Below are 115343 nucleotides of genomic sequence, written 5' to 3' on the forward strand. Positions count from 1 at the left end.
CTGCGACCTGAAAGACCTGCTTGGCAAGATCGACCGCCACTGTCGTACAGGCCGACACATCGGTTGAAGACAGGGACTGTTTAAGCGTCGTATTCTTTTTCATGGACTCGCCCTCGCTGCCGTTGGCTTCTTAGACTGCCACCGTGGCGCATTGACGCCTCGGCGTGGGCGAGTCCATCCAATTACAGTGGGGTTACATCCGCGCCAATGCCTGAGCCAGATCAGCCCGCAGATCGTCCACATCCTCAACCCCCACTGACAACCGCACCAACCCGTCGCCAATCCCCAGTTCGGCGCGGGTGGCGGGTGGAATGGTGGCGTGGGTCATGATCGCCGGGTGTTCGATCAGGCTTTCGACGCCGCCCAGGCTTTCGGCCAAAGCGAAGATCTGCACGCTTTCAAGGAAGCGCTTGGCCCCGGCCAGGTCGCTGTTGAGGTCGAGGGAGATCATCCCGCCGAAACCGCGCATTTGCCGTTGCGCCAGTTCGTGTTGCGGGTGCGAGGGCAGGCCGGGGTAGTAGACCCGTGAGACTTGCGGCTGACGCTCCAGCCATTGCGCCAGCTCCTGCGCGTTGCTGCAGTGACGCTCCATGCGCAAGGCCAGGGTTTTCACCCCGCGCAGGGTGAGGAACGCGTCGAACGGCCCGGCAATGGCGCCGACCGCGTTTTGCAGGAAACCCAGTCGCTCGGCCAGTTCGGCGTTTTGCCCGACCACCGCAATGCCGCCGATCACGTCGGAGTGGCCGTTGAGGTATTTGGTGGTCGAGTGCAGCACGATGTCGAAGCCCAGCTCCAGCGGGCGCTGGATCCACGGGCTGGCGAAGGTGTTATCGGCCACGCAGATGATGCCGCGGTCGCGGCAAGTGCGGGCGATGGCGGCGAGATCGGTGAGGCGCAACAACGGGTTGCTCGGGGTCTCGACCATGACCATCCGCGTATCGTCCTGCAACGCTGCTTCGAACGCGCCGAGGTCGGTCAGGTCGACGAAGCTGAAACGGTGCCCGGCGCTGCGTTGGCGCACCTTGTCGAACAGGCGGAAAGTCCCGCCATACAGGTCGTTGCCGGACACGACATGTGAGCCGGCATCGAGCAGTTCAAGCACCGTGGAAATGGTCGCCAGCCCCGAAGCAAAGGCAAACCCCTGCGTGCCGCCTTCAAGATCCGCCACACAACGCTCCAGTGCCCAACGCGTCGGGTTGTGCGAGCGCCCATAGTCGAGGCCCTTGTGCACGCCGGGGCTCTGCTGCAAATACGTGGAGTTGGCGTAGATCGGCGGCATCAACGCCCCGGTCGACGGGTCCGGCGCTTGCCCGGCATGGATCACCCGGGTGGCGAAGCCCTGTGCCGGGGCGTTTTTATCCTGTTGACTCATGGCAGGGATCTCCGCAAATGGTTGAGCATGTCGGTTCGGGTGATCAGGCCGTGGAAGCCCGAAGCGTCCTTGATGATCGCCACCAGCCCGCGGCCGAGTTCGGCCTCCAGTTCCGCCAATGTGGCGTCGGGCGCCAGGGTTTGCAGTTTGTCGGTCATGGCGCTGGAGACGGTTTTGCGGAAATGCGCGGCGTCTTCGTGAACGCCCAACAGAATGTCGGATTCGTCGATCACGCCAACCAGTTGCTGCCCGTTCACCAGCACCGGCAATTGCGACACATCGGCCAGGCGCATGCGCTGGAACGCGGTCAACAGCGTGTCATCGGGGCCGACGCTGATCACCCGGCCGTCCTCGAAGCGCCTCGCGACCACGTCGCGCAAGTCGCCGTAGTGCTTGCGTTGCAACAGGCCCTGATCGTTCATCCACTGGTCGTTGTAGACCTTCGACAGGTAACGCGTACCGGTGTCGCACACGAAACTGACCACCCGTTTCGGTTCGGTCTGTTCGCGGCAATAACGCAGCGCCGCCGCCAGCAAGGTACCGGTCGACGAGCCGCCGAGAATCCCTTCGGCACGCAGCAGTTGGCGGGCGTGATCGAAGCTTTCTTCGTCGCTGATCGAATAGGCGTGACGCACGCTGGACAGGTCGGCAATCGACGGGATGAAGTCTTCGCCAATGCCCTCAACCGCCCACGAACCGGGGGTGCCAAGGGTGCCGCTGCGGCTGTATTCGGCCATCACCGAACCGATCGGGTCGGCCAGCACCATTTCCAGGTCCGGTTGCACGCGTTTGAAGAAACGGGTCAGCCCCGTGAGGGTACCTGCCGAGCCAACGCCGACGACGATGGCGTCCACATCATGCTGGGTTTGCGCCCAGATCTCCGGTGCGGTGCTGCATTCGTGGGCCAGCGGATTGGCGGGGTTGTTGAACTGATCGGCGAAGAACGCATCGGGAATTTCCGCCGCCAGCCGCGCGGCGACGTCCTGGTAGTACTCGGGATGGCCCTTGCCGACATCGGAACGGGTGATGTGCACCTCGGCCCCCATGGCTTTGAGGTGCAAGACCTTCTCGGTGGACATTTTGTCCGGCACCACCAACACCACGCGGTAGCCCTTGGCGCGACCGACCAACGCCAGGCCCAGCCCGGTGTTGCCGGCAGTGGCTTCAACAATGGTGCCGCCGGGCTTGAGGCGGCCATCGCGTTCGGCGGCATCGATCATGGCCAGGCCGATACGGTCCTTGATCGAACCGCCGGGGTTCTGGGATTCGAGTTTGAGAAACAGCGTGCAGGGACCGGTATCGAAACGGCTGACACGCACCAGTGGCGTGTTGCCGATCAGTTCGAGCACGGCGGGGCGAGAGTTGTCAGGCATGTCGTCACTTCCTTGCGCAAATTCGCACTGGGTGGACATCGACCGGCGCTGTGCCATCAGGCGTCAATCGCCGGCATTGCATCGCTAGGACCATAGGCCGGGATCAGCCCACCCGCAACCTTGCACAGCCGACCGGTCGCCTCGACGCTTTTTCCTCGCCAGCGACCACAAAAAACATAATTTCGCTAATCCCCGGCTCCGAACAGAATGCGACCAACACCCTCGCACCGATAGCCGCAGCAGAAGAACAACAGTGATCAGAATCGAGGCGGCAGCCATGACCGGCCTGAATCAAACTACCTTTCAGAAGTGCACAGCCATGACAGTAGACAAGACCGAAATTGATACGCTTGTAGTGGGTGCCGGCCAGGCCGGCGTGGCCGTGAGTGAGCACCTGAGCAAACTCGGTGTGCCGCACCTCGTTCTGGAGCGCAATCGTATTGCCGAAGCCTGGCGCACGGGTCGCTGGGATTCGCTGGTGGCCAACGGTCCGGCCTGGCACGACCGCTTCCCGGGGCTGGAATTCGAGGGTCTGGACCCGGATGCCTTCGCCGGGAAAGAGCAGGTGGCTGAGTACTTCGAAGCCTATGCCCGCCAGTTCAACGCGCCGATCCGCACCGGTGTTGAGGTGAAGAAAGTCGAGCGCAACGCCGATCGTCCAGGCTTCACCGTTGAAACGTCCGATGGCGTGATCGAAGCCCGACATGTGGTGGTCGCCACCGGTCCGTTCCAGCGTCCTGCCATTCCGCCGATTGCTCCCGAAATCGCCGGCATCACCCAGATTCACTCCGCTCAGTACTACAATCCGCAGCAACTCGCCGAGGGCGCAGTGCTGGTGGTCGGCTCCGGTTCTTCAGGCGTGCAGATTGCCGATGAATTGCAACGATCCGGCAAGCAGGTCTACCTGTCGGTGGGCGCCCATGATCGTCCGCCGCGTGCCTACCGCAACCGCGATTTCTGCTGGTGGCTGGGCGTGCTGGGGGAGTGGGATGCCGAAGCCATGCAGCCCGGCAAAGAACACGTGACCATTGCCGTAAGCGGTGCCCGTGGCGGTCACACCGTGGACTTCCGCCGCCTGGCGCATCAGGGCATGACGCTGGTCGGCCTGACCCAGTCGTTCGACGGCGCTGTGGTGAGTTTCGAAGACAACCTCGCCGACAACATCCGTCGTGGCGATGAAAATTACCTCGCACTGCTCGACAAGGCCGACGCTTATATCCAGCGCAACGGCCTGGACCTGCCGCTGGAACCCGAAGCCCGCGCCATGCTGGCGGATCCGGACTGCGTAACCCATCCGATCCTTGAACTGGATCTGCTCAAGGCCGGCGTCACCACGATCATCTGGGCCACCGGTTTTTCCACCGATTACAGCTGGCTGAAGGTCGATGCCTTCAAGGACAACGGCAAACCGCAGCACCAGCGTGGCGTGTCGGCCGAGCCGGGGGTGTATTTCGTCGGGTTGCCTTGGCAGTCCCGCCGCGGCTCCGCGTTCATCTGGGGCGTCTGGCACGACGCCAAGCACATCGCCGATCACATCGTTAAACAGCGCACCTATCTCAACTATCGGGATGCGACCCAGCGCGAAGCCGAAGCCGCCCGTGCACCTCTTCAGAAAGCCAGCCTCATGGGAGTTCTTTGATGCCTACTCATACCCGCATCCGCATGTTCAACACCAAAGACACCTACCCGAACCAGACGCTGGACAACGATTTGTGCCAGGCCGTGCGCGCCGGTAACACGGTGTATGTGCGTGGTCAGGTCGGCACCGATTTCAACGGTCAGTTGGTCGGCCTCGGCGATCCGCGCGCCCAGGCCGAGCAGGCCATGCGCAACGTCAAGCAACTGCTGGAAGAGGCGGGCAGTGACCTGAGCCACATCGTCAAGACCACCACTTACCTGACAGACCCGCGTTATCGCGAGCCGGTGTACCAGGAAGTCGGCAAGTGGCTCAAAGGCGTGTTCCCGATTTCCACCGGGCTGGTGGTCAGCGCCCTTGGCCAGCCGCAGTGGCTGATGGAAATCGACGTGATCGCTGTCATCCCTGAATAAGGAATTCGCCATGACTTTTTCCATCGTGGGTCGCTGCCCCGAGACCGGGCAGCTGGGCATTGCCATCAGTTCGTCGAGTATCGCCGTCGGTGCGCGTTGCCCGTGGTTGCGGGCCGGTGTCGGCGCGGTGTCGAGCCAGAACATCACGCTGCCGGCCCTCGGCCCGCAGATCCTCGATGAACTGGCCAACGGTTCGGCGCCGCATCAGGCGCTGGACCACTCGTTGACGCGTAACGGCTACAGCCAGTATCGGCAGGTGGCGGTGGTCGATGCCCAAGGTCGCACGGCGGTGTTCAGTGGCAACCATGCACTGGGCATCAACAACGCCGTGGCCGGTGATCAATGCGTGGCGGCCGGAAACTTGCTGACCAACAGCGGGGTGATCGAAGCCATGGTCGCGGCGTTCGAAAGCAGCGAAGGGTGCCTCGCGACTCGCTTGATGAACGCCTTGCAGGCCGGGCAAGACGCTGGCGGTGAAGCGGGCGAGGTGCACTCGGCGGCCATGTCGGTGGTCGGTGACCTGACCTGGCCGATCGTCGATCTGCGGGTGGACTGGGCCGAAGAAAATCCGATCGGCGAGTTGGGCAAACTGTGGCAAGCCTACGAACCGCAACTTCAGGATTACCTGACCCGCGCCCTCAACCCGACCCTGGCGCCTGCGTATGGAGTGCCCGGCGATGAGTGAGTTGCGTAGCCGCGCCCTGCTCGAAACGTTGATCGGGTTTGCCACGGTCAGCCGTGATTCGAACCTGGCGCTGATCGAGTTCGTGCGCGACTACCTGCACGGCCTCGGCGTGGAGTGCGAACTGATCTACAACGCCGAGCGGACCAAGGCCAATCTGTTGGCCACGGTCGGCCCGCGTGTGGCGGGCGGCATCGTGCTGTCGGGGCACACCGACGTGGTGCCGGTGGACGGTCAGGCGTGGACGGTCGAACCGTTCTGCCTGAGCGAGGCGGACGGCAAGCTGTACGGGCGTGGCACGGCGGACATGAAAGGTTATCTGGCCTGTGTTTTGGCGGCGGTGCCGGTGTTTCTTTCCAGCCCTTTGAAGCGCCCGGTGCATTTGGCGTTTTCCTATGACGAAGAGGTCGGTTGCCTCGGCGTTCGCGGCTTGCTGGACGTTTTACCCCGACGTATTCCGGCACCCGCGCTGTGCCTGATCGGCGAACCCACCGAGCTCAAACCGGTGCTAGGTCATAAAGGCAAACTGGCAATGCGTTGCCACGTCCACGGTGCGCCGTGCCATTCGGCCTACGCGCCTTATGGAGTGAACGCCATCGAGCAGGCTGCACGGCTGATCGGTCGGTTGGGTGAAATCGGCGCGCGCCTGGCGCAGCCACAAATGCATGACCATCGCTTCGATCCGGCGTTCTCGACCGTGCAGGTCGGGGTCATTCAGGGCGGCACGGCGCTGAACATCGTTCCCGCCGATTGCCGTTTCGATTTCGAGATCCGCGCCTTGCCGGACTTCGCCCCGCAAGTGGTCGTCGATGAACTGAAGGACTACGCCGAGCAGGCATTGCTTCCGGCCATGCAGGCTGTGGACTCCGATACCGGTATTCGCTTTGAAAAAATCTCCGCTTATCCTGGCCTGGCGACACCCGCCGACAGCGCGGCTGCCCGGCTGATTACCGAGCTGTGCGGCAGTGACGAATTCAGCACCGTGGCCTTTGGGACGGAAGGCGGGCTGTTCGATCAGGCCGGCATTCCTTCGGTGGTCTGCGGTCCCGGCAGCATGGACCAGGGGCACAAGCCTGATGAATTTGTCAGCGTCGAACAGATGGCGGCCTGTGACCGCCTGATGGATCGCCTGGCGGCGTATTTGAGTGAGCAAAACGACTGGTAACAACGCTTCAACGCCTGGGCTGCGCCGCATAACCCCTGTAGGAGCGAGCCTGCTCGCGATGAGGCCATCAGCTCCAGCATCTTCGCGGGCAGGTCCACCGCCATCGCTAGCAGGCTAGCTCCCACAGTTGATCTCCGCATGCCGTAGATCCCCTGTAGGAGCGGGCTTGCCCGCGATGAGGCCATCAGCTCCAACATCCTTGTGGGCTGATACACCGCCATCGCGAGCAAGCTCGCTCCCACAGTTGATCTCCGCATGCCGTAGATCCCTTGTAGGAGCGGGCTTGCCCGCGATGAGGCCGTCAGCTCCAGCATCTTCGTGGGCTGATACGCCGCCATCGCGGGCAGGCCCATTCCCACCCAGCGGTTTCGGTGCCGGATCCATCAATCGGATTGAATTGTGGCAAGTCAGGATGGCCGTTTGTCGGGCGTATGGTTATGCTCAACGCATTTTCCATTTGCCAATGATTAACAACCACAGTGAAACCATGAGCCAATCCGAGACGCGTGCGACTGTTCTAGCGCTGTATCCAGAAGACTCCCGCGAGGCGGCGGCATTGCTCAAGCAGGCAGTGCCGCTGATGGTTCGTCACAATATTCCGCCCAACCCGGTGCATTACGCGCTTTGGTACACCTACAGCAAAGGCCAGGAGCCGGAGCTCAATCGCCATCTGGACCGGGTGGTCAACGATTTCGACTATTTCCCGCCGGAGTCTGCCACCAAGCTGTTTCGTGAATACATCATCCGCGACGAACTGGCGGACGCCCGCTCCGGGCAACAGGAAGCGATCAATCTGGTCGACGACATGGAGCGTGATGTATCCCGAAGCGTAAAGGGCAGCCGTCACTTTCAGGCCAGCCTTGACCAATACCTGCAAATGCTTGAAGAGCCAGCCAGCGAGCGCTTGCCGAGCATCCTGATCCAGTTGCAACAGAGCACTCGACTCATGCAGGGCCAGCAAGAGCACTTCCTCACGCAATTGCAGTCTGCGCAGCATGAAATCAAAACCCTGCGCGACAAGCTCGAACGTGCGCAACTGGCGGCGACGCTGGATGGCCTGACCGAACTGTTCAACCGCACCACGTTCAACCGCAAGCTGGAGCAGGCGTTCGGCAACGCGCCGAAGGGCGTTGCGCTGGTCATACTGGATATCGACCACTTCAAGCAGTTCAACGATCAGTACGGCCATCCGCTGGGCGACCGTGTTCTGCAGCATGTCGCCCAGGTGCTGCGCGATTCACTGCCAGCCGAGGCGATTGCGGCGCGGTACGGTGGCGAGGAGTTCTGCGTGGTGCTCAAGGACTGCCCGGATCTGGACAGCGCGGCGGCTTTCGCCGAGCGGTTGCGCTTGAAGATCCAGTCGCTGCGGGTCAAGGCCCGAGGCACCGACACCGTGCTGGACACCATCACCGCGTCATTCGGCGTGGCCCACGCTCAACCCGGCGACACCCCGGAAAGCCTGCTGACCCGCGCCGATGATGCGCTGTACCAGGCCAAGCGCAACGGGCGCAATCAAGTACGCCACTAGCCTGACTGACCCGTTACCCGAGAATGAAATACACCTTGCGCACAGGCGTGAGGTTTTCCCACATGCCATTGAAACCACTGGCAACCACAAACGAATCGCCTGCTGTGAAGGTGCGGCTGACACCCTCGACGTCGGTCAGGCGCACCGTGCCTTCGAGAATGTGGCAGAGCTCGTCGTAATCGCACTGACAACGCTCCAGATGCGGCCCGGCCTCCCAGATACCGGCGACCGCGTTTTTATCAGGTCGAACAAAATGCCGCCAACTGCTGCTGCGATAAGGCGCATCGACCACGGCCGGGTCGTTGATCTCGGTTTCACGGGGCGCAAGGTCAGGGTTGGCGAAGTCGATGACGTGCCGGGGCAGGGCTGTGGACATGGTGGTCTCCGGATCAGGAATCGAAGCCGATGCCAAAGGCATCGAAAGTCTTGAGCAGCAAGTTGCGATGACCGTCACGGTCCTCCCGCGCCAGTGAGCGCTGGGCCAGCTTCACACTGACATAACGCAACGGTTCGGGCGGAAAGCGGAACGGTGCCTTGGACGTCATCAGCAGCTCGGTTCGTTCGGTGCGCTCGCCAGCCAACAGGTCGAGCATGTTCAGCGCGGCGAAGCGGCTGGCTGACACGCCTTGCCCGGTGAAGCCCAAGGCATAGGCGACGCGGCCCTGGTGCTCGCAACCGGTGAACATCGTGGTGCGCGCCGAGGTGTCGATGATCCCGCCCCAGGCATAGCTGAAACGCACATCGCGCAGCGCCGCAAAGGTCTGCTGAAACTGTTCGGCCAGGCGCTGGAAGCTTTGCGGGCGTTGGGTAAGAGCTTCGTCGCGGCGCCCGCCGAAATGGTAGATGGCGTCGTAGCCGGCCCAGAGAATGCGGTTATCGGCGGTCTTGCGCAGGTAGTGAAACTGATTGCCGGAGTCGGCGATGCCGTAGCGTCCGGTCCAGCCGATGGCTTGTAACTGCGCATCGCTCAGCGGTTCGCTGACCAGGCTGTAGTCGTAGACCGGGATGACGGTTGAGGCCAAATGACCAAGCAGCGGCGGGGCGATGTTGGTGGCGAGGGCGATCTGCCCGGCCATCACGTCTCCATCGACGGTACGCAGACGCAGGCTGTCGTTGTTGGCGTCCAGTTGCAGCACCGGACTGTTTTCGAACAATTGAATGCCTTGCTCAAGGCAAACGCGGCGCAATTCGGTAGCCATTTTTGCCGGGTTGAGCAGGGCGTAGTTGGGTTCGAACAGGCCGGCCGCATAGGCCGGGGAGTCGAGCTTCTGTGCCAGATCGCGGCCTTCAAGCCACTGGCAATCAATGCCGAAACGGGCGTAGTTGCGTTGCATCGAGCGCAGGCCATCGACCTGCCACGGCTGGGCGGCAACGTTGAGTTTGCCTTCGCGTTCGAACTCGACATTCATGCCGAAGCGTTGCAGGTCGGCAGCCAGTTCGTCGAGGTTCTGCCGGCCCAGGCGGATCAACTGCTGTGCTTCATCCGGCCAACGCTTGAGCGCGTTGGACACGCCGTGGGAAATGCTTGGCGCGCAAAATCCGCCATTGCGCCCGCTTGCCTCACCGCCGCAGCGTCGTGCTTCGATGATCGCAATGCTCCGCCCGGGGTTGCGTTGACGCGCCAGCAGGGCGGTCCACAATCCAGTGAATCCACCGCCGACCACCACCAGATCGAACGACACGGACCCGCTGACGGAGGGCGCTAGGGGCGGTGGCGTGACGGTGTCCTGCCAAAAGGGATGGGGCAAGACGTGGTCGAGGGAATCTAGACGCGGTGGGGCATTCATGCTGAAACTCCGGCGGTGTGTCGGGCAGCGACGATTGCATTCGGTTGCCCGACGGTTTTTTGTTGTTTTGGCTAGAGGTCAAGAATGGCGCGTGCGGCAATGTCGGTGCCGCGGGTTGCCTGCATGCGCTCGCTGAACGATGCGAGGCGTTGTTTCATCGCTTGATCGGCCAGCAGTTGTTCGAGGGCGGCGGGCAGGGCGGCCAGGGGATCGGCGAAGCGTGACAAGTAGCGACCGACGCCGACCTCTTCAGCGCGGGCGGCGTTGTCGTGGCCGTCCCAGCAATACGGAATGATCAGCGACGGCAAGCCGAAGTACAGCGCTTCGCAGAAGCTGTTGTTGCCGCCGTGATGGATGAACACATCGCATTCCTTGAGCACCGCCGGCTGGGCAAACCAACTGTCGAGATACACGTTGTCCGGGACGATGGTGTACATGTCGCGGTAGGCGCCGACGTTGACCAGAAAACGGTACGGCAAGGTTGAGACGGTGCTGATCAGGCGCTTCATCATCTCGGTATCGGCGGCGCCCAGGCTGCCGAAGCTGAGGTAGATCAGCGGTGCGTCGTTGTGCCGTGGAAAATCCGGGACGATGTAAGGCGCTTCCCGTCGCACGCAGCCATCGAGATACACGTAACGCTGCGGATCGAGCGGCTGCTGGCGGTCATAACGAACCGGTGTCGGTGACAGCAGCAGGTTCAGCCACGGCGAATCAGTGAGGAACTGCCCTGGTGGACACTGCACTGTGTTGTTGCTCAGGAGAAATTGCGAAAAGCGTTCGTGGGCCGGTGCGACTGCCTTCAGGTATTGCTCGGTGTAGCGCTCGCACGCTGCGGCTTCACTGGTCATACAGCCGGACAGGTACGGAGGAACGTTGGCATCCGGCAGCTCGGTTTCGGCGCAGGACACCACGCGCACCCACGGGCAACCCGCGTTGGCGATGGCTGGGAACATCACCACGTTGTCGAGCACGATGACGTCCGGTTTCAGGCGGCTGAGCAACTGCTGCAAGGGTTTTTCCGCTTCGATGGCGGTGTCGATGATCGCTTCCCAGGCCGGCGCGACATAGCTGTCGATCTGCGCCAATGGGGTCTGGTCGAAGTAGGGAATGCTGCGCTCGATGAAGCGCTCCCAATAGTGCTGGTGTTCCGCCGCCGACAACGGGCTCACTTGCGGAATCGGGTATTCGTCGAAACCGTATTCAGCGAACAGTCCCTGAAAATGCTCATGGCAGATGAACACCGGTTTGGCGCCCAGCTCTCGCAGCGACTGAGCGATACCAATGCAGTTCAGGGCCGCGCCGAAACTGGCTTCCGGAAACAGGGCGATCAGTTTTTGTTTTTGCATGAGGCACTGTCCATGGCGGGTCAGACCCGCCGCTCCTGAAGATGTTTTTGATGCTGTCTTATTTTCAAAAAAAAATCATCATGTTTTTACGGGGCGCTTAGCGGCGCCCCAACAGATGACTTTGCGGGATGCCACGGTTGGCGGTTTGCGGGCGTTGCGCGGCACTCAAGCGAAGGTGCAGGCGCAACAGGTCGGCGGCGATCTCCATCTGCCCGCGCTCGATCTGCGCGATGATTTGCAGGTGTTCGCGCAGGGCTTCTTGCAAGCGGTGCACGCTGACCGACGGCAGCAGATTCGGCAAGCGCCGCAGGCTTTGATGCTGGAGCAGGGCGTCGCTGATGAAACGGTTGCCGCAGCTCTGGGCCAGCAGTTCATGGAAGCTGATGTCCAGCTCGCGAAACTGCTGGATGTCGAAGTTTTCCACGGGGCTGGCAAGCAGGCTTTGCGTGGCGTTGCGCAACAGGCTCAGGCGTTGCGGGTCGGCGTTGAAGCTTGGGCTGAGCAGCGCTTCGGGCTCGAGAATCAGGCGGAATTTCAGGCTTTCTTCGAGGGCGGCCAGGCTGTTCAACGACGGGCGAAACAGCCAGGACTGGCCGGGGCCGCGCTCGATGGCCTGGCTTTCGCTCAGTTGTTGCAGGGTTTTCTGCGCCGCTGGCCGACCGATGTCATAGCGGCGCATCAGTTCGCTGATGCTGATGCTGTCACCCAGGCGCCCGGCCATGCGGTCGCGCAGTACCGACGCCGCCAGCTCTTCTTCCGCGGCTTGCGGCAGGGCTGCGTTGAATGCTTGACCGGTCGGGGATGCCAGTAGTCGGTAGCCTTTGCCGGCTTCATGGCTGAGCAGGTTTTCTTCCAGTAACACTTTCAGGGCGCCACGGATCAGCGTGCGTGAAACCTGGAACGTGCGGGCCAGCGCCTGTTCGGCCACCGGGTCGCCGGCCACCAGGCCGCTTTCCTGGGTGTGATCGAGGATGCGGCGAGCCAGTTCCAGGTGATTGGTGCGCGGTTTTTTTTCGGCTGTTGTGCTCAAGCGTCTTTTCTCGTTGTGATCCGCTGTCGGGCTCAGGTGTTCATCTTATGTCATGCGCTGGACAATCGTCAGTCCGGAAAAAAGCGTTGACAAGTTTCTATGCTGGTCCTAATTTCGTAAAAAAAACACAAGCAGTCGTTTTCCGTTTTGCCGTACTGCCTTCGAACACAACAAAATAAACAATCGTCGGGTGAGTATTTATGAGCAAGCTGAATGATCTTCTGTGCGCAGGATTGGCCGTTTCCCTGGCGATCGCTTCACAGGCTGCAAGTGCGAAAGACATGGTGATTTCAATCTGGGACGGCTACATGGCCCCGGATGCGCTGGAGAAGTTCAAGGCGGCCAGTGGTGTTGACGTCGACAAGGCGCTGCACGCCACCAACGAAGAAATCATGGGCAAGCTCATGGCGTCCGGCGGTGAAGGTTACGACGTAGTGTTCGTGTCCTCGCCCTTCGCCGAAGTCCTGCACAAACAAGGGCTGTTGGCGGACATCGATCCGGTCAAAGTGCCCAATCTGAAAAACCTCTATCCCGAAGCGACCCAGCTGGAATACGACGCCGGTAATCATTTCTCCGTGCCCTACACCTGGGGCACGACCGGTATTTGCTATCGCTCCGACAAGGTGACGCCGGCGCCGCAAAGCTGGAACGAGCTGCTCAACCCCAGCGATGCGCTCAAGGGCAAGGTCACGATGCTGGCCACCGACCGCTGGATGCTTGGCGCCGGTTTCCTCGCCAAGGGTTGGTCGGTCAACGACAGTGACCCCGCGCAGATCGCCGCTGTTCGTGATCAACTGATCGCCACCAAGAAACGCATCCTCGCGTTCGACGACACCACGTTCTACTCCAAACTCGCGTCCGGCGAATCGCTGATGGCCCACGCCTGGGACGGCTGGTGCAACTACGGCACCCAGGCCAACGCGGCGATCAAGTTCGTGGTGCCCAAGGAAGGTTCCGACCTGTGGGTGGACACCATGGTGGTGCTCAAAAGCTCGAAGCACCAGGAAGAAGCCTTCAAATTCGTCAACTTCATGCTCGCCAAGGAAAACCACGCCTGGGTCGCTGAAAACATCCTCTACAAAGTTCCCAACCAGGCTGCAATGGCCGGGTTGTCCGCTGACTTGCTCAAGCAATATCCCAATCTGACCATGACGCCGAGCGAGCTGGTGAAGATGGAGCAATTGCGCGATCTGGGCGGCACTACGCAAAAAGCCTACACCCGCGCCGTGACCGAAATCATGGCGGCACAGAACTAACGCCGCATCGATCCGAGGCCTGCCCGCCAGGCCTCGCCACGTTCGCAAGCCGCCTCTGTCCTGAGGCGGGAGGATAGGGTTAATGAGTGCTTTGCATGCTGACAGGCGTCTGTCGGCCTGGCTTCTTGCGCCCGGCTTCGGCTGGCTGCTGATGTTTCTGGTGGTGCCGTGTTTGCTGGTGCTGGTCTACAGCTTCGTGGAACGCGGCGCGTATGGCGGCATTGACTGGTTGTTTACCTGGGAAAACTACCAGCGCGCATTCGACCCTCTGTACCTGGGCATTCTGCTCAAATCGGCCAAGATCGCCGGGCTGGCGACGCTGTTTGCGGTGCTCATCGGCTATCCGGCGGCCTATGCGATTGCCCGTGCGCCACGGCGGCGTCAGGCGGTGTATCTGTTTCTGGTGATGCTGCCGTTCTGGAGTAACTACCTGATCCGCACTTACGCCTGGATCGTGTTGCTCAACCGCGAAGGCCTGATCAATCGCCTGCTGCAACTGTTCGGCTACAGCGGCGAACCCATCAGCCTGCTGTACACCGAATCGGCGGTGGTACTCGGGTTGGTCTACAACTACATCCCCTTTGTAATCCTGGCGATTTTCTCCTCGTTGTCGCGCATCAACAACGAACTCTGGGACGCCTCCAGAGACCTCGGCGCCTCGGGCTGGATGACGTTCCGGCGGATCATCCTGCCGCTGAGCGTGCCCGGCATCGCCGCGGGTTCGGTGTTTGTCTTTGTGCTGAGCATCGGCAACTTCATCACCGCCGACCTGTTGGGTGGCAAGCAGGTGCAGATGGTCGGCAACCTGATCTATTCGCAGTTCCTCACGGCGCGGGACTGGCCGTTCGGTGCGGCGCTGAGCTTCTTCCTGATCGCGATCATGCTGGTCCTGTTGTTCATCCAGGCCCTGGTGGCGCGCCGTGCAGAAGGGGCACGCTCATGAGTCAGCCACGTTCGGTCAGCGGCGCCGTATTGAGTTCGCACCTGGGGCTGGTCTATGCCTTCCTTTATGTACCGATCCTGGTGCTGATTCTGTTGTCGTTCAACAAGTCCGGATTGCCGACCGCCTGGGGCGGCGTGTCATTTAAGTGGTACGCGGCACTGGCGCACAACACGGCGATTCTGTCGGCGGCGCTCAATACCTTGATCGTCGCACTGTCGGCGACGTTCATTGCCTGCGTGCTCGGCACTTTCCTGGCGTTGGGCATCGAGTTGCGCCGCAAGGACAACCACAAGGGGCAAGTGGTCGACACCTTGCTGATGGCGCCGATGATTATTCCTGACATCGTGCTGGCGATTGCGCTGCTGAGCTTCTTCAACCTGCTCAAGGTTGGGTTGGGCTTGCACTCGATCATCATCAGCCACGCGGTGTTCAACATTGCCTTCGTCTGCGCCGTGGTGCGCACGCGGCTCAAGCACTTCGACTATTCGATCCTCGAAGCCTCGATTGACCTCGGCGCGAGCTGGTTCACCACGTTCCGTCGGGTGCTGTTGCCGGTGATTTTCCCCGGTGTGCTGGCCGGTGGATTGCTTTCGTTCACCCTGTCGGTGGACGAATTCATCATCGCCTTTTTTAACTCCGGCTCCGGCCAGGCGTCGACGACTTTGCCGATGCAGATCTACGCCATGATCCGCTTCGGCGTCACCCCGGAAATCAACGCTCTGGCGACGCTGGTGATGCTGGTCAGCATCACCGCGCTGCTGGCTTCGCAGCGTCTCAACAAGGCTCCTCGCACCCATGAATAATTCTTCTGCGGTACTGATCCTGGACAAGGTCAGCAAGTCTTATGGCAACGGTCTGGCGGTCGACGAAGTGTCGCTGAGCATCCGCGAGAACGAGTTCTTCGCGCTGCTTGGCCCGTCTGGCTGCGGCAAGACCACGCTGTTGCGCATGCTCGCCGGTTTCGAGACCCCCAGCGGTGGCTGCATTTATCTGGATGGCAATGACATCTCGCCGCTGCCGCCGAACAAGCGTCCGTTGAACCTGATGTTTCAGTCCTATGCGCTGTTTCCCAACATGACCGTGCGCAAGAACATCGCCTACGGTCTGGAGATGGAACGTCTGCCCGAACTGGAAATCCGTCGCCGGGTCGATGAAGTGCTGAGCACCGCGCAACTGGGCGAGTTGGCCGAACGCAAGCCCGATCAGCTTTCCGGTGGTCAACGCCAGCGAGTGGCGCTGGCACGGGCACTGGTCAAACGTCCGCGTGTGTTGTTGCTCGACGAGCCCTTGGGCGCACTCGACAAAAAGCTGCGGGAAAAGATGCAGCTAGAACTCAAGCGCCTGCAACACGAGAGCGGCATCACCTTCATCATCGTCACCCACGACCAGGAAGAAGCGCTGGTGATGTCCGACCGCATGGCCGTGCTCGACGGCGGCAAGGTGTGCCAGTGCGGTAGCCCGACCGAGCTTTACGAAAACCCCAACAGCCGTTTCGTGGCCAACTTCATCGGCGTCAGCAACCTGCTCGAAGGTGTGCGCTCGGGCCCGCATTCAGTGCGGGTGAACGGCCAGGAACTGAGTGTTGAAACCGACGCACCGATGGTCAACGGCCAGGCCGTTGCCGTGGTGGTACGGCCGGAACGCTTGCAAGTGCTGACGGAGCAGGGCGGTGATTGCGCCAATCAGGTCAGCGGCAAGATCGTCGAAGTCGCCTACCACGGCCTCGATACCAACCTGCACGTGCAGACGCCGCTCAGCGACAAACCGCTGATCGTGCGCGTGCCGTCCTCACAGTTTGAATTCGCCCATTTTGCAATCGACACCACCATCCGGCTGGGCTGGCAGGCCCGGCATGCCCGCGTATTGACGCGCTGAACAACAAAAAGACCCGGCAGGAGCAGCACTCGATGAAACAGAAAGTGATCGCATTCTTTCCCGAAGCCGCCTACGGCCCGGCGCTCAATTCAGTCGGTATCGCCCAGGCGTGTGAAGCCCTGGGGCACAAAGCGGTGTTTCTCACCGACCCGGGCATGAGTGGCGTGTACGCCGGTTATGGTTTTGAAGAACACATGGTCAACATGTCGGCACCGATGCCGGCCGAAGAAATGGCCCGCTATTGGGTGGACTTCATCAACGGCCACATCCCGAACTTCCGCAAGTCGCCGCTGGAGCAGATCGACAACTACGTCAAGGAATGCTGGGCCGCCATTGTCGAAACGGCGAAGTGGGCGCAAAAGGATCTGCCGGCGGTGCTGGACAAGGTCAAGCCCGACCTGATCTGCGTCGACAACGTGATCCTGTTCCCCGCGATCAAGCAATACGGCAAGCCGTGGGTGCGGATCATTTCCTGCTCGGAAAACGAAATCGAAGACCCGGATATCCCGCCGCACCTGTCAGGCATGAGCATCGACGACAAGGCGGGCCACGCGCAATTTCGCCAGCGCTTTGAACAGGTGATCGGTCCGATTCACGAGGACTTCAACCAGTTCCTGCAAGCCCATGGAGAGGCGCCGTATCCGCTGGGTACGTTCTTCGAAGCTTCGCCGTTCATGAACCTGTTGTTGTACCCGGATGCGGTGAAGTTCGACCGTCGCCATCCATTGCCGGCCGAACGTTTCCACTACCTGCAAGGTTGCGTGCGTCACGACACGCCGTATGAGATTCCGCCGTTCCGGGCGCATAACGACAAGCCGCTCTTGTATGCGAGTTTCGGCAGCCTCGGTTCCGGCGATGTCGAGTTGCTCAAACGCCTGATCGAGGCGGTGGGCAAGATGCCTTATCAGGCGCTGTTCAACGTCGGCGAACACCTCGACGAATACCCGGACCTGCCGGACAACGTGCAGATTTCCAACTGGTTCCCGCAACCGTCGGTGATTGCCCAGGTCGACGCGGTGATCCACCACGGCGGCAACAACAGCTTCACCGAGTGCCTGTTCTTCGGCAAACCGGCGATTGTCATGTCCTACGTGTGGGACGGTCACGACAACGCCATGCGCGCCGAAGAAAGCGGTCACGGCTTCAAGCTCGACCGCTATGAGTGGAGCGAAGAACAGCTCGCACAAAAACTCCACGCCTGCCTCAACGATGAGGCCATGCGCCAACGTTTGCAGCGCACCAGCGCGCAGATGCAATCCCGCAAAGGGCCGCAAGACGCGGCCGCGATTCTCGACAAGGTGCTCAACGATGCCTGATTCATCCACCACGGCGGGTATCACGCCGTACCTCGAAGCCGTCAGCAGCCGCACCGATCTGGTGGACTGGGGCGTGCAGAGCGACGCCGTCGAAGGTGTCTCGCATTCCAGCGGCCGCTTGCTGTTCAAAGGCCCGAACAACAGCCCTGAAACCGGATTGTGGGTGTGCACGCCGGGGCGCTGGCGGTTGTCGATTCCCCGGGATGAGCTGTGCCATTTCCTCGCGGGGCACGCCATTTACCGCAACGACAACGGCGAAGTGATCGAAGTGCGCCCCAACACCCTGGTGCTGTTCCCGGCGGGTTGGACCGGCGAGTGCGAAGTCCGGGAAACCCTGCGCAACGTTTACATGCTTGCCTGAACTTTGTAGGAGCCGGCTTGCTGGCGATAGCGGTACGCCGGGCGACATCTGTGTCGACTGTCCCGACGCAATCGCCAGCAAGCCGGCTCCTACAGGTTAGATACTGACTATTTACTGGAGAAAATGAATGACTACCCCGTTTCTGTACGACCCGCTGAGCATCACCGACGTCAAGGATTGGGGCGTGATCCCGACCATGCTCGAAGGCGAATCCCGTGTTTCCGGCGTGGTGCTGCACAAAGGCCCCGAAGGCCAGTCCGAGTGCGGCATCTGGATCTGCACCCCGGGTAAGTGGTTTTGCCATGTCACCAGCGACGAGTTCTGCCACTTCCTCGAGGGTCGCTGCACGTACGTTCACGAGTCCGGCGAAGTGATCGAGATCAAACCGGACACCGCCGCATTCTTTCGCAAAGACTGGAAAGGCGTGTGCACCGTCCACGAGACCATCAAAAAGGTCTACATGATCCGGTGACCGCCATGACAGATGCACTGGCGTCATTGCCAACCCGTGAAGAGCAGCGCGCAGCGTTTCTGGCATGTGCCGGTTACGCCGGGACAGCGCTGATCGCGCTGCCGGCGGATGCTTCGACCCGGCGCTACTTTCGCCTGGACGGCGCCGGGCTGTTGTTGATGGATTCGCCGCCCCACAGCGAACCCATCGGCCCGTTTGTACGGGTCGCCCGGCAGTTGCAGGGGCTGGGCCTGTCCGCGCCGGCCTTGCTGGAAGTGGACGAAGCGGCGGGGCTGGCCCTGATCGAGGATTTCGGTCACGACACCTACACCCGGCTGCTGGCGGCCGGCTACTCGGAGTCGGGGTTGTATCACCTTGCAGTCGATACGTTGGTGACGCTGCATCGCGCGCCATCAGCCGCTGAACTGGCCCCTTACGACGAACAACGACTGGCAGACGAATACGCACTGTTTATCGATTGGTACGTGCCGCTGTTGATCGGCAAAGAAGCGGCGCACAAGCTGCGCGATGAGTATCTGGCGCTGTTCGCGGACGCCTGTCGCGACGTCGCAAAACGCCGCGAAGCTTTGGTGCTGCGGGACTTCCATGTCGACAACCTGATGCTGTTGCAAGGCCGTGAAGGTGTCGCGGCCTGCGGCTTGCTGGATTTTCAGGACGCGTTGGTCGGGGCGGCGGCCTATGACCTGATGTCGCTGCTCGAAGACGCCCGGCGCGATGTGCCTGAAGCGTTGCGAGAGAAACTGATCACTCTTTACCTGTTGCGGCGCCCGGAGCTGGATGCGTTGCGTTTTCTCGCCGATTACCGGTGCCTGGCGGCCCAGCGTCACGCCAAGGTGCTGGGGATATTCGTGCGCCTGGCGGGCCGCGACGGCAAGCACGGATACCTGGCGCACCTGCCGCGCACTCTGGGCCTGTTTGTCCGCGCCCTTGAAGCCCAAGCCTTTGCGCCGCTGCGCCAGTGGCTCGACCGGCATGTTTCGGGCTGGCGCGATGAACTGCCCGCCGAGACGCTGGCGATGTTGCGCCAAACCCCTTATCGATTGGTTCAAGGATCCTCCCATGGCCACGTTCAACACTGACACCGCTTTGCGTTTCATCAACTCCGAATTCCTGCCGCTCACGGCTGGCCGCGTACGTGAAGTGCTCGACCCCGCGACCTTGCAGCCGGTGGGGCAGGTCGGTCTGTGTGGCGAAACGGACGTACAAGCCGCCATCGATGCCGCCACCGCTGCGCAAAAACAGTGGCGCGTGGTCGATGCCAAAAGCCGCGCCGCACGCCTGCATCAACTGGCCAACGCCATCGAACAGAGCGTGGCCTGCAACCGCGAAGTCGCACGCCTGATGACCCTCGAAATGGGCAAGCCGTTTCCCGAGGCCATGGGCGAGCTGGCGAACTGCGCGCCGATCTTTCGCTACTACGCGGAAATGGCCCGGGACGATGCCGGTAAGGTGGCCGGCACTACGCAAATCGGTTCTTTCCAGCATGTGCGTTACGAGCCGTATGGCGTCAGCGTGCACATCATGCCGTTCAACTTTCCGATCCTGCTGATGTGCTGGACGGTCGCCGCGTCGCTGGCGGCGGGCAACGCCTGCATCATCAAACCGGCGGAAGCCACGACCCTGTGCACCCTCAAATTCATGGAGCATTTCACGGCGCTGTTGCCGGGGCTGGTGTCCTGCGTGCCGGGCGATGCTGCAACCGCGCAGCTGCTGGTGCAGTCGGAACAGACCCATGCGGTAGCGTTCACCGGCAGCGTGGCGGCGGGCAAGGCCGTTGCCGTGGCGTGTGCCGAACGGATGAAACCCTGTGTGATCGAGGCCGGTGGCAGTGATCCGCTGATCATTTCCAAGCATGCGCCCCTGGAAGTTGCAGCGGCCGGCGCGGTGACCGCAGCGTTTCATCTCAGTGGGCAGATTTGCACCTCGGCCGAACGTTTTTATGTGGTCGACGAGATTCATGACGAGTTTGTCGCCAGGTTCGCCGAGCGCACCCGTGCCTTGCGCATCGGCCACGGCCTGGAGCGTTCGGAAATCGGGCCGATGGTCAGCGAGGCGGCGCGCAACAAAGTCATGCGCCTGGTCGATGACGCCGTGGCCAAGGGCGCAACCGTGGTCTGCGGCGGGCGAATTCCGCCACAGCACACGGTGGGCTGGTTCTACGAGCCGACCATCCTCACCGGCGTGACCGGCGACATGGCGATCCTGCAGGAAGAGTGCTTCGGCCCGGTGGCGGCGATCTGCCGTGTGAGCGACTTCGACGAAGCCGTGCGGCTGGCCAATGATTCGCCGTTCGGCCTTGGCGCGTCGCTGTTCTCCACCGACCTGGCCGAAGCCATGGAGGCCGCCGAGCGGCTGGAGGCGGGCATGGTCTGGGTCAACAACCCGCTGATCGACAACGATGCGCTGCCGTTCGGTGGCTGGAAAATGTCGGGCCTTGGGCGTGAACTGGGGCGTCAGGGGCTTGAGGCATTCCGCCGTTCGAAGATGGTCATCATCGATCACCAGCCCAAGATTCAGGACTGGTGGTACCCGTACGCCGACGACGTGTTCTATCGCGATCCGGTCTGAAACCGGCGCCTTCAAGAAGGCCGCTTCCCCAGTTTGTAGGAAGCGGCCTCGTCAAGCGTCGCCGGGAGGCCTTCAGTAAACATCCCGCAAGTAACGTTTCTGCTCGCTCAACCGGCGCCAGTAATCACTGGCGTTTTCGGCGCTGAGACCACCATGGTTTTGTGCAACCTCGCGCAAGGCCCGATCGACATCTTTGGCCATCTGGCTGGCGTCGCCACAGACGTACAGTTGCGCACCCTCCTGCAACCAGCGCCACAGGTCTGCACCTTGTTCGCGAATCCGGTCCTGCACGTAGATCTTCTGTGACTGGTCGCGGGAAAACGCCAGGCTCAGTTGCGTCAGCGTGCCGTCGCGCTGCATGCCTTGCAGTTCGTCGCGGTAGTAGAAGTCGGTGGCGGCATGCTGTTCGCCGAAGAACAGCCAGTTCTTGCCCTGGTCGCCCCGGGCGCGGCGCTCCTGCAGGAAGGCGCGAAACGGCGCCACACCGGTGCCCGGGCCAATCATGATCATCGGCACGTCGCCATCGACCGGTGCGCGGAAGTGCTTCGACGGCTGGACGAACACCGGCACGTTGCCGCTCTGGGCGCGGTCGGCGAGAAAGGTCGAAGACACGCCTTTGCGTTTGCCATAGCGCACGGCCGCCACCGTGAGGTGGATTTCCCGAGGGTGCGCCTTGGGGCTTGAAGCGATGGAGTACAGGCGCGGTTGTAGGCGTTTCAACGTCCCCAGCAACTCGCTCGCCGAGCAATTCACCGGAAACTCCTGCAACACGTCCGCCAGTTGCCGACCCCACAGCCAGTCCTTTAATTCGGCTTTGCGCTCACTGCCCAGCAGTTGTTTCAATCTGGGGTTGGTGCTGCGCTCGGCGATGAACGCCAGGGTTTCGCTGTTCGGGCGTGCGATTTCGAAATGCTCGGTCAGGGCTTGATGCAGCGGCACTTCGCCGCGTTGATCGATGCTCACGGCGGTTTCGCCGCGCAACCGGGTCAGATCGAGCAGTTCGCTGACCAGCTCAGGGCAGTTGCGCGGGTGAACGCCCAAGGCGTCTCCGGCCTCGTAACGCAGGTCCGAATCCGCCAGGTCGAGGGCGAACATGCGGGTTTCCTTGTTCGGGCTCTGGCTGTTGAGGTGCAGGTTGGTCAGCAGGCGTGAAGCGTAAGGCCTGGACTTTGCCGATGTTTCGACGGGATCGCTGCCGGTACTTGGCGACGGTTCTACTGTGGCTCTCGGCTTCAGGGTTTTGCGCAGGTCGGCGAGCCAGGCGTCTGCTTGCTCCTCGAATTCGGTATCGCAATCCACCCGCTCCAGCAGACGCGTAGCCCCCAGTTCTTGCAAGCGTTGATCAAGTTTTTTGCCGTGCTGGCAGAACTGATCGTAGTTGGGGTCGCCCAAGGCGAGCACGGCAAAGCGCAGTGACTCCAGGCGCGTCTCGGCGGTGTTGAGGGTGTGCCAGAAGCCTTCGCCGTTGTCTGGCGGATCGCCGTCGCCGAAGGTGCTGCTGATCAGTGCCAGCGTCTGGGTATTGGCGAGTTTGCTGGCGGGAAAGTCCGCCATCGCGCTCAGCTCCACGCTGACACCGTCGTCCCGCAGACGCGCGGCAAAACGCTCGGCCAGCGCTTCGGCATTGCCGGTTTGCGAGGCCCATAACAGGGTCACGGCCGGCTGATCGGTGACTGTCGCCGGGGCATGGCTGTCAGGCTCAACTCGACTGAACAGCCCGCCGAGAACGCCGTCCAGCCAGAGTCGCGTATCCGCAGCCAAAGGCGCGTTGGACGGCATGACCGGCACGCCGCTCACTTGACGACCGGCCGGGGATTGCAGGCCGCTGATAAAACCGGCGAGGTAGGTGCGTTCACGATCATTGAGTTGAGGAGACGGCAGGCTGCTGATGCCCACGAGGTCAGCGAAGGCCGAGAGGCTCGACATGGCAATTTCCTCTGTCAAAGCGGGGAGTGGGGTGACCGTGACCGTGGCCGGCGCCGGGGTATCGAGGAACCGGTGCTCGATCAGTTCGACCCGTTGCAGGGCGACGGCGCAGAACTTGAGTTCAGGCTGCTGCGAAAGGGCGTCGACGGCGTCGTTGGTGACGGCGTTGATTGCCAAGTGCTCGCCGAACACATCGCTCCAGTGAAACGGCGCAAAGCAATTGCCCTGGCGCACCCGGTCGGTCACCACGGCGGGCAACACGGCGCGGCCGCGCACTGAACGCACTTCGACCGGGTCCTTGTCCTTGAGGCCCAACTGACGCGCATCCTCAGGGTGAATTTCAATGAATGGCCCCGGATTGAGTTTGTTCAGCGTCTCGACTTTGCCGGTCTTGGTCAGGGTGTGCCATTGGTGCTGCAAGCGGCCGGTGTTGAGCACGAAAGGAAAGGACTCATCGGGCATTTCGGCGGGCGCCAGGTGCGGACGCGGCAGGAAAATGCCCTTGCCGTGGCGGGTCGGAAATGTGATGGCGGGCGCGCTGAGATCTGCATCCTTGTCGATGTAGCGAATCGGATTGCGATCGGCGTCGGACTCGGACGCGCAAGGCCATTGCAGCGGTTTCTCGCGCAGACGCGGGTAGCTGGCGCCGCGAATGTCATAGCCGGTGGCCGGGTTCCAGGCACGTTTGATTTCTTCAAACACTTCGCTGGCGTCGGCATAAGTGAAGGCTTCGGCGAAGCCCATCGCGCACGCCACTCGGGCGATGATTTGCCAGTCGGGCAGCGTTTCGCCGGGTGGTTCCACGGCTTTTTGCATCAGTGTCAGGTTGCGCTCGGAGTTGATCATCACGCCTTCGGCTTCGGCCCAGAGTGCGCCCGGCAGCAGGATGTCGGCGTAGCGGTTGGTCTCGGTATCGAGAAAGGCATCCTGCGTGATGACCAGTTCAGCCGCCTGTAATCCTTCAATGACGCTCTGGCGATTGGGCGCAGACGCCACCGGGTTGGTGCAGATGATCCAGCAAGCCTTGATCTGGCCGGCGCGCATTTGCTCGAACATCGCCACGGTGCCTGCGCCGGTAGTCGTTGGGAGGCTGCCGTGCGGGATGCGCCACAGGTCTTCGATGAATACGCGGTCAGCCTCGACCAGCGTCGAACGCTGTCCCGGCAGGCCCGGCCCCATGTAGCCCATTTCGCGTCCGCCCATGGCGTTCGGTTGCCCGGTCAGGGAAAACGGTCCGCTGCCTGGTCGGCAGATGGCGCCAGTGGCCAGGTGCAGGTTGCACAGCGCGTTGGTGTTCCAGGTGCCGTGGGTGCTTTGGTTCAGGCCCATGGTCCAGCAACTCATCCATTCAGCGGCCTCGCCAATCCACTGCGCGGCCTGGCGAATGTCCGCCTCAGGAAGGCCGGTGATCTCGGCAACCTTGTCTGCTGGGTAGTCCTCCAGAAACCCGGGCATGGCCTCCCAACCTTGGGTGAAGGAGGCGATGAAGGCCGGGTCGGTGTGGCCGTTTTTCACCAGCAGGTGCAGCAAACCGTTGAGCAACGCGAGGTCGGTGCCGGGTTTGATCGGCAGGAACAGGTCGGCCTTGAGCGCGGTGGCGCTGCGCCGTGGATCGACCACGATCAGCTTCGCCCCGGCCTTGACCCGGTCCATCATGCGCAGGAACAGAATCGGGTGACAGTCGGCCATGTTCGCGCCGATCACCAAGAACAGGTCCGCGTGATCGAAGTCGTCATAAGAGCCGGGCGGCCCGTCGGCGCCGAGGGACAGTTTGTAGCCGCTGCTGGCGCTGGCCATGCACAGGCGGGAATTGGATTCGATGTGAGGGGTGCGGACAAAACCCTTGGCCAGTTTGTTGACCAGGTACTGGGCCTCCAGCGACATCTGCCCGGACACATAGAAGGACAGGGCATCGGGACCGTGGGAATCCAGAATGTGGCGCAGTCTGGCGGCTGTTTCGTTGATGGCGTTGTCCATCGTCACGCGCACCGGGTCGCGATCGCGCTCCTGGCGCAGGTAGGCATTTTCCATACGCCCCGACTCGGCAATCGCCTGCCCGCTGGTGGTGCCTTTGGTGCACAGACGGCCGGCATTGGCCGGATGGGTCTTGTCGCCAGTCACCTTGATCACGCGGTTGTCTTCGACCTGCATGACGATGCCGCAGCCCACACCGCAATAGGGACACACGCTGCGTACGGATTTACTTGCCATCTTCGCCCCTTGGATCTTTTGCCAGCACTTGCCGAACCCGGAAACAAAAAAGGCGCCATGTGACCCTCCGTTAAAACGGGGGTTACACGGCGCCTTTGTCGTATGTGGGCAATCAGCGTTGACTGCCTATTGGTGAGGTTCTAGCAAGTCACGCGCCAGAATGCTCGATTGCTGCGTTATCTCTGCTGAACAGCGCATTCGGGGCTGCGGATGAAGGGGCGGGAGCCTGCGAATCTGCACTTTTTTAAAGCGCCGGCTGCTCGCGTCGCACCAGTCGGAAGCGAAGCCGTGAGTGTTGATCCGGGCGGGTTTGTGCGGCTGGATGAACGCAAACCGTTGGTGCCAATGGGGTTACAGGGCTTTTGCTGTCGACTGGCACAGTTGCTGCAAACGTCATCATCAAGTCCATGGGTTATTCCGTGGAAAGCTCTCTCGGTCAACGACGATCGACTGGCCGCACAGGTCGAGGGCAACATCGGTGGATCAGGCACAGCCGTCTGATTTCAACACCATAAAAGAACAGGCAAAGACGCCTGGAACCGCAAGGTTTCAGGCGTTTTTTTTTGCTTTTTGAACCGTGATGGATTGGCCGGGTGCTTCTTATGAATTCCAATGTTGCCACTTTGAACAAACTGCAAACGCTGGTCGTGATCGGCAATGGCATGGTCGGACATCATTGCGTCGAGCAACTGATCGAGCGCGGTGCCCTTGACCATTATCGGCTGCACGTTTTCAGCGAAGAGCCGATGCGCGCCTATGACCGTGTGCACCTTTCCGAGTACTTCACCGGTCGCGATGCCGAGTCGTTGGCGCTGGGCGAGGCTTCGTTGTACCAGACGCCGGGCGTCACGCTGCACCTGGGTGTGCCGGTGCTGGAGATCGACCGCGAACGTCACGAAGTCATCACCGCCCAAGGCAGTGTCGCTTACGACAAACTGGTGCTGGCCACCGGGTCCTATCCGTTTGTACCGCCGATTGAAGGCGCCGAGGGCGACTCGCGGCTGGTGTATCGCACCCTCGAAGACCTCGACGGGATTCGTGCGGCGGCGGCCAATGCCCGGCGCGGCGTGGTGGTCGGCGGCGGGTTGCTTGGCCTGGAAGCGGCCAACGCGCTGAAAAGCCTGGGGTTGGAAGCTCACGTGGTCGAATTCGCCCCGCGTTTGATGCCGGTGCAACTGGACGAATACGGCGGTCGTGCGCTCAAGGCGCAAATCGAACGACTCGGCGTTGGCGTGCATCTGGCACGCGGCACGCAGTCGATCAGCGCGGGTGAGCAATATCGCTACCGGATGAATTTCGGCAATGACGAATTTCTTGAAGCCGACCTGATCGTGTTCTCCGCCGGGATCCGTGCGCAGGATGCGCTGGGCCGTCAATGTGCACTGGAAATCGGCCCGCGTGGCGGTGTGGTGATCGACGATAACTGCGTGAGCAGCGACCCCGACATCTACGCCATCGGCGAATGCGCTTCGTGGAACGGCAGCCTGTTCGGTCTGGTCGCGCCGGGTTATCAAATGGCCCGCAGCGTTGCGACCCGTTTGTGCCAGCAGGACGCCGAGCCGTTCACCGGCGCCGACATGTCGACCAAGCTGAAACTGCTCGGTGTCGATGTCGGTTCCATCGGCGACGCCCACGGCAATACACCGGGCGCCCGCAGCTATCAGTTCATCGATGAAGCCACGGCGAGCTACCGGCGCCTGGTGGTCGACGAGACGGGTAAACGCGTGCTCGGCGCCGTGTTGGTCGGCGACAACAGCTACTACGACACCTTGCTGCAATACATGCAGAACGGCATCGCCTTACCCGCGGAACCGGCCAGCCTGATCCTGCCGTCGTCGGCCGGTGCCCCGACCCTGGGCCCGGGCGCACTGCCGGAGTCGGCCACCGTTTGCTCGTGCCACAACGTCACCAAGGGCGCGATCTGCTCGGCCATCGACGGCGGTTGCAGCGACCTTGGCTTGCTCAAGACGCAGACCAAGGCCTGTACCGGTTGCGGCGGTTGCGCCGGATTGCTCAAGCAAGTGTTCGAGCACGAGTTGATTGCCCGTGGTGTCAGCGTCGATAAAAGCCTGTGCGAACACTTCGCCTACACCCGTCAGGAGCTCTATGCGCTGGTGCGTGTGGAAGGGGTGATCACCTTCGAAGAACTGCTGGCCAAACACGGTCGCGGCCACACCGGTTGCGATGTGTGCAAACCGGCAGTGGGCTCGATTCTCGCCTCGTGCTGGAACCAGCCGATCATGGACACCTCGCTGGTGCCGTTGCAGGACACCAACGATACGTTCATGGCCAACATGCAGAAAAACGGCACCTACTCGGTCGTGCCGCGGATTCCGGGGGGCGAGATCACTGCCGACAAACTGATCGCCATCGGTGTGGTGGCGAAAAAGTACGACCTCTACACCAAGATCACCGGCGGCCAGCGCATCGACCTGTTCGGCGCGCAACTGCATCAGTTGCCGGAGATCTGGGGCGAGTTGATTGAGGCGGGTTTCGAAACCGGCCACGCCTACGGCAAATCGACCCGCACCGTGAAGTCTTGCGTGGGCAGCACCTGGTGCCGTTACGGCGTGCAGGACAGTGTGCAAATGGCCCTGACCATCGAGGACCGCTACAAGGGTTTGCGCTCGCCGCACAAGCTCAAGTTCGCCGTGTCCGGTTGCACCCGCGAGTGCGCCGAGGCGCAGAGCAAGGACGTGGGCGTGATAGCCACCGAGAAGGGCTGGAACCTCTACATCGCCGGTAACGGCGGCATGCGCCCGCGTCATGCCGAGCTGTTCGCCACCGACCTTGATGATGAAACCCTGATCCGCTACATCGACCGCTTCCTGATGTTCTACATCCGCACCGCCGACAAATTGCAGCGCACCTCGGTCTGGCGCGAAAGCCTGGAAGGGGGCCTGGACTACCTCAAGGACGTGATCATTCACGACAGCCTCGGGCTCGGTGCCGAACTCGAATCGCAGATGCAGCTGGTGGTCGATCGCTATGAATGCGAGTGGGCCAACGCCCTCAAGGACCCGGAAAAACTCAAGCGCTTCCGCACCTTCGTCAACGACAAGCGCCCGGACCCGGACATCCACTTTGTCCAGGAGCGCGGTCAGCGTCGTCCGATCATGGCCGCTGAACTCAACCTTATCCCTGTCACCGAGGAGATTGCCTGATGAGCCCATTCAATACCCAACGCGCCGAGTCCCTGCAGTCCGGGGCCTGGCAATCCGTCTGCAATGAACAAGACCTGGTGAACAACTCCGGCGTCGTGGTGTGGCATGACGGCGCGCAAGTGGCGCTGTTCTATCTGCCATCGGTCGAAGGCCAGACGCTTTACGCCATCGACAATCACGACCCGAAATCGGGGGCGAATGTCATTGGTCGTGGCCTGGTCGGCAGTATCAAGGGGGATTTGGTGGTTGCCGCGCCGATCTACAAACAGCACTTTCGCCTGGAAGACGGTTGCTGCCTGGAAGACCCGCAACAGCAGTTGCGCGTCTGGCCCGTGCGTTTGAATGAGGGGGTCGTGGAGATTGGCGTAGCCTGACGACCGGGTCGTCAAGCTACGCCATGTCCCCTTGAATCAATGGAACGGGAAGATGTAGTTCATCCACGCTGCCATGCGCAACAGGATCTTGCGCATCATGGCGATATGGTGAAAATGCTGGCTGTAGACGGCGGCCTGTCCGTAAGCGCCACCTGGCATCTGTTGAGCGTACTGGGCGTAATCGGGGTCGGTGATTTCAATGATCACCGGCACGCGGCCCGCGGGCGGTGAACCCGTGAAGCCGATGAGCGTGCCCGAAGGCTGGACCTGGCCTTCAGCGATCACGGAAATGACACTTTTGACCTTGCCTTCGAACACCTTGCCGGGAATGCCGTCGAACGCGACTTCAGCCTCGTCGCCTTCGGTCAAACGCAGCAAGCTGTTCTGACGCATCCACGCCGAGAAGTAATGCCCCTCGTCAGGAATGAACACCATGGAAGGGCGCAGCGGCAATCGGGTCGCCATCATGCCCGGACGCAGCGAAACGTGAGTGACGAAACCTTTGCTCGGTGCACGGACCGTGGTGTTCTCGAGTTCGTACTGCGCGTTGTCCAGTTGTGCCTTCAGGTCATCGCTTCGAGCGACGACGGTATCCAGTTCGCGTTGAGTGGCGAAGTTACGCTTGATCAGTTCGCTGATCCGGGCACGGTCGGCCTGCGCGGCAATCAGTTGCGCCTTGAGGGATTTCACCCGGTATTCAAACGGCGCAGGGTCCAGGCGAAACAGAATATCGCCTTTTTCCAGCGACTCGTTGGTCTTGACCGGCACGTCGATCACCTGGCCACTGACCACGGGGATCACTGGGACCGACACGAAATACGATCGGGCCACCTCGGAGTAGGGGTGGTTGTAGTTCATCGTGAAAATCAGCGCGCCGATAATCACGATCCCGCCCAGTACCGCCGTGGGGACCGTCCACTTGTTCAAGGGAATGCGGAAGATTTTGAAGATTGCAACGCAGAGGGCTGCATACGTCAGGATAAGTAAGAGATCCATGGCTTAGATGCCCTCGCCTTTATTGTCCGTCGGCAATGCGGAGTGCGTCGTGCCCGTCGCCGCTTCGAGGCGCTGGACGCGACCTTGCAGTTCCGCGACTTGTTGTTCGAGGTGAATCACATGACTTTTCGGTGTTCCGCCGTCGCCGAAGCCCCAGCCCCGATCTTCCCTGTAAGCCATCGCCCATATCCACAAAAATGGCCACAATGCGTGCAGGGTGAACAAGCTGACCCAGCCAGTGGCGTGGATCGCGTCTTGATGGGGGTGGTTGCGGTGTACGGAAATTTCATAAGGAATGTCGTGAAGGACGATGATTCCGTAGAACAGAACAAGCCCGACAAAAATCAACAGACCCAGTGCAAAGTAATCAAGCATGAATTGGCCCCCTTTGAATCAGCAGATGTGCTCGGCTGAGTGTAGCCGCTCAAACTACACTTGAGCGGGCCAGGACGATACACGCCACTCATGGGCCCTGCAACGGCTAAAAACTGCGAGTAAATGGTTGGAAACAAACCTTCAAGGCGAAGACGCATGCAAAGTCGATCAGAACAAAAAAGGGCACGGGTACTCGATCCCGTGGAGCGCATTACCGAAGTGATTTTCGGCCTGTTGATGGCCATGACTTTTACGGGAACCATCAGCGTGGCAACCGCAGATCAATCGGCAGAACGCACGATGATGATCGCCGCGCTCGGTTGCAATCTGGCCTGGGGGTTGGCGGATGCGGTGATGTATCTGCTGCGGACATTGGTGGAGCGCACGCGCAGGATCAAGTTGTACGTCAGCTTGCGAAACGGTGCGAATTCGGCGAACGGTCAGGCACTGGTTGCACAAGTACTGCCGCTGCATCTCGCGGCGGCGGCCGGCACGGAAGGCCTGGAATTGTTGCGCAGCCGCCTGCTTGAACAGCCTTCGCTGCCCGAGCAGGCGAGCCTCGGCTGGGATGATTTCAAAGGCGCACTTGGGGTTTTTCTGTTGGTCGCCGGCTCGACGTTTCCGCTGGTGGTGCCGTTCATCCTGCTTGACCAGACAGCCCTTGCCATACGCCTGTCCAACCTGATCGGGCTGTTGGTGCTGTTCATCGCCGGCTGGATGCTCGCCAAGTATGCCGGTGCAAAACCATGGCAGGGCGGTGCGGTGATGGCGGTGACGGGCGGGGTGCTGATCGTCGCGATCATTGCGCTTGGCGGGTGAAGACTGAGATCAGGATATACACTGAAGACTCATTCTCATTTACAATGCGCCACCATTTTCGCTGGGCAGCCGGGTATGGATGTTCTCGCCGCGTTACATCACTACCTGGTTGAGCCGGTCACCGAGCAGTTTTTTGGGCTCTTTGATGTGAACGGTCGCCTGTGCCTGGCGTTTCTACTGTCGTCTTACAGTGTCGCCTGGTGTCTGTTCCGCTTCAGGAGCGCACGCGGGCTGACCGACGCGCGCTCATTCTGGCAGTTCATCGGCGGCGGCCGGGTCTATCTGCACCGGTCGGCCCTGCTGGACTATCGCTACTACTTCGTCCTCGCCGTCCTCAAGGTTGCCCTGGTGCTGCCCATCGTCGGCCTGGTCGATCCGTACGTCATGCGTTCTGCGGACTACAGCGCATTTTTCACCCGGTTGTGGGGGGCGCGTACGCAAGTGGGGGACAATCTCACGTTGTCCCTGCTGTTTGGGCTTGGCGTGTTTCTGGTGAAGGATTTCAGCCATTACTGGGGCCATCGTGCCTTTCATTCCCGCTATCTGTGGGCGTTCCATAAAGTCCATCATTCGGCGCCTGTGCTGGTGCCGGCCACCGCCAGCCGAACGCATTTTCTCGAAGAAGTGGTGGAAAAACTCAGCGATACGATTTGCATTGGCGCCTACGCCGGACTGTTCTGGTACGCCTGTGGTGGGGAGATCAGCCGCTACACGCTGTTTGGCGTGACCTACATGGTCTTCATCTTTAATGGACTGGCAGCCAACCTGCGCCACAGCCACGTCTGGTTTTCGTTTGGTCCGTTGATCGAGCGCGTGGTGAGCAGCCCCGCGCAACATCAGATCCACCACAGCAATGCGTCCCGGCACTTCAACAAGAACTTCGGCATTAACCTGTCACTCTGGGACTGGATGTTCGGCACGCTCTATGTCACGCAATCGAAGCCGGAGACGCTGCAATTCGGTACGGGTGACCAGGATGTCGAGCGTTACCTGACGCTTCGCGGCTTGATCCTCACGCCGTTTGTCGATATCGCCCACCAAGTCCTTTCGCGCAAAAGGTCCGCCATCGCAATAATCGACATCGAGCGCAGCCAACGCTGATCCGTATTTTTCCGCGCAATCTGCATCTGTAACGGGTGCAGTCATCGGCCCACAATAAATCCCATTCACGGTATGGGAGGTTGTATGGCGAAGATGACGATTTTTCTGGGCGGTTTTCTGATATTGACCATTTTGATTGGTGCGCTGGCGACGATTCCTCCGGCGTGAGAAACGGATTGGCTGCCAGTTGCCGTGGTAAAACCGCTCAGGTCTCCCTTCATCTTGTACGCACCTGGTGGATAGTCGTGATTTAGACTAAACCGGAGTATCCAGGTGCGGGAGTGACAAGCGTGGCGGGATTTCGATGGACTCGATGATCACGGCAGCAGCGCTGGCGTTGGCGGCGGGTGATCCGCTCGGCGCGCTGGACCGCGTTGCTTTGCGCAATGACGCTCCGGCGCTGGCCTTGCGCGGTATTGCCATGGCGCAACTGGGAGATCTGGAGCGGGCCAGGGCACTGGTGAAAAGTGCGCACCGGGCCTTCGCCCCGAAGGAGGTGTTGTCCCGCGCACGGTGCGTGGTGGCCGAGGCCGAAATCGCCTTGGCTTCGCGGGAACTCGGCTGGCCGGTAAAGGCGCTGGAAGCGGCGCGGGTGACGCTGGAGGCCCACGGTGACCGGCTCAACGCGGCGCATGCGCGGTACCTGCAAATCCGTCGGTTGTTGCTGATCGGGCGACTCGACGAGGTGCAGCAAACACTCTCAGACCTCGACCCCGGCCCATTGCCGCCGGCCTTGCGTGCGATCCATGAACTGGTCGTCGCGGGGATCGCCATTCGGCGTCTGCAATCGAACGCGGCAAAGGAAGCGCTGACCCGGGCCCGACACGCGGCCGAACAGGCGACTATCCCGGCGCTGATGGCCGAGGTCGAACACGCGGCACGTCTGCTCGACACCCCGGCGGCGCGCCTGATTGTTCGAGGCGAAGCGCGGCCGGTGTTGCTGGAGGAGGTCGAGGCCGTGCTCGGTTCGACGGCATTGGTGGTGGATGCGTGCCGATATAGCGTGCGCGGCTGTGGCATGTCGGTCTCCCTCGCCACGCGTCCGGTGCTGTTCATCCTTGCCCGGACATTGGCTGAAGCGTGGCCCGGCGATGTTTCAAGAGAGACACTTATCGCGCGGGCGTTCCGTTTGAAACTCTCCGACGAATCCCATCGCGCACGGCTGCGGGTTGAAATCGGCAGGCTGCGTAAAGCGCTCAAGCCCCTGGCAGAAGTGACCGCCACCCCACGAGGATTTGTCCTGCAATCACAGGCATGCCCGGAGGTGATGGTGCTGGCCCAACCCGTCGAGGAAAAGTTTGCGGCGGTGCTTGCCAGCCTTGCCGACGGTGAGCCGTGGTCGAGTTCCGCGCTGGCGTTGGCCCTGGATGCCAGCCAGCGCACAGTGCAACGGGCACTGGAAGCATTGGCGCAACAAGGCAAGGTGCAATCGCTGGGGCGTGGTCGAGCGCGGCGCTGGATGACGCCGCCTGTGCCCGGTTTCGCGACGACCTTGTTACTCCCGGTTTCGCTGCCCGGTGGCTAGGATCGACGCCACAACCCCTTGTTGAGGAATGCCAGGATGAAACACGCAACTGCTGAAATCATTCGTGAATACGGCCCGTTTGCCGATGTCGACCATGTATGCGGCGTCACGTGGGATGGCGAGAAGGTCTGGTTTGCCTGCAATAGCAAAATCAATGCGCTGGACCCGGACAGTGGCAAGGTGCTGCGCTCGATTGACGTTGCCGCCCATGCCGGCACTGCCTTTGATGGCGAGCACCTGTTCCAGATCGCCGAAGATCGCATCCACAAAATCGATCCCCGGACCGGACATATCCTTTCGACCATTCCCGCCCCCGGTGGTGGCAGCGATTCGGGACTGACCTGGGCCGAAGGCTCGCTGTGGGTGGGGCAGTATCAGGAACGCAAGATTCACCAGATCGACCCCGGAAACGGCAAGATCCTGCGCACCATTGAATCCAACCGCTTTGTCACCGGTGTCACCTTCGTCGAGGGGGCTCTGTGGCACGGCACATGGGAAGGCGACGAGAGCGAACTGCGCCGCGTCGACGCGAAAACCGGTGAGGTCCTTGAAAGCCTCAAGATGCCTGAAGGTGTCGGGGTTTCTGGGTTGGAATTCGATGGTGGCGAGCGGTTTTTCTGCGGTGGCGGCGGCAGCGGAAAGGTGAGGGTGGTGCGCCGGCCTGCGTGAATCACAGGCACCAAACCTTTCGTAGGAGCAAGCTTGCTCGCGATTGCAATGCCACGGCCAACATCAATGTTGGCTGAACTGACGCCATCGCGAGCAGGCTCGCTCCCACAGGGGGTGGCGCATAGTATTTTTCCGTCCTGCCACGTTTTCTCTAGAACATAATCGGTCTAAAACCGCCCTTGGCAATCCGGCTGATTTTGCTAATCTGAATCCTGTAGGTGAAGACGCAGACTGATGCGCAAAAGGATAGCAAGGAAACGTGGGGCGCGTTCCGAAGGGTACACGGTTAGAAAGATCTCCGCGCTGGGATCCAGCCCTTATGCCGTGTGAAGCAGAAGAGCATCTTTACAGTTTCATCACTCTTTTGTGGGAGTCCTGATAAACCTTGTAAGCCGGAGACCAGCACCGGCCACCTACTTTCTTTCATTATCAAAGCCCGCGACATGCGGGCTTTTTCATGCGTGCGATTCAGTCGGATCAGGGCGCGCCGAACAGCATGGTCCAGTAGACGCCTTTGTCGCTGCGCGAGTCTGCGGCGTAAGCGGCACCGACCTGAGTGAATATCGGGTTCATCAGGTTGGCGCAGTGCCCTGGGCTGGCGAGCCAACCGGCCATCGCCTTGCTCGGTGAGCCTTGACCTGCAGCGATGTTTTCACCGATCTGCCGGCCACGGTAACCGGCAGCCCTGGCCCGGTCTGCGGGCATGTCACCATCGGGGTCCCGATGCGCGAAATAGTTATCGTAGGCCATGGCCTTGCTGTGACCTTGGGCGGCGGCACCCAAAGCGGGGTTCCAGCTCAAGGGCCGGGCAGCGGCGAAGCGCTGACGACCGCAAAGGCGCGGTTTTGCACGCGCCGCATTGACCTGCGCGAGCAACGCCTTGCCGGCGCTTCGCGCATCGCCGGTTTGTCCCTCGAGCACGGGCTTGGCAAGCACCACTTGCCATTCACGCCCGGAACGGGTGACGCCGATGTCGGCGTATTGGCTGTCGAGCAGCGCTGCGCAGTGCTCGTCTTGAAGCAGGTCGAATGCGTCCTCGGCATCCTGTGCACCCACCACGCGAATGGAACGCACCGTCACCGCTTGATAGCCGGAAGCCTTCAATCGGTCGCGCAATCCGCCGCCATAACCGATGGGCAATGCCAGGTTCGGCTTGAGTGACAGGGGCGACAAGCGTTGCGCCGGGCGTCGGTCGCAGCGCTGGGGGTGAGCGCGATAGTCGTTGATGGCGTCCACCAGCTGCCTTTGCCCATTGGCATGGGCGGGGCTGGCAAGAACGGGGAGCAAGGCAGACAGGCACAGTGAAGTAAAGCGCAAGGCAACGACAGTTTGGCGCATGGTGCGGACAACTCGAAAGAGATGACGACGATGGGAGTGGGGGAAAGCGCTGGTATGACTGGCGTCTTGGGACAAGGTTCACGGCGGGCGTGAGCCTGTTTGGTGCCGGAACCCAATGTCCGACGAAGGGTAGGCGCTCGCACCAACCGTCCAGCGGGGGCAGCCCCCTCGCCACAGACACTAATGCGTCGTTTCCAACCCTTCACCCAATGCCTTGAAATACTCGGGACTGTCGCTGATCGAGTTGTGCCCCGCGCCTGGAATCACCTGCAGCGACGCCACACCGGGGAGGAAATGGCGATAGAGCCGCTGGGTGCTGGCGCCGGGAATCACTTCGTCATGTTCGGCGGCAATCAGCTTCGTCGGCACGGCGATGTGCGCGGCATAGCGCCAGGATTCGAATCTGTCCTTCAACAGCCAATGTACAGGAAGCCAGCGGAACTGGCGGACTGCGAGTTCTTCCAGACTGTTGTACGGCGTGACCAGTACCAGTTTCGTCGCCGGGCGGGCGCTGGCCAGGCGCACGGCGACCCCCGAACCCAGGCTGCGCCCAACCACCGTGATCTGCGGGTGGTCGGCGTAAACCTTGTCGAACAAGGCCATGGCATCGCGGGCGATGGCTTCTTCGGAGGGAGAACCGCTGCTGCCGCCAAAGCCTCGGTAATGCATGAAATACAAGGCATGGTCCGGGAAGGCTTCGGCGTACCCCGGCAGGCTGCGTGAGACGTCCTCGGCATTGCCACCGAAATAGATCAGCGCTTTCGGGCCATGCTGCGCACGCACCGACACAAGCACCTGCGCGTCGTCGACCGGTAGCGTCAGCAGCGTTGCTGACGATTCAGCGGCCCGGGGTTGCGGGTAGTAGATCAGCGAGCGCTGAAAGACAAACAGCAGAAGGCAGAGCGCCAGATACAGCGCGGCAAGGATGACGACGAGCAACACCAGTTTTCGAGACATTCGGCTAACGTTAGTGGGTGGCATTGACGGCTCCGGGGTGCTGTCAAAGTGTAGCTGGCGGTAAAGGAGGGCACCGATGCCCGCGTGGCTCAATGCGTTGGCGGCCCTGAAGTATGACGAACAGGGAAGAATCGTCGGCGACAGCTACGCTGATGTGGCAAGCATTACGGAATGTCAGGCGCAACAAGTCGAAACCTGGTCGACTGGTGAAGGGCATTTTATGAGCCATTCTGAGGGTTACACCCGTAGAAGACTTCTCACGCTGGCTGCCGGTGCTTCGGCGGTCTTCACGTTCGGTCCGGTCGGTGCACAATCGGCGCCGCCGACGGGAACAGGAGGCAAGACCATGCAGACCCGCGTCATTCCTTCCAGCAATGAGTCATTGCCGATCGTCGGCCTGGGCACCTATCGCGGTTTTGATATGGCGCCCTCGGACCCAGCCTACAAAAACCTGGCCGTCGTGCTCAATGCGTTGTTCGAGAAGGGCGGCAAGGTCATCGACAGCTCACCGATGTACGGTCGCGCCGAACAGACCACCGGTGAGCTGTTGTCGATCCATGAGCCACGCTCGCCAGCGTTTCTGGCGACCAAGGTGTGGACCCGTGGTCGCGAGGAAGGCATTGCGCAGATGGAGCAGTCCTTCAGCCTGTTGCAGACCGACCGTATCGACCTCATGCAGATCCATAACCTGCTGGACTGGCAAATCCATCTGCCGACGTTGCGCCACTGGAAGGAAGCGGGGCGCATCCGTTATATCGGCATCACGCATTACACCGCTTCGGCCTATGAAGAAGTGGAAGCGGTGCTCAAGGCCGAGCCGCTGGACTTCTTGCAGATCAACTATGCGCTGGATGACCGTGGCGTCGAAAAACGCATCCTGCCGCTGTGTCGCGACCGAGGCGTGGCGGTGATTTGCAATCGCCCGTTTGGGGGTGGCGGCTTGATTGATCGGCTTCAGGGCAAACCACTGCCAGGTTGGGCCGCGCAGGTCGGGGTCAAGAGTTGGCCGCAACTGGCGCTCAAATTCCTGTTGTCCCATTCTGCGGTGACTTGTGTCATTCCCGGTACCGGCAACCCGCGCTACATGGCGGAAAACGCTGGCGCCGGCTTCGGCCCGATGCTCACCGACGCCCAGCGTCAGCAGCTGATTGCGTTGGTGAGCTAGTCGCCAACGGGCCGTGAAAGCTCTCCTATACTGTTCCGCGTCCACGTCTGGGCATCGCAAATGCGGTGCCGATGGCGTCCCTGTCCATCACTGCAAGGAGATCGAACATGGCAATTCGTATTGGCGACGAAGCACCGGATTTCACCGCTGACACCACCGAGGGCAGCATCAACTTTCATCAATGGATCGGCGACGGCTGGGCGATTCTGTTTTCCCATCCCAAGGATTTCACTCCGGTTTGTACGACTGAGCTGGGCTACCTGGCCAAACTCAAACCGGAGTTCGACAAGCGCAACACCAAGGTTATCGGGCTGAGCATCGACCCGGTCAGCGACCATAACCGCTGGGTGGGTGATATCGCCGAGACCCAGGGCACGGCGGTTAACTATCCACTCATCGGCGACGAAAACCTGGTGGTGGCCAAGCTCTACGACATGATCCACCCCAACGCCAGCGGCGGCTCGCGCACGGCGGTGGACAACGCCACGGTGCGTTCGGTGTTCATTGTCGGCCCGGACAAAAAGGTCAAGGCGATGCTGATCTACCCCATGAGTGCCGGGCGCAATTTCGATGAAGTGCTGCGGTTGCTCGATTCGCTGCAACTCAATGCCAAGCACACTGTGGCGACGCCGGTGAACTGGCGTCCGGGCGAAGATGTGATCATTCCGACGTCGGTGTCTGACGAGGATGCGAAGAAGAAGTATCCGGATGGATTCAAGACCCTGAAACCGTATTTGCGGACTGTGGCTCAGCCAAAATAGTTTTCGGCAATGTAACCGCCATCGCCAGCAAGCCGGCTCCTACAGGTTTTGTGAACACTTGTAGGAGCCGGCTTGCTGGCGATGAGGCCGGCCGGTCCTGCCGACCTGAAACTTCGATTCAAACCAGATACTTTTTAAACCATCCTACCGTCCGCTCCCACGCCAGTTTCGCCGCCGCCTCGTCATAACGCGGCGTGGAGTCGTTGTGAAAGCCATGGTTGCAGCCAGGGTAGATTAACGCCTCATAGGTCTTGCCCCCTGCCTTCAACGCCTTCTCATAGGCCGGCCAACCTTCGTTGATGCGTGTATCTAGCTCGCCGTAGTGCAGCATCACCGGGGCCTTGATCCGGGGCACTTCTTCGGCGGTTGGCTGGCGACCGTAGAACGATACGGCAGCGTCCAGTTCCGGGTAGGCCACCGCAGCTGCGTTGGCAACGCCACCGCCGTAGCAGAATCCGGTGATTCCGGTTTTTCCAGTGGCGGCCGGGTGTTTCATCATCCACTCGACGGCGGCGAAGAAGTCGTTCATGAGTTTTTCAGGGTCGACCGTCGCTTGAAGTTCACGACCTTTGTCGTCGTTGCCGGGATAGCCGCCGACCGAACTCAGGCCATCCGGGGCGAGGGCGATGAACCCCGCCTTGGCCACACGCCGGGCGACGTCTTCGATGTACGGGTTGAGCCCGCGGTTTTCATGCACGACCACCACCGCCGGAACCTTGCCGGTGGCCTTGGCCGGGCGCACCAGATAAGCCCGCACCTCGCCATGACCCTTGGGCGAAGGGTAGGTGACGTATTCGGCAATGATGTCCGGGTCGGTGAACGCGATTTGCTCGGCCAGTGCATAGTTGGGGCTCAACGCCGCGAGCAGGGCGCTGGCGGTCAATCCGCCGAGGGTGAACAACGCCGCACGATCAAGAAACTCCCGGCGATTGATCTTGCCGTGGGCGTAGTAGTCGTACAGCTCCAGCAGTTCGGGGGCGAAGTCTTTGGCGGTGAGGCGGGTCATGGCGGGAGTTCCTCTCGGGCTGGTTGAACACAAACCCTGTAGGAGCGAACCTGCTCGCGATAGCGGTGTGTCAGACAAGGGGTTATTGCCTGTGCCGCCGCTATCGCGAGCAGGCTCGCTCCTACAGGGTCGGTTGCGAATAGGTTATTTCACGCACTGCGCTCCGGCCTTCGCCACCTGCGCATCCTGCTCGGCCTTGACGCCGGACACGCCGACCGCGCCAATCACCTGGCCGTCGAAAACGATCGGCACGCCGCCCTCCAGCGAAGTCAGCAACGGGGCTGACAAGAATGCGTGGCGTCCACCATTGACCATGTCCTCATAAAACTTGGATTCGCGTCGACCCAACGCCGAGGTGCGCGCCTTTTCGGTGGCGATGTAGGCGCTGCCCGGGGCGCAGCCGTCGAGGCGTTCGAGGGCGAGCGGGTGACCGCCGTCATCGACGACCACGATGGTCACCGCCCATTGATTGCTTTGCGCTTCGGTACGGGCGGCGGCGAGGATTTGGCTGACTTCGGTCTGGCTGAGGACGGCTTTACGGTTCATGGACATCTCCAGGATTCGGTTAAGGCAGGGCGGCTTCGACCAGTTCGATCCAGTGCCGGACCGGGGTTCGGCCAGCGCCGTCGAGGTGCGACTGGCAGCCGATATTGGCCGTGACGATGACCTCGGGGTGGCCGCTTTCCAGGGCGTTGAGCTTGTTATCGCGCAGTTGCCGGGACAGCGCCGGCTGGGTCAGCGAATAGGTGCCCGCCGAGCCGCAGCACAGGTGGCCGTCGGGAACGCTGGTCAGGTTGAAACCCAGTTGCATCAGCAAGGCCTCCACCGCGCCACCGAGTTTCTGCCCGTGCTGCAAGGTGCAAGGGCAGTGGAACGCCAAACGCTGCGAAGCGTGGATGCCGAGCTGCTCCAGCGGCTCGTTGCGCAGCACTTCCACCAGGTCCAGGGCCAGTGCGCTGACCTTTTTCGCCTTGTCGGCATAGACCGGGTCGCTGGCGAGCAGATGCCCGTAATCCTTGATGAAGGCGCCACAGCCGCTGGCGGTTTGCACAATCGCCTCGGCACCTTTTTCGATACTCGGCCACCAGGCGTCGATGTTGCGCCGGGCACGGTCGAGACCGGCGGCCTGGGCGTCGAGGTGATAATCCACAGCGCCACAACAACGGGCCTCGCGGCTGCTGATGACGCTGATCCCCAATCGATCCAGCACCCGCGCCGCCGCCGCATTGGTATTGGGCGACAGACTGGGCTGTACGCAACCTTCGAGCATCAGCACCTGACGATCGCGATGGGTGCGGGGACGCGGCTTGGCAGGCGTTGCATGGCGCGGCAATTTGCTTTGCAGGGCATCGGGCAGCAGCGCCCGGAATACCTGACCACTGTTGACCAGGCCCTTGAACAACTCCGGATGAGGAACGATCCGGCGCAAACCCTCACGCAACAGGCGTTGACCGAGCGGGCGCGGCACTGCCGCATCGACCACCGCCCGGCCGATGTCCAGCAGGTTGTGGTAATCCACGCCCGAAGGGCAGGTGGTTTCGCAGTTGCGGCACGACAGGCAGCGGTCAAGATGCTGCTGAGTCTTTTGCGTGACCTCGTTGCCTTCCAGCACTTGCTTGATCAGGTAAATCCGCCCCCGTGGTCCGTCCAGTTCATCGCCGAGCAATTGATAGGTCGGGCACGTGGCATTGCAGAATCCGCAGTGCACGCAGGTGCGCAGAATGCTTTCGGCTTCTGCGGCACGGGGCAGCTCGCGGGCGCGCTCACTCAATGTCGTCTGCATGGTTCAAAGCTCCGCGTACAGGCGTCCGGGGTTGAATATGCCCTGGGGGTCGAGTTGTTGCTTCAGGCTGCGGTGGTAGCGCATCAGCGCCCGGGGCAGCGGCTGGAACGGGGTGTCGGTCAGGCCATGGCTGAAGCAGGTGACGTGGCCGCCGACCTCCTCGACGACCTTGCGGATGAACGTCGCTTCGGCATCGGATTTCAACCAGCGCTGGGCGCCGCCCCAGTCGATCAACTGGCGGCCGGGCAACGACAAACGCGGTGTGTTGTTTGGCACGGACAGACGCCAAAGCGGCTGATCCTCATCGAAGAAACTCAGGCGATGTTCGTTGAGATCGTCCCAATACATGCCGTCCAGCCGCTCACCGCCCAAACGCTCATGGGCTGCCGCCACCGACCCTTCGCCACCTTCAAGGCGCAAGTGCAAGCGTTCGCCATCATGGCAGGCCGCGCTGATCGGCAACGGTTGCTGGCCCCATTCAGCCAACTGGCGCAGGGCGTGTTCGCTGTCCATGTCGAGGCTGATACTCAAGGTCTGCCGAGGTTTTGGCAGCACCTTCAAAGAGACTTCGGTGATCACCCCCAGGCAGCCGAAACTGCCGGCCATCAGGCGCGACAGGTCGTAGCCGGCGACGTTTTTCATCACCTCGCCGCCAAAGCGTAACAGCTTGCCCTGACCGGTGATGACCCGTGTGCCGAGGACGAAGTCGCGCACCGAGCCGGACCACGGCCGCCGTGGTCCCGACAGTCCGCAGGCAATCATGCCGCCGACGGTCGCGCGTTCACCGAAGGACGGTGGTTCGCAGGGCAGCATCTGTTGGGCGGCGTCCAGCACCTCAGCCAGTTCCGACAACAGCGTGCCGCAGCGGGCGGTGATCACCAGTTCGGTCGGGTCGTAGCTGACGATGCCCCGGTGTGAACGGGTGTCGAGGATTTCTCCCGCCAGGGTGCGCCCCAGGAAAGCCTTGCTGTCGGAACCCTGGATGCGCAAGGGCGTGGCGTTGTCCAGCGCCTGATTGACCTGCTTGAGCAACAGGGCGCTGTCATCGAAATCGTCCGGGCTGCGCATCAGAAACGCTCCAGCTCAGGGAAGGGCAATTGACCGCCGTGCACGTGCAGGGCACCAAACTCGGCGCATCGGTGCAGGGTCGGAATGTTTTTGCCGGGGTTGAGCAGACCGCCCGGATCAAACGCGGCTTTGACCGCATGGAACACCGTCAACTCGTCGCTGTTGAACTGCGCGCACATCTGATTGATCTTCTCGCGCCCCACGCCATGCTCACCGGTGATGCTACCGCCGACCTTCACGCACAACTCCAGAATTTTGCCGCCGAGGGTTTCGGCACGCTCCAGTTCGCCCGGTTGGTTGGCGTCGAACAGAATCAAGGGGTGCATGTTGCCGTCGCCGGCATGGAACACGTTGGCCACGCGCAGGCCATATTCGTTCGACAGTTCGGCGATGGCATGCAGAACGCCTGGCAGTTCGCGGCGGGGGATGGTGCCGTCCATGCAGTAATAGTCCGGCGAGAGACGGCCGACGGCCGGGAAGGCATTTTTGCGCCCGGCCCAGAACCGCACGCGTTCGGCTTCATCTTTGGCCTGGCGCAACTCGGTCGCGCCGGCCTGAAGCAGCACCGCGCGCACGCGCTCGCAGTCATCCGCGACGTCGGCCTCAACACCGTCGAGTTCACACAGCAAAATGGCTTCGGCGTCGACCGGATAGCCGGCGTGGATGAAATCTTCGGCGGCACGAATGGCCAGGTTGTCCATCATTTCCAGGCCACCGGGAATGATCCCGGCAGCAATGATATCGCCGACGGCGCGCCCGGCCTTTTCCACGGAGTCGAACGCCGCCAGCAGCACTTTGGCGGTCTGCGGTTTGGGCAAAAGTTTGACCGTGACTTCGGTGATCACCCCGAGCATGCCCTCGGAGCCAGTGAACAATGCAAGCAGGTCAAACCCCGGCGAATCCAGGGCATTGGAGCCCAGGCTCAGGTGTTCGCCATCGACGGTAAGAATGTCGACTTTCAATACGTTGTGTACGGTCAGGCCGTACTTCAGGCAATGCACGCCACCGGCGTTTTCCGCGACGTTGCCGCCGATGGAACAAGCGATCTGCGAAGAAGGGTCCGGCGCGTAATACAAGCCGAACGGCGCCGCGGCCTGGGAAATCGCCAGGTTGCGTACACCCGGCTGAACCCGCGCCGTGCGGGCGGCGGGATCGATGTGCAGGATGTTGTTGAAGCGCGCCATCACCAGCAACACGCCTTTTTCCAGTGGCAATGCACCACCGGACAACCCCGTGCCGGCGCCCCGGGCAACCACCGGCACACGCATTTCATGACAGATACGCAGCACGCCCTGAACCTGGGCAATGTCCCGTGGCAGCACCACCAGCATGGGCGTGGTGCGGTAAGCGGACAGTCCGTCGCATTCGTACGGCTTGAGCTCTTCCTTCTGATGCAGGACTTCAAGGTCGGGCCACTGCGTGCGCAAGGCCTGTAACAGCAGGTTTTTGTCGACGTTCGGCAGTGCGCCGTCAACGCGTTCATCGTAGAGAATGTTCATCGGTTCACGACACTCGCAGGATGCCACTGACGTTAATGATTGGCCCGGAACGGTCCACTGTCCATGGGTTGTTTGTCCGCAGGATCGGTCTGTCTGCTCAATCTGTTTTGCAACAGAACACCAACGCCCGGGCGGTATGCCCGAGCGTGGAAAGAGGTGTGCACGGGAACCGCTTAATGACCGCCCACCACCATGTGGCTGAACGGCGCGACGTAGGCCTGCAATGTCACCAGCCCACCGACCAGAATCGCCAGCACGATGGAATGGAAGAACACGTAGCGCAGGATTTCCCCTTCATGGCCGTACCAGCGGGTAGCGGTGGAGGCGACCACGATCGACTGGGCGTCGACCATTTTGCCCATGACCCCGCCGGAACTGTTGGCGGCGGCCATCAACACCGGGCTGATCCCCAGTTGCTCCGAGGTCACCCGCTGCAAACCGCCGAACAGCACGTTTGAAGCGGTGTCCGAACCGGTCAGGGCCACGCCGAGCCAGCCGAGGAGGGTGCCGAACATGGGGTAGAAAATGCCCGTCGCGGCAAACGCCAGGCCCATCGTCGCATCAAGCCCCGAATAGCGGGTGAGGAACCCGAGGGCCAGCATCGCCACAATGGTGATCAGCGAAAAACGCACCACCCAGAGCGTTCGCAGGTATTGGTGAATCAGTTGCGGGATGGAGTAGCCCATCAGCAACCCGCCAACAATCGCCGCCAGCAGGATGCCGCTGCCGGTTGCGGTGAACCAGGTGAACTTGTAGATCGCTTCCTCGGTTTTCGCTGTCGGCACCACGGGTGGGACTTTTTCGATTTGCTGGTGAATGGTGGTGAACGTCAGGATCGGCGCAAAGACCGGATTGGCCTCGCGCATCGGCTTGCCCTGCGGGTCGAGCTTGGCGGCGCTGGTTTGCGGATCAATGGCCGGACGGGTGTCGAAGGTGTTCTTGAAGCCTTGGGTGCCCCAGATGAACACGAAAATCGTGAGGATGATCCACGGCATCCAGGCACGCATCACCGCCGGTTTTACATCACTGGCGAAGGCTGCACTGGGTACAGGCTTTTCATCGTGCTCCACATCGATTTTCGAGTCGTCGTGTCGCCCGGTCAGCGCGGCGGAAGTGTGTACCGTGGCCGGTTTCCAGACTTTCAGGAAACCGGTCAGACAGGCCATGGAAATCAGCGCGGCAATCACGTCCACCAGCATCGGCCCGTGATAGTTGGACACGAGGAACTGCGGAATCGCAAAGCTGACGCCGGCCACTAGGATCGCGGGCCAGATCTCCAGCATCTTGCGCCAACCGGCAAAGGCCCAGATCAGCCAGAACGGCACCAGCACCGAGAAGAACGGCAACTGCCGACCAACCATCATCGACAGCTCCATTTCATCCAGCCCGGTGACCTTGGCCAACGTGATGATCGGTGTACCCAGGGCGCCGAATGCCACTGGCGCGGTGTTGGCGATCAGCGCCAGGCCGGAGGCAGCCAACGGCGAGAAGCCCAGGCCGATCAATATCGCGCCGGTCACTGCCACTGGCGTGCCGAAACCCGCCGCGCCTTCAAAAAAGGCGCCGAAGCAGAAGGCGATCAGCAGCAATTGCAGGCGGCGGTCGTCAGTGATGCGTGCCAGGGAATCCTGCAGCACCTTGAACGAACCGTTCTCGGTGGTCAGCCGGTGCAGGAAAATGATGTTCAACACAATCCAGCCAATCGGCAGCAAGCCATTGGCCGCACCGTACAGTGCCGCCGACCCTGCCATGTTGGCCGGCATGCCGAAGGCGAAAATCGCAATCAGCAAGGCTGACCCCAGGGCAAGCAACGCCGCCAGGTGAGCCTTGACGTGGAAAAACGCCAGCGATGCCAGCATCACCACCACCGGGACGGCGGCCATGAGGGTTGAAAGCACCGGGCTGTTGAACGGATCGTAGATTTGCTGCCAAACCATGTTCCACCTCTGCTTTTTATTGTTGGACGTGCAGACCCCCCAGGGGGCGGTGGCTTGAAGTATAGGTGGCATTGCGCGGCTGTCAGGCAAGGCCTCTGGTCTCGCCAATCGGCGCTTTGCAACAGGCTGAACTAGCATGGCCAGAAGGGTTCTGAATTCAGCCTGAGGAGGAATGCAGCCATGACCGAGCGCCATCTGGAACACAAGGAAACGCTGTCGAACGGATGCAGCATCAAAGTCAAAGCCGAGATACTGAAAGACGGTTCGCTGGGGATGTTCATCGGCGTTTATCGGCCGGATGGCACCGCCATCGACGAGAACCACGATCCCAAGCCGCACATGCTGGACATGGAGGCGGCAATGGATTGGGGCATCGATATCGCGAAGGGCATCGGCAATAGCCAGCGAACGCTATAAGCGTCGTCACACGTGTTTTTCTGCCGTACCGCCTGAAGAATGAATCGTTCTCGAGTTGTGCGGCGATGCCGAATACAGTTTGGGCCTCGAACAGTTGCTCAAAAGTATTGATCGGCAAGGATAGGCAGCCTCCAGAGCGACTACTTTGCTGAATGGGTGAGGTGCGGCACCTATACTCAGATGAAGGCCTTTTGAGCGTCGGGCATGTCGTTCGGCGCAGACTTTAGAGAACCGCGATCTTGAACCTGCGTTCGCTGATCGTTGTCGTGCTACTGGTGTTGGCGGGATGCGCCACGCCGGAGCGCGCGCCGGTACAAGTGGCGCCGGTCTTCGTCTCCCCCAGCACCTGGCAACAGGTGGACCGAGAGATCGTCGAGGCGTCGAAGTCAGCGACCGAGCAGACCAAGATCTACGCCCACGGTGCCATGGATTACTGGCGCACGCGGGTCTATCAACTGACTGAAGAGAACTTCATTCCCTGGTTCAGCAGTTACTGGACCCAGGAATGGATCTCGATGAAAGTCAGTTGGTACACCCTCAGCGCCCAGGGTGAGCAGGATGCGTCGGCCAAACGGTTGGCGGCCTATCTGCTGGAGGCGTATCAGGAAAAAGTCCTGGCCCCGGTGGCGGTCGAGATTGATCCCGATGCGATTCTTGGCAATGCAGCGGCGTTCTACGTGGACATTCTCAAGGAAGAATTGCAGAAGATTTCCAAGCGCCACGGCGTGCCGATGGCCCAATTGAATGGCCGAATCCAGAAAATCCCCGCCATTGCCCTCGGGCCGCCACCGGCGCGCAACGCCTCGCTGTACCAGGTGATGCGCGCCGAACCCTTGAACACGCTGCCGGCTTATGCGGCGCTGATCGATAAGATCCACAAGGCCGGAGGGAACAAGGGTGTCGATTCGACCGATACCGCCATGGCCCCCGTCGCCAAGCGCGCCAGCCAGCAGATAGAGGCGGAGATGGCCCCGCGGGGAGCCGCCAGTGCGGTGGCCGCCGCGGCCGGGAAACTTGCCGGTGGCTTGATCACCGTCGGCGTGGCGGGCATTCGCGCAATCATACGGGCCAACGACCGGCCCGACAGCGAGGCGCTGATCCGTAGCAGCCTGGGCAACACCTTCGACAAGGCCTGGAGAAAGCTGCTGCAGAACCCGACCAGCGGCGTGATGGCCGGGACACTGTACCTGGCGGCGCAAATCGAAGGCAGCCTGGGGGATAGCGTGCAACCGTCGGTCGGGTTGAGTGCCGGCACTGTCGATTGGAGCCCGACGCCAGCGACTACCCAACAGAACACCCCATGACCGAAGGAGAACACTCATGTCTTACGTTGATGGATTTATCGCTGCAGTACCCACCGCCCAGCGCGAGCAATACCTGAAACACGCCGAAATCGCCGCTGCCATCTTCAAGGAAAACGGCGCCCTGAGCGTGGTCGAATGCTGGGGCGACGATGTGCCACAAGGCAAAGTGACGTCGTACCCGATGGCGGTCAAACTCAAGGAAGACGAAACCGTCGCCATGGGCTGGATCATCTGGCCGGACAAGGCGACCCTCAATGCCGGCATGGACAAAATGATGCAGGATTCGCGCATGCAGCCGGACGTCAATCCCATGCCGTTTGATGGTCAACGCATGGTGTACGGCGGGTTTGAAATACTCCTAAAAGCCTGACGCGAGCCACAGGGTCACTCCGCTGCCGGGGTGATCCTGCAACTTTTGCGCTGACGGATTTCGTCGTCCGTCGGCCGTTCGCGAATGAACTCGAAACGTGGCTCGCCTTCGCTGTAATGCACCAGCCAGCCCCATTCCAGCTTGAGCTCATCCTGGCCGGGCGCGGGCGGCGAGGCCCACCATGGCTCTGTGCTGATGATCTGTCGCATGGCCCCCTCCGCGTGATTCGCTTGCTAGAACTATAACGCGCATGCGGCGAGGTGCCAGAAACCCGCTGGCCGGTTGTAAACTCAAGCCATTCCCGCAAGAGATGCCCGGCATGAATGACGAATCCCGCGAGCCGTTCAAGCGGCTGTTCTTTGCCCTCGATTGCCCACCGACGCAGCGCAAGGCCATTGCTCGATGGCGCAGCGCCCTGCAACTGAGGAGCGGGCGGCCGGTGCCGGCGGAAAACTTTCACCTGACGTTGAAGTTTCTCGGTTCGATCGTCGCGGCGCAGGTGGCCGATATTTGCGAGGCGGCGGCGTCGGTGCGCACGTCGGCCGAGTGCTTGACCGTGACGCTTGATCGACTGGATGCCTGGCGCAGGGCAGGGGTGCTGGTATTGGCGCCGGAGCAAGCGCCCCCGGCGTTGTTGCGTCTGGTGTATGACCTGGAACAGGCCTTGTTGCCGTTTGCCCTGGAGGATGCGCCTCGTGAGTTTCGCCCGCACCTGACCTTGGCCCGTGACTTTCGCGCGCCGGTACCCGAGTCCGCCACGGCACCGGAATTTTTCCTGCGTGCCGATCGGTTCACACTGTTCGAATCGCACAAGGGCCGCTATCGGGCGCTGGCCGAATGGCCGCTGGGGACGGCGTAATCCAACACAAAAAAAGGCGCCCGAGGGCGCCGAAATTCACCTAAACCGAGGGAGCCAGGTGAGTGATGCAGCGGTGGTAAGGCGCTGCATGAAAGTCCTCTGGCAGGAAGCGGTGGTTATTTACCCAGCTTCACCTTGGTCCAACCCCGGGTCATGACCCGCTGCACGCCAATCGGCATGTCCGGAATCGCATACAAGGTCGCCATCACTTCCTGGGACGGATACGAACCCGGCTCGTTGCGAATCGCTTCATCCACCAACGGCGTCGCCGCCAGGTTGGCGTTGCTGTAGCCGATGTTGTTGGTGATCTCGGCGATGATGTCCGGGCGCATCAGGAAGTCCATGAACAGGTAAGCCTCCTCGACATTCGCTGCATCACGCGGGATGGCGACCATGTCGTAGAAACTGCCGGCCCCTTCTTTCGGGATGCTGTACTCGATCTTCACCTTGTCGCCGGCTTCCTGGGCGCGGGCCTTGGCCTGCAACACGTCGCCGGAGTAACCGACGGCCACGCAGATGTTGCCGTTGGCCAGGTCAGAGATGTACTTCGACGAATGGAAGTAGGCCACCGACGGGCGGATCTTCATGAACAGCGCTTCGGCTTCGGCGATGTGCGCCTTGTTCTGATCGTTCGCCGGGTAACCCAGGTAGTGCAGGGCGGCCGGGATCATTTCGGTGGGCGAATCGAGGAAGCTGATGCCGCAGGCTTTCAGTTTTTCCGCGTTTTCCGGTTTGAACAGCAAGTCCCAGGAGTTGGTCGGGGCGTTGGCACCGAGCACTTCCTTGACCTTTTCCGGGTTGAACCCGATGCCGATCGAGCCCCACATGTACGGAAAGGCGTGGGCGTTATCCGGGTCGCTGGCAGAGGCGTTTTTCAGCAGGACCGGATTGAGGTTCTTCCAGTTCGGCAGCTTTGATTTGTCCAGTTCCTGATAAACACCGGCCTTGACCTGCTTGGCCAGGAAACTGTTGGACGGCACGACGATGTCGTAGCCGGATTTGCCCGCCAGCAGGCGTGCTTCAAGGGTTTCGTTACTGTCGAACACATCGTAGGTCACGCGGATACCGGTCTCGTCTTCGAACTTCTTGACGGTGTCCGGGGCAATGTAATCCGACCAGTTGTAGACGCGCAGAACCTTGTCATTGGCCTGGGCGCCGGTGGCAATCACGCCCAATAAGGACAGTGTCAGCAGAGTCCTGCCAAACATTTTCATCGGTACAACTCCATTTCTTTTTATACAAAACACAATGCAGTATCACAGCGAATCTGTGGCGAGGGAGCTTGCTCCCGCTGGACTGCGCAGCAGTCCCATCTAATGGGGTCGCTTCGCGACCCAGCGGGAGCAAGCTCCCTCGCCACAAAGAGCAAATCACGGAGCTTTAGGCGATAGCTTCCAGCATTTTCTTTTCAGGTTGCTGCCACGATTCGCTGGCCGTCTGGTCCATCGCTTCCTGGATCGCGCGTTTACGGCTGGCTTCGGCACGGCGGCTGAAGTACCAGACCATGAAGGTCACGATCGAAACCGCCAACAGGATCAGGCTGGCCACGGCGTTGATCTCGGGTTTCACACCCAGCCGCACCGCCGAGAACACTTCCATCGGCAGGGTCGTGGAACCCGGACCCGACACGAAGCTCGCCAGCACCAGGTCATCCAGCGACAGGGCGAAGGACATCATGCCGCCGGCCGCCAGTGACGGCGCGATCATCGGAATGGTGATCAGGAAAAACACCTTGAACGGCTTCGCACCGAGGTCCATGGCCGCTTCTTCGATGGACAGGTCCAGCTCGCGAAGGCGGGCGGAGACGACCACCGCCACATAGGCGGCACAAAACGTGGTGTGGGCGATCCAGATCGTGACGATGCCACGCTCCATCGGCCAGCCGATCAACTGCGCCATGGCCACGAACAGCAGCAACAGCGACAGACCGGTGATCACTTCAGGCATCACCAACGGCGCGGTGACCAGACCACCGAACAGCGTGCGCCCCTTGAAACGCGTTACGCGTGTCAGCACAAACGCGGCCAAAGTACCCAGCGCGACCGCTGCAATCGCTGTGTAGCAGGCGATTTCCAGCGAGCGCAAAACCGAGCCCATCAACTGGCTGTTGTCGAGCAAGCCGGCGTACCACTTGATCGACCAGCCGCCCCACACCGTCACCAGCTTGGAGGCGTTGAACGAGTAGATCACCAGAATCAGCATCGGCAGGTAGATAAACGACAGGCCGAAAATCAGCATGAACTTTGAAAATCCGAAGCGTTTCATCCCCGTGCCTCCATCTCTTTGGCCTGGCTGCGGTTAAACAGCAGAATCGGCACAATCAGGATCAACAGCATCACCACCGCCAGGGCAGACGCCACCGGCCAGTCGCGGTTATTGAAGAACTCTTGCCACAGCACTCGGCCGATCATCAGGGTTTCCGGGCCACCCAGCAGTTCCGGAATCACGAACTCGCCGACCACCGGAATGAACACCAGCATGCAACCGGCGATGATGCCGTTCTTGGCCAGCGGCACGGTGATTTTCCAGAAGCTGTTGAAGGTGCTCGAACCCAGGTCCGACGCGGCTTCCAGCAGGCTCTGGTCGTGTTTGACCAGGTTGGCGTAGAGCGGCAGGATCATGAACGGCAGATACGCATACACCACGCCGATATACACGGCGGTATTGGTGTTGAGGATCTCGATCGGGTGCGAGGTCAGCCCGGTCCACATCAGGAAACCGTTGAGCAAACCGTTGTTGCTGAGGATGCCCATCCACGCGTAAACGCGGATCAGGATCGCGGTCCAGGTCGGCATCATGATCAGCAGCATCAAGACGTTTTGCGCTTCCTTGCTCGCCTTGGTAATGGCGTAGGCCATCGGGAAGCCGATCACCAGGCACATCAGCGTGCTGTAGAGCGCGACCTTCAACGAACCGAGATAAGCGGAGAGGTACAGCTCATCTTCGCCCAGCAAGGTGTAGTTGCCGATGTTCAGCAGCAGGTTGAATTTCTGCTCGGCGTAGGTGTAGATCTCAGAGTAGGGCGGAATGGCCAGCGCGGCTTCCGAGAAGCTGATCTTCATTACCAGGAAGAACGGCAGCAGGAAGAACAGGCACAGCCACAGGAACGGAATGCCGATGACCAGTTTTCGCCCACTGGGCACCAGGCGCAGGAATTGCTGATTGAAGGTTCTCATGCGCGCAGTACCACGCCGCTGTCGTCTTCCCACCACACGTAGACCTGATCGTCCCAGGTCGGACGGGCGCCACGGCGTTCGGCGTTGGCCATGAACGACTGCACGACTTTGCCGCCCGGCAGCTCGACGTAGAACACCGAATGTCCGCCGAGGTAGGCGATGTCATGCACTTTGCCGCTGGACCAGTTGTAACGGGTATCAGGCTTGGTGGTGCTGACCAGCAGTTTTTCCGGGCGGATCGCGTAGGTGATCGACTTGTCCTGCACCGAGGTACTGACGCCGTGACCGACGTAGATCTTCTGCTCCAGGTCGGGGCTGTGGATGATCGCGTGACCTTCCAGGTCTTCGATCACGGTGCCGTCGAAGGCGTTCACGTTGCCGATGAATTCGCAGACCATGCGGCTGACCGGCGCCTCATAAATGTCCACCGGGCTGCCGATCTGGGCGATCCAGCCCAGGTGCATGATCGCAATGCGCTCGGCCATGGTCATGGCCTCTTCCTGGTCGTGGGTCACCATCACGCAGGTCACGCCGACGCGTTCGATGATTTCCACCAGTTCCAGCTGCATTTGTGAACGCAGCTTTTTATCCAGTGCACCCATCGGTTCGTCGAGCAACAGCAGCTTCGGGCGCTTGGCCAGGGAACGGGCCAGGGCCACGCGCTGACGCTGACCGCCAGACAGTTGATGGGGTTTGCGTTTGGCGTATTGGGTCATGTGCACCAGGCGCAGCATCTCTTCAACGCGGGCGTCGATTTCACTGGCGGGCAAACGGTCCTGCTTGAGGCCGAAGGCGATGTTCTGTGCCACCGTCATGTGCGGGAACAGGGCGTAGGACTGGAACATCATGTTGATCGGCCGCTCGTACGGCGGCATGTCGGTGATGTCGACACCGTCGAGCAGAATCCGGCCTTCAGTCGGGCGCTCGAAACCGGCGAGCATGCGCAGCAGAGTCGATTTACCCGAACCGGAGCCGCCGAGCAGGGCGAAGATTTCGCCCTGATGGATCTCCAGGGACACATCGTCCACTGCGATGGTCTCGTCGAATTTCTTGGTGACGCGATCGACTTTCACCAACACCTTTTTCGGTGCCTGGTGACCTTCAAGAGCCTTCCTGTAGATGCTGGAGGCGTTTGCCATGTGAAACTCCCAACAGGTTTCAGTCGCCGGGCCAACGCGGCCCTGCTTAATAGTGGATTGCAAACCCTGCCGGTCGCGGTCCCTTGTAGGAGCTGGCTTGCCAGCGATGGCGGCCTGACAGTCAACACTGATGTCGACTGTCCGGGCCTCATCGCTGGCAAGCCAGCTCCTACAGGGTGACGCACCCACCGGGTTAATTCGGCGCCGCCATCCTGGCTGCCTGGTAGTACTTGTTGTTATCGCAGTGTGTTGCTGACGCGAGCGAGGCACGCAAAAGCGCCTGCCCGCTCGCGCTGGGCAGTTAATCGTTTAGTTTGGGTTTAGGCCGTCAGCTCGAGTGGCGCAGCGCCGCCCGTTGTCGGCACGCATCACCGAACGCCTGGAAAATCCTCAAATAAGGAGGGTTGTCCAGCACCTGCCATTCCGGGTGCCATTGCACGCCGAGGGCAAACGCTTTGCTGTGTTCGGCGGAGATCGCCTCGATCAAGCCATCGGGGGCGACGGCTTCGGCGCGCAGGCCGGGAGCGAGTCGGTCGATGCCCTGACTGTGAATCGAATTGACCTGGAACACCGTCGGCAGATCCAGCGCTTCGAACACGCCACCGGGCTGCACGTTCACCGCATGGGCGGGAGCGTATTGCACGGCCAGGTCCGGATGGTTGGCTTCGCGATGATCGAGCATGCCAGGAAGCTCATGGACCTTCTGATGCAGGCTGCCACCAAACGCCACGTTCATTTCCTGGAAACCACGGCAGATGCCGAGGACCGGAATGCCGGCAGCGATGGCTGCGCGGATCAGGGGCAGGGTGGTGCGGTCCCGTTGTGGATCATGTTCCGTGCCGGGGGCGCTGGCCGGGCCTTGATAGTGGAAAGGTTCCACGTTCGATGGCGAGCCGGTCAGCAACAGACCGTCGAGCTGCGGCAGCAGGTCCTCGATGTCGATCAGGTCGCCCAAGGAAGGAATAACGACAGGCAGCCCCAGCGCCGCAACGCTGACAGCGCGCACGTACTTGTCGCCGCTGATGTGGTAGGGGTGCAGGCCAATCTGTTTGACGCAGGCTGTAACGCCGATCAATGGCTTGAATGCCATTTTTATCACCTCGAAGTTTCACACTTGAACGAGCTTTTCCGGAGCTTAGCCTTGTTGATTTTAATTAACAACTCTCATGTAAAAAATTCTAAACGTCTCCCGTCCGATATTCAGGATCTACGGGCGTTTGGTAGATGATTTGGCACTTGCGCGCCTCTGAATGGCCAGAAAATAAACGCTTTAAGGCCAAGTGTTCGCTATTGACTTCACTTTGCCTTTCGGATTGACTGGACTCGTGAAAGGGCGGTGAACATAATAATTAACAGTAAAAAATAGGTGCATCATGTCGGTCCCTCTGCGTACCGTTCAACTCAACGAAGCAAACGCATTCCTTAAGAAATATCCTGAGGTTTTGTACGTCGACCTTCTGATTGCGGATATGAACGGTGTGGTGCGCGGTAAGCGCATCGAACGCACCAGTCTTCATAAGGTTTACGAGAAAGGCATCAACCTGCCGGCGTCTCTGTTTGCTCTGGACATCAATGGTTCCACGGTGGAAAGCACCGGCCTGGGTCTGGACATCGGCGATGCCGACCGGATCTGCTACCCGATCCCCGGCACCTTGAGCATCGAGCCATGGCAAAAGCGCCCAACCGCGCAACTGCTGATGACCATGCACGAAATCGAAGGTCAGCCATTCTTCGCCGACCCGCGGGAAGTACTGGCCAATATCGTGCGCAAGTTCGACGACCTTGGCCTGACCATCTGCGCCGCGTTCGAGCTGGAGTTCTACCTGATCGACCAGGACAACGTGAACGGTCGTCCGCAATCGCCGCGTTCGCCGGTTTCCGGCAAGCGTCCGATGTCGACCCAGGTGTACCTGATCGACGACCTCGACGAATACGTCGACTGCCTGCAAGACATCCTCGAAGGCGCGAAAGAGCAGGGCATTCCTGCTGACGCCATCGTCAAGGAAAGCGCCCCGGCGCAATTCGAAGTCAACCTGCACCACGTGGCCGACCCGATCAAGGCCTGCGACTACGCCGTCCTGCTCAAGCGTCTGGTGAAGAACATCGCCTACGACCACGAGATGGACACCACCTTCATGGCCAAGCCGTATCCGGGCCAGGCAGGTAACGGTCTGCACGTGCACATTTCGATTCTCGACAAAGAAGGCAACAACATCTTTGCCAGCGAGGATCCCGAGCAGAACGCCGCGCTGCGACACGCGATCGGCGGTGTGCTCGAGACCCTGCCGGCGCAGATGGCGTTCCTCTGCCCGAACGTCAACTCGTACCGTCGTTTCGGCGCACAGTTCTACGTGCCGAACTCGCCGAGCTGGGGCATCGACAACCGCACCGTGGCCGTGCGTGTACCGACCGGTTCACCGGACTCGGTGCGCATCGAACACCGAGTGGCCGGCGCCGATGCCAACCCGTACCTGTTGATGGCATCGGTTTTGGCCGGTGTGCACCACGGCCTGACCAACAAGATCGAGCCGGGCGCTCCGGTCGAAGGCAACAGCTACGAGCAGAACGAACAGAGCCTGCCGAACAACCTGCGCGATGCACTGCGCGAGCTGGACGACAGCGAAGTCATGGCCAAATACATCGACCCGATGTACATCGACGTGTTCGTGGCGTGCAAGGAAAGCGAGTTGGCCGAGTTCGAGAACTCCATCTCGGACCTTGAGTACAACTGGTACTTGCACACCGTCTGACGGCGTTGGCGGTGTACACAAATCTCGTGTGCGCCGCCAACCCTGTAGGAGCTGGCTTGCCAGCGATGGCGTCGTCACAGTCAACATTGATGACGTCTGATCCACCGCAATCGCTGGCAAGCCAGCTCCTACAGGGATCGCATTTCATTTTTTGATTGGGCGGGCGTCCGTCCGACGATCACCTATTCCCCTGCGTCGAGTCACAACCATGACAAACACTCGCAGCGATTGGGAGCAACGCTTCCAGTCCCTCAATATTGAAGGTCGCGCATTCATCGACGGCCAGTACTGCGCAGCCGCCGATGGCGCGACGTTCGAATGCATCAGCCCGGTGGACGGTCGTTTCCTGGCGAATGTCGCCAGCACCGACGAAGCCGACGCCAATGCCGCTGTCGCTGTCGCGCGCCGCACCTTCGAGTCCGGCGTGTGGGCCAACCTGGCCCCGGCCGAGCGCAAGCGCATCCTGATCCGTTTCGCCGACCTGATCCTGGCGAACCGGGAAGAACTGGCCCTGCTCGAAACCCTCGACATGGGCAAGCCGATCAGCGACTCCATGAGCATCGACATTCCGGCGACTGCCAACGCGATCCGCTGGACCGCCGAAGCCATCGACAAGATCTACGACGAAGTCGCCGCGACACCTCAGGACCAATTGGGCCTGGTGACCCGCGAAGCGGTCGGCGTGGTTGCGGCCATCGTGCCGTGGAACTTCCCGTTGATCATGGCCAGCTGGAAATTCGCCCCGGCCCTGGCAATGGGCAACTCGTTCATCCTCAAGCCTTCTGAAAAATCCCCGTTGACCGCGATCCGCATCGCGCAGCTCGCATTGGATGCCGGTATCCCGAAAGGCGTGTTCAACGTTTTGCCGGGCTACGGTCACACCGTCGGCAAGGCGCTGGCGTTGCACATGGACGTCGACGTGCTGGCCTTCACCGGCTCCACGGCGATTGCCAAACAACTGATGATCTACGCCGGCCAGAGCAACATGAAACGCGTCTGGGCGGAAGCGGGGGGCAAGAGCCCGAACGTGGTGTTCGCCGACGCACCGGATCTGCGCGCAGCCGCGCAGGCAGCGGCCAGCGGCATCGCCTTCAACCAGGGCGAAGTCTGCACCGCCGGTTCACGCCTGCTGATTGAACGTTCGATCCGCGAGCAGTTCATTCCGTTGTTGGTCGAAGCGCTGCAAGCGTGGAAACCGGGGCACGCGCTCGATCCTGCAACCACCGTCGGCGCGGTCGTCGACCAGCGTCAACTGGACAACGTGCTGCGCTACATCGGCATCGGCAAAGCGCAAGGCGCCGAACTGATAGCGGGCGGCAGTCGTACCCTCGAAGACACCGGTGGCCAGTACGTGGAGCCGACGATTTTCGACGGCGTGACCAACGCCATGACCATCGCCCAGGAAGAAATCTTCGGTCCGGTTTTGTCGGTGATCACCTTCGACACGGCGGAAGAAGCCCTGGCGATTGCCAACGACAGCATCTTCGGCCTGGCCGCCGGTGTGTGGACCAGCAACCTGAGCAAGGCCCACACCTTCGCCCGTGGCCTGCGTGCCGGCAGCGTCTGGGTCAACCAGTACGACGGCGGCGACATGACCGCGCCGTTCGGCGGGTTCAAGCAGTCGGGTAACGGTCGGGACAAATCGCTGCACGCGTTCGACAAATACACCGAACTCAAAGCGACCTGGATCAAGCTCTGATAACAATAAAGCGACGGTCACCGGCTCTGTCGGCGACCCTCGGAGAAATGTATGAAACAAACGCATGTAAACAGCTACTACGCCGCCACCCGCAACTTCACCGGTGATTTCCCTGTGCTGGAAGGGGTGGTGGATTGCGATGTCTGTGTGATCGGCGCCGGCTACACCGGCCTGTCTTCAGCCCTGTTCCTCGCTGAAGCGGGCTACAGCGTGACCGTGCTCGAAGCCGCCAAGGTCGGTTTCGGCGCCAGCGGTCGCAACGGCGGTCAACTGGTCAACTCCTATAGCCGCGACGTCGACGTGATCGAAGAGCGCTACGGCGACAAGACCGCCGAAATCCTCGGCAGCATGATTTTCGAAGGCGCCGACATCATCCGTCAGCGCATACAGCACTACGACATCCAGTGCGATTACCGTCCCGGCGGCATCTTCGCGGCGATGAACAAGAAACAACTCAATGGCCTGGCCGAGCAGAAGAAGAGTTGGGAGCGCTACGGCAACAAGAGCCTGCAGATGCTCGACGCGGCCGACATCAAGCGCGAAGTCGGTTCCGAAGCCTACGTCGGCGGCCTGCTGGACATGCAGGGCGGCCACATTCACCCGCTGAACCTGGCTTTGGGTGAGGCTTCGGCGATCATCGGCCTGGGCGGCAAGATCTACGAGCAATCGGCAGCGGTGGAAATCACCTACGGCGAGCCGATCACCGTGCGCACCGCCAAAGGCGTGGTGAAGGCCAAGTACCTGCTGATCGCCGGTAACGCCTACCTGCCGCAGGGCCTGGACAACCGCGTGACCAGCAAGAGCATGCCGTGCGGTTCGCAGATCGTCGTCACCGAGCCGTTGTCGGAGCAGCAAGCGCGCAGCCTGATCAAGAACAACTACTGCGTCGAAGACTGCAACTACCTGCTCGATTACTACCGCCTGACAGCGGACAACCGTCTGCTGTACGGCGGTGGCGTGGTCTACGGCGCCCGTGAACCGGACGACATCGAACAACTGATCCGCCCGAAAATCCTCAAGACCTTCCCGCAATTGAAGGACGTGAAGATTGACTACCGCTGGACCGGCAACTTCCTGCTGACCATGTCGCGTATGCCGCAATTCGGCCGTATCGAGAAAAACGCCTACTACATGCAGGGCTACAGCGGCCACGGCGTCACCTGTTCGCACCTGGCCGGCAAACTGATCTCGGAAATGATCCGTGGCGACGCCGAACGTTTCGACGCGTTCGCTTCGCTGCCGCACATGCCGATGATCGGCGGGCGTACCTTCTCGGCACCGCTGACCGCTCTGGGCGCTGTGTACTACTCGCTGCGCGACCGTTTCGGCATCTAAGCTTTGCCTCGCCGGCGGCTTCTGTGCAACAGGAACCGCTGGTTTTTTATGCTTTCCCTGTGGGAGCCAGCCTGCTGGCGATGAGGTCATATCTGCCAAAAAAGATGTCGCCTGACACACCGCTTTCGCCAGCGGGCTGGCTCCCACAGGTTGTGCGACTTCATGGCAAATGGCTATTTTTTCGGCCATTTATCGAACCTGCTGAGCATTACTAGCAAACGTGATTTAATAGCCGCCTTTCACGTTTCCGGGACCGGAAAACGGCGTAATCCGCGCCTGCTCTCCACCCCTCCTACCGGTTGGCGCATAAGGCTGTCATGGATACGGGCTCACGACTCAAATTAGTACGCGAAAGCTACAAACTGTCCCAGCGCGAGCTGGCACGGCGTAGCGGCGTCACCAATGCCACCATCTCCCTGATCGAACAGAATCGGGTCAGTCCTTCCGTCAGCTCCCTGAAGAAATTGCTGGAGGGCATCCCCATGTCCCTGGCCGACTTCTTCACCTTCGATCAGCCGCCCCGCGAACACCAATACATCTTCCGCGCCAGCGAACAACCGGACCTCGGCCGCCATGGCCTGCGCCTGCTGCTGATCGGCGCGTCCGTCCCCAGCCGCCAAATGCGTCTGCTGCGTGAGCAATACGCCCCGGGCGCCAGCTCCGGGGAAGAACCGATCGTGCATGCCGAAGGCGAGGAGTGCGGCCTCGTTACGCGCGGCACCGTGGAATTGACCGTCGATGGCCAGGTCAGCGTGCTCAACGCCGGCGACGGCTATTACTTCCCGACGACCTTGCCGCACCGGTTTCGCAACATCGGCCAGGATGAGGCGGAAATCATCAGCGCGAACACGCCGGCGAACTTCTGATCAATGTAGATCAGTCTTGTACCCCATGATTTTTGTGTAGGAGCGAGCATGCTCGCGATGGACCGCGCAGCCGTCCCATTGGGGCCGCCTCGCAATTCAGCGGGAGCAAGCCCCTCGCCACAGATTCGGTGTTGCGCTTCCTGGATGGTCACGCGCCACCGGCGAAGCCCATGTCGCGAAGGTCGCAATCATGCGGGTCATGGCGGGGTCTCCAGACGGGGTCGTGTGAGCGCAGACGTTCACTTTATGGAACCTACATCATCAGCAGCGTCTAAATTTTAGGGAACTCTCCCTCGATGAAGGAACGACTCATGTCTAAATCTCGCTCATTGATTGCAGCGGTTACCTGCCTGGCGCTGGTCTGCGGGTCAGCCACTGCGTTGGCCGAGCCCGGCAAGGGGCAGGGCAATGGCAACCAGAGCAGTCATGGAAACAAACACAAGAACTCCGGTGGAGACGACTGGAGCCACGGCCCGAGCGTCAATCGCGACAGCGTGTTCGGGATCATTAGCGTGAATCGCGACTACTGGAGCCCAGGCCCTGCCTTGCCACCGGGCATCCAGAAAAACCTCGCCCGCGGCAAGCCGTTGCCGCCCGGTATTGCCAAGAAACTGGACGGTCGGTTGATCGGCAGCCTGCCTCACTATGATGGTTATGAATGGCAGCAAGTCGGCACGGACCTGATTCTGGTCGCGCTGGCCACCGGGCTGATTTATGAAATTCTCGATGGTGCGTTTCATTAGCGTTTGAGCGGCGGATTTGCTTTGCCGTAGTACGGTGCCCGTCCGTCGAAACACTTGAACTGCAAGGGTGATATCGCGTCATACATCAGGCGATATCAAGCCATTAAGGAAGCGATCATGCTTTTAAAAAACAAGAGTCTCGTTGCAGTTATGTCGTGCGCCCTGATGTTGGCAGCTGCCCCGTTGCTGCCTGATGGCGTGTCCTTCATGGGTTCTGCCTACGCCAAAGACGGAGGTGGCGGTGGCGGTGGCGGTGGTAATGGCGGTGGCGGTGGAAACGGCGGCGGTAATGGCGGCGGTAATGGTGCCGGAAACGGTGGCGGCCATGGCGGCGGGATCGGCGGCGGCAACGGTGGTGGTGCAGGTCACTCCGGCGGCTCTGCCAGCAACGGCCACGGTAAAGGTTTGGCCAGCGACCACGCCGGCAAGGCTGTCCGCGACCATGGCGAAAGCGGAAATCACTACGGCAGTGAGCGCAACGGCGATCGCGGCCATGGCTCGACGACCTCGGCTGTCGCCCATTCCAAAGATACGCGCGGCTTGAGCAAAGCCACGGCTATTTCGGCCACGACCCCGGGTGATCACAACACCAAAGGGTTGACCAAGGCCGGCTCGCTGGACCATTGAGTCAACGCCTGAACTGACCGGACTCCACAAAAAAACCGCATTCGTGCGGTTTTTTTTTGCGCTCCAGAAAATACGCCGTTCATCGCCTCGCAAACCGGCTACATTAGTAATTTGCTGAGCCCTGTAGCTCGCACGTTTGCCGACCTGTTCAACCTCGGTTGTCACTCCCCGCTGCTTGAGTTTCCTGAGACCGAGTTGATTGCCTGCTGGCACACACGATTCGCCGATGAAGCCTTGCAATGGTTACGTGTGCAGTTAAGGGATAGTGCGGCCAACCAAGTTCACTCATTATCCGCATCACGATTTACGACGGAGTTACTCATGGATCAGCAAGGCAGCCATCCGCACGAACGAATTCCTGCGATTCAACGCCGGAGTACCGTGCGCGACCTGCTGATTCCCGAGTGGCTCAGCAACTATCGGCCCGACTGGTTCAGGGGTGACATCATCGCCGGGCTCACCGCCGCGGCGGTGGTGATTCCCAAGGCACTGGCGTACGCCACCATCGCCGGCCTTCCGGTGCAGGTCGGCCTGTACACCGCGCTGGTGCCGATGGTGATTTATGCGCTGCTCGGCAGCTCGCGCCCACTCAGCGTCAGCACCACCACGACGTTGGCCATCCTGGCCGGCTCGGCACTCGGCCAGATCAGCCCCGACGGCGATGCCGCGACGTTGCTCGCGGCGTCCGCTACGCTGGCGCTGATGGTGGGGGCAATCCTGATTGTGGCAGGGATCCTGCGGCTGGGCTTTGTCGCCAACTTCATTTCCGAACCGGTACTGGTGGGGTTCAAGGCCGGCATTGGTGTGGTCATCGTGCTGGACCAGATCCCCAAACTGCTGGGCACCCACATCGACAAGGCCGGGTTTGTGCACAACCTGGTGGCGACCTTTCAAAGCCTCGGACACGCCTCGCTGCCGACCGTGGCGGTGGGCGTGTCCATGGTGCTGTTGCTGATCGGCATGAAGCGTTTTACACCGAAATTACCGGCACCGTTGATTGCCGTGGCGATCGGCATTGTTGCGATGAGCCTGTTGAACCTTGAGCGATTCGGCGTTTCGGCCGTCGGCGCGGTGCCGATTGGCCTGCCGGGTTTGACGATGCCCATCTGGTCGATGGCGGAAGCCCTCTGGCCCTCGGCGTTGGGCATCGCGCTGATGAGTTTTACCGAGACCATTGCTGCAGGACGCGCCTTCGCCCGCAATGACGAGCCAACGCCTCAACCGAACCGTGAGCTGGTTGCCACCGGCGTCGCCAACATCGGCGGTGCCTTTCTCGGCGCTATGGTTGCCGGTGGCGGCACGACCCAAACTGCCGTGAATCGCCTGGCCGGCGCACGCTCGCAACTGGCCGCACTGGTGACCGCGGCGTTGTCGCTGGGCACGTGCCTGTTACTGGCGCCGTTCATTGGCCAGATGCCCAACGCCACGCTCGCTGCGGTGGTGATTGTGTATTCGGTGGGGCTGATCGAACCGGCAGAGTTTCGCGAGATCCTGTCGGTTCGCCGTACCGAATTTGTCTGGGCCGTGGTGGCGATGCTCGGGGTGATGTTGCTGGGCACGCTGCAAGGCATTGTCGTGGCGATTGTCGTCTCGCTGGTGGCGTTGGCCTATCAAGTGTCCGATCCGCCCGTGCATCGCCTGGGGCGCAAACCCGGTACCAACGTCTATCGTCCGCAGTCCGAAGAGACTGCCGAAGACGAACAGTTTGACGGGTTGCTGTTGCTGCGCCCGGAAGGTCGCGTGTTCTTCGCCAATGCCGAGCGTATCGGCGAGAAGATGCGCCCGCTGATCAATGACGCTAACCCCGACGTGGTGATTCTCGACCTGCGCAGTGTGTTCGACCTGGAATACACCGCCTTGAAGATGCTGACCCTGGCGGAGCAGCAAATGCGCGAAAAAGGTATTTCACTCTGGATGGTGGGCATGAGCCCGTCGGTGTGGGACATGGTTATCAAGGCCCCGTTGGGTCGTACGCTGGGCGAGTCGCATATGTTCTTGAACCTGGAGCAGGCGGTCGATCATTACCAGCGCAGTCGACAGTGAATGAGCGTTCGCAAGCGCTCCCCGGACGTATTTTGACGAAATGAACGAGGTATCGGCGATGGCGAAGAAGAAGGCTGAAGCGAAGACCAAGCCTGTTGAAACTGACAAGCTCAAGAACAAGGATTATCTCGAGGAGCTGGCCCGGCTGCATGTCGAACTGGTCAAGCTGCAAGAGTGGGTCAAGCACAAGGGCCTGAAGGTTTGCATCATCTTCGAAGGGCGTGACGGGGCAGGCAAGGGCGGTACGATCAAGGCCCTCACCGAGCGGGTCAGCCCACGGGTTTTCCGGGTCGTGGCCTTGCCGGCGCCGACGGAACGGGAAAAAAGCCAGATGTATTTGCAGCGTTACCTGCCGCATTTACCGGCGGCCGGTGAGGTGGTGATTTTCGACCGCAGTTGGTACAACCGTGCCGGTGTGGAACGGGTCATGGGGTTCTGCACGGAAGAGCAGGTCAGGAACTTCCTCGACAAAGTGGCACCGCAAGTCGAGCATGCGCTGGTCGAGTCGGGGATCATCCTGCTCAAGTACTGGCTCGAAGTCAGCTCTGAGGAGCAGACCCGCCGGCTCACGGCGCGTATCACCGATGGCCGCAAGATCTGGAAACTGTCACCGATGGACATCAAGTCCTATAGCCGCTGGTACGAGTATTCCCGCGCACGTGACGACATGTTCGAGGCGACCGATACCGAATACGCCCCATGGCGGGTTGCCAACTCGAACGACAAGCGTCGGGCGCGACTCAATATCATCAATGATGTGTTGAACAGCATCCCTTACGAGGATGTGCCACGTGAGAAAGTGAAGCTACCAAAACGGCAGGGGCCGGGCGACTACCGCGAGCCGGACTATCCGTACAAGTTCATTGCTGAAAAATACTGACGGTTGTAAATGACAGGAGCCAGGCAATAGCCTGGCTCCTGTGTCACCGCATCAGGCCTTGATTACATAGCCGTAAGCCCGAGTGCGGCCTCCTTCCTGCTTCAAGTACACGCCTTGCAACTCTGGCGTGAAGCCTGGCAAGGCGTTGATGCCTTCTTCCAGCGCCAGGAAATACTTCAGCACCGCACCACCCCAGATTTCGCCGGGCACCACGCACAGCACGCCAGGCGGATAAGGCAGTGCGCCCTCGGCGGCGATCCGGCCGTCTGCATCCGCCAATGCCACCAGTTCGACGTTGCCACGGATGTACTCGTTCTGCGCTTGCTGCGGGTTCATCGCTTTTTTCGGGAAGTGTTCCTTGCGGAACATCGCCTTCTGCAGATGCTGGACGTCGCGCTCGCGGTACAGGTCGTGCATTTCCTGGCAGAGCTGGCGGATGGTGTAGTTGCGGTAGCGTTCCTCGTTCAACCCATAGATCGTCGGCAACACCCGGCTCATCGGTGCGTCATCACTGATGAACCGCTCGAAACGGGCGATCTGCGCGGCGAGGTGGGTCATTTTCGCCCAGTCTTCCGCCGGGGTCAGCAGGAACAGAATCGAGTTCAGGTCGCATTTTTCCGGAACGATGCCGTTCTCGCGCAAGAAATTGGCGAGGATGCCGGCATGGATACCGAAGTCGGTGTAGCTGCCATCGACCGGGTCGATCCCCGGCGTGGTGAACAGCAACTTGCACGGGTCAATGAAGTACTGCTTCTCGGCGTACCCGCTAAAGGCATGCCAGCGATCCTTCGGATGGAACTCGAAGAAGCGCAGGTCATTGGCGATCTCATCCGTTGGATAGTCTTCCCATGCCCGCCCTTCAATCGTGTCGGGCACGAATGGGCGCACCATGGTGCAGGCTTCCAGAATCAGTTTGCGGGCATCGATGCCGAACTTCACGCAGTCCTCCCACAGCCGCAGGCCACTGCGGCCGGCGTGGATACGCGCGTTGACATCCAGCGAGGCGAACAACGGGTAGAACGGGCTCGTCGAGGCCTGGGCCATGAACGAGTTGTTCAGCCGGTGATGGTTGCAGTAGCGGTCCTGGCCCTTGATGTGCCGGTCTTTCTTGTGCACCTGGGACGCCTGGGAGAAACCGGCCTGCTGTTTGTGCACCGATTGGGTGACGAAGATGCCGGGATCGTTTTCATCCAGTTCCAGCAGCAGGGGCGAGCAGTCTTTCATCATCGGAATGAACTGCTCGTAACCGACCCACGCCGAGTCAAACAGGATGTAGTCGCACAACTTGCCGATGCGGTCGACGACCTGCCGGGCGTTGTAGATGGTGCCGTCGTAGGTGCCGAGCTGAATGATCGCCAGGCGGAACGGCCGTGGCAGCTGAGCCTTGTCCGGCGCGACCTCGGCAATCAGTTCACGCAGGTAGTCTTCTTCAAAGCAATGCGAGTCGATCCCGCCGATGAAGCCGTAAGGATTGCGTGCGGTTTCCAGGTACACCGGCGTCGCCCCGGACTGGATCAGCGCGCCTTGGTGATTGGACTTGTGGTTGTTGCGGTCGAACAGCACCAGATCGCCCGGGGTGAGCAGGGCGTTGGTCACCACTTTGTTAGAGGCCGAGGTGCCATTGAGCACAAAATAGGTCTTGTCGGCGTTGAACACTTTCGCCGCATGTTTTTGTGCCAGCAATGCCGGGCCTTCGTGGATCAGCAGGTCGCCCAGCTTGACGTCGGCGTTGCACATGTCGGCGCGAAACAGCGTTTCGCCAAAGAAGTCGAAAAACTGCCGCCCCGCCGGGTGTTTGCGGAAGAATTGCCCGCCCTGGTGGCCCGGGCAGGCGAATGTGGCGTTGGCCGATTCGGTGTACTTTTTCAGCGAGTCGAAGAAGGGTGGCAGCAGGGTTGCTTCATAGGCGCGGGCGGCAGTTTCCAGTTGGTTGCCATGGTATTCGACGTTGGCGCGGGTCCGGTCGAAAATGCCATTGACCTGCAACAGTACGTCTTGCAGGTGTTTGTAGACCTGCCGGGGTTGGGTTTCAACACCGGGGGAGGCAACCAGGAAAATCGGAATATCGAAACCGGTACGTTGGATCGCGTCCAGGGCGCCGGCCAATACATCGGCAACAGAGACCACCGCAACCGCGACGTTGGTGAAGTCGGTGTTGCCGAGCAGGACCACTTCCCGGGCATTCTTGAAACATTCCTGCGCGCCTTCGCTGGCGGCAATCTTCAGGGCTTTCATCGTGGCGTCTCCTGGCGGGCACTCAATTGTCCGCAGCTTTTATAGAGATCAATCTTCGAGGGAGCCTTCCAGTTCCCCTGATCGAAAATCGTGTCACCACTGGTTATAGAGCATTTTCCTGATCTGTCAGGCTTTTACTCTCGTTTGGCGCGGATTGCCGACAGACGCTTGATTCAAATCAACGAAGCCGTGCCGATCAGGCGTGCCCTAGCGCAATGGCAAAAGACACCACGATCATGCAGGCGAAAGCGAAATTGAGATTCATGAGGGTTCCATCCGTCCAATGGGCAATGGCGCCATTTTGAACAGATCGGGAGCAAATAAAAAATTCGGTGTAGTGATTTGAATGATCGAGGGCATTGATACTTGGTGATGTATTTGTGGTGGGGCGGCTGGCCCCATCGCGGGCAAGCCCCTTCCCTCAGGGGATATCGGCCAGACCAAATTTTGTGGTCGACCGGAATCCCTGTAGGAGCAAGCTTGCTCGCGATGAGGCCAGCACAGACAACATCAATGCTGAATATGCAGCAATTGACTCAGCGCAACCGCTCAAGCATCTGGTAGTACCACATGCCCGCCGCCAACATCGGGTTGCCCAGCAGATCACCCATCGGCACACGGATGTGCTGACACGCGGCGAACGTATCGTAATGCTCCATTTGCCCGGTGATCGCCCGGCCCATGATTTCACCCATGATGTGGGTGGTGGCGATGCCATGGCCGGAGTAGCCCTGGCAATACCAGACGTTGTCCGAAAGCTTGCCCAGTTGCGGGATGCGATTGATCACGATGCCCATCGCGCAGCTCCACTGGTAATCGATAGCCACGCCTTTGAGCGCCGGAAACGTCTGTTCGATGCACGGGCGCAACTCGGCGGCGATGTCGCGTGAATCCTTGCCGCTGTAGTTGGCGCCACCGCCGAACAGCAGGCGACCGTCGGCGGTCAGGCGATAGTAGTCGAGCACGAAACGGCAGTCGTACACGGCAAGGTCTTCGGGGTTGATCTGCTTCGCCAGATCGCCCAGCGGCGCGGTGGTGACGATGCCGCCCATGGCCGGGAAAATCTTGCCCTTGAGCTTGCTCGGTTCGAGCTTGTGGTACACGTCGCCAGCCAGCAGCACTTGATTGGCATCGATGCGGCCATGGGCGGTGCGCACGCCCGGCGTGTCGCCATGGATGATTTCCAGCACTTCGCTGTTTTCGAAGATCAATGCGCCCAGGCTTTCGGCCGCCCGCGCTTCACCGATGCACAGGTTGAGCGGGTGCAAATGCATGTTGCGAGTGTTCTTGATCGCGCCGTGATAGAGATCGCTTTGCAGCAGATCGCGTACCTGGCTGCGGTCGAGCAGGCTGACCTCGTCGCCCATGCCACGACGCACCGCTTCGTCGTAATCCTTGCGCAAGCCGTCCATGTGACTGGGCTTGTACGCGGCATGCAAGTGACCGTGCTTGAGGTCGCAGGCGATGCCGTATTTCTCGACCCGCTGCTGGATGATCTGGTGCCCGCGCCAGCGCAGGTGCCAGATGAAATCGTCGACGTCTTCGCCGATGGTGCGGCGCATCTGTTTGCGCATCGCTTCATCGCCCGAGAGGCTGCCGGTGACCTGGCCGCCATTGCGCCCGGTGGCGCCCCAGCCGATTTTATTACTTTCGACAATGGCGACTTTCAGGCCTTTTTCCGCCAGTTCGACAGCGGTGGCGACGCCGGTGAAGCCGCCACCGATGATCACCACATCGACGCGATGCTGACCTTGCAGGGTCGGGTAATCGGTGTCCTGGTTAAGGGTGGCGGTGTAGTAGGAATTGCAGCGTTGTTGGGTCATGTCAGTGTCCAGGGGAAATTGGGAGAACATTGCCAGTCAAGTGAACGCAGCCCTTTGTGGGAGCGAGCCTGCTCGCGATAGCGATCGCCCAGTCAACAATGATGTTGAATGTGGTGGCCTCATCGCGAGCAGGCTCGCTCCCACAGGGATTGAATTGGACCGATTGACGGAGAAGGGCTTACGCTTCAGTCAAATACCAGCGCCAGTCCTGCTCACCCACTTCAGCCATGAACTGCCGGTACTCGGCACGTTTGACCGCCAGATACACCCCCAGAAACTCCTGACCCAATGCATCCCGTGCCCACACCGAATTTTCCAGCGCCGTCAGCGACGTCAGCCAATCGGTCGGCAGCAATTGCGTGGCTTGCGCATAGCCGTTGCCTTCCACCGGATCGCCCGGATCGATATTTTCGCTGAAGCCCCGATGGATCCCCGCCAGAATGGCCGCCGCCGCCAGATACGGGTTGGCGTCGGCGCCGCAGATGCGGTGTTCGATGTGGCGGCTGTTGGCCGGGCCACCCGGCACGCGCAGGCTGACGGTGCGGTTGTCGACGCCCCAGGTCGGTGCCAGCGGTGCGTAGCTGTTGGCCTGGAAACGCCGGTACGAGTTGGCGTTAGGGCAGAACAGCAGCAAGGAATCGAGCAACGACGCCAGCATGCCGCCGATGGCGGTGCGCAACAGCGGTGTACCGGCCGGGTCTTCGGACGCAAACAGATTGCGACCCTCGGCATCGGCGATGCTGACGTGCATGTGCATGCCGGTGCCCGCCAAGTGATCGAACGGCTTGGCCATGAACGTTGCCTGCATGCCGTGCTTGTGGGCGATGGCTTTCACCAGACGCTTGTAGCGCACCGCTTGGTCCATCGCTTCGAGGGCATCGCCATGTTCCAGGGTGATTTCCACCTGGCCCGGTGCGTACTCGGAAATCGCCGTGCGTGCCGGAATGCCGTGGAGCTTGCATACCGCATACAGGTCGGCGAGGAACGGTTCGATCTGCTCCAGTTCGCGCAGGCCATACACCTGCGTGTGTCGCGGTCGACCACCGTCCGCGTCCAGCGCCGGTTGTGGGCGTCCATTGTGGTCGCGCTTGGCGTCCAGCAAGTAGAACTCCAGTTCGCAGGCCATCACCGGGTAGTAACCCTCGGCTTTCAGACGGTCGATCACATTGATCAGCAGGTGACGCGGGTCGGCGATGCTCGCCGGCATGCCTTCTTCAGGGTGCATGCTGACCTGCACGGCGGCGGTCGGAATCTGCCGCCACGGCAAGCGCACCAGGCTGCCTTCGAGCGGGTAAGCGCGGCAATCGATATCGCCCACGTCCCAGACCAGCCCGGAGTTTTCGACGTCCTCACCCTGCAAGGTCAAACCGAGGATGGTGCTGGGCAGCGGACGGCCGCTTTCGTAGACCGCCAGCAGTTCTTCACGGTGCAACAGCTTGCCGCGTGGCACACCGTTGGCGTCAAGAATGAACAGCTCGATCATGTCGATATCGGGGTTGTCGGCCAGAAAGCGTTTGGCGTCTTCAAGGGCTGCGAATTTCATTGTTCGTCACTCACGTTGGCGTCCTGCGGACGCACGGATTCGGGCCTCGGCACGACGACGGATGCAAAGATCCGGGGCATGCAGGCAAAGGATTAGCGAGGGAGGGGGCTCGACGCGTTGGGGACGCGCTTAGACGAGCAGGGTGCTATCCGGCGGACGTGCGGAGTGACGAAGTTTGGAACGGCTCAAGGCCATGGGCAGGTTGACAATGCGGTTCATAGCGAGTGTTTCCAGCATTGGAAATCGTCGGCGGCAAGTGTGACAAGCCATCCGGTCGTGGCTGGATACTAGGGGGGAAAGCGGCGCGTGTAAACGTCTCATTCATTGCATCAGGTGCACACCCAGCCCGATCACCCCACAACCGATCAACACTTCGATCACGCCGCGCTTGAACCGCAGCAACGCAACGGCCGCGGCTATTGCTATCAGCGCCGAAGGCCAGTCGAGGTTTCCACTGAAACCGTTCGGCCACAGCACGTGATAAGCAAAAAAACACGCGAGATTAAGAATCACCCCGACCACCGCGGCGGTGATCGCTGTCAGCGGAGCGGTGAACTTGAGTTCGTTGTGCGTCGACTCCACCAGCGGGCCACCGGCGAGAATGAACAGGAACGAGGGCAGGAAGGTGAACCAGGTCACCAATGTGGCCGCGAGCGCACCGGCGATAAACGCCTGGTCCGGGCCGAATACCTCAAGCACATACCCGCCGATGAAACCGACAAACGCCACCACCATGATCAGCGGCCCGGGGGTGGTTTCGCCGAGCGCCAGGCCGTCGATCATCTGCGTCGGCGTCAGCCATCCATAGTGGCCGACCGCGCCCTGGTACACATACGGCAGCACCGCGTAGGCGCCGCCGAAGGTCAGTAGTGCCGCTTTGGTGAAGAACCAGCCCATTTGCGTCAACGTGCCTTCCCAGCCAAATAGGGCGGTGAGTGTGGCCATGGGCAGTGTCCACAAAATCGCACCGACAACGGCCAGGCGTGCCAGTTTCAAACCACTGAACCGGGCGTGTTCAGGCGGTGGGGTGTCGTCGTCGATCAACGCCGGGCCGAAGGTTTTTTGCGCAGCGCTGTGTCCGCCGGTCCTGAACTTTTCAGGGGCCAGTCGCCCGCCGAAATAGCCGATCACCGCAGCCGCCAACACGATCAGCGGAAACGGCACATTGAGCACGAAGATGGCCACGAAGGACGCCGCAGCGATGCCCCACAGCCAATTGTTTTTTAGCGCCCGCGAGCCGATCCGGTGAGCCGCCTGCACCACAATTGCCGTCACCGCCGGCTTGATCCCATAAAACAGACCGGCCACTACCGGCACGTCACCGAAGGCGACGTACACCCAGGACAGGGCGATCAGAATGAACAGCGACGGCAACACAAACAGCACACCAGCAATCACACCGCCCCAGGTTCGGTGCATCAGCCAGCCGATGTAAGTCGCCAGCTGTTGCGCCTCGGGGCCGGGCAGCAACATGCAATAGTTGAGCGCGTGCAGAAAGCGTCGCTCGGAGATCCAGCGCCGCCGTTCGACCAACTCCTGGTGCATGATCGAAATCTGCCCGGCCGGCCCGCCGAAACTGATGAAGCCCAGCTTGAGCCAGAACAGAAACGCTTCACGCAGGCTGATGGCTTGGGGTGTCGACAGATCCTGTTCCGAGGTCGGCTTCAAACGTTTTTCCCTTAGAAGCGCGGTGGTTGAACCACCGCTCATATTCATCAAACGGCGCAGACTGAAAGCAACGGGAAACGGCGCGCAATCACTGTTGATGAGCGGGTCATCGACGATGGTCCATGAAGCATGCCGTCACCGCCGTCACTGCGCCCCAAACATCACCGTCCAGTAAATCCCGCCGTCGCTTTTCGGATCGGTCGCATACGCCGCACCCAACTCGCGAAACTGCGGATTCATCAGGTTGGCGCAATGACCGGCGCTGGCCAACCAGCCATCGACCACCTTGCGCACGCTGTCTTGCCCGGCAGCGATGTTTTCGCCGATTTGCTGAAAGTCATAGCCCGCCAGTTCTGCGCGATCGCCCGGTGTGCGGCCGTCGCGATCCCTGTGGTCAAAGTAGTTGTTGTTGGCCATGGACCGCGAGTGGGTCTCGGCGGCCGCCGCCAGTGTGGCGTTCCAGGTCAGCGGTGTGGTGGCCGCAAAGGATTGCGTGCCGCACTGGGTGGGGCGGGAGCGGGCTGTGTTGAGTTCGGCCAGCAGTTTCTGGCCTTCGGTTTGCCAGTCGCCCAGGCGTCCGCTCAACAGAGGGCGCGCCAGGGTAATGCGCCATTCACGGTCCTGGCGGCTGATGCCGACATCGACGAATTGCGGGTCCAGCACGATCTGGCAAAAACTTTCCTGGATGGCTTTCATGGCCGACGGCGCATCACGCGGCCCGGTCAGGCTGATCGCCTGCACGTTCTTCATCGGATAACCGGCCGAGGCCATGGCCTGCTGCAGATTGCCGACGCTGGTGGCGGACAGCACCAGGCGTGGATCGGCGGACAGTGGCGGCAATTCCGACGAGGCCTGGCCGGCACAGCGCTGCGGTTGGCTGCGGTACTGGTTGATCGCTTCAATCAACTGCGACTCGTCGCTGGCCACCGCTGAGGCGGCGAACACCAGGCCCAGTGACAAACCGGCAAAACGCAGCGCGGATGAAATCAAACGCATGGGAATCCCCTTTGAACTGACTGCGCCCATGATGCGCGAAGTTACCCTCTTCAGGGCAACGGATTTTCCAAGTGTAGTGGGGTCAGGTGCAATCATTTCACTACTACACTGAAGCGACATCGCCCACAGGGTTGCGCCCATCCATGCGCCGTCACTGGATCGCCGCTTGCCTTGCCATCACACTGCTCGCCAGTCCTGTACTTGCCAAACCAAAAATTGCCAGTTCTCCTGGTGGTGCGATGGGCGCTCCGACTCGGTACAGGAAGAGGTGCCTTACGCGATGGCCAAGGAAATCGCGCGCAAGGCGCTGAACAAGCAACTGCCGGATCGCACAAAAGGCGCGCTGTACTTTCATGACCGCACGGTGAAGCCGGATTGGGCCAGGAAATACACCAACACCGCGAACATCGGTTTGTTCAAGTTTTACAAGCCAAAGGGCGGGGATGCGAAGTAGTACTGTTCGACGGACTCGTTGACCCGGCTCATGGCATACCTCCGGGTCAAGTGTCAGGGGCGTTGGCCTTCAGGTGCCGCGGCCCACACTTGACCTGTTTACTTCAAATACCACCCCCACGGCTGGTCGCTGATGTACTCGGTCACCTGCTTGACCTCCAGGTAGTTGTGCAGCCCCCATTGCCCCAGTTCCCGGCCGATGCCGCTGTGTTTCATGCCGCCCCAAGGCGCTTCGACGAAGGTCGGTTGCGAGCAGTTGACCCAGACGATCCCGGCGCGCAGCTGGTTGGCGACGCGTGCAGTGCGCTGCAAATCCGCGCTCATCACTGCGCCGGCGAGGCCGAAGCGGCTGGCGTTGGCCATTTGCACCGCTTGTTCTTCGGTCTTGAAGCGCTTGATGCACAGCACCGGCCCGAACACTTCTTCACGCCACAAAATGCTGCTGTGGCCGGGTTCGTCGAAGATGGCCGGTTCGATGAAGTAACCCTCGGACAGATGCGCCGGTCGCCGCCCACCCGTGAGCAAACGGGCGCCACTGGCCAAGCCCTGATCGATGAAACCGAGCACCTTGTCGTACTGGCCCTGGCTCACCAGCGGACCCAGCAGCACACCGGGCTGCATGCCAGGACCAATGCTGATCTTGCGGGTTTCCTCAACCAACCGTTCGATCAGGCGCGGGGCGATGGATTCTTGAACCAGCAAGCGTGACGTGGCGCTGCACACCTGGCCCTGGTTCCAGAAAATCCCGAACAGAATCCATTCCACGGCGGCGTCGACATCGGCGTCATCGAACACAATGAAGGCCGACTTTCCGCCCAATTCCAGGCTGATGTTCTTGATGTCCCGCGCCGCCGCCGACATGATTTTCGCCCCGGTGGGCACGCTGCCGGTAAAGGCCAGTTTGTCCACGCCGGGGTGTTCGGTGAGCGGGCTGCCGGCTTCGGCGCCGAGGCCGGTGACGACGTTCAGCACCCCGGCGGGCAAGCCGATACGGTCGGCGGCGGCGGCCAGTTCCAGCGCAGTCAGCGGTGTCAGCTCCGACGGTTTCAACACCACGGTGGTACCGGCGGCCAATGCCGGCGCGACCTTCCAGGCGGCCATCAGCAGCGGGTAATTCCAGGGAATGATTTGCCCGGCGACGCCAATCGGTTCATGGCGGATGCGGCAGCGAAAACGCGCGTCCGGCAGGGCCAGCGGCTGGTCCTGTTGTTGGTCCAGGTCACGGGCCAAACCGGCGTAATAACGAAAGCAACCAATCGCATCGCCAATGTCCCACTGCGCTTCGGGCAAGGGCTTGCCGTTGTCACGCACTTCCAGTTCCGCCAGCGCCTGCTGGCCGCTTTCCAATTCATCGGCCAACGCTTCCAGCCACTGTGCGCGCTCGGCGCCGCGGGTCTGGCCCCAGCCATTGTCGAAGGCACGACGGGCCGCACGCACGGCATGGTCGACGTCTTCTTCAGTGCCTGCCGCGACCCGGTGGAACACCTGCTCGGTGGCCGGATCGATCACGTCCAGATAACCGCCCAGATCCGGGCTGACCCATTCGCCGTTGATGTAGAGCTGATCACGCATGGTTCGACTCCTGAACGCCGGTGCGGCGGTTTTGCAGATGGCGGGAAGTAAACAGCAGGGCCAGCGACACGCAGATGATCACCGTCGAAATGGCGTTGATCTCTGGCGTCACGCCACGGCGGATGGAAGAAAAGATGTAGATCGGCAACGTCGTTTCGGAACCGGCGACGAAAAACGCGATGATGAAATCGTCGAAGCTGAAGGTGAAGGCCAGCAGGAACCCGGCCATGATCGCCGGACTGATCTGCGGCAGCGTCACCCGCCAGAAGGTGTCCATCGGCGGAGCGTAGAGGTCCGCCGAGGCTTCGAGCAAGGCCTTGTCCAGCGAGTCGACGCGACTGCGCACGATCACCATCACCAGCGCCATGGTGAACAACGAATGCGCGGCGATCACCGTAAAGAACCCCATGTTCAGCTTCGGCACCGTCGGCAACCAACTCGCCAGCAACGGGTTGATCAGGTCGAACAGGCTGATGAAGGCGATCAACGTCGAGATGCCGATGACGATGCCGGGCACGATGATCGCGCAATAGGTCAACGCATCGAACAGCAGGCGCACTTTGGGGCCACAGCGCTGCAAGCCGAACACCGCCAGGGTGCCGAACAGCGTGGCGATCACCGCCGAGCTAAAGGCAATCAGCGCGCTGTTACCCAGGGCTTCCATGATGAACGGGTTGCCGAATGCGGTGCCGAACCATTGCACCGAGCAGCACTGGAACGCCAAACCACTGCGCCCGGCGTTGAAGCTGAACAGCACGATCAAGGCAATCGGCGCGTAGAGGAACAGGTACAGCGAGGTTGAATAGCTGCGCAGCCACATGTCACAGGCCTCCATCGGCAGGGCGGCCGCCGTAGCGCGCCACCAGTTTCAAGTACACGCCGATGATCAGCAGCATCATCGCCACCAACGTCATGGCCAGCGCACTGCCGAACGGCCAGTTGCGCGATTGCAGGAACAGGTCGACCAGCGCGTTGCCGACAAAGAACACCTTGCCGCCGCCGAGAATGGCCGGGATCAGGAACTCGCCCATTAACAGGATGAACACCAGCATCACCCCGGTGATGATCCCCGGCGCAGACAACGGCAAAGTGATGCGGCGAAAGCTTTCGAAGGCACTGGCGCCCAGGTCCGCCGAGGCTTCGAGCAGGCGCTTGTCGAGTTTTTCCAGGCTGACGTAAATCGGGAACACCATCAGCGGCAGGTAGCCATAGACGATGCCGATCAGCACCGCCCACGGCGTGTTGATCAACCGCACATCTTCAAGGCCCAAACTGGCCAGCAGCGCCGGAATGCCCTTGCCGCTGAGGATGAAAATCCAGGCGTAGGTGCGGATCAGGAAACTGGTCCAGAACGGCACAATCACCAACGTTAGCAACAGCGAGCGGTTCCTCGTGACCTTGACCGCCAGAAAATACGCCAGCGGATACGCCGCCACCAGGCACACCAGCGTGCCCAGTGGCGCCAGCATCAGCGTGTTGCTGAACGCCGCGCCGCGCGAGCCGAGGTTCAGGTAGTTGGCCAACGTGAAGCCACCGGCGTAACCGCCCACGGCACTGCGCTCGCCGAAACTGAAGACCAGAATGATCACCAGCGGCATCAACAACAGCAGCAGGAACCACAGGGTCGAAGGCAAGAGCATCAGCAGCGTGATGCGCCGGCCGAGGCTGCGCCGTTGGCGTACCTCGACCGACAGGGCGAGGCCCGGCTGCACCGTTTGCGGGTGGGCGGCGGCATTCATGGGTGACTCCTCATTGGCCATGGCTAGACGATCAGGCGGACTTGAAGCGCGCCATCAGTTCGGCACGCGCCGGGCTGGTCAGCGTCGCGGCGGCACCGAACTCCAACGGGCTCAGGGCCTCGGCGGCCGGGTACATGATCGGATCGTCGAGCATCGCCACAGGCAGCAGCGCATCGACACGCTTATCGCCGCTCGGGTAACCGTGGCTCAGCACTTCCAGCTTGTTGTGCTGCGGGTCGAGCAGGTAATTGATGAAGGCGTAGGCGGCGTCCTTGTGCTCCGAACTTTTCGGAATCGCGAAAAAGTCGCTCCACAACTCGCCACCTTCCTTGCCCAGTTCGAACTGCATTTGCGCGTTGTCGCGGTGCAGTTGCGAGGCATCGCCGGTCCACGACATCGCCAGCCAGGCATCGCCGCTGCGCATCGACGGCTGAATGTCGGAGTTGATCGCGAACAGGTGCGGCTTGACGTCGATCAGCAGTTTTTCCGCGTCGGCCAGTTCTTTAGGGTCCAGGGAGTTGAAGCTGTAGCCGAAGCTTTTCAGCGCGTTGCCGATGGCGGTCAACTGGTAATCGTGAACGATCGTGCGACCACTGGCCGGGCCTCGGGCGGCGGCCCAGAACTCCTTCCAGCTGGTGGGGCCGTTTTTCAGTTTGCCGGTGTCGTAGAGCATGCCGGTGGTGCCCCAGTTCTTCGGCACCGCGTAGACCTTGCCGTCTACGGTGCCCTGGGCCATGAATTTCTGCTGGAACGCCGAAGCGTCGAAATTGGGAATGCGCGACAGGTCCAGCGGCTCGATCAGCCCCAGGCCGACGTAGGTGCTGATGGTGTAGTTGGTCGGCACCAGCACGTCCCAGCCACTGCCACCGGCCTGCAATTTGGCGAGCATTTCTTCGTTGGAGCCGAACACACTCATCGACACCCGGGCGCCGGTGGTCTTGCTGAACGCGTCGAGGTTTTCCTGACTGTGGTAGTTCGGCCAGGTCGCCAGCGCCAGGCGATCCCCCAGTTTGCCTTGCTCGGCGGCCTCGGCGGTGGAAGTCAGCAGGCCGGGCATGTTGGTGGCGACCACGGCGGCGGCGATACCCAGGCCGGTGCGGCCAAGGAACTCGCGGCGGCTGATCGAGCCGTTCTGCCAGCTGCGCAGGGTTTTTATAAAAGTCTTCTGGTCCATAGCACGCTCCACATCCGGTTGATGAAACGAATCGATGATTTACAACGCCATGGCCAGGCCATTGGCGTGATCCCAGCCGACGCGCACTGCCGCGCCGTGTTCGAATGCATTGGCGCCGTGATCCTGCTGGCGCGGTACCCGCACGCAGACCACGCCGAAGGCCTGGGTGCGTACGCGGTATTCGGTGGAGTTGCCCAGGTAGATGCGGTCCTCGACGGACCCTTGCAGCTTCACTTCCCGGGTCATTTCGGCGTTGGCGCTGGCGATGCTGATCAACTCCGGGCGCACGGCGATGCAACCCGCGGCATTAGCGCTCAGGCCTTTGCCGGTGGGCGTCAGTGGGCTGGTCAGTTCCAGCCCTTGCTCGGTGCGCAGGACGACGGAGTTGCCGTTTAGCTGGCGCACGGTGCCGTCGAACAGGTTGGATTCGCCGATAAAGTCAGCCACGTAGCGACTGGCCGGGGCTTCGTAGAGTTGTTCCGGCGTGGCGGTCTGGATGATCGAGCCGTTGTGCATCACGCTAATACTGTCGCTCATCGACAGGGCTTCTTCCTGGTCGTGGGTAACCAGCACGAAGGTGATGCCGACCTCGCGTTGCAGGCGCAGCAGTTCCGATTGCATCTCCTTGCGCAGCTTGCGATCCAGCGCGGCCAGCGGCTCGTCGAGCAGCAACACGGTCGGCTTGTTGACCAAAGCGCGGGCGAGGGCGACACGCTGTTGCTGGCCGCCGGACAGTTCACTCGGCTTACGCTGGCCAAAGCCACTGAGGCGCACCATCTCCAACGCTTCATCAGCCATGCGCAGTTGCTGTTTTTTGTCCGGACGTGGATTGCGATAACGCAGGCCGTAGGCAATGTTTTGTGCCACGGTCAGATGCGGAAACAGCGCGTAATGCTGGAACACCATATTCACCGGTCGCTCGAACGCCGGCACACCGGCCACGCTTTTACCGGCCAAACGGACTTCGCCGCTGGTGGGTTGTTCGAAACCGGCAATCATGCGCAGGGTAGTGGTCTTGCCACAGCCCGAACCACCCAGGAAGGAATGAAACGAACCACGCCGCACCGCAAAATCCAGACCGCTGACGGCCTGTACCTCGCCATAGCGTTTGACCACATTGCAGAATTCGATATCGCTTGGCGGGGTGTCGTTCACGGTCAGGCTCCCTTGCAGTGATCAATCAGTGCGTCGGGGACCAAATTAGCAATCGGGGTTTTGCGGTGTATATATCCCTTGGGGGATAGGAAGAGCACTTGGCTATTTGAGCAACCGAGTGTCCAGCCCAAAGCGCTCCTGCGAAACAAGCTTGAAATGATTCGCGGCCAGATCACAACTCACCAGCAGGTTCCACGAACGGCGTGTAACCGCAGACGGAATGAGCCAGTTTGGGTTTGGCACATCTTCGGGTTGAACAACTTTTATGAAATTCGAATCCATTACTTCGAAACATGTCTGCACATGAGGGACGCTATCCAGCGTACCGAAGCCGGTGTGGGTGGCCACTTCCAGAATGGCAGTCGCCGGGTCGGCCGAAGCGTAAATTACCCGGCGGCCGGGAGGATTCCATCGGCCCCCGGATTGTTGTGCGCCTATGCCACTGCTCCATGTGTCCTTGAAGACTTCACGGTCAAGGCGCCAAGCGTGCCAAGTCCCATCCCAGGGCAAAGGATTCATTGATAAACCCCGTGTTCAATCCGGGTCAAATAGTCGTCTACCACCTGGAAGCCCAGTGGGTTGTCGATCAATTCCAGTGGCGTATGCCCCTCCAGGTACTTGCACGGTTTCTGCAGCCAGTTCTCAGCCAACTGTAGATTGCCAAACACATTGGTGGCGTGCTCCAGCGATTGAGCATATTGATAGGCGATTGTGCTTTGTTGCTGGTTCAGTCGCACCGGTTCTGTCTCCTTTGCCAAGCGTTGTACTGTCCTGACGGACTTCCCTGTGATGCGCTCGACAAGGCCGTGCCCCATGTACAGTTCCGAAGCAGAAAGCATCTCCCTCACGTCGCTCAGATCGAAGCCTTCTTGCGTGTATTTGATGATCAACATGCGCGTGTCACCCTTCACCAGCACTAGGCTAGCCAATCGTTCCTACCTGCCTGGAACAGCTACATTAACCTTCGAACTTCCGACGGCAAACCCTAAAAACATGTCGGAAATTTCCCGTGCTTTCATCGCTTTTTAAACGCCAAAAGGGCAGTCCAGTCGGGTGTATAAGCGTTGGCGTTTATTTGCCGTCAGCGTTACTTCATGAAAGCTACAGCGCCTTGCGTCATTGCCTACAGGTACGCCAGAATCCGCCGGCTTGTGCGCCTGGTGCCCGGGTTTTATCGTTTGCTCGCCGCTGTAAAAAAACAGCGATCGGGTTTGGTAGACCCGTAGCATTGGCGCATAGCGTCACCTTTAATCGTCCTTTTTTGGACGGAATTTTATGGTGGCCATGCGCAGGGCTCCTCCGGGGGCGCCGGTTCCAATGCCCGGTCTACCAACCTTCGTATGGTCGCCACCCTTCGTTTGGTAGCGAGGTGGTGATGGCTCCTTTTCGATAGCATTGGAGTTTCATCTATGTTCAAACCAACACCGAATCCCGCGGACGCAGATCCGACATCGCAATCCGAAAACCCCGATCAAAAGCAATACGACGAGGACGTCAAGCGCGCCCTGGAGTTCTACTTCAATCCTGCCGCCCACGCCGCGTTCATCAAAGCCACACCCAGACGACTCGACGATATGTTCATCGTCAACCCGCAAGTCGATATGGAAACCCTGCTCGGTCATGCTTGCGAGTCACTGGCATCGGCCAATGTCATGGCCATGGATCTGGCGGATCATCTGGAGGGGACCAGTCGCAACTCACTGCTGGGCATTGCCCAGGTCATCATGCTCGGCGAACTGGCGGTGAACCGGGCGCTGGATCAACTCGAACCAACGAACTAATCGCTATCCCCTGTAGGAGCTGCCGCAGGCTGCGATCTTTTGACCTTGATCTTAGGCGTTCGAGGGCAAAACAAAATCAAAAGATCGCAGCCTGCGGTGAGGTGTTGTGCGTTTTTTCAGGCTTGCAACGGCTCCTCCGTCAACTCCCGAATAAACAACCCCAGCAACTCCGACTGGCTGCCAATCCCCAGCTTGGCGTAGATGTTCTTGCGGTGGATTTTCACCGTGCCGGGGCTGATGTTCAATTGTTCGGCCACCGAAGCGCTGGAGTGACCGCGCAACAACAGCTGAACGATTTCCTGCTCACGTCCGGTAAGGATGTGCGCGCCAAAATGGTCGAAGGCTTCGCGGATCTTGAAGTCCAGGTCCTGTGCAGGTCGCGGTTGCTGGGCCTGACGCAAGCGCCAGGCTTCATTGATGACCTGCTCGACCACCGCTTGTGCGCACTCGACCAACTGCATTTCGTCCCGGCTGAACGCACAGCTGGCGCTCGATCGCATCAACGACAAAACCGCTGTGGCACCCTCGCCGAGGTCGACGAAAAACGCCACTTCCTCGGCCAGACCCGTCTGCTGGTAATAGGTCAGGAAGTATTCGCCGAGGTAGAAGTGGTCGGGCGCGAACTGACGCAGACGCCACAGCCCTGGCGCCTGGCCGCGGGTGCAGGCCAGGTAGAACGGATCGAGCAGATAAGGGCCGCACTGATAGTCATCGACATACACCGCACGCTTGTCCGCCGAGAAGGTATCGAACAACGCCAGTGGCCGGTGATTGCCTTCGTAGACAAACAACACGAAATGATCGACCGGGCAGATTTGCCGTAACCAGTGGCTCAATCCCGCCAGCCGCGCATGCCCGGCAGGCAGGTCGAGCAAGTGGGCGACACCGGTGGTCCAGAGTTTGAGTTCCTTGGGGCGCATGGCAACTACAGGCAGAAGAGGATGGCCAATGGATGCACAAAGTACGCCATGGTGGTGTTGCCCGTGCGCAGTGGGGCGGGTGGCGGTGCGTCGTGGAAAAGACGCACCGCAACAGGGCCGGGTGTTACCGAGTGCTACAGATCGGGTATCAAAACTGATCGGGTGCAGACCATTCACGCACCCGACGGGCGTTGTGCAGTAGACGGCAACAGAATCGTCAGTATCCCCAGCAACGGCAGGAAAGAACACAGGGTGTAGACATATTCGATGCCATGACTATCCGCCAGATACCCGAGCAGCGCCGCACCGATCCCGCCGAAACCGAACATCAAACCGAAAAACACCCCGGCGATCATGCCGACGTTGCCCGGTACCAGTTCCTGGGCAAAGACCACGATGGCCGAGAACGCCGAGGCGAGGATGAAGCCGATGATCATGCTCAGCACGCCGGTCCAGAACAGGTCGACGTAGGGCAGGGCGAGGGTGAAGGGCGCGGCGCCGAGGATCGAGAACCAGATCACTCGCTTGCGGCCGATCCGGTCGCCAATCGGGCCGCCAAAGAAAGTCCCCGCTGCAACGGCACCGAGAAACAGGAACAGGTACAGCTGTGAACTGGCCACCGAGAGGTCGAATTTCTCGATCAGGTAGAAGGTGAAGTAGCTGGTGAAGCTGGCCATGTAGAAGTATTTGGAAAACACCAGCAGCGCCAGCACCACCAAGGCGAAGGTGACCCGGCGTTTTGACAGGCCGTGGGTGGCCTGGCTACCTTGCTTGAGCTTGAACAGGTTGAGGTGGTTGCGATACCAGCGACTGAGTCCGTATTGCACGAAGATGGCGAACACCGCGAACAGGCCGAACCAGGCAACGTTGCCCTGGCCGTAGGGAATGATGATCGCCGCGGCCAGCAGCGGACCGAAAGCACTGCCGGCGTTGCCACCGACCTGGAACGTCGATTGCGCCAAACCGTAGCGACCGCCGGAAGCCAATCGCGCAACCCGTGAAGTCTCCGGGTGAAAGGTCGACGAGCCAACGCCGACCAGTGCCGAAGCGACCAGAATCGCCGGGAAGCTGCCGACCATCGACAACATCAGAATACCGATCAACGTGCAGACCATCCCCGCGGGCAATAGCCACGGTTTTGGGTGGCGGTCGGTGTGGAAACCGATCCACGGTTGCAGCAGCGAAGCGGTGAGCTGGAAGGTCAGGGTAATCAGCCCGACCTGGGTGAACGTCAGGCCGTAGTTGGCCTTGAGCATCGGGTAGATCGATGGCAGCACGGCCTGGATCAAGTCGTTGATCAGGTGCGCCAACGCGCAAGCGCCGACAACGCGCATGACCAAGGGACTCGCTTGTGCAGCCACCGAGGCGTTGGGCGAGGGTGAACTAAGGGTGGTGGTCGACATGGGTGATCTTCCAGATAAGTCGCGAGCAGCGCAGCCAATTTCAGGGTTCGGCGTTATCCTAGGGGCCTTGAAATCGCCCGTCTCGCGCAACTCGGGCGTCGACCATCGCAAAAAGGGCGTCATGAAGCCACTGGATAAATTTCTCGCGGATATCGACCAGGGTGACTGGGACGTTCGCAGCAGCGCGACCGATTACCCGGAAAACTGGTTTATCCCGCCGCACTCCCACGAGAAGCATCAACTGATCTACGCCATCGAAGGCGTGATGGTGGTGCACTCCGCAAGCAGCCAATGGACCGTGCCGCCGAGCCGGGGCATCTGGATGCCGTGTGGGCAGATGCACTCGATTCGCTGTGTCGGGCCATTGAAAATGCGCAGTGTCTTTGTGCGCCCGGAAGCGGGGTTGAATCTGCCCGAAGAAGCCCGGGCCGTGAGTGTTTCTGCACTGCTGAGCGAGCTGATCAAGGTCTCGGTGGATTTCGACTTCAGCGGCGAACCGGACGCACGAGAGGCCCGCGTGCTACGCCTGATCCTAGATGAACTGACGATCTTGCCGACCTTGCCACTGAACCTGCCGCAGCCAACCGACCCACGTATCAACCAGATCTGTACCGCGTTGCAGCGTGATCCTGGAGATGGTTCGACCCTGGCCGACTGGAGCGCCCGCCTGAGCCTCGACGAAAAAACCATCCAGCGTCGCTTCCGCAAGGAAACCGGTATGACCTTCGGCCAGTGGCGCCAGCAATCGCGGTTGCTGTTGGCTCTGGAACGCATCGCCGTCGGGGAGAAGATCATCGACATCGCCGGGGAGCTGGGCTACGACAGCCCGAGTGCGTTCACGACCATGTTCAAGAAACAATTCGGCAAGACGCCGAGTGATTTTTTCAAGTGATGGCGACCGTCCGTGGGACGGCCGCTTGGCGCCGGGATCGGGTCAGGATCCTTGCGGCGTTTCACCCCGCATCAGACGGGCATTGATGTCTTCGATCACTGCCGGCAGATCGACGATGGTGTCGATCAAATAGTGTGGGCGGGAGCCTTCGAACATCTTGACGATACGTGCCCGCTCGCTGTCGAGCCGGTCAGAAGGCAGGGCCTTGAATTGATCGTAGGTCAAGCCCAGCGCATTGCCGGAGCAGGTCAGCGCGACCGTCCACATCCCGGCGGCCCGGCCTTCTAGAATGCCAGGCCAGGTGTCGTCGACCTTCACGCACGCGGCCACATCGCTGATCCCCAAGGCAATTACGTTGGCCAAGGCCTGGGCCGGGTAGGGGCGGCCGTTCGGCACTTCGTCGGTGGCGACGACGTGGTCGGCGACGTAGCCGTTATGCCGCGCCAGCTCCACCACTTTCTCCATGACAACGGCCGGGTAACCGGAGCAGGAACCGATCTTCAGGCCTTTGTCGCGCAACGCGTCGATGGCGTTCAGGGCACCAGGAATCAGTGCCGAGTGCAGGGCAATTTTCTCGATCTGCAGCGGCATGAATCGTTCATACAGTGCGGTGACATCGTCATCGGTTGGCAGGCGATCAAAGGCTGCGCGGTAGCGTTCGGCAATTTGCGGCTGATTGCACAGGGTACGGATGTGATCCCACTTGCCCATGCCCATCGGCCCCCGCGCTTCTTCAAGGGAAACCGCGACGCCGAACTCGGCAAACGCTTCGACGAAAATCTGCGTCGGGGCAAAGGAGCCGAAATCGACGACGGTGCCGGCCCAGTCCAGGACCACGGCTTGCAGTTGGGTCGGTTGTTGGTAATTCATGGTGATTCTCCATTTTTTGTTGTGGGCAGGCCGTCCCTCTCGAGATCGAGAAGTAGGCCTATGGATTGCTCAAGGGTGAGGCGAAATCAGGTGGCCGGTGTGGGGCTTGCGTCGAACAGCTCCGCAATCATTGGCCGGTTTCGGCGGATACCCAGACAGCACAAGTGGTAGTCGATGGAAAACGGGTGATTGACGAAGGTGATGGGCCGGGTACCCGGTGTTTCGGTGTACTCGACAGCCGAAACGAAACCGATCCCGATGCCTTTGGCGATGGCATGCACAATGGCTTCGCGGCTGTTCAACTGCATGACGCAGTTCAGGGCGACGCCCAGTTGCTTGCAGCTTTCTTCTACCAATTGGCGGGTGCGAGAACTTTTTTCCCGCATGACCCATTTCTCTTCGCTGATCTGCTCGACGTGCACTTCCTTCTGCCGGGCCCAGGGATGGTCCTCGCGCACCACGGCAATGATCGGGTAGCGCCGGTAAAGCTGCGTGTCGAAGCGTTGGTCGAATTCGGACAACGCCAGGATCGCCACATCGATATCGAAGTTGAACAGGCGATCCAGGGTCTCCTTTTCAGGGGAGAACGAGGTTTCCAGTTCGATGTCCGGATGCCGCTGCATCAGCTCGTAGGTCAGGTTCATCGCAATCGGCGGCGAGACGGCGCCGAGGCGCAGCATGCCGGTCTTGCGTTGCTTGAAACTTTGCAGCAATTGCACGGCTTCATCCTCCTGGCCGAACAGGCCCTGGGTGATCGCATAGAGCTGGTGTCCGGCGGCACTCATTTCGATAAAGCGGCCGCGGCGGTGGAACAGTTCCACGGAAAACTTCTTCTCCAGGGCATTGACCTGCTCACTGACCGTGGGCTGGCCGACGCTCAAATACTCGGCGGCGAGGGTGAAGCTGCCGGTCTTCGCCACGGCATGAAATGAACGTAGCCACTTGTGGTACTGGTACATAGACGATCCTGTTCCTGAGCCGCTGCCATTGATTCAATCTGTCCGGCCGGGCAATCAACGCCTGATAAACAGCGCCACCGACGCGCTGCAAAGACAGGCCGCGGTGACCACGATGAAGATCAGCGACGTGTTGCCGGTACTGTCGAGCATACTGCCGATCAGCGGTTCCGCCAGGCCGGCGAACAGATAGGACGAGAAGTTCATCACACCGGTCGCCGTACCTGCGCGTTTGGCACCCACCAGGTCCGGGCATAGCGCCCAGAAGCTGGAGGCGGGGCCGTACACGAAGAAGCCGCAGAGAAACAACGCCACCAGGCCGGTCGCGCTGTGCGGCGCCAGGGTCCACATCCACAAGCTGGTCGCTGCACCGAGGAACATGTAAAGCATGATCGCCAGATAGCGTCTGGAGCCGAACAGTTTGTCCGAGATCCAGCCATTGCTCAGTGCGCCGATGGCCATGCCGACGGGAAGGGCCACGGTGATCCACTTCGGATCGATCATGCTGTCGCCGGTCTTCCAGTTGGCGCCCAGAAAGTGCACCGGCACCCAGACGATCAAACCATAGCGGGCAGCGTTCTGAAACCCGAGGGACACGGCAGCAATGATCAGGCGGAAGTTCTTCAGGACGGCTTTGTAGCGTTGCGCCGACGTTTCGACTTCACCGTGGGCCACCTCGTGATTCTTGTCCTCGGCATTGGCCACGCCCGTGTCGGCAAGCGGTTCGAAACCCAGGTCCTGCGGACGCTCCCGAGCCACGAAGTAGAAGATGATGCCGCCGGCGAGCATGAGTAGCACGGGCAAGCGGAAGATCCAGCGCCATTCCAGGTGCATCACTTCCAGCACGACGATGGAGGTCACGTAAGACAGGACAGAGGCACACCCGGCCGCGAACACATAAAAGCCGTACACCTTGCCGCGTTCACCTGCGCTCCACCAGTTGGAGATCAGTCGACTGCCCGGCGCCCAGCCCAATGCCTGGAAGTAGCCGTTGATGCCCCAAGGCAAAATCAACGCGGCAAAGTTGCTGGCGAAACTCGTCACCCAGTTGGCGCCGCAGGACAGCACTGCGCCCACGGTCATGATGCGTCGGCCACCGAATTTGTCGGCGAGGTTGCCGTTGATGGCCTGGCCAATCGCGTAGGCCCAAAGCATGGCGGCCGATACCCAGCCAAGGTGCTCTTTGGTAAAACCGAACTCGGCCTGGATACCCGGAATGGCGAAACCGAACGTTTGCCGCCCGGTGTAGAAAAACAGATAGCAAAACATCGCTGCCAGCAACATGCGCCACTGGGCGACACGGAACGACGCGGTGTGTACGGCAAGACCTGGCAAGGTTTGGGCACGATTCATGATCTTTTCCTTATTCTTGTTCGGTCCCTCCGTGTGGTAACGGAGGGTGCACTCTTTTTCAGGTGCGGCAGGAAATCGTCGCGGCTCGTAACGCCGCTGGCAGTGTAGTGATTTATGAGCGGTGAAACCTAGGCCGCGCGTGAACCGATGAAGTTCTTGCCGCGGGCACCCTGCAGGGCGAAATCGATCATGGCTTCGGCTTCGTCGGCCGTTACGCCGTAGTCGGCGAACTCGGTTTTGACATCGAGGCTGTGCAGGAAGGCGCGCAACCGGGACTGGGCCTGGTCCAGGTCCGGTCCGAAAACCCGTTGCAGGGTTTTGTCACGCGTTGCGTCGTGGCCCCAGGCAAGGCCCAAAACCAGCGGCAGGGTGAAGGAACACGCAATGCCGTGGGGCAAGCCGTAGCGCAAGGTCATCTCATAGGAAATGGAATGGGCCAGTGCAGTCTTGGTGTTGGAGAACGCCAGCCCGGCCTTGAGTGCCGCCAGGGCCATTCTTGAGCGCAGTTCCTGATTGGACAGGTCCTGCCGCAGCAACGGCAGGCATTCTAGGATGTCTTCGATGGCCGAGATGGCGAAGGTGTCGGAAATCGGGTTGGCGTTAATGTTCCAGATCGATTCCAGCGCATGGGACAGGGCGTCCAGGCCCGTGGAGACGGTGACGCCGCCCGGAACCGTGAGCATCAATTGCGGATCGATGATGGCGACACTTGGCCAGGTGCAGTCCAGGTGCAGCGAGTACTTCTTGTGATTGGCCGCGTCCCAGATCGTCGCCCAGGGCGTGACCTCACTGCCCGTGCCCGCGGTGGTCGGGGCGGCGATCAGCTGTTTACTGCGAACCGGAACGAAGGGTTTGCCGCTTGCCAGCAATGCCAGCAGCTCATCGAAACGACCTGACTCGGTGCCGACAATCAGCGCCTTCGCCGTGTCGATGGCGCTGCCGCCACCGACGGCAATCACGGCGTGGCACTCGCCGGCTTCTTTCCAGAAACGTTCATAGGTCTCACGCAGTTGCGCGACATCGGGATTGGGCTGGACGTCTTCGATCACATAGACCAGTCGGTCGCCCAGTAGCGCTTGAAGGCGATCCACCAGCCCCAGGCCTCGGGCTTCGGGAAAGGTCACAACGGCAACGCTCTGGTTCTCAGTGATGGCGGCAAGCTCTTGCAGGCTGCCCCAGCCGAAACGGGTATCCACTGGATTGTGAAATCGGGCGGTCATGGCGGGTCCTTTGTTTTTGTTGTTGGAAGTGACGCCATGCTCGCGGTCTGCGCACTGCTGCACAAATCGATAATTCGCAGGTTTGAATCGGCTGAGCCGATAACAGCGGGTATGAAGGAAGGCGCTCTCGATCGTTGTAAAGAAACTACCTAGCGCCCTGCGGCAATCACCATGACCGATGGTGGTTGCCTCAATATTTTGCCTGTGGGGTCTGGCATACGCTGTGCGCCAAGGGAGGCCCGCACGGGCTGACAATCGCCGGAGCGTGGTATGCGTTTTTTTGAACTGATCACTTTGACCGTGCGGGTGCGCACGGTGGCCGATGCACTGGTGCGCATCGAAACTGCGTTGGCGAAGCCAGAAGTCGGTGGGGCGTTGATGGGCTGCTGGGCGTCGGAGATCGGCCAGTTGAACCAGATCACCGTACTGCGCGGCTATGAAGACGAAAGCCTGCGGCAGGCCGAGCGTGAGCGCTTCCTGTTGGGCGGCGAAGTGTTCGGTGTCGGCGAGCTCATCACCGATCTGCGCATCGAGAATTACACGCTGTTTCCTTTCCTCAAACCCTTGCACGCCGGGCAGCATGGCCCGTTCTACGAAATGCGTGTCTATGACCTGATCAGCAGCGGCCTCAAGCCCACGCTCGACGGTTGGAGCAAAGCCATCGAAGCGCGCACCGCCGAACAGTACTCACCGGTGTATGCGGCGTTTTACGCCACTGATGGTTCGCTGCCACGTTATCTGCACATCTGGCCGTGGGCCACGCTGGAAGAGCGCCTGCAAGTACGGACCCAAGCCGTTGCCGACGGCGTCTGGCCGCCGGAAAACTCCGGTCCGCAATTGCAGGACATGTGTTCGACGATCTATCTGCCGGCGAAATTTTCACCGTTGCAATGATCGGTCAGCTGGCGTCCCGGCCGTGAGCGGCGGCCGCCAGTTGTTCGGTGTCTACGCGCACAAATGTCGAATCACCAATGGCGGTCAGCACTTCACCGGCGTAGACCTCGCAGACGACACGGGTTTTGCGTCCGACCTCGCCTTCGACTTTGGCGCGCAGGGTCAGCGGCAAACCCATGGGTGTCGGTTTGATGAACTTGATGCCCAGGTTGCCGGTGACGCAATTGATCCGCGGCAGGCTGGCGGCATCCCGCTGTTCGGCGCGGTAGTGGTACGCCATCGCCGTCCAGTTGGAGTGGCAGTCGACCAGCATCGCGATCAGGCCGCCGTACACCAGGTCCGGCCAGCCGCAATATCGGGCGTCCGGTACGTGCTCGGCCATGACGTGCACGCCGTCTTCGTGCCAAAAGCTCTTGATGTGCAGCCCGTGCGGATTGTCGGGGCCGCAGCCATAACAAACGCCATCGGGTGCGGCGGTGTCTTGCAGGGAGGTGTCGTGCCGGGACATACCTTGATCATCCTTTGAAATGTGAACCATCACTTGATGGTTCTACAGTTTCCCTCAAAAACGATCCAGTCTGTAGGGCTCAGTCGCGGGTAATCCTGTAGAGGCTGCGACACTCCCGGGCAGGGCCAGTTGTGCGATGAGTTCGGCCGTTACTGCGGCCTGCGTCAGCCCCAGATGTTGATGACCGAAAGCAAGCAGGACCTTGCCGTCGCACACCCGGTCGATGATCGGCAGCGAATCCGGCAGCGAAGGGCGGAACCCCATCCACGGCGTTGCGGCTTCGGCATTCAACTCACGACGGAACAAGCCTTTGCTCAAGCGGTGCAATTGCCAGGCGCGCTCCATGCTCGGTGGCTGATCAAGGCCAGCGAACTCGACCGTCCCCGCCAGCCTCAAGCCTTCGGACATGGGCGTCATGATGAATTTGCGCTCCAGCGAGGTGACGGCAAACGGCAACCGTTCGAGCTCAAGGGGCAACATCAGGTGATAACCGCGCTCGGTGTCCAGCGGGACTTTTTTGCCGGTCAGCGCAGCGGTGAGTTTCGCCGAGTGAGCACCGCAGGCGATCAGGACTTGTCGGCTGGAGACTCGGCCTTGATCGGTGATCAACGAAACGCCGTGTTCAGTGAGCTGTCCGCCATCGACCCGTTGCTTGAGGAACTGCACGCCGCTAGCCTTGGCCGCATTGACCAGTTCGCCAACCACCCGAAACGGGTCGAGGAAATGTCCGGTGCGCGGGAAGAACAATCCGCCCCTAATGCCTTCGCTCAGTTGCGGGGCCGCTTCGCGCACGGCGTTGGCCTGCCAGAAATCGACGGGCACCTGTTGCTGGCGCATGCGTGCCAGCACTGCTTCGATAGCAGGTTGTGAATCGGGCCGTTCGAACACCAGCAGCGAGCCGTCTTCTTTCAGCAGATCAGGGCGGGCGATTCCGCTCAGCAACCGTTGCCAGGCGTCCAGGCTGCTTTCATTCAAAGCGCGGATACCGGCCACGGTGCGCTGGAACGGCGCCGGGCGCAGGTTCAGCAACAGACGCATGAACCAGGGCAGGGCGCGGGGCATGTATTTCCAGTCCAGGCGCAGCGGGCCCATCGGGTCCATGAGCATGGCGGGCAGGCGCTTGAGGATCGACAGGTCGGCGATGGGAAACACCTGCTCGGTGGCCAGGTGCCCGGCGTTGCCAAATGAAGCGCCGCGACCGGGTTCCTGCTGGTCGATGACCACCACTCGATGGCCTTGGCGGGCGAGCTGCAAGGCGCAGGCAACGCCGATGATCCCGGCGCCGACCACGGCAATGTCATGGGCAAAGTGGGGCGAGGAAAGATTCGACATGGCTAGGCTTCTCTCTGGCCGTCGAGTAGGCGCCGCAGTTGCAGCGGATTACCCTGCTGGAGCGCGGCGGGGAGCAAGGCGTCCGGGAAATCCTGATAGCACACCGGGCGCAGGAACCGCAGGATTGCCGCGGTGCCGACCGAGGTGGTACGTGGGTCGGACGTCGCCGGGAACGGCCCGCCATGGACCATGGCATCGCACACTTCGACGCCGGTTGGCCAGCCGTTGACCAGCAAGCGGCCCGCCTTGCGTTCCAGCACCGGCAGCAAGGCCCGAGCGCTGTCCAGATCGGCGTCATCCAGTTGCAGCGTGGCGGTCAACTGGCCTTCGAGGTGCTCGATGACCTGACGCATTTCATTGTCATCGGCGCATTGCACGATCAGCGAAGCGGCGCCGAACATTTCAGCCTGCAACGCGGGGTCCGCGAGAAAATCCTGTGCTCGGCTGACGAACAAATGGGCCTGGCATTGGTTGGGTGTTTCACCCGCCAAACCGACGGCCGCTGCCTGGGCATGCGCATGCTCGACCAGCGAGCCGACGCCGGCCTCGTAGGCACTGAAAATCCCGGGCGTGAGCATGGTTTGCGCGGGGCTGCGACGCACAATGTCGGCTGCTGCGCTGATGAAACGATCGAGGGCAGCGCCTTGGCGGGCGATCACCAGACCAGGGTTGGTGCAGAACTGACCGGCGCCCTGGGTCAGCGATGCGACGAAGCCTTGAGCCAATGCCTCACCGCGAGCTTGCAGGGCGGCCGGGAACAGCAACACCGGATTGATCGAACTCATTTCCGCGTACACCGGGATCGGTTCCGGACGTGCCTGCGCCGCTTGGCACAAGGCGATGCCGCCACTGCGTGAACCCGTAAATCCAACGGCCTTGATGCGCGGGTCAGTGACCAGGGCGATGCCGACTTCGCGACCGGAGCCGAACAGCAGCGAAAACACACCCTCGGGCAGCGCGCACTGTTTCACCGCACGCGCCACCGCACGGCCGACCAGTTCGCTGGTCCCCGGATGAGCGCTGTGCGCCTTGACCACCACCGGGCAACCGGTGGCCAATGCCGAAGCGGTGTCGCCACCGGCGACGGAGAAGGCCAGTGGAAAATTGCTCGCACCGAACACCGCCACCGGGCCCACGGGGATCTGTCGTTGGCGCAGGTCCGGACGGGGCAGGGGTTGACGTTCCGGCAGCGCGTTGTCGACGCGTACATCCAGCCATTCGCCGGCGCGCACGGTGCGGGCAAACAGGCGCAGTTGCTGACAGGTGCGGCCCCGTTCGCCCTGGATGCGCGGACGCGGCAGGCCGGTCTCAGCCACAGCGCGGTCGATCAGTTCATCGCCGAGGGCTTCGATCTCGCTGGCGATGGTTTCGAGGAATTCAGCGCGTGCGTCCAGCGAGGTTGCGCGATAGCCGTCGAAGGCGGCCGATGCCAGGGCACACGCCTGTTCGACGTGCTCGCGGCCACCTCCGAGGTAGGCCGGTTCGAGTGGCAAGCCAGTGGCGGGATTAATGGCCCGGATCGCTTCGCGATGCCCGGTAACGGCTTGCTGGCCGATCAGCAGGTTGCCTGTCAGAGTCATGGTGGTTCCTGAAAAAAATAGGTGGGGACGAAAACAAAAGCGGCGCGACCCGGCGCGCCGCCGTGCAAGCCGGGTGAACGTCAGGCGACGTTCTGCTCGGCCGACCAGTGCTCGTACCACTGGCGGAACAGCGCGTACTGGTTCTCGGCGTAACGACGCTGGGCATCGCTGAGCACATCGGTTTCGTTGAAGTGCAGCGCGTATCCCTTGTCGCCGTTGAGCACCATCAGGTGCTTGTAATAAAGCACCAGGTCGCAACCCTCGTCGAAGGACGACAGCACCGCCAGTGCCGATTCCAGCTCGCGGGCCTGACGACGGGCCTTGGCGTCGCCTTTGGCAGCTTGCTTGCTCAATGCCACCAGTTGCAGCACTTCGCGTGGCAGGGCGTTGCCGATGCCGGTGATGGCGCCGGTGGCGTTGCAGTTGACGAAGCCGTGCACCACTTGGGTGTCGACACCGACCATCAGGGTGACGGCGTCATCCTTGGAGGTGATGTGTTCGGCGGCGTAGCGCAGGTCGGCAGCACCGCCGAATTCCTTGAAACCGATCAGGTTCGGGTACTCGCGACGCAGTTCGAAGAACAGGTCGGCACGGGTGGCGAAGCCGTAGTAAGGGCTGTTGTAGATCACGGCGGGCAAGCCCGGTGCGGCTTTCAGAATCGCGGCGAAGTGAGCTTTTTGCGCGGTGGCCGAAGCGCCACGGGACAGCACACGAGGAATGACCATCAGGCCATGGGCGCCGACCTTGGCCGCATGCGCCGCATGGGACACCGCTTCGCGGCTGTTGACCGCACCGGTACCGACGATGGTCGGAATGCCGGCAGCCACCAGACGGGCTACGCCTTCCTGACGCTCGGTTTCGGTGAGCAGCGGCCAGTCACCCATGGAACCGCAATACACGACGGCGCTCATGCCGATGTCGATCAGCTCGCGACCCTTGGTCACCAGTGCGTCGAAGTCCGGCTTGCGGTCGGCGGTGCACGGGGTCATCAGTGCCGGAATGCAGCCAGTAAAAATGTTGTCGCTCATTGTTGTAACTCCTTGAAGCGTTCATACAGATTGATTGAGGAAAGACGCGTAGGGCTCAGATGCCCCACGCAAAGGGATCCTGTTCGTCGATCAGCAACATGGCGTCGGCGGTCATGTAGGCGCGGCCCGTGATGGACGGGATGATGCGTTCGCCGTCCCATTCATAGCTGCCGACGAACTGGCTGCCGGTGATGCTGGCCTGGACCCAGCGCTCACCGACGGCGAGTTTTCCGTCGGCCGCCAGGCAGGCCAGTTTGGCGCTGGTGCCGGTGCCGCAGGGTGAGCGGTCGTAGGCCTTGCCCGGGCACATGACGAAGTTGCGGCTGTCGGCCTGGTCGTCCTCGGCGAACAATTCGACGTGGTCGATCAGCGCGCCGTCTTCGCCGTGGATGCCTTGGGCTTCGAGGGCCTTGAGCATCGCCCAGGTGTACTCGGTCAGGGCGTCGACGTTGTCCATCTGCAACGTTTTGCCGTGGTCGGACACCAGGAAAAACCAGTTGCCGCCCCAGGCGATATCGCCATGGACACGACCATGGCCGGGCACCTCGACCGGCACCTGTTGGCGGTAGCGGTAAGCGGGCACGTTGCGCAGGGTGACGTTGCCGTCCTCATGCAACGTCGCGTTGACCGGGCCGACCGGGGTGTCGATCTTGTGCACGCCGGGCTGGATATGCCCCAGGTAATGCAGCGAGTTGACCAGGCCGATGGTGCCGTGGCCGCACATGCCGAGGTAGCCGGCGTTGTTGAAGAAAATCACGCCGCAGGTGGCATCCGGCGACACCGGTTCGCAGTACAGCGCACCCACCAGCACATCGTTGCCACGAGGTTCCAGCAGGCAGGCGCGACGCCATGGATCATGCTGCTCGCGCAGGGCATCGCGCTTCTCGGCCATGGTCCGGCCGGGCAACTGGGGCAGGCCCGACATCACCAGGCGAGTCGGTTCGCCGCCGGTGTGGGAATCAATGACATGTACTTTTTTCATAAACCTTTCCATTCAGAGGAACACGCAGGCATTGCTGGCCTGAATTTCAGCGAGAGGTCTGGGCGGACACGCCGATTGGACGCTGGCCAGTGGTCGTGCCGGGGTGAACAGAATCGGCTTCGCTTTCAGCGTCCTCTTCTTCCAGGCGAACCAGATGCGCCGGCACGCCGGTGGCCGCGCCCCAGTAGTAAATGCCCATCGCACAGGCCGCCACGACCACGGTGTCGAAAGGATGGGTGAGTACGCCCATGCCGCCGAAACTGCCGAGCCAGGACAGCACGATGGTCACGGCGTAGAAGCCGATCAGCCATGCCGAAGAACGCACTTGCTGGGCCAGGCTCAGGTGTTGCGTCGGCACATAGCGACCGCACAGCAGGTAGATCACGAACATCAGGATTTGCAGGCCGAGCAGCCAGGACACGGTGTTCCAGCCCGACCAGTAGACGATCAGCGCGGCAATGATGAACGACACCGGGCCGAGGACGCCCATGCGCTTGACCTTGAATGGTCGCGGCATGTCCGGCGCATTGCGGCGCAGGGCGGCAACGGAGACCGGCGCCACGGCGTAGCTCAACACCAGCGCGGCGGAGACCACGTTGATCAGGGCTTCCCACGAAGGGAAGGGCAGGGTCCAGAACACAGACAGGGCAAAGGTCAGCCACAGCGCCGGACGCGGGATGCCGGACTTTTCGTCGATGCGGGTGAAGATCTTGAAGAAGGTCCCGGTTTGCGCCCAGCCGTAGATCACACGTGGGGTGGCGTTCATGTAGATGTTGCCGCAACCGCTCGGGGAGATCACCGCGTCGGCCACCACCAGATAAGCCAACCAACCCACACCCAACGCCAGGGCGATATCGCGGTAGGGCAGGGCCAGTTCTTTGGCGACGCCGGCCCAGCCATTGGCGAGCATTTCGGTGGGCACGCCGCCGAGGAAGGCCACTTGTAGCAGCACATAAATCGCGGTGGAGAGCAGTACGGAGAGGATCAGTGCAATCGGGATGGTGCGTTGCGGATTCTTCACTTCGCTGGCCACCGAGATGATCGGCGTCAGCCCCAGGTAAGCGAAGATAATGCCGCCGGCGGACACCGCCATTTCGACACCGGACAGCCCGAACGGCATGAAGCCCTGGGACTGGAAGTTCTCCGGTTTGAAAAAGGTGAACAGCACGCCGATCACCAGCAACGGCACGATGAACTTGAACAGGCTGATCAGGTTGTTGGCCTTGGCGAAGGTTTTCACGCTGTAGTAGTTGAGCATGAAGAACAGGCACAACAGGCCAAACTGCACCAGCCAGCCAAGCGCCGTTGGATTGCTGGAGCCGGCCTGCGTCAATGCGGGAAACCATGCAGCAGCGTACTGACGCGCAGCGACCACTTCGATGGCCACCAGGCTGGAAAACGCGATCAGCGTGATGAAGCCCATCAGGTAACCCAGCAGCGGGCCGTGGGAATAAACCGGGTAGCGAATCACACCGCCGGCACGGGGCAGCGCCGCGCCTAATTCACAATAAACGATGCCCAACAGCAGAACGGCAAACCCGCCCAGCAACCAGGAAAATATCCCCGCCGGCCCCGCAATCGCGGAGACGTGACTGGCTGCGAACAGCCAACCGGAGCCGAAAATCGCCCCCAGTCCGATAAACGTGAGGTCTATCAACGACAGTTGTTTTTTGAACTTGCCTTGGCCTGACATGGCATCGCCTTCTTGTGAGTTATTGGATAGGCAGGTGTGCACTTCAAGTCGCCCCGGTCGGTTTTGCCGAGGAGGGCGGTGGCCATAGATTGAACGTGGCGGCGAACTCGCGATTGATGTTTTTCTTGGGTGTCGATGACGAAATCAGCACAATGGGCACTGTCTGATTTTTGCGAAGGGCGGGTTCATGACTCAGGATGCGTTTGCAATGCTGTGCCAGGGCGACGACTCGAATCGCCCCGAATCCATCGAGCAATTGCTGGCCGGCGTTGCGCTGTTGCTGCCCATGCTGGATGTCATTCCCAATGCTGCGATCTTCATCAAGGATGTTCAGGCGCGCTATGTCATGGCCAATCGCACGCTGGTGCAACGCTGCGGCTTGAAGCAGTTGAAACCGCTCTTGGGGAAAACCAGCGCCGAAGTGTTTCCGGCGCAATTGGGCCCCGGTTATACCGAGCAGGACCGACGGGTTCTGGAGCAGGGTTTTGTCCTGGAGGATCAACTGGAGCTGCACTTGTACGGCAGTCGAGAACCGGGTTGGTGCCTGACTCACAAGCGGCCGCTGTATAACCGCCGCAATGAAATCATCGGCCTGGCCGGGATCTCGGTCGACCTGCAATCGGCGAGCGATACGCACCCGGCGTATCAGCGCCTGGCGGCGGTCGATGAGCACATTCGCGCGCACTTCAATCGACGCGTGACGCTTGGCGAACTGACGCGCATCGCCGGTATTTCAGTGGCGCAACTGGAGCGCTACTGCAAGCGCGTGTTCCACCTGACACCGCGGCAGATGATCCAGAAAGTGCGCCTGGAACATGCTTATCGTCTGCTGCACACCGAGATGCCGATCACCGACGTTGCCTTGCAATGCGGCTACACCGACCACAGTGCGTTCACTCGGCAGTTCAAGGCCTCGACCGGATTCACGCCGCGTCAGTACCGGCAGGCGACCGGTCTGGAGCAGTCGTCGAGCCTGGATTAGCGATGCGTCGGGATTGGCCTGTAAACTGGCTGCGTCAAAGGCATTCGCCTTACCCTTTCAAGCAAGAGAGTTCCCATGGCAAACCACGACCTGACCTTTACGCCCGATCCTGATGCGGATTCGATTTCCTCCGACGTCGTCGGTTTCGGCGGCGTGCTGGTCTCCACGCAGATTCCGACCCGCGCCGACGGCAGCCTGGAACTGGGCGACATCACCCTGCAAAGCGAATGCACCCTGCAAGCGCTGAAAGTGGCACTGGAACGTGCCGGCAGCTCCATGGACCGCGTGATGCACCTGACCATCTACCTCACCGACATGGCCGACCGCGCCGCGTTCAACGAAGTCTACAAGCGCTATTTCGCCAAGCCATGGCCGGTCCGCGCTGCTGTGGGCGTAGCGTCCCTGGCGGTCGAAGGCATGCGCGTGGAAGTGACCGCGATGGCCGCCAAGGCCTGACCTCCACCAGACATACACAAAACCCTGTAGGAGCGGGCTTGCCCGCGATGACGGCGTGTCAGTCGACATCCATTTTGAATGGTCTACCGCTTTCGCGAGCAAGCTTGCTCCTACAGGGGCATGTTGGTCATGGGCTGAATGTGTGGTCCACGCCGATCAACTGTAGGAGCGGGCTTGCCCGCGATGACGGCGTGTCAGTCGACATCCATTTTGAATGGTCTACCGCTTTCGCGAGCAAGCTTGCTCCTACAGGGGCATGGTGGTCATGGGCTGGATGTGTGGTCCACGCCGATCAACTGTAGGAGCGGGCTTGCCCGCGATGACGGCGTGTCAGCCAACACCCATTTTGAATGGTCTACCGCTATCGCGAGCAAGCTTGCTCCTACGGGGGCATGTTGGTCATGGGCTGAATGTGTGGTCCACGTCGATCAAATGTAGGAGCGGGCTTGCCCGCGATGGCGGAGTGTCAGTCGACATTCATTTTGAATGGTCTATCGCTATCGCGAGCAAGCTTGCTCCTACGGGGAATGTTGGTCATGGGCTGAATGTGTGGTCCACGTCGATCAAATGTAGGAGCGGGCTTGCCCGCGATGACGGCGTGTCAATCGACATACATTTTGAATGGTCTACCGCTATCGCGAGCAAGCTCGCTCCTACAGGGATTCAGGTCGTCAGGTCTACACAAAACGCCACCCGGCAGCACACGGGTGCCCCTCAAGCGTTTCACCGCTACAATGCACGCCTCGACCGTGACAGCCTGACTAAAAAAATATTATGTCCCTGCCCAAACATCATCTGGAATTGCTCAGCCCCGCCCGTGACGTGGCCATCGCCCGTGAGGCGATCCTGCATGGCGCTGATGCGATCTACATCGGCGGCCCGAGCTTCGGCGCCCGCCACAATGCCTGCAACGAAGTCAGCGAAATCGCCGAATTGGTGGAATTCGCCCGTCGCTATCACGCGCGGGTGTTCACCACCATCAACACCATCCTGCACGACAACGAACTGGAGCCGGCCCGCAAGCTGATCCACCAGTTGTACGATGCCGGTGTCGATGCGCTGATCGTCCAGGACCTGGGCGTGATGGAGCTGGACATTCCACCCATCGAGCTGCACGCCAGCACCCAGACCGACATCCGCACCCTGGAACGGGCAAAGTTCCTCGATCAGGCCGGCTTCTCCCAACTGGTGCTGGCCCGTGAGCTGAACCTGCAAGAGATCCGTGCGATTGCCAACGAGACCGACGCGGCCATCGAGTTCTTCATCCACGGTGCGTTGTGCGTGGCGTTTTCCGGGCAGTGCAACATTTCCCACGCCCACACCGGTCGCAGCGCCAACCGCGGCGATTGCTCCCAGGCGTGCCGTTTGCCTTACACCCTCAAGGACGAAAAGGGCGGTGTGATCGCTTACGAAAAACACCTGCTGTCGATGAAGGACAACAACCAGAGCGCCAACATCCGCGCCCTGGTTGAGGCCGGCGTGCGTTCGTTCAAGATCGAAGGGCGCTACAAGGACATGGGCTATGTGAAAAACATCACGGCCTATTACCGCCAGCGCCTCGACGCCGTACTCGAAGACCGCCCGGACCTGGCCCGTGCCTCCAGCGGCCGCACCGCGCACTTCTTCCTGCCCGACCCGGAAAAAACCTTCCACCGTGGCAGCACCGATTACTTCGTCACGGATCGCAAGATCGACATCGGCGCCTTCGACTCGCCGACCTTCACCGGTTTGCCGGTGGGTGTGGTCGAGAAAGTCGCCAAGCGTGACATGCAGGTCGTCACGCACGAACCGCTGTCCAACGGCGACGGCCTCAATGTGCTGGTCAAGCGTGAAGTCGTGGGTTTCCGCGCCAACATCGCCGAGCCGAAAGGCGAATTCGAGGAGGACGGCGAGAAGCGTTATCGCTATCGCGTCGAGCCAAACGAGATGCCGGAGGGGATGTACAAACTGCGCCCCAACCATCCGCTGAATCGCAACCTCGATCACAACTGGCAACAGGCGCTGCAAAAGACCTCAGCCGAGCGTCGCGTGGCCCTGCGTTGGGTCGCTAGCCTGCGTGAAGAGCAGCTGGAACTCACCGCGACCAGCGAAGAGGGCATCAGCGCCAGCGTCACCCTGAAAGGGCCGTTCGGTGCCGCCAACAAGCCGGAGCAGGCACTGGAGCAATTGCAGGACCTGCTCGGTCAGTTGGGCACTACGCAGTACCACGCCATCGACATCAAGCTGGATGCGCCACAGGCGTACTTCATTCCGAACTCGCAGCTCAAAGCCTTGCGCCGTGAAGTGATTGAAGCCTTGACCGAAGCGCGCATCGCCGCTCACCCGCGCGGTGGTCGCAAGGCCGAGACCACACCGCCACCGGTGTACCCGGAATCGCACCTGTCGTTCCTGGCGAACGTCTACAACCAGAAGGCCCGCGACTTCTATCATCGCCACGGCGTGAAGCTGATCGATGCGGCCTACGAGGCCCACGAGGAAACCGGCGAGGTGCCGGTGATGATCACCAAGCACTGCCTGCGATTCTCCTTCAACCTGTGCCCGAAACAGGCCAAGGGCGTGACTGGCGTGCGTACCAAGGTCGCGCCGATGCAGTTGATCCACGGCGACGAAGTATTGACGCTGAAGTTCGACTGCAAGCCTTGCGAAATGCACATCATCGGCAAAATGAAAGGCCACATCTTCAACCTGCCGCAACCGGGCAGCGTGGTCGGTCACATCAGCCCTGAAGACCTGCTCAAGACCATCCCGCGCGCGCCGCATTGACGGACGGGTGGAGCGCGGCCCTGATGCCGCGCTCCACTGTCGAAAAAATCGAGACTAGTTACAGGCTTCAGCGACGGCCTTTTCGGCGCGTTTAAACTCCTGGCTGACGTCCGTAGTGATTTTCTGCTCTTTCATTTTCTGGCCGAGAAATGGTTGCTCACCGCGGGACTCGACTTCTGCATCTTCGGCAACGATCTGGGCTTTGATCGCGGTGGCATGTTCGTCGATGACAGCATCGACCTCAGCCTGGTTTTTTGCGGTGTCGAGGGCTTTGACCAGTTTGCCTGCTTCCGCTTTTTCGGCTTCGGCATAGGCCTCGACCGTCAATCCAGCGGCCATTGCCCGAGCTTGGGTTTCCAGGGCCTTCATGTGCTGCTGAGCGGTGTTGCACAGGGTTTCCTGCCGTTTGCTTTCGACTAGGCTCCAGATGTTGACGCCATAAATTGCGGCACCCGTGACAATGAGGATGACCGCGGCACTGATCAATTTGCCTTTCACATTCCATACCCAAGCGTGTCAAGGGAAGTCCTGTTTTGCATCCATAGCCCGACTCCATTCGAATTAGAAAAGCGTAGCAGACGAAAATTTTCTTCCGGTGAAACGTTTCGCTCAGCGCGCTGCCGTTCGGGTTGAATTGCGGGCTGTAGAAGCGCCTGCGTCAGGGTTTTTACCGTCGCCAAGTGCTTCAATGGGTAGTAAGCATCTGTTTTAAAAAACAATTTGTACTAAAAGGGCTTCCCAGACGGCGAGAAAGTTGATAAATTTCCGCCCGCTCTTGCAGCAACCCTTACAGGGTTCGCAGCGCAGGAGCTTCACAAGAGAGCGCCACGCTCTCGTCGCAACACCTACAGGGGCGTCGCCAAGCGGTAAGGCAGCAGGTTTTGATCCTGCCATGCGTTGGTTCGAATCCAGCCGCCCCTGCCATTTTCCTTACACTCATCCCGTCAGTCGGCCGTCAACGCGCCAGCTTGGGATGATTGTGTCTTTGAGAAACGCCAATGCCTGTTCGGCGTGGGCTCTCCTTTCAGTTGTCTATCCTCCTCTGTCACCCTTGTACTTGATCCTGGAATTCATCTGCAGTAAACAGGGCACATTCCGCGCATTATGCAGACATGCAGATCAGTTTTTTCGGCTTGGTGTCTGGGCATCAAAGGCGTTTAATCAAATGTGGACCCCCATGATCAAGCGAGATATCCGTTGGTAGAGCGCCGTCAGTTCAGTGGTGGCATGAAGGGTAAGAATCTTCGCTACCTCAATGATCATGAGGGCCAACCGGTCCTTCGGGCCCGCGCAGGGTTTTTGTTGCTGGAGCATTTTTCGTTGCCTGCGTTTACCCAGGCGCTCGATACGATTGTCACTGCAAACCTGTTAAGGCCTGCATTGTTCTCAACGAAAACCTTCGGGCTGACGGAAGGGGAAGTGATCAGTGATCTGGGGCTGGTCATTCGACCCGATGCAAGTCTCAATCATGCCGCGATCCAGGACCTGGACTTGCTGGTTGTCTGTGGCGGGTACCGTACGGCACTCAAAGCGGACGATGCATTGATCAATCTGTTGCGCGAAGCGTCTGATCAGGGCGTTACGCTGGCTGGTGTGTGGAATGGCGCCTGGTTCCTCGGACGAGCCGGTTTGCTGGATGGATATCGCTGCGCGATTCACCCTGAACATCGTCCCGCACTGGCGGAAATTGCCAGGCTGGCTCAAGTCACCAGTGAAGCCTATGTGGTTGATCGCGACCGCCTGACCGCATCCAGTCCCAATGGTGCGTTCTACATGGCCCTCGAGTGGATAAAGGGCTTGCACGACAAGGCACTGACCGACGGCATTGAAGACATTCTTGCATTTGAAGCTTCGCGTTACCGGCGCATCAAGCCAACGCTGAACGTGTCGGTCAGCGGTCCTCTCAGGGAAATGGTCAACTTGATGGATGCCAACCTGGAGGAGCCGCTGGAAATGGAGGTGCTCTGCCTGTACGCGGGCCGATCCCGTCGACAGATCGAACGTCTGTTCAAAGAGCAGCTTGGCACCACCCCGCAACGCTATTACATGGACTTGCGGATAACTGAAGCACGTCGACTCCTTCAGCACACCACGTTGACCATCGTCGAAGTCTCGGTAGCCTGTGGTTTCGTTTCGCCCAGCCACTTCAGCAAATGCTACAACGCGTATTTCGGTTATCGGCCATCAAAGGAAATCAGGCTGGTCAAATAACTGTCATGCAATCACCGATGGCTAGCGAAACCGCTGCGCAATGCCATCGGCAAACGGATAGATAGAAAACCAGGGTCTGGCCTCGTCGATCACTCGCTGGAACGAAGGTCGGGTGATCAGCCGCTCGAAATACGCATTCAAGTGCGGGTAGTCATCGGCAAACGGCACCAGCGTATCGGCATAGAACAATGCCGGGCAGGCGGCGCAGTCGGCCATGCTGAACTCGTCTCCGGTGGCCCACATTCTGGACGCCAATTGACGGTCGAGCATGCCGTACGCGGTCGTCAGTGCGGCGCGTTCCCGGGTCAGGTCGCCGTTCGTCGAGCGCAGGCGATCGAGGACGATCTGGTTCATCGGCCCCTGGACGTCGAGGTCGAAAAAACGATCCCACAAACGAATCTCCCACGCAGCCTCCCAATCGTCGGGAATCAGGCGATGTCGGCGTGCATGAAAGTGGTCCAGATACTCGATGATGATGCTCGATTCCGCCACGTCGCGCTGACGTGCGTGATCGCGGATCACCGGAAACTTGACCAGTGGCCACAGGGCTTGAAGCTCTGCCCGGTCGGCCTCGTTGCCCAGGTCGATGATCTTTTTTTCAAACTCGATGTCGTGTTCGTAGAGTGCGATCAGCACTTTGTGGCAGTACGACGAGAGCGGATGGAAGTAGAGAGTCAGCGGCATCTTTCGGTCCCTCGGCCAAGTGCAAACCCGTGCATTATCCGCCTGCACTCGCCGATGTGCGAGGTGCTCCATCGTGGTGCTGTTTGGAGGTGAAAGGGTTGGGAATTGCTTGACCTGACAATCATTAAAATATCTTTTAAATCAATGTGATCGTAACTCGTTCGGTGATCAGTCCGAACGTGGCACGCACATTGCTCCATTCCTCTGGCACCGGTTCTGGTGCGATTGATCCGGGACGACCCGGAGGCCTAGCGGCTCTGCGATATCTGGACGACCAGGTGACATTTTGACTAATCATCAGGAGGTTACTTATGGCGCCCACGCCTCGAACTACCCCTCATTCAGCGTTCGAACACCTGCCCCTCGTGGACATTGGCGGACTGTTTTCCGACTGCGCAGCCGATCGCATCCAAGCCGCCGCAGCGTTGGGGAACGCCGCGCAGCAGGCAGGTTTCCTCTATGTGACCGGGCACGGTATCGATCCGCAGATCATCAATCGTCTCAAGCAACGGAGCGTTGAATACTTCGCCCAGCCGGTCGAGCGCAAGATGCAGGATTACATCGGGCTTTCGAGCAATCACTGCGGGTATGTCCCGGAGGGCGAGGAGCAGTTTGTCGAGGGCAGCATCGATCACAAGGAGGCCTTCGACGTTGGCTTCGACTATGTCCTGCCAGAGGGGCAGCGCCCCATGCTGGGGGCCAATCGCTGGCCAGTGTTGCCGGGTTTCAAGCAGGACATCAAGGCTTACTACGACGCGGTGTTCAGTCTTAGCCTTGCGCTGTTTCGGGGCTTTGCGCTGGCCTTGGGTTTACCGGAAAACGCCATCAGCCAGTGGGTCAATCATCCGCCCAGTCAACTTCGATTGATCCACTATCCGTATTCAAAGGATGCACCGCAGGATCGTCCGGGCATTGGCGCGCACACCGACTACGAATGCTTCACCATCCTGCTGCCGACTGCGCCGGGGCTTGAAGTGTTGAACGGAGCAGGGCAGTGGATCGACGTGCCGCTGGTCGAAGGTGCATTTGTGATCAATATCGGCGACATGATGGAGGTGCTGAGCAATGGCACCTACGTCGCCACGGCCCATCGGGTGCGCAAGGTCAGTGAAGAGCGTTATTCCTTCCCGATGTTCTGCGCTTGCGACTATGACACGGTCATCGAACCTATCGCGCAACTGCTCGAACCGGCAACGCCGAGCCGCTATGGGCCGGTGGTTTGCGGTGAGCATCTGTATGCACAAACCCTGCAAACCTTTCGCTATCTCAAGCAACGCATGGCGCGGGGCGAGCTGAGTTTGCCCAGTGGCGCCAAAGGCTTGTCGTCATTCGGCTACGCCCCCATCTGCGAGGAGGTTTGACATGCACCTTCACGACCTTGTCGAGCAATTTGCACAACAATCACCCCACGGTGTTCCTGACTGGATGCTCGGTTTCTACAAGCGCCGGGCGATCAGTTATGCCGACGGCCTGACCGACGTGCAGACCCACGTGTGCTGGTTCCAGAGTCGCAATTTCACCATCGATCTGCGCCTGCCGCTCGAGCACCAGCAGGTCGCGGCCAAGCCCTTGTCGGCGTACAACGCGCAAGAGCTGCAAGTGCTCGCCAATTACGAAGGCTGGGAAGCCTTGTGTTCCTGGGAAGGCGAGACCCTGAGCTGGCACACGGACACGTCTTTGCAGGTGCACAATCGCTGGCCGGAGCCTGGACTGCTCAAGCGCATCGGTGACTGCATGATCGAGTTCTCACCCAGTGACGCCTACGTCGAAGACTGGCGCTTGCAATCATCGGCACCGGGGGCATTGATCGGCTTGCGACTGCTGCACGAAAAGGAACTGGACAGCGGCCGCGTGCACCACCGTGGTGGTGGGCTGATCGTGTGCGGCGATCATGCGGCGCTGGTGCTTGGGCGTGCCGAGGTGCTTGAGTGCGGCCCCCTCGATCTGCGTGATGCGGTTGCGCGCCATGCCGATGATCTGCCATGGCTCAGCCAGGCCTTCAACTTCGAGACTTCAGTTGCCTGTGGTTCCCTCGCAGAGGGCTACAACGTGACCCTATCGACCTGCGCTGCACGCATCGGTCAGCCGCTGATCTCGCTGGAAGGCTTCGAGATTCACCCTGACGGTCAGCACGTTTTCCAGTTGCTTCAGGTCGACGGTGTTGTCCGCGAGCGCTTGTTTGTCATCGACACGCTGGAGCCGCAGGTCAGCTATTCACCCGCCACCGGCTTCACCGACCGTGCCGCGCAATGGTACGAGCGCGAATCCCCGACATTGAGCCGCTACACCCGGCCGCTCGTTTGAACCCAATGCGTCACCCCATTCATAACCCGTGAGGTTTCCATGAAGGCATTCTCGTGCGTGTTCTACCGTTTTGCATTCGTGTTGCTGGCGTTGTCCTGTGTGGCTTTCGGTGCTTCTGCGGCCGAGAAAAAACAGTCGTTCAAGGTGGCCTGGTCGATCTATTCCGGGTGGATGCCGTGGGGCTACGCCAGCGAACACGGGATCATCGAAAAATGGGCGAAAAAGTACGGCATCCAGATTGAACTGGTGCAACTCAACGACTACATCGAGTCGATCAACCAGTACGCCGCGGGGGCATTCGATGCCTGCGGCATGACCAACATGGATGCCTTGACCATCCCGAGCGCCAATGGCGTGGACACCACGGGGCTGATTCTGGGCGATTACTCCAACGGCAACGACGCCATCGTCCTGAAGAACGGCAAGAGCTTTGCCGACATCAAGGGCCAGCAGGTCAATCTGGTGGAGTTGTCGGTGTCCGACTACCTGATGTCCAGGGCTTTGGACATCCATGGGCTGAGCCAACGCGATATCAAGATCATGAACACCTCCGATGCTGATGCGGTGGCTTCGTTCTCCACGTCCGGGGTGACGGCGGCAGCATTGTGGAATCCGCAATTGAGCATGGTGATGAAGCAGTCACCGACGGCGGTTCAGGTCTTCACCTCCAAAGAAATACCGGGGGAGATCATTGACATGATGGCGGTGAACACCGAGACGCTGGCGGCCAATCCGGAACTGGGCAAGGCGTTGGTCGGTGCGTGGTTCGAGACCTTGCAATTGATGAGCGGCGACGACGGGCAGGCCATCGCCGCACGTACTTCGATGGCCGAGCGCTCGGGTACCGACCTTAAAGGCTACGAGGAACAACTCACGCAAACCATGTTGTTTTATACGCCGGGCACCGCGTTCGAGTTCGCCAACTCCGACGCCATCCGCCATACCATGGACAAGGTGCGCACCTTCTCCTTTGCCAAAGGCTTGCTGGGCCAGGCCGCCACCAGCGCCGATGCGGTGGGCATGCAGTTTGCCGACGGCTCTACCCTTGGTGATAAGAACAACATCAAGCTGCGCTTCGATAGCCGCTTCGTGAACATGGCGGTGGCCAACCAGCTCTGAGCGAAGGCGACCAAGGGGGTGCAGATCAGTTCGGCCCACATCGACAGCTCCCAGTTCAGTGTTGCCGAGACGTGGTTGAACGGAAACGGGAAGCGCTCCTGAATGTCGGCGAACCAGTTCTGGCCGTTGAGCTTCTCCAGGCCCGACTCGAAGAATTCCCAGGCGAGGAACACCCGCAAGGCCAGCGGCGCAATCCAGTCGCCGGCACGGTCCAGGTTCAGGTGCAGGCCTTTGACGGCCGAGGAGATTGAGGTGTTCATGGGCGATGGTCCCCTTGAGTGAGTTGAACGTTTGGATCGGCGTGGCCAATCGACAGACGAATTCAATCAACGGGGTGTATCTGCGATGTGTCGTCGGTGCGGGGTTGTACACACTGTGATACTTCAAACACCGCTTATCCCTTGTAGGAGCAAGCTCGCTCGCGATGACAATGGACCAGATACTTCAATGTGGCTGACCTACCGCTATCGCGAGCAAGCTTGCTCCACACAAAAGCGCAACCACAAAGGGCCGTGACGCTCTCGCGCAATTGCTATACATTTTCCGGCCGCCCTCAGCATGGTGATACCGCTTCATGTCTCTTGCGCTCGAACGTCTAGTCGCTGGCACGCCGATCCCTTTCGCCGGTAACCGTGTCACGGTTGTCAGCCCCGAACTGGCAGAACGCTTCCAGCCCGGTGATCACCTGCTGGTGGAGCAGGTCAGCGGTGAACTGTTGCTGATTCCGGTGGTGGACCAGCGAGCAGCAGCGGTCGCGATCGAACGTGCTGAAGCGGCATTCACGGCAATGTCCGCCGTTTCTGATCAGGCGATCAGCGCATTTTTCGATTTGTTTGCCCAGCGCCTGGAAACCCCTGAGTGCTGGGCCTTGATCGAGGCCGCGAACCTGGCCGACATCGAGCGGGCCAAGGCGCGCGGTCGTTCGACCACACGCCTCTTGGCCGATGAGCGCATGCGTCGCGACATGATTGCCGGGCTGCGCGCCTGGCGCGATGCTTCGGCCATGCGCGGCAAAGTGGTCAGTTGCGTCGAGCACGACGGCTGGAAGGTCGAGCAAGTGGTTTCGCCGCTGGGCATCGTCGCGTTTGTCTTCGAAGGTCGACCGAACGTTTTCGCCGACGCCGCCGGCGTATTGCGCACCGGCAACACTGCCGTTTTGCGCATTGGCAGCGATGCGTTGGGCACTGCTCAGGCAATCGTCAGTCACGCACTGAATCCAGCGTTGGCCGACGCCGGTTTGCCCAATGGCGCGGTGTCGTTGGTGGAAAGCGTCAATCATGCCGCCGGTTGGGCGATGTTCGCCGACCGGCGCCTGTCGCTGGCCGTGGCCCGTGGTTCGGGCCGCGCAGTCAGTCAGTTGGGCAGCATCGCGCAGCAGGCAGGCACCGCTGTCAGCCTGCACGGCACCGGTGGCGCCTGGCTGGTCGCCCATGCAGATGCGGATGCCCAGCGCTTCGCCAGCGTGGTACGCAACTCCCTGGACCGCAAAGTCTGCAACACCCTGAACGTGTGCCTGATTCACCGTGATCGTGCTGCAGAGCTGGTCCCGCTGTTTCTCGATGCCCTGCAACAGGCAGGCAAGGCGCGGGGGCAGGGCTGCAAGTTGCACATCGTCGAGGGCAGCGAGGCGTACTTGCCGAGCGACTGGCAAGCGGCAACGGTGCAGGTGTATCGCGCCGAAGGCTACCAGACCGAAGCATTGGCCGAACCGCTGCCCGAAGATCAACTGGGGCGCGAGTGGGAATGGGAAGAAACCCCGGAAGTCAGCCTGAAAATCGTCGATGACCTGGACAGCGCCATCGCCTTGTTCAACCGCTACAGCCCGCAATTCACGGTGTCGCTCATCAGCGAAAGTGCCGAGGCTCAGGACCGTTTCTACAACGCGGTCAACGCGCCTTTTGTCGGCAACGGCATCACCCGCTGGGTTGACGGTCAGTACGCGCTGAACAAACCGGAACTGGGTCTTTCGAACTGGGAAAGCGGACGACTGTTTGCCCGCAGCGCGATTCTCTCGGGCGATGGCGTGTTCACCATCCGTAGCCGCATGACCCAGGTCGACCTGGGCGTCAAACGCTGAAGCCTTCCTTCCAGCGACCGCCATCACGGCGGTCGCTGCGGTCTTGATCAAGCAGCCTCAAACGCTCTGCCATACACGGCGCAAGTCGTCGGGTGCTCGGCCAGGGCCACGAAGCCACCCCCGGGATGCGGACTGTATGACGGCACGATGTTGCCGGCGTTGCGGATCACGAACAGCTCACCGGGTTCTTGCTGGGTCAGCAGCTCCGGCACGACGCGGCTGTCGGAACAGGTGATGAACCGGGTGCCGGGGTGCTGCGTGGGGAGCTGGCTTGCCAGCGATGAGGTCCACGAGATTGATGCAAAATTCAAAGCCGCCTTCGCCAGCAAGCCGGCTCCTACAGGGAATGTGGCGATCACAAAATCTTGCTCTTCGTAGGAGCTGGCTTGCCAGCGATGAGGTCCACGAGATTGACGCAAAATTCAAGGCCGCCTTCGCCAGCAAGCCGGCTCCTGCAGGGAATGTGGCGATCACAAAATCTTGCCCTTCGTAGGAGCTGGCTTGCCAGCGAAGAGGCCCGCGAGATTGACGCAAAATTCAAAGCAGCCTTCGCCAGCAAGCCGGCTCCTACAGGGAATGTGGCGATCACAAAATCTTGCTCTTCGTAGGAGCTGGCTTGCCAGCGAAGAGGCCCGCGAGATTGTTGCAAAATTAAAGGCCGCCTTCGCCAGCAAGCCGGCTCCTACAGGGAATGTGGCGATCACAAAATCTTGCTCTTCGTAGGAGCTGGCTTGCCAGCGAAGAGGCCCGCGAGATTGACGCAAAATTCAAGGCCGCCTTCGCCAGCAAGCCGGTTCCTACAAGGACACGCAAGCATTAAAAAGGGCCTGCTCTTTATGGGAGCAGGCCCTTTTTGTGAATCAACTAATAATTAATACAGCCGATCAATCACCCGAACTTCGTTCTGGTTCTGCATCGAATCCCATGCCTGTTTCAGCGTTTGCAGAACGCTGCCGATGAAGTCCTTGTCGGCCGCGGCTTTCTTGCCGACATAGCCTTGGCCGCGACGGTACATCTTCAGGCGGGCCAGCAGGTTCTGGTTGTTCTGGTCGAACTCGGCTTCATGGGCATGTGGCGACAGGCAGTCGATATGCACCTGGCCAGACTTGCTGATCCAGAGAATATGGTTGTCGTGGCTGTCTTTTTTAGCCGCAAACATACGAGCCAGTTCTTCGATAGTAGGTTGATTGTTCAGATTCATAATAAAGCCCCTTGACCAATTGGTGATCTTTCAAAGTTGATTCGCTAATACAGGTAGCCCATCGGTTAGTTGATCCCTGGCACCGAAACCAGGACGTCGGCGTTCGACCGCCTTATCGGGCGGGGTCCTGCGTCTGTTGCATGTAGTCGTGTTGAATAACTGCTACGCAATAGCGTCACAACGAAGAGAAGCGGCGATACCTGGAAGTCACTGCCGACTTTTCAAGGGTCGGCCACAAGCTTCATGAGGATGGCTCGCCAAGTCTTCTCGCCCTTGTACTGGACGTTCAGGCCAGGTCAGCTTCTTCAATCTGCCTTGTGGGCAGCGTGTATCCGGGGAAAACAGCTCGGCGGTCAGACGAGCTTGCTCAAACGTGTTGCCTGTTCTCCCGATCGGGGAGACGTCTGCATCATGCAAGGGCAAATCGAAGGCGTCAACGGTTTTGTAGTGAATATTTTCAGGCACTACATATTGTCGGACAAAGCTGTTCGGAATTAGAAAAGGAGGCGCGGGAGTGCTGTCAGGGCGATGGCAGCGGTGACTCAAATCGATAGAACGTGCAGGAATGGCCGTCAACCGTGAGCGAGTGTCGGGTGAATCCCGCGGCGCAGAGCGTGGGCATCACAGCGACCCAGAACAGCCGTGCTGGCTGATTTGCCTCGATGTGGAAAATCTGCCATTGACCGGGGAGGCGGCTCAAGAGGGTAGACACGACAAATCGCGCGACGCCCTGGCCACGAAAGCGTCGACTGACAAACAGATACCCGATGTTGTAGCGGGCGCCTTGCAAGTGGGTGTCTTCGTCCACGGTCACGAAACCGGCCAATTCTCCATTGACCTTGATCAGAAACGGCCGGGTCGCGGGTTTTCGCCAGTAGTCGGGCATGGGCAGGATACTGAAAAAGCCGGATTCGCCCAGTTTCAGCGGCAGCCATTCGCTGAAATCGTAGGTGTAGAACTGCATCAGGTTTTCGATGGTTTCAAGTTCATCGCGTTGAGCGACGTGCAATTCGATCGAAAGCATCGGCTGGGTTTCCGTATGGCAGGCGTGTAGTGGCGTGCGCTACAGGATAATGTCAATTGGTGACCAACAGCTCCGGGCCAAGGTAGTCGTTGATCTGATTGATATCATCGTCGCCCAGGCTGCCCACCGAAGAGGCCAGGCGCAAGCGCGACATCAGATAGCGTAACTTGGCTTCGAACAGATCGTGGCGCGCAACGAAGAGCAGTTCTTCGGCATTGAGCACGTCCGAGTTGGTGCTGGTGCCGCCTTCCAGGAAGCCCTTGCGTGACGATGCCAGTGAGCGCTCGTTGGACGCTACGGCCTTCTCTAGAGCGCGAATGCGTTTGGCGCCGCTCAGGATGCCTTGATACTCACGGGTGGTTCCCGTGATGACCTCCTGACGTGCGGCGTCAAGTTCATCCAGGGCTTTACTGCTATTGGCACTGGCCTGGCGTGTCAGCGCGCTGACGCCGCCACCGCTGTACAACGGGAAATTGACTTCCAGTCCGACTGAGCTGTAGTGGTTGCGTTGATTCAACTCGGAGAGTGATTGGCTCTCACCCGCGGTGTAGCCGGCGATGAAATCCAGGGTTGGCCAGTGACCCGCTTTGGCACGATTCACCTCTTCTTCGGCGAGGTTGCTGCTATGCCGGCGCGCAAGGATCGTCGGGCTATCGGTCTGGGCTTTGACCAACCAGTCCTGCAGGTTGCTCGGTAGCAGCGGTGGTGTCTCGAAGCTCGGGCGCAAGGTGGTCAGCGATTCGGGGGGTTCACCGATGTATTCCTCGAGCTGGCGGCGTGCATTGATCAGGTTGTCTTGCGCCTCGATCAGTTCGGCTTCGGCGAGGTCCCGGCGAGCGGCCGACTCGTCGATGTCGGTGATAGTGCCTGCCCCCAGTTCCATGCGCCGTTTCGCCGAGGCGAGTTGCTCGTCGAAGGCGGTCAGCTTGGACTTGGCCAGCGTGATGGTTTCGCTGGCCAGGAGCACATCGAAATAGCTTTCGGCCAGACGCACCGCGGCATCCTGGCTCTTGGCATCGAATACCGCGTTGCTGTAGTCGGCACGCTGCTGACCCTGACGGTATTCGGCCATTTTCTGTTTGTTGAACAGCGGCTGGCGCAGGCGCACGTTAGCGCCCTTGGAATCGTAGTCGAGATCTCGTTCGAATCCGCTCTGGCGTTGTGTGCCATTGACCTTGTGGTCGTAGGCTGTGGCATTGATCTGCGGTAGCAAACCAGCCTTGCCGATGGCGCGGTTCTCCTTGCCGGCTGCATTTTCATGTACGGCGGCCTGGTAGATGGGGCCCTGGAACTGCAACAGATCCCAGGCTTGTTTGAGGTCCATGGCGCTGACCGGAAGGCTCAGTCCAAGCAGGCAGATAAGCACGCAATGACGGTCCATTTCATTGTTCCTTGAAGGAGCTGTTGACGCGATCAAGCATTGGTTTAAGTAGATAGCTCATCATGCTGCGCTCGCCGGTCTTGATGGTGACGCTGGCGGGCATGCCGGGGCGGATGTGATTGGTGCCAAGCAGGCTCATGCCATCAGGGGTGACTTCCACCTGAGCCAGATAGAACGGTTGTTTGCTTTCCTCGTCGACCAGGCGGTCGGCGGAGACGGTCATCACGCGGCCGGGAATATTGGGTGTCTTGGTATGGTTGAAGGCCGGGAAGGTAATGTCCACGGGCAGGCCGGGGACCATCTTGTCGATGGCCTGCACGGGAATCATTGCGTCGACCTGCAGGGGTTCATTAGTCGGGACGATCTCCATGATCTTGAAACCGGGCTGAATGATCCCGCCGACGGTGGCGACGCTCAGGGCCTGGACCATGCCATCGATCGGCGAGCGAATCACCGTGTGGGTCACTTCATAGTCCAGCGCGCGCAAGCGGTCGGCCAGGGTGGTGTTTTCCTTGGCGGTGTCGGTCAGCTGCGATTCGACTTCCTTCAGATAATCGTGCTGGCGCTGCAGGATGCGCAGCTTGATTTCGGTGGTCTGGCTACGCACGCGAGCGATGTTGTTGAGGTTCTCGGCCTGACCGGCGGAGAGTTCGGCATTGTTGCGTTCCAGCTCGAGCAAACGGTTACGCGGCACATAGCCTTCGGCCGCCAGCACGCGGGTGCCTTGCAATTCCTGGTTGAGGAAGTTGATCTGCGAGGCGCGAGCACCATAGACCTGCTGCAAGCCCTTGAGCTGCACCGCCGACGCCGCGAGGTTTTCCTGCAGGATGCTGATTTCGCCAGCGAGGCCGGCGCGCCGGGTGTCCAGCAGGCGTTGTTGCAAGTCCATGGCAGCCACCAGGCGAGGGTCGGCGTCGAAGCGCTTGAGCAGCATGGGGTCGTAACTCACGACGTCGCGGTTGTCCCGTTCGGCTTCCAGGCGATTTTCCACGGTCTTGCTGACGATGTACTGGGCACTCACCGCACCCTGTTCTGCCAGGGCGCGTAATGAGTCGAGGCGAACCACCTCTTGGCCTTTTTTCACCATCTCGCCTTCGCGAACGAGAATGGCCTCCACGGTACCGCCGCTCAGGTGTTGCACGGTTTTGCGATTGCTGGTGACTTTGACCGTGCCTGTCGCCACCACGCCTGCATCCAGCGGCGCCAGCCAGGACCACAGAAGAAAGCCGCCGAAGCCGGCAATCACCAGCCACAGGCCCCACCGCGCGGGTTTAGCGACGTCCAGATCGATCAAGCTCTTGGGGTCGCTTTGAATGATCTCGGTGCTTTGACTCATTTGCATGATTGGTCACTCCCGTGCTTTGACGGAGGCCAGCGGAGTCGGTGCGCCTGTGGGTATCACACTGGCCTTGCGCAGCGCAGTGAATACTTCGTCGCGGGTGCCGAGCATCTGCACGGCGCCGTCGCGCAGCATCAGCATCTTGTCGACGGCACAGAGCACGTTGGGTCGGTGGGAAATCAGAATGAGGGTGGCGCCGCGATTCTTGAGTTCGGCCAGCGCATCGATCAAGGCTTTTTCGCCGACGTCGTCGAGGTTGGCGTTCGGCTCATCCAGCACGATCAGATTGGGTTCGCCATACAGCGCGCGGGCCAAGGCGATACGTTGCTTCTGGCCGCCGGAAAGCGGGCTGCCATCGGTGCTCAGGCGGGTGTCATAACCTTGCGGGAAACGCAGGATCATCTCGTGTACGCCAGCGCTCCTGGCGGCGCGAATGACGGCTTCGCTGTCCACTTCGCCAAAGCGCGCAATGTTGTCGGCGATGCTGCCTTCGAACAGTTCCACGTCTTGTGGCAGGTAGCCGATCCAGGGACCCAGTTCGCTCTTGTTCCAGGTGTACATGTCCGCACCGTCCAGGCGCACTTTGCCAGCCTGTGACGGCCAGACGCCAACCAGCAGGCGGGCGAGGGTGGATTTGCCGGAGGCGGATGGACCGATAATGCCAAGGCTTTCGCCGGGGACAAGGCTGAAGCTCACTCCGCGCAATATCGTATTGTTGGTCCCGGGCGCGCAGGCATACACATTTTCTACCGCCAGCATGCCCAGTGGTCGCTGCAGCGACATGCTCGGTACTCTGCGTGGATAGTCATGCAGCATTTCGTTGAGCCTGGCCCAGGCCGTACGGCAGCCGATCAGTTGCTTCCACGAGGCGATGACTTGTTCCACCGGACTCAGTGCGCGGCCGGTGAGGATCGAGCAGGCAATCATCATCCCGGGCGTGATCTTGCCGTCGATCGCCAGCAGTGCGCCGGCGCCGAGGATCAGCGACTGCAACGTGATTCGTACGAAGCGCCCGGTGCCGCTGATCACGGCGGCACGGTCGGAGGCCAGGGTCTGCATTTCCAGAACGCGCAAATGGCTTTGGTACCAGCGCTTGCTGATGGATGGCAGCATGCCCATGGCCTCGATAACCTCGGCATTGCGCAGGTTGTTGTTGGCGTATTGGGCGGAGGAGAGGGAGGCCTGATTGGCCTCGGCCAGGGGCTTCTGCGTCGCCTTCTCGGTGAGAAAAGCCAAGGCCACCAGAATCAGTGAGCCGATCAGCGTGAGCAGTCCGAGGATCGGGTGGATCAGATAGGCGACCAGCAGGTAGATCGGCGTCCACGGCGCATCGAAGAAAGCGAACAGGCCATTGCCGGTGAGGAACTGGCGAACCTGCGCGAGATCTTGCAGGGCCTGGGCCGGGTTGCCTCCGGCGCGGCTCAGGTTTCGCTCGAACGCAGCGGTGAAGATTCGCCGGTTGAGGTCCATGTCGAGGCAGTTGCCGACCCGGATCAGCAGGCGGGTTCGGATCATTTCCAGTGTGGACATCAACAGGAACAGGCCCACCACCAGAACGGTCAGCATCGTCAATGTTGTGACATTTCCACTGACCAAGGCTCGGTCATAGACCTGAAGCATGTACACGGCTGGCGTCAACATCATGATGTTGATGACGCCGCTGAAGCCCGCCAGTGAGTAAAAGCTACGGCGCAGACGAAAGAGTGCGTCAGCCAGTTCGGAGCGGGTGCTCGACGGCTTATGCATTTTGGGCCTCCCTCTTCGAAAACCCGGTTGCCCTTTAGGCGCAACGGCTAAATATCGGTCTAATCCGGCGCGTAGCTTTTGATACGCAGGCGGGTCGCTCTATGGCGAGTCATCCAAAACCTCTGCTTGCTCCCTTATCCCGCAGCGTAGGTGGCAGCGTTCTAATCTGAAATATTTTTTCGCTCTATAGCCACTTCTGTCATCGCATATATATCTTTCTAAAACAGCGAGTTAATTGCACTGATAATCGTTCTTGTCATACGGGTGGCGTAATTTTGGCA

General features: G+C 60.6%; 100 protein-coding genes, 1 tRNA gene and 3 pseudogenes. 48 read left to right on the forward strand and 56 right to left on the reverse strand.

Annotation, left to right across the window (positions count from 1 at the left end; all coding sequences use genetic code 11):
- Positions 1–193: 193 nt before the first annotated feature.
- Together CKW19_RS14535 and CKW19_RS14540 are read right to left on the reverse strand one after the other, a co-directional pair.
- Complete coding sequence (locus tag CKW19_RS14535) at positions 194–1372, reverse strand: PLP-dependent aspartate aminotransferase family protein (protein WP_095058457.1); 1179 nt, start codon at positions 1370–1372, stop codon at positions 194–196.
- Positions 1369–2745: a pyridoxal-phosphate dependent enzyme gene (locus tag CKW19_RS14540; protein WP_095058458.1), complete on the reverse strand. Its 1377-nt coding sequence runs from the start codon at positions 2743–2745 to the stop codon at positions 1369–1371. The genes CKW19_RS14535 and CKW19_RS14540 overlap by 4 nt, the downstream gene beginning before the upstream one ends.
- A gap of 277 nt (positions 2746–3022) precedes the next feature.
- On the opposite strand from CKW19_RS14540, the gene CKW19_RS14545 reads away from it, so the two are divergent.
- The 5 genes from CKW19_RS14545 (at position 3023) to CKW19_RS14565 (ending at position 8169) form a co-directional block, all read left to right on the forward strand.
- The gene (locus CKW19_RS14545; protein WP_177408812.1) at positions 3023–4384 is read left to right on the forward strand and encodes an NAD(P)/FAD-dependent oxidoreductase; all 1362 of its coding nucleotides are present in this window, start codon (positions 3023–3025) and stop codon (positions 4382–4384) included.
- On the forward strand, positions 4384–4794 hold the full coding sequence (locus CKW19_RS14550) for a RidA family protein (RefSeq protein ID WP_045185416.1): 411 nt from the start codon (positions 4384–4386) through the stop codon (positions 4792–4794). Before CKW19_RS14545 ends, CKW19_RS14550 begins: the two co-directional genes overlap by 1 nt.
- A gap of 10 nt (positions 4795–4804) precedes the next feature.
- Positions 4805–5479, forward strand: coding sequence for a DUF1028 domain-containing protein (locus tag CKW19_RS14555; RefSeq protein WP_095058459.1), 675 nt, complete (start codon positions 4805–4807; stop codon positions 5477–5479).
- Entirely contained in the window at positions 5472–6641 is a 1170-nt protein-coding gene (argE, locus tag CKW19_RS14560; protein ID WP_095058460.1) for an acetylornithine deacetylase, read from the forward strand. The genes CKW19_RS14555 and argE overlap by 8 nt, the downstream gene beginning before the upstream one ends.
- Positions 6642–7128: 487 nt before the next feature.
- Positions 7129–8169 carry a GGDEF domain-containing protein gene (locus CKW19_RS14565; RefSeq protein WP_256580341.1) on the forward strand — a complete coding sequence of 347 codons (1041 nt, stop codon included), beginning with the start codon at positions 7129–7131 and terminating at the stop codon, positions 8167–8169.
- Positions 8170–8182: 13 nt separating this feature from the next.
- On the opposite strand, the gene CKW19_RS14570 is transcribed toward CKW19_RS14565, so the two are convergent.
- From CKW19_RS14570 to CKW19_RS14585, 4 genes are all read right to left on the reverse strand, one after another.
- Positions 8183–8545: a cupin domain-containing protein gene (locus CKW19_RS14570; RefSeq protein ID WP_095058462.1), complete on the reverse strand. Its 363-nt coding sequence runs from the start codon at positions 8543–8545 to the stop codon at positions 8183–8185.
- 13 nt (positions 8546–8558) lie between these two features.
- Positions 8559–9956: an FAD-binding oxidoreductase gene (locus tag CKW19_RS14575; protein ID WP_095058463.1), complete on the reverse strand. Its 1398-nt coding sequence runs from the start codon at positions 9954–9956 to the stop codon at positions 8559–8561.
- A gap of 71 nt (positions 9957–10027) precedes the next feature.
- Positions 10028–11302, reverse strand: coding sequence for a glycosyltransferase (locus CKW19_RS14580; protein WP_095058464.1), 1275 nt, complete (start codon positions 11300–11302; stop codon positions 10028–10030).
- A 97-nt stretch (positions 11303–11399) separates the two neighbouring features.
- Entirely contained in the window at positions 11400–12332 is a 933-nt protein-coding gene (locus CKW19_RS14585) for a GntR family transcriptional regulator (RefSeq protein WP_095058465.1), read from the reverse strand.
- Between the two features lie 200 nt (positions 12333–12532).
- Here CKW19_RS14585 and CKW19_RS14590 point away from each other — a divergent pair, with 200 nt between their 5' ends.
- The 9 genes from CKW19_RS14590 to CKW19_RS14630 all read left to right on the forward strand — a co-directional run bounded on the left by CKW19_RS14590 (position 12533) and on the right by CKW19_RS14630 (position 21123).
- Entirely contained in the window at positions 12533–13588 is a 1056-nt protein-coding gene (locus CKW19_RS14590; protein ID WP_095058466.1) for a spermidine/putrescine ABC transporter substrate-binding protein, read from the forward strand.
- An 82-nt stretch (positions 13589–13670) separates the two neighbouring features.
- A complete protein-coding gene (locus tag CKW19_RS14595; RefSeq protein WP_095058467.1) occupies positions 13671–14531 on the forward strand; it encodes an ABC transporter permease in 861 nt (286 codons plus the stop codon).
- On the forward strand, positions 14528–15334 hold the full coding sequence (locus CKW19_RS14600) for an ABC transporter permease (RefSeq protein WP_095058468.1): 807 nt from the start codon (positions 14528–14530) through the stop codon (positions 15332–15334). The genes CKW19_RS14595 and CKW19_RS14600 overlap by 4 nt, the downstream gene beginning before the upstream one ends.
- Positions 15327–16406, forward strand: a complete 1080-nt coding sequence (locus CKW19_RS14605; protein WP_095058469.1) for an ABC transporter ATP-binding protein — start codon at positions 15327–15329, stop codon at positions 16404–16406. The genes CKW19_RS14600 and CKW19_RS14605 overlap by 8 nt, the downstream gene beginning before the upstream one ends.
- Positions 16407–16438: 32 nt before the next feature.
- Positions 16439–17722: a glycosyltransferase gene (locus tag CKW19_RS14610; protein ID WP_095058470.1), complete on the forward strand. Its 1284-nt coding sequence runs from the start codon at positions 16439–16441 to the stop codon at positions 17720–17722.
- The gene (locus CKW19_RS14615; RefSeq protein ID WP_095058471.1) at positions 17715–18083 is read left to right on the forward strand and encodes a cupin domain-containing protein; all 369 of its coding nucleotides are present in this window, start codon (positions 17715–17717) and stop codon (positions 18081–18083) included. Before CKW19_RS14610 ends, CKW19_RS14615 begins: the two co-directional genes overlap by 8 nt.
- A 127-nt stretch (positions 18084–18210) precedes the next feature.
- Positions 18211–18555 carry a cupin domain-containing protein gene (locus CKW19_RS14620; RefSeq protein ID WP_095058472.1) on the forward strand — a complete coding sequence of 115 codons (345 nt, stop codon included), beginning with the start codon at positions 18211–18213 and terminating at the stop codon, positions 18553–18555.
- Between the two features lie 5 nt (positions 18556–18560).
- On the forward strand, positions 18561–19634 hold the full coding sequence (locus CKW19_RS14625; protein WP_095058569.1) for an aminoglycoside phosphotransferase family protein: 1074 nt from the start codon (positions 18561–18563) through the stop codon (positions 19632–19634).
- Positions 19615–21123 (forward strand): aldehyde dehydrogenase, encoded by a 1509-nt coding sequence (locus CKW19_RS14630; protein ID WP_095058473.1) that lies wholly within the window; start codon positions 19615–19617, stop codon positions 21121–21123. Before CKW19_RS14625 ends, CKW19_RS14630 begins: the two co-directional genes overlap by 20 nt.
- Before the next feature lie 72 nt (positions 21124–21195).
- On the opposite strand, the gene CKW19_RS14635 is transcribed toward CKW19_RS14630, so the two are convergent.
- Positions 21196–25260, reverse strand: coding sequence for a bifunctional nitrate reductase/sulfite reductase flavoprotein subunit alpha (locus CKW19_RS14635; RefSeq protein WP_095058474.1), 4065 nt, complete (start codon positions 25258–25260; stop codon positions 21196–21198).
- 288 nt (positions 25261–25548) lie between these two features.
- Between CKW19_RS14635 and CKW19_RS28450 the strand changes: the two genes are divergently transcribed.
- The 3 genes from CKW19_RS28450 (at position 25549) to nirD (ending at position 28798) form a co-directional block, all read left to right on the forward strand.
- Positions 25549–25761 (forward strand): hypothetical protein, encoded by a 213-nt coding sequence (locus CKW19_RS28450; protein WP_143498338.1) that lies wholly within the window; start codon positions 25549–25551, stop codon positions 25759–25761.
- 101 nt (positions 25762–25862) lie between these two features.
- Positions 25863–28424, forward strand: coding sequence for a nitrite reductase large subunit NirB (gene nirB, locus CKW19_RS14640; RefSeq protein ID WP_095058475.1), 2562 nt, complete (start codon positions 25863–25865; stop codon positions 28422–28424).
- Positions 28424–28798, forward strand: a complete 375-nt coding sequence (nirD, locus tag CKW19_RS14645; protein ID WP_095058476.1) for a nitrite reductase small subunit NirD — start codon at positions 28424–28426, stop codon at positions 28796–28798. Before nirB ends, nirD begins: the two co-directional genes overlap by 1 nt.
- Before the next feature lie 36 nt (positions 28799–28834).
- Here nirD and CKW19_RS14650 read toward each other — a convergent pair whose 3' ends face one another.
- Together CKW19_RS14650 and CKW19_RS14655 are read right to left on the reverse strand one after the other, a co-directional pair.
- Positions 28835–29794 (reverse strand): HlyD family secretion protein, encoded by a 960-nt coding sequence (locus CKW19_RS14650; protein ID WP_095058477.1) that lies wholly within the window; start codon positions 29792–29794, stop codon positions 28835–28837.
- Between the two features lie 3 nt (positions 29795–29797).
- A complete protein-coding gene (locus CKW19_RS14655) occupies positions 29798–30169 on the reverse strand; it encodes a DUF3302 domain-containing protein (protein WP_095058478.1) in 372 nt (123 codons plus the stop codon).
- Between the two features lie 156 nt (positions 30170–30325).
- Between CKW19_RS14655 and CKW19_RS14660 the strand changes: the two genes are divergently transcribed.
- The 4 genes from CKW19_RS14660 to CKW19_RS14675 all read left to right on the forward strand — a co-directional run bounded on the left by CKW19_RS14660 (position 30326) and on the right by CKW19_RS14675 (position 34283).
- A complete protein-coding gene (locus CKW19_RS14660) occupies positions 30326–30988 on the forward strand; it encodes a hypothetical protein (protein ID WP_095058479.1) in 663 nt (220 codons plus the stop codon).
- Positions 30989–31063: 75 nt separating this feature from the next.
- Complete coding sequence (locus CKW19_RS14665; RefSeq protein WP_095058480.1) at positions 31064–32089, forward strand: sterol desaturase family protein; 1026 nt, start codon at positions 31064–31066, stop codon at positions 32087–32089.
- Between the two features lie 304 nt (positions 32090–32393).
- A complete protein-coding gene (locus CKW19_RS14670; RefSeq protein ID WP_095058481.1) occupies positions 32394–33614 on the forward strand; it encodes a helix-turn-helix domain-containing protein in 1221 nt (406 codons plus the stop codon).
- A gap of 36 nt (positions 33615–33650) precedes the next feature.
- Entirely contained in the window at positions 33651–34283 is a 633-nt protein-coding gene (locus CKW19_RS14675) for a PQQ-binding-like beta-propeller repeat protein (protein ID WP_095058482.1), read from the forward strand.
- Positions 34284–34760: 477 nt separating this feature from the next.
- Here the strand turns inward: CKW19_RS14675 and CKW19_RS14680 are convergent, their stop codons facing one another.
- Positions 34761–35621: a CAP domain-containing protein gene (locus CKW19_RS14680; RefSeq protein WP_095058483.1), complete on the reverse strand. Its 861-nt coding sequence runs from the start codon at positions 35619–35621 to the stop codon at positions 34761–34763.
- Between the two features lie 180 nt (positions 35622–35801).
- A complete protein-coding gene (locus CKW19_RS14685) occupies positions 35802–36602 on the reverse strand; it encodes an alpha/beta hydrolase (RefSeq protein WP_095058484.1) in 801 nt (266 codons plus the stop codon).
- A 196-nt stretch (positions 36603–36798) separates the two neighbouring features.
- Here CKW19_RS14685 and CKW19_RS14690 point away from each other — a divergent pair, with 196 nt between their 5' ends.
- Together CKW19_RS14690 and CKW19_RS14695 are read left to right on the forward strand one after the other, a co-directional pair.
- On the forward strand, positions 36799–37743 hold the full coding sequence (locus tag CKW19_RS14690; protein WP_177408816.1) for an aldo/keto reductase: 945 nt from the start codon (positions 36799–36801) through the stop codon (positions 37741–37743).
- A gap of 107 nt (positions 37744–37850) precedes the next feature.
- Positions 37851–38504 carry a peroxiredoxin gene (locus CKW19_RS14695; protein WP_095058485.1) on the forward strand — a complete coding sequence of 218 codons (654 nt, stop codon included), beginning with the start codon at positions 37851–37853 and terminating at the stop codon, positions 38502–38504.
- 118 nt (positions 38505–38622) lie between these two features.
- On the opposite strand, the gene yghX is transcribed toward CKW19_RS14695, so the two are convergent.
- From yghX to CKW19_RS14725, 6 genes are all read right to left on the reverse strand, one after another.
- Positions 38623–39510: a YghX family hydrolase gene (yghX, locus tag CKW19_RS14700; protein ID WP_095058486.1), complete on the reverse strand. Its 888-nt coding sequence runs from the start codon at positions 39508–39510 to the stop codon at positions 38623–38625.
- 144 nt (positions 39511–39654) lie between these two features.
- A complete protein-coding gene (locus tag CKW19_RS14705) occupies positions 39655–40056 on the reverse strand; it encodes a heme-binding protein (protein ID WP_095058487.1) in 402 nt (133 codons plus the stop codon).
- 19 nt (positions 40057–40075) lie between these two features.
- The gene (gene glcF, locus CKW19_RS14710; RefSeq protein WP_095058488.1) at positions 40076–41293 is read right to left on the reverse strand and encodes a glycolate oxidase subunit GlcF; all 1218 of its coding nucleotides are present in this window, start codon (positions 41291–41293) and stop codon (positions 40076–40078) included.
- 3 nt (positions 41294–41296) lie between these two features.
- Positions 41297–42361 carry a glycolate oxidase subunit GlcE gene (glcE, locus tag CKW19_RS14715; RefSeq protein ID WP_095058489.1) on the reverse strand — a complete coding sequence of 355 codons (1065 nt, stop codon included), beginning with the start codon at positions 42359–42361 and terminating at the stop codon, positions 41297–41299.
- On the reverse strand, positions 42361–43860 hold the full coding sequence (glcD, locus tag CKW19_RS14720) for a glycolate oxidase subunit GlcD (RefSeq protein WP_095058490.1): 1500 nt from the start codon (positions 43858–43860) through the stop codon (positions 42361–42363). Before glcD ends, glcE begins: the two co-directional genes overlap by 1 nt.
- 173 nt (positions 43861–44033) lie before the next feature.
- Positions 44034–45797, reverse strand: a complete 1764-nt coding sequence (locus CKW19_RS14725; RefSeq protein WP_095058491.1) for an L-lactate permease — start codon at positions 45795–45797, stop codon at positions 44034–44036.
- 180 nt (positions 45798–45977) lie between these two features.
- Between CKW19_RS14725 and CKW19_RS14730 the strand changes: the two genes are divergently transcribed.
- From CKW19_RS14730 to CKW19_RS14740, 3 genes are all read left to right on the forward strand, one after another.
- Positions 45978–46214 carry a hypothetical protein gene (locus CKW19_RS14730; RefSeq protein ID WP_046818795.1) on the forward strand — a complete coding sequence of 79 codons (237 nt, stop codon included), beginning with the start codon at positions 45978–45980 and terminating at the stop codon, positions 46212–46214.
- 239 nt (positions 46215–46453) lie between these two features.
- Positions 46454–47518 carry a hypothetical protein gene (locus CKW19_RS14735; RefSeq protein ID WP_095058492.1) on the forward strand — a complete coding sequence of 355 codons (1065 nt, stop codon included), beginning with the start codon at positions 46454–46456 and terminating at the stop codon, positions 47516–47518.
- Positions 47519–47534: 16 nt separating this feature from the next.
- Positions 47535–47888, forward strand: a complete 354-nt coding sequence (locus tag CKW19_RS14740) for a DUF1428 domain-containing protein (protein WP_095058493.1) — start codon at positions 47535–47537, stop codon at positions 47886–47888.
- Positions 47889–47902: 14 nt separating this feature from the next.
- Here the strand turns inward: CKW19_RS14740 and CKW19_RS14745 are convergent, their stop codons facing one another.
- A complete protein-coding gene (locus tag CKW19_RS14745; protein WP_095058494.1) occupies positions 47903–48097 on the reverse strand; it encodes a hypothetical protein in 195 nt (64 codons plus the stop codon).
- A 110-nt stretch (positions 48098–48207) separates the two neighbouring features.
- Here CKW19_RS14745 and thpR point away from each other — a divergent pair, with 110 nt between their 5' ends.
- The gene (gene thpR / locus CKW19_RS14750; protein WP_095058495.1) at positions 48208–48747 is read left to right on the forward strand and encodes an RNA 2',3'-cyclic phosphodiesterase; all 540 of its coding nucleotides are present in this window, start codon (positions 48208–48210) and stop codon (positions 48745–48747) included.
- 116 nt (positions 48748–48863) lie between these two features.
- Here the strand turns inward: thpR and CKW19_RS14755 are convergent, their stop codons facing one another.
- From CKW19_RS14755 to CKW19_RS14775, 5 genes are all read right to left on the reverse strand, one after another.
- Positions 48864–49961, reverse strand: coding sequence for a polyamine ABC transporter substrate-binding protein (locus CKW19_RS14755; RefSeq protein ID WP_095058496.1), 1098 nt, complete (start codon positions 49959–49961; stop codon positions 48864–48866).
- A gap of 166 nt (positions 49962–50127) precedes the next feature.
- Positions 50128–51012 (reverse strand): ABC transporter permease subunit, encoded by an 885-nt coding sequence (locus CKW19_RS14760; RefSeq protein WP_095058497.1) that lies wholly within the window; start codon positions 51010–51012, stop codon positions 50128–50130.
- Complete coding sequence (locus CKW19_RS14765; protein WP_177408817.1) at positions 51009–51890, reverse strand: ABC transporter permease subunit; 882 nt, start codon at positions 51888–51890, stop codon at positions 51009–51011. The genes CKW19_RS14760 and CKW19_RS14765 overlap by 4 nt, the downstream gene beginning before the upstream one ends.
- A 29-nt stretch (positions 51891–51919) precedes the next feature.
- A complete protein-coding gene (potA, locus tag CKW19_RS14770) occupies positions 51920–53062 on the reverse strand; it encodes a polyamine ABC transporter ATP-binding protein (RefSeq protein WP_095058499.1) in 1143 nt (380 codons plus the stop codon).
- A gap of 328 nt (positions 53063–53390) precedes the next feature.
- On the reverse strand, positions 53391–54152 hold the full coding sequence (locus tag CKW19_RS14775) for a gamma-glutamyl-gamma-aminobutyrate hydrolase family protein (protein ID WP_095058500.1): 762 nt from the start codon (positions 54150–54152) through the stop codon (positions 53391–53393).
- A gap of 283 nt (positions 54153–54435) precedes the next feature.
- Here CKW19_RS14775 and CKW19_RS14780 point away from each other — a divergent pair, with 283 nt between their 5' ends.
- The 8 genes from CKW19_RS14780 to ppk2 all read left to right on the forward strand — a co-directional run bounded on the left by CKW19_RS14780 (position 54436) and on the right by ppk2 (position 64005).
- Positions 54436–55812, forward strand: coding sequence for a glutamine synthetase family protein (locus CKW19_RS14780; protein ID WP_095058501.1), 1377 nt, complete (start codon positions 54436–54438; stop codon positions 55810–55812).
- Between the two features lie 208 nt (positions 55813–56020).
- On the forward strand, positions 56021–57511 hold the full coding sequence (locus CKW19_RS14785; RefSeq protein WP_095058502.1) for an aldehyde dehydrogenase: 1491 nt from the start codon (positions 56021–56023) through the stop codon (positions 57509–57511).
- A 51-nt stretch (positions 57512–57562) separates the two neighbouring features.
- Positions 57563–58846 (forward strand): FAD-binding oxidoreductase, encoded by a 1284-nt coding sequence (locus tag CKW19_RS14790; RefSeq protein ID WP_095058503.1) that lies wholly within the window; start codon positions 57563–57565, stop codon positions 58844–58846.
- Positions 58847–59163: 317 nt separating this feature from the next.
- Positions 59164–59712, forward strand: a complete 549-nt coding sequence (locus CKW19_RS14795) for a cupin domain-containing protein (RefSeq protein WP_095058504.1) — start codon at positions 59164–59166, stop codon at positions 59710–59712.
- 311 nt (positions 59713–60023) lie between these two features.
- Complete coding sequence (locus tag CKW19_RS14800; RefSeq protein WP_095058505.1) at positions 60024–60455, forward strand: anti-virulence regulator CigR family protein; 432 nt, start codon at positions 60024–60026, stop codon at positions 60453–60455.
- 117 nt (positions 60456–60572) lie between these two features.
- Positions 60573–61082 (forward strand): hypothetical protein, encoded by a 510-nt coding sequence (locus CKW19_RS28860; protein WP_177408813.1) that lies wholly within the window; start codon positions 60573–60575, stop codon positions 61080–61082.
- Positions 61083–61403: 321 nt separating this feature from the next.
- Complete coding sequence (locus CKW19_RS14810) at positions 61404–63125, forward strand: SulP family inorganic anion transporter (protein ID WP_095058507.1); 1722 nt, start codon at positions 61404–61406, stop codon at positions 63123–63125.
- Positions 63126–63183: 58 nt separating this feature from the next.
- A complete protein-coding gene (gene ppk2 / locus CKW19_RS14815) occupies positions 63184–64005 on the forward strand; it encodes a polyphosphate kinase 2 (RefSeq protein ID WP_095058508.1) in 822 nt (273 codons plus the stop codon).
- A 51-nt stretch (positions 64006–64056) separates the two neighbouring features.
- Here the strand turns inward: ppk2 and speF are convergent, their stop codons facing one another.
- The 5 genes from speF to CKW19_RS14840 all read right to left on the reverse strand — a co-directional run bounded on the left by speF (position 64057) and on the right by CKW19_RS14840 (position 72270).
- Positions 64057–66240, reverse strand: a complete 2184-nt coding sequence (gene speF / locus CKW19_RS14820; protein WP_095058509.1) for an ornithine decarboxylase SpeF — start codon at positions 66238–66240, stop codon at positions 64057–64059.
- 536 nt (positions 66241–66776) lie between these two features.
- On the reverse strand, positions 66777–68063 hold the full coding sequence (locus CKW19_RS14825; protein WP_095058510.1) for an FAD-binding oxidoreductase: 1287 nt from the start codon (positions 68061–68063) through the stop codon (positions 66777–66779).
- 178 nt (positions 68064–68241) lie between these two features.
- Positions 68242–69606, reverse strand: coding sequence for a glutamine synthetase family protein (locus CKW19_RS14830; RefSeq protein ID WP_095058511.1), 1365 nt, complete (start codon positions 69604–69606; stop codon positions 68242–68244).
- A 321-nt stretch (positions 69607–69927) separates the two neighbouring features.
- Complete coding sequence (chrA, locus tag CKW19_RS14835) at positions 69928–71274, reverse strand: chromate efflux transporter (protein WP_095058512.1); 1347 nt, start codon at positions 71272–71274, stop codon at positions 69928–69930.
- A 144-nt stretch (positions 71275–71418) separates the two neighbouring features.
- Positions 71419–72270: a CAP domain-containing protein gene (locus CKW19_RS14840; protein WP_095058513.1), complete on the reverse strand. Its 852-nt coding sequence runs from the start codon at positions 72268–72270 to the stop codon at positions 71419–71421.
- Between the two features lie 205 nt (positions 72271–72475).
- Here CKW19_RS14840 and CKW19_RS14845 point away from each other — a divergent pair.
- A pseudogene (locus tag CKW19_RS14845) lies at positions 72476–72724 on the forward strand (cell wall hydrolase); the annotation flags it as partial.
- 98 nt (positions 72725–72822) lie between these two features.
- Here CKW19_RS14845 and CKW19_RS14850 read toward each other — a convergent pair.
- The 7 genes from CKW19_RS14850 to CKW19_RS14880 all read right to left on the reverse strand — a co-directional run bounded on the left by CKW19_RS14850 (position 72823) and on the right by CKW19_RS14880 (position 79256).
- Positions 72823–74295, reverse strand: coding sequence for an aldehyde dehydrogenase family protein (locus CKW19_RS14850; RefSeq protein WP_095058514.1), 1473 nt, complete (start codon positions 74293–74295; stop codon positions 72823–72825).
- Positions 74288–75115, reverse strand: a complete 828-nt coding sequence (locus tag CKW19_RS14855) for an ABC transporter permease (RefSeq protein ID WP_095058515.1) — start codon at positions 75113–75115, stop codon at positions 74288–74290. The genes CKW19_RS14850 and CKW19_RS14855 overlap by 8 nt, the downstream gene beginning before the upstream one ends.
- 1 nt (position 75116) lies before the next feature.
- A complete protein-coding gene (locus CKW19_RS14860) occupies positions 75117–76034 on the reverse strand; it encodes an ABC transporter permease (RefSeq protein ID WP_060541937.1) in 918 nt (305 codons plus the stop codon).
- 31 nt (positions 76035–76065) lie between these two features.
- Positions 76066–77208 carry a PotD/PotF family extracellular solute-binding protein gene (locus tag CKW19_RS14865; protein WP_095058516.1) on the reverse strand — a complete coding sequence of 381 codons (1143 nt, stop codon included), beginning with the start codon at positions 77206–77208 and terminating at the stop codon, positions 76066–76068.
- Between the two features lie 39 nt (positions 77209–77247).
- A complete protein-coding gene (locus CKW19_RS14870; RefSeq protein WP_095058517.1) occupies positions 77248–78363 on the reverse strand; it encodes an ABC transporter ATP-binding protein in 1116 nt (371 codons plus the stop codon).
- 102 nt (positions 78364–78465) lie between these two features.
- On the reverse strand, positions 78466–78882 hold the full coding sequence (locus CKW19_RS14875; RefSeq protein ID WP_095058518.1) for an RES family NAD+ phosphorylase: 417 nt from the start codon (positions 78880–78882) through the stop codon (positions 78466–78468).
- Positions 78879–79256, reverse strand: a complete 378-nt coding sequence (locus CKW19_RS14880) for an antitoxin Xre/MbcA/ParS toxin-binding domain-containing protein (RefSeq protein WP_095058571.1) — start codon at positions 79254–79256, stop codon at positions 78879–78881. The genes CKW19_RS14875 and CKW19_RS14880 overlap by 4 nt, the downstream gene beginning before the upstream one ends.
- Before the next feature lie 516 nt (positions 79257–79772).
- On the opposite strand from CKW19_RS14880, the gene CKW19_RS14885 reads away from it, so the two are divergent.
- Positions 79773–80144: a DUF6124 family protein gene (locus tag CKW19_RS14885; protein ID WP_095058519.1), complete on the forward strand. Its 372-nt coding sequence runs from the start codon at positions 79773–79775 to the stop codon at positions 80142–80144.
- Positions 80145–80260: 116 nt separating this feature from the next.
- Here the strand turns inward: CKW19_RS14885 and CKW19_RS14890 are convergent, their stop codons facing one another.
- Complete coding sequence (locus CKW19_RS14890; protein WP_095058520.1) at positions 80261–81064, reverse strand: response regulator transcription factor; 804 nt, start codon at positions 81062–81064, stop codon at positions 80261–80263.
- 173 nt (positions 81065–81237) lie between these two features.
- The gene (locus CKW19_RS14895) at positions 81238–82467 is read right to left on the reverse strand and encodes an MFS transporter (protein ID WP_095058521.1); all 1230 of its coding nucleotides are present in this window, start codon (positions 82465–82467) and stop codon (positions 81238–81240) included.
- Between the two features lie 121 nt (positions 82468–82588).
- Here CKW19_RS14895 and CKW19_RS14900 point away from each other — a divergent pair, with 121 nt between their 5' ends.
- The gene (locus tag CKW19_RS14900; RefSeq protein WP_256580342.1) at positions 82589–83359 is read left to right on the forward strand and encodes a helix-turn-helix domain-containing protein; all 771 of its coding nucleotides are present in this window, start codon (positions 82589–82591) and stop codon (positions 83357–83359) included.
- A 42-nt stretch (positions 83360–83401) separates the two neighbouring features.
- Here CKW19_RS14900 and phnX read toward each other — a convergent pair whose 3' ends face one another.
- The 4 genes from phnX to psrA form a co-directional block, all read right to left on the reverse strand.
- Entirely contained in the window at positions 83402–84229 is an 828-nt protein-coding gene (gene phnX / locus CKW19_RS14905) for a phosphonoacetaldehyde hydrolase (RefSeq protein ID WP_095058523.1), read from the reverse strand.
- Positions 84230–84315: 86 nt separating this feature from the next.
- Entirely contained in the window at positions 84316–85188 is an 873-nt protein-coding gene (locus CKW19_RS14910; RefSeq protein ID WP_053160973.1) for a LysR substrate-binding domain-containing protein, read from the reverse strand.
- A 54-nt stretch (positions 85189–85242) separates the two neighbouring features.
- On the reverse strand, positions 85243–86538 hold the full coding sequence (locus CKW19_RS14915; RefSeq protein ID WP_095058524.1) for an MFS transporter: 1296 nt from the start codon (positions 86536–86538) through the stop codon (positions 85243–85245).
- Positions 86539–86666: 128 nt separating this feature from the next.
- Positions 86667–87758: an iron-containing alcohol dehydrogenase PsrA gene (psrA, locus tag CKW19_RS14920; RefSeq protein ID WP_095058525.1), complete on the reverse strand. Its 1092-nt coding sequence runs from the start codon at positions 87756–87758 to the stop codon at positions 86667–86669.
- Positions 87759–88028: 270 nt separating this feature from the next.
- Between psrA and CKW19_RS14925 the strand changes: the two genes are divergently transcribed.
- Entirely contained in the window at positions 88029–88652 is a 624-nt protein-coding gene (locus CKW19_RS14925; RefSeq protein WP_095058526.1) for an NIPSNAP family protein, read from the forward strand.
- A gap of 4 nt (positions 88653–88656) precedes the next feature.
- On the opposite strand, the gene CKW19_RS14930 is transcribed toward CKW19_RS14925, so the two are convergent.
- The 6 genes from CKW19_RS14930 to CKW19_RS14955 form a co-directional block, all read right to left on the reverse strand.
- On the reverse strand, positions 88657–89160 hold the full coding sequence (locus CKW19_RS14930; RefSeq protein WP_095058527.1) for a PaaI family thioesterase: 504 nt from the start codon (positions 89158–89160) through the stop codon (positions 88657–88659).
- A gap of 54 nt (positions 89161–89214) precedes the next feature.
- Positions 89215–90492, reverse strand: coding sequence for an FAD-binding oxidoreductase (locus tag CKW19_RS14935; protein ID WP_095058528.1), 1278 nt, complete (start codon positions 90490–90492; stop codon positions 89215–89217).
- A 2-nt stretch (positions 90493–90494) separates the two neighbouring features.
- The gene (locus CKW19_RS14940) at positions 90495–92072 is read right to left on the reverse strand and encodes an aldehyde dehydrogenase (NADP(+)) (RefSeq protein WP_095058529.1); all 1578 of its coding nucleotides are present in this window, start codon (positions 92070–92072) and stop codon (positions 90495–90497) included.
- 80 nt (positions 92073–92152) lie between these two features.
- Positions 92153–93100, reverse strand: coding sequence for a dihydrodipicolinate synthase family protein (locus tag CKW19_RS14945; protein WP_095058530.1), 948 nt, complete (start codon positions 93098–93100; stop codon positions 92153–92155).
- A 55-nt stretch (positions 93101–93155) separates the two neighbouring features.
- Positions 93156–94082, reverse strand: a complete 927-nt coding sequence (locus tag CKW19_RS14950; RefSeq protein ID WP_095058531.1) for a 4-hydroxyproline epimerase — start codon at positions 94080–94082, stop codon at positions 93156–93158.
- A 46-nt stretch (positions 94083–94128) separates the two neighbouring features.
- Positions 94129–95775 (reverse strand): APC family permease, encoded by a 1647-nt coding sequence (locus tag CKW19_RS14955; RefSeq protein WP_095058532.1) that lies wholly within the window; start codon positions 95773–95775, stop codon positions 94129–94131.
- Between the two features lie 187 nt (positions 95776–95962).
- On the opposite strand from CKW19_RS14955, the gene CKW19_RS14960 reads away from it, so the two are divergent.
- The 3 genes from CKW19_RS14960 to CKW19_RS14970 all read left to right on the forward strand — a co-directional run bounded on the left by CKW19_RS14960 (position 95963) and on the right by CKW19_RS14970 (position 99976).
- Positions 95963–96757, forward strand: coding sequence for an AraC family transcriptional regulator (locus CKW19_RS14960; RefSeq protein WP_095058533.1), 795 nt, complete (start codon positions 95963–95965; stop codon positions 96755–96757).
- A 75-nt stretch (positions 96758–96832) separates the two neighbouring features.
- Positions 96833–97213 carry a RidA family protein gene (locus CKW19_RS14965; RefSeq protein WP_008021538.1) on the forward strand — a complete coding sequence of 127 codons (381 nt, stop codon included), beginning with the start codon at positions 96833–96835 and terminating at the stop codon, positions 97211–97213.
- 774 nt (positions 97214–97987) lie between these two features.
- Positions 97988–99976, forward strand: a complete 1989-nt coding sequence (locus tag CKW19_RS14970) for a U32 family peptidase (RefSeq protein ID WP_095058534.1) — start codon at positions 97988–97990, stop codon at positions 99974–99976.
- A gap of 54 nt (positions 99977–100030) precedes the next feature.
- Here the strand turns inward: CKW19_RS14970 and CKW19_RS14975 are convergent, their stop codons facing one another.
- Positions 100031–100474: a hypothetical protein gene (locus CKW19_RS14975; protein ID WP_095058535.1), complete on the reverse strand. Its 444-nt coding sequence runs from the start codon at positions 100472–100474 to the stop codon at positions 100031–100033.
- A gap of 351 nt (positions 100475–100825) precedes the next feature.
- Between CKW19_RS14975 and CKW19_RS14980 the strand changes: the two genes are divergently transcribed.
- Together CKW19_RS14980 and CKW19_RS14985 are read left to right on the forward strand one after the other, a co-directional pair.
- Positions 100826–100900, forward strand: a tRNA-Gln gene (locus tag CKW19_RS14980).
- 273 nt (positions 100901–101173) lie between these two features.
- Positions 101174–102187 carry a GlxA family transcriptional regulator gene (locus tag CKW19_RS14985; RefSeq protein WP_177408818.1) on the forward strand — a complete coding sequence of 338 codons (1014 nt, stop codon included), beginning with the start codon at positions 101174–101176 and terminating at the stop codon, positions 102185–102187.
- 21 nt (positions 102188–102208) lie between these two features.
- Here CKW19_RS14985 and CKW19_RS14990 read toward each other — a convergent pair whose 3' ends face one another.
- Positions 102209–102871: a glutathione S-transferase family protein gene (locus tag CKW19_RS14990; RefSeq protein WP_095058536.1), complete on the reverse strand. Its 663-nt coding sequence runs from the start codon at positions 102869–102871 to the stop codon at positions 102209–102211.
- Positions 102872–103182: 311 nt separating this feature from the next.
- On the opposite strand from CKW19_RS14990, the gene CKW19_RS14995 reads away from it, so the two are divergent.
- From CKW19_RS14995 to CKW19_RS15005, 3 genes are read left to right on the forward strand one after another with little or no spacing between them, the layout of a single operon-like run.
- A complete protein-coding gene (locus tag CKW19_RS14995) occupies positions 103183–104232 on the forward strand; it encodes an isopenicillin N synthase family oxygenase (protein WP_095058537.1) in 1050 nt (349 codons plus the stop codon).
- Between the two features lies 1 nt (position 104233).
- The gene (locus tag CKW19_RS15000; protein ID WP_095058538.1) at positions 104234–105175 is read left to right on the forward strand and encodes a hypothetical protein; all 942 of its coding nucleotides are present in this window, start codon (positions 104234–104236) and stop codon (positions 105173–105175) included.
- 39 nt (positions 105176–105214) lie between these two features.
- Positions 105215–106294, forward strand: coding sequence for a putative urea ABC transporter substrate-binding protein (locus CKW19_RS15005; protein WP_095058539.1), 1080 nt, complete (start codon positions 105215–105217; stop codon positions 106292–106294).
- 17 nt (positions 106295–106311) lie between these two features.
- On the opposite strand, the pseudogene CKW19_RS15010 reads toward CKW19_RS15005, so the two are convergent.
- Positions 106312–106554 (reverse strand): annotated as a pseudogene (locus tag CKW19_RS15010) (DoxX family protein); the annotation flags it as partial.
- Between the two features lie 314 nt (positions 106555–106868).
- Between CKW19_RS15010 and CKW19_RS15015 the strand changes: the two are divergent.
- The gene (locus tag CKW19_RS15015) at positions 106869–108371 is read left to right on the forward strand and encodes an aldehyde dehydrogenase family protein (protein ID WP_095058540.1); all 1503 of its coding nucleotides are present in this window, start codon (positions 106869–106871) and stop codon (positions 108369–108371) included.
- Between the two features lie 116 nt (positions 108372–108487).
- Here CKW19_RS15015 and CKW19_RS15020 read toward each other — a convergent pair.
- The 6 genes and pseudogenes from CKW19_RS15020 to CKW19_RS15045 form a co-directional block, all read right to left on the reverse strand.
- A pseudogene (locus CKW19_RS15020) lies at positions 108488–108622 on the reverse strand (carbonic anhydrase); the annotation flags it as partial.
- 620 nt (positions 108623–109242) lie between these two features.
- A complete protein-coding gene (locus CKW19_RS15025) occupies positions 109243–109572 on the reverse strand; it encodes a hypothetical protein (protein ID WP_095058541.1) in 330 nt (109 codons plus the stop codon).
- A 520-nt stretch (positions 109573–110092) separates the two neighbouring features.
- Positions 110093–110596 carry a GNAT family N-acetyltransferase gene (locus tag CKW19_RS15030; RefSeq protein WP_095058542.1) on the reverse strand — a complete coding sequence of 168 codons (504 nt, stop codon included), beginning with the start codon at positions 110594–110596 and terminating at the stop codon, positions 110093–110095.
- Between the two features lie 52 nt (positions 110597–110648).
- On the reverse strand, positions 110649–111977 hold the full coding sequence (locus CKW19_RS15035) for a TolC family outer membrane protein (protein WP_095058543.1): 1329 nt from the start codon (positions 111975–111977) through the stop codon (positions 110649–110651).
- A gap of 1 nt (position 111978) precedes the next feature.
- Positions 111979–113319, reverse strand: a complete 1341-nt coding sequence (locus tag CKW19_RS15040) for an HlyD family type I secretion periplasmic adaptor subunit (protein WP_095058544.1) — start codon at positions 113317–113319, stop codon at positions 111979–111981.
- Positions 113320–113325: 6 nt separating this feature from the next.
- Positions 113326–115062 carry a type I secretion system permease/ATPase gene (locus CKW19_RS15045; RefSeq protein WP_095058545.1) on the reverse strand — a complete coding sequence of 579 codons (1737 nt, stop codon included), beginning with the start codon at positions 115060–115062 and terminating at the stop codon, positions 113326–113328.
- Positions 115063–115343: the final 281 nt, after the last annotated feature.

The sequence above is a fragment of the Pseudomonas sp. Irchel s3f7 genome, from assembly GCF_900187615.1.
Taxonomy (GTDB): domain Bacteria; phylum Pseudomonadota; class Gammaproteobacteria; order Pseudomonadales; family Pseudomonadaceae; genus Aquipseudomonas.

Excerpts from the sequence above, each read along its gene's own strand:
- CKW19_RS14535 (WP_095058457.1), bottom strand. The coding sequence starts at position 1,372 with ATGAGTCAACAGGATAAAAACGCCCCGGCACAGGGCTTCGCCACCCGG.
- CKW19_RS14540 (WP_095058458.1), bottom strand. The coding sequence starts at position 2,745 with ATGCCTGACAACTCTCGCCCCGCCGTGCTCGAACTGATCGGCAACACG.
- CKW19_RS14545 (WP_177408812.1), top strand. The coding sequence starts at position 3,023 with ATGACCGGCCTGAATCAAACTACCTTTCAGAAGTGCACAGCCATGACA.
- CKW19_RS14550 (WP_045185416.1), top strand. The coding sequence starts at position 4,384 with ATGCCTACTCATACCCGCATCCGCATGTTCAACACCAAAGACACCTAC.
- CKW19_RS14555 (WP_095058459.1), top strand. The coding sequence starts at position 4,805 with ATGACTTTTTCCATCGTGGGTCGCTGCCCCGAGACCGGGCAGCTGGGC.
- argE (WP_095058460.1), top strand. The coding sequence starts at position 5,472 with ATGAGTGAGTTGCGTAGCCGCGCCCTGCTCGAAACGTTGATCGGGTTT.
- CKW19_RS14565 (WP_256580341.1), top strand. The coding sequence starts at position 7,129 with ATGAGCCAATCCGAGACGCGTGCGACTGTTCTAGCGCTGTATCCAGAA.
- CKW19_RS14570 (WP_095058462.1), bottom strand. The coding sequence starts at position 8,545 with ATGTCCACAGCCCTGCCCCGGCACGTCATCGACTTCGCCAACCCTGAC.
- CKW19_RS14575 (WP_095058463.1), bottom strand. The coding sequence starts at position 9,956 with ATGAATGCCCCACCGCGTCTAGATTCCCTCGACCACGTCTTGCCCCAT.
- CKW19_RS14580 (WP_095058464.1), bottom strand. The coding sequence starts at position 11,302 with ATGCAAAAACAAAAACTGATCGCCCTGTTTCCGGAAGCCAGTTTCGGC.
- CKW19_RS14590 (WP_095058466.1), top strand. The coding sequence starts at position 12,533 with ATGAGCAAGCTGAATGATCTTCTGTGCGCAGGATTGGCCGTTTCCCTG.
- CKW19_RS14595 (WP_095058467.1), top strand. The coding sequence starts at position 13,671 with ATGAGTGCTTTGCATGCTGACAGGCGTCTGTCGGCCTGGCTTCTTGCG.
- CKW19_RS14600 (WP_095058468.1), top strand. The coding sequence starts at position 14,528 with ATGAGTCAGCCACGTTCGGTCAGCGGCGCCGTATTGAGTTCGCACCTG.
- CKW19_RS14605 (WP_095058469.1), top strand. The coding sequence starts at position 15,327 with ATGAATAATTCTTCTGCGGTACTGATCCTGGACAAGGTCAGCAAGTCT.
- CKW19_RS14610 (WP_095058470.1), top strand. The coding sequence starts at position 16,439 with ATGAAACAGAAAGTGATCGCATTCTTTCCCGAAGCCGCCTACGGCCCG.
- CKW19_RS14615 (WP_095058471.1), top strand. The coding sequence starts at position 17,715 with ATGCCTGATTCATCCACCACGGCGGGTATCACGCCGTACCTCGAAGCC.
- CKW19_RS14620 (WP_095058472.1), top strand. The coding sequence starts at position 18,211 with ATGACTACCCCGTTTCTGTACGACCCGCTGAGCATCACCGACGTCAAG.
- CKW19_RS14625 (WP_095058569.1), top strand. The coding sequence starts at position 18,561 with ATGACAGATGCACTGGCGTCATTGCCAACCCGTGAAGAGCAGCGCGCA.
- CKW19_RS14630 (WP_095058473.1), top strand. The coding sequence starts at position 19,615 with ATGGCCACGTTCAACACTGACACCGCTTTGCGTTTCATCAACTCCGAA.
- CKW19_RS14635 (WP_095058474.1), bottom strand. The coding sequence starts at position 25,260 with ATGGCAAGTAAATCCGTACGCAGCGTGTGTCCCTATTGCGGTGTGGGC.
- nirB (WP_095058475.1), top strand. The coding sequence starts at position 25,863 with ATGAATTCCAATGTTGCCACTTTGAACAAACTGCAAACGCTGGTCGTG.
- nirD (WP_095058476.1), top strand. The coding sequence starts at position 28,424 with ATGAGCCCATTCAATACCCAACGCGCCGAGTCCCTGCAGTCCGGGGCC.
- CKW19_RS14650 (WP_095058477.1), bottom strand. The coding sequence starts at position 29,794 with ATGGATCTCTTACTTATCCTGACGTATGCAGCCCTCTGCGTTGCAATC.
- CKW19_RS14655 (WP_095058478.1), bottom strand. The coding sequence starts at position 30,169 with ATGCTTGATTACTTTGCACTGGGTCTGTTGATTTTTGTCGGGCTTGTT.
- CKW19_RS14660 (WP_095058479.1), top strand. The coding sequence starts at position 30,326 with ATGCAAAGTCGATCAGAACAAAAAAGGGCACGGGTACTCGATCCCGTG.
- CKW19_RS14665 (WP_095058480.1), top strand. The coding sequence starts at position 31,064 with ATGGATGTTCTCGCCGCGTTACATCACTACCTGGTTGAGCCGGTCACC.
- CKW19_RS14670 (WP_095058481.1), top strand. The coding sequence starts at position 32,394 with ATGGACTCGATGATCACGGCAGCAGCGCTGGCGTTGGCGGCGGGTGAT.
- CKW19_RS14675 (WP_095058482.1), top strand. The coding sequence starts at position 33,651 with ATGAAACACGCAACTGCTGAAATCATTCGTGAATACGGCCCGTTTGCC.
- CKW19_RS14680 (WP_095058483.1), bottom strand. The coding sequence starts at position 35,621 with ATGCGCCAAACTGTCGTTGCCTTGCGCTTTACTTCACTGTGCCTGTCT.
- CKW19_RS14685 (WP_095058484.1), bottom strand. The coding sequence starts at position 36,602 with ATGCCACCCACTAACGTTAGCCGAATGTCTCGAAAACTGGTGTTGCTC.
- CKW19_RS14690 (WP_177408816.1), top strand. The coding sequence starts at position 36,799 with ATGAGCCATTCTGAGGGTTACACCCGTAGAAGACTTCTCACGCTGGCT.
- CKW19_RS14695 (WP_095058485.1), top strand. The coding sequence starts at position 37,851 with ATGGCAATTCGTATTGGCGACGAAGCACCGGATTTCACCGCTGACACC.
- yghX (WP_095058486.1), bottom strand. The coding sequence starts at position 39,510 with ATGACCCGCCTCACCGCCAAAGACTTCGCCCCCGAACTGCTGGAGCTG.
- CKW19_RS14705 (WP_095058487.1), bottom strand. The coding sequence starts at position 40,056 with ATGAACCGTAAAGCCGTCCTCAGCCAGACCGAAGTCAGCCAAATCCTC.
- glcF (WP_095058488.1), bottom strand. The coding sequence starts at position 41,293 with ATGCAGACGACATTGAGTGAGCGCGCCCGCGAGCTGCCCCGTGCCGCA.
- glcE (WP_095058489.1), bottom strand. The coding sequence starts at position 42,361 with ATGCGCAGCCCGGACGATTTCGATGACAGCGCCCTGTTGCTCAAGCAG.
- glcD (WP_095058490.1), bottom strand. The coding sequence starts at position 43,860 with ATGAACATTCTCTACGATGAACGCGTTGACGGCGCACTGCCGAACGTC.
- CKW19_RS14725 (WP_095058491.1), bottom strand. The coding sequence starts at position 45,797 with ATGGTTTGGCAGCAAATCTACGATCCGTTCAACAGCCCGGTGCTTTCA.
- CKW19_RS14730 (WP_046818795.1), top strand. The coding sequence starts at position 45,978 with ATGACCGAGCGCCATCTGGAACACAAGGAAACGCTGTCGAACGGATGC.
- CKW19_RS14740 (WP_095058493.1), top strand. The coding sequence starts at position 47,535 with ATGTCTTACGTTGATGGATTTATCGCTGCAGTACCCACCGCCCAGCGC.
- CKW19_RS14745 (WP_095058494.1), bottom strand. The coding sequence starts at position 48,097 with ATGCGACAGATCATCAGCACAGAGCCATGGTGGGCCTCGCCGCCCGCG.
- thpR (WP_095058495.1), top strand. The coding sequence starts at position 48,208 with ATGAATGACGAATCCCGCGAGCCGTTCAAGCGGCTGTTCTTTGCCCTC.
- CKW19_RS14755 (WP_095058496.1), bottom strand. The coding sequence starts at position 49,961 with ATGAAAATGTTTGGCAGGACTCTGCTGACACTGTCCTTATTGGGCGTG.
- CKW19_RS14760 (WP_095058497.1), bottom strand. The coding sequence starts at position 51,012 with ATGAAACGCTTCGGATTTTCAAAGTTCATGCTGATTTTCGGCCTGTCG.
- potA (WP_095058499.1), bottom strand. The coding sequence starts at position 53,062 with ATGGCAAACGCCTCCAGCATCTACAGGAAGGCTCTTGAAGGTCACCAG.
- CKW19_RS14775 (WP_095058500.1), bottom strand. The coding sequence starts at position 54,152 with ATGGCATTCAAGCCATTGATCGGCGTTACAGCCTGCGTCAAACAGATT.
- CKW19_RS14780 (WP_095058501.1), top strand. The coding sequence starts at position 54,436 with ATGTCGGTCCCTCTGCGTACCGTTCAACTCAACGAAGCAAACGCATTC.
- CKW19_RS14785 (WP_095058502.1), top strand. The coding sequence starts at position 56,021 with ATGACAAACACTCGCAGCGATTGGGAGCAACGCTTCCAGTCCCTCAAT.
- CKW19_RS14790 (WP_095058503.1), top strand. The coding sequence starts at position 57,563 with ATGAAACAAACGCATGTAAACAGCTACTACGCCGCCACCCGCAACTTC.
- CKW19_RS14795 (WP_095058504.1), top strand. The coding sequence starts at position 59,164 with ATGGATACGGGCTCACGACTCAAATTAGTACGCGAAAGCTACAAACTG.
- CKW19_RS14800 (WP_095058505.1), top strand. The coding sequence starts at position 60,024 with ATGTCTAAATCTCGCTCATTGATTGCAGCGGTTACCTGCCTGGCGCTG.
- CKW19_RS28860 (WP_177408813.1), top strand. The coding sequence starts at position 60,573 with ATGCTTTTAAAAAACAAGAGTCTCGTTGCAGTTATGTCGTGCGCCCTG.
- CKW19_RS14810 (WP_095058507.1), top strand. The coding sequence starts at position 61,404 with ATGGATCAGCAAGGCAGCCATCCGCACGAACGAATTCCTGCGATTCAA.
- ppk2 (WP_095058508.1), top strand. The coding sequence starts at position 63,184 with ATGGCGAAGAAGAAGGCTGAAGCGAAGACCAAGCCTGTTGAAACTGAC.
- speF (WP_095058509.1), bottom strand. The coding sequence starts at position 66,240 with ATGAAAGCCCTGAAGATTGCCGCCAGCGAAGGCGCGCAGGAATGTTTC.
- CKW19_RS14825 (WP_095058510.1), bottom strand. The coding sequence starts at position 68,063 with ATGACCCAACAACGCTGCAATTCCTACTACACCGCCACCCTTAACCAG.
- CKW19_RS14830 (WP_095058511.1), bottom strand. The coding sequence starts at position 69,606 with ATGAAATTCGCAGCCCTTGAAGACGCCAAACGCTTTCTGGCCGACAAC.
- CKW19_RS14840 (WP_095058513.1), bottom strand. The coding sequence starts at position 72,270 with ATGCGTTTGATTTCATCCGCGCTGCGTTTTGCCGGTTTGTCACTGGGC.
- CKW19_RS14850 (WP_095058514.1), bottom strand. The coding sequence starts at position 74,295 with ATGCGTGATCAGCTCTACATCAACGGCGAATGGGTCAGCCCGGATCTG.
- CKW19_RS14855 (WP_095058515.1), bottom strand. The coding sequence starts at position 75,115 with ATGTGGCTGCGCAGCTATTCAACCTCGCTGTACCTGTTCCTCTACGCG.
- CKW19_RS14860 (WP_060541937.1), bottom strand. The coding sequence starts at position 76,034 with ATGAATGCCGCCGCCCACCCGCAAACGGTGCAGCCGGGCCTCGCCCTG.
- CKW19_RS14865 (WP_095058516.1), bottom strand. The coding sequence starts at position 77,208 with ATGGACCAGAAGACTTTTATAAAAACCCTGCGCAGCTGGCAGAACGGC.
- CKW19_RS14875 (WP_095058518.1), bottom strand. The coding sequence starts at position 78,882 with ATGAATCCTTTGCCCTGGGATGGGACTTGGCACGCTTGGCGCCTTGAC.
- CKW19_RS14880 (WP_095058571.1), bottom strand. The coding sequence starts at position 79,256 with ATGTTGATCATCAAATACACGCAAGAAGGCTTCGATCTGAGCGACGTG.
- CKW19_RS14885 (WP_095058519.1), top strand. The coding sequence starts at position 79,773 with ATGTTCAAACCAACACCGAATCCCGCGGACGCAGATCCGACATCGCAA.
- CKW19_RS14890 (WP_095058520.1), bottom strand. The coding sequence starts at position 81,064 with ATGCGCCCCAAGGAACTCAAACTCTGGACCACCGGTGTCGCCCACTTG.
- CKW19_RS14895 (WP_095058521.1), bottom strand. The coding sequence starts at position 82,467 with ATGTCGACCACCACCCTTAGTTCACCCTCGCCCAACGCCTCGGTGGCT.
- CKW19_RS14900 (WP_256580342.1), top strand. The coding sequence starts at position 82,589 with ATGAAGCCACTGGATAAATTTCTCGCGGATATCGACCAGGGTGACTGG.
- phnX (WP_095058523.1), bottom strand. The coding sequence starts at position 84,229 with ATGAATTACCAACAACCGACCCAACTGCAAGCCGTGGTCCTGGACTGG.
- CKW19_RS14910 (WP_053160973.1), bottom strand. The coding sequence starts at position 85,188 with ATGTACCAGTACCACAAGTGGCTACGTTCATTTCATGCCGTGGCGAAG.
- CKW19_RS14915 (WP_095058524.1), bottom strand. The coding sequence starts at position 86,538 with ATGAATCGTGCCCAAACCTTGCCAGGTCTTGCCGTACACACCGCGTCG.
- psrA (WP_095058525.1), bottom strand. The coding sequence starts at position 87,758 with ATGACCGCCCGATTTCACAATCCAGTGGATACCCGTTTCGGCTGGGGC.
- CKW19_RS14925 (WP_095058526.1), top strand. The coding sequence starts at position 88,029 with ATGCGTTTTTTTGAACTGATCACTTTGACCGTGCGGGTGCGCACGGTG.
- CKW19_RS14930 (WP_095058527.1), bottom strand. The coding sequence starts at position 89,160 with ATGTCCCGGCACGACACCTCCCTGCAAGACACCGCCGCACCCGATGGC.
- CKW19_RS14935 (WP_095058528.1), bottom strand. The coding sequence starts at position 90,492 with ATGTCGAATCTTTCCTCGCCCCACTTTGCCCATGACATTGCCGTGGTC.
- CKW19_RS14940 (WP_095058529.1), bottom strand. The coding sequence starts at position 92,072 with ATGACTCTGACAGGCAACCTGCTGATCGGCCAGCAAGCCGTTACCGGG.
- CKW19_RS14945 (WP_095058530.1), bottom strand. The coding sequence starts at position 93,100 with ATGAGCGACAACATTTTTACTGGCTGCATTCCGGCACTGATGACCCCG.
- CKW19_RS14950 (WP_095058531.1), bottom strand. The coding sequence starts at position 94,082 with ATGAAAAAAGTACATGTCATTGATTCCCACACCGGCGGCGAACCGACT.
- CKW19_RS14955 (WP_095058532.1), bottom strand. The coding sequence starts at position 95,775 with ATGTCAGGCCAAGGCAAGTTCAAAAAACAACTGTCGTTGATAGACCTC.
- CKW19_RS14960 (WP_095058533.1), top strand. The coding sequence starts at position 95,963 with ATGACTCAGGATGCGTTTGCAATGCTGTGCCAGGGCGACGACTCGAAT.
- CKW19_RS14965 (WP_008021538.1), top strand. The coding sequence starts at position 96,833 with ATGGCAAACCACGACCTGACCTTTACGCCCGATCCTGATGCGGATTCG.
- CKW19_RS14970 (WP_095058534.1), top strand. The coding sequence starts at position 97,988 with ATGTCCCTGCCCAAACATCATCTGGAATTGCTCAGCCCCGCCCGTGAC.
- CKW19_RS14990 (WP_095058536.1), bottom strand. The coding sequence starts at position 102,871 with ATGCCGCTGACTCTCTACTTCCATCCGCTCTCGTCGTACTGCCACAAA.
- CKW19_RS14995 (WP_095058537.1), top strand. The coding sequence starts at position 103,183 with ATGGCGCCCACGCCTCGAACTACCCCTCATTCAGCGTTCGAACACCTG.
- CKW19_RS15000 (WP_095058538.1), top strand. The coding sequence starts at position 104,234 with ATGCACCTTCACGACCTTGTCGAGCAATTTGCACAACAATCACCCCAC.
- CKW19_RS15005 (WP_095058539.1), top strand. The coding sequence starts at position 105,215 with ATGAAGGCATTCTCGTGCGTGTTCTACCGTTTTGCATTCGTGTTGCTG.
- CKW19_RS15015 (WP_095058540.1), top strand. The coding sequence starts at position 106,869 with ATGTCTCTTGCGCTCGAACGTCTAGTCGCTGGCACGCCGATCCCTTTC.
- CKW19_RS15025 (WP_095058541.1), bottom strand. The coding sequence starts at position 109,572 with ATGAATCTGAACAATCAACCTACTATCGAAGAACTGGCTCGTATGTTT.
- CKW19_RS15030 (WP_095058542.1), bottom strand. The coding sequence starts at position 110,596 with ATGCTTTCGATCGAATTGCACGTCGCTCAACGCGATGAACTTGAAACC.
- CKW19_RS15035 (WP_095058543.1), bottom strand. The coding sequence starts at position 111,977 with ATGGACCGTCATTGCGTGCTTATCTGCCTGCTTGGACTGAGCCTTCCG.
- CKW19_RS15040 (WP_095058544.1), bottom strand. The coding sequence starts at position 113,319 with ATGCAAATGAGTCAAAGCACCGAGATCATTCAAAGCGACCCCAAGAGC.
- CKW19_RS15045 (WP_095058545.1), bottom strand. The coding sequence starts at position 115,062 with ATGCATAAGCCGTCGAGCACCCGCTCCGAACTGGCTGACGCACTCTTT.